The organism is Silvimonas sp. JCM 19000 (genome assembly GCF_054652575.1).
Window position 1 is genome coordinate 1 of the sequence record NZ_BAAIHC010000008.1, and the last position, 112127, is coordinate 112127.

111 protein-coding genes and 1 riboswitch (1 of these 112 running past the window's edge) are annotated in these 112127 nt (G+C 59.6%); of the genes, 60 read left to right on the plus strand and 51 right to left on the minus strand.

The genetic code is table 11. The annotated features are described in order from the left end of the window. Positions 1 to 498 precede the first annotated feature (498 nt). From ACYQ1A_RS09170 to ACYQ1A_RS09195, 6 genes are all read right to left on the minus strand, one after another. A complete protein-coding gene (locus ACYQ1A_RS09170) occupies positions 499 to 1272 on the minus strand; it encodes a MetQ/NlpA family ABC transporter substrate-binding protein (protein WP_053939827.1) in 774 nt (257 codons plus the stop codon). Between the two features lie 151 nt (positions 1273 to 1423). Continuing rightward, positions 1424 to 2089 (minus strand): methionine ABC transporter permease, encoded by a 666-nt coding sequence (locus ACYQ1A_RS09175; RefSeq protein WP_499361784.1) that lies wholly within the window; start codon positions 2087 to 2089, stop codon positions 1424 to 1426. Continuing rightward, entirely contained in the window at positions 2086 to 3093 is a 1008-nt protein-coding gene (locus tag ACYQ1A_RS09180; protein ID WP_499361785.1) for a methionine ABC transporter ATP-binding protein, read from the minus strand. Before ACYQ1A_RS09180 ends, ACYQ1A_RS09175 begins: the two co-directional genes overlap by 4 nt. 303 nt (positions 3094 to 3396) lie before the next feature. Further along, on the minus strand, positions 3397 to 4578 hold the full coding sequence (locus tag ACYQ1A_RS09185) for a DUF2252 family protein (RefSeq protein ID WP_499361786.1): 1182 nt from the start codon (positions 4576 to 4578) through the stop codon (positions 3397 to 3399). A 114-nt stretch (positions 4579 to 4692) separates the two neighbouring features. After that, on the minus strand, positions 4693 to 4941 hold the full coding sequence (locus ACYQ1A_RS09190) for a hypothetical protein (protein ID WP_062222358.1): 249 nt from the start codon (positions 4939 to 4941) through the stop codon (positions 4693 to 4695). 29 nt (positions 4942 to 4970) lie between these two features. After that, positions 4971 to 5888 (minus strand): DNA/RNA non-specific endonuclease, encoded by a 918-nt coding sequence (locus tag ACYQ1A_RS09195; protein WP_499361787.1) that lies wholly within the window; start codon positions 5886 to 5888, stop codon positions 4971 to 4973. A 407-nt stretch (positions 5889 to 6295) separates the two neighbouring features. On the opposite strand from ACYQ1A_RS09195, the gene ACYQ1A_RS09200 reads away from it, so the two are divergent. The 3 genes from ACYQ1A_RS09200 (at position 6296) to ACYQ1A_RS09210 (ending at position 8405) form a co-directional block, all read left to right on the plus strand. Continuing rightward, positions 6296 to 7123: a DUF4397 domain-containing protein gene (locus ACYQ1A_RS09200; protein ID WP_499361788.1), complete on the plus strand. Its 828-nt coding sequence runs from the start codon at positions 6296 to 6298 to the stop codon at positions 7121 to 7123. A 268-nt stretch (positions 7124 to 7391) separates the two neighbouring features. Then, on the plus strand, positions 7392 to 7871 hold the full coding sequence (locus ACYQ1A_RS09205; protein WP_062222350.1) for a response regulator: 480 nt from the start codon (positions 7392 to 7394) through the stop codon (positions 7869 to 7871). 18 nt (positions 7872 to 7889) lie between these two features. Then, the gene (locus ACYQ1A_RS09210) at positions 7890 to 8405 is read left to right on the plus strand and encodes a lipocalin family protein (protein WP_062222348.1); all 516 of its coding nucleotides are present in this window, start codon (positions 7890 to 7892) and stop codon (positions 8403 to 8405) included. Between the two features lie 21 nt (positions 8406 to 8426). Here ACYQ1A_RS09210 and ACYQ1A_RS09215 read toward each other — a convergent pair whose 3' ends face one another. Then, on the minus strand, positions 8427 to 9224 hold the full coding sequence (locus ACYQ1A_RS09215) for a DODA-type extradiol aromatic ring-opening family dioxygenase (protein WP_499361789.1): 798 nt from the start codon (positions 9222 to 9224) through the stop codon (positions 8427 to 8429). Positions 9225 to 9427: 203 nt separating this feature from the next. Here ACYQ1A_RS09215 and ACYQ1A_RS09220 point away from each other — a divergent pair, with 203 nt between their 5' ends. The 11 genes from ACYQ1A_RS09220 to ACYQ1A_RS09270 all read left to right on the plus strand — a co-directional run bounded on the left by ACYQ1A_RS09220 (position 9428) and on the right by ACYQ1A_RS09270 (position 18382). Next, positions 9428 to 9865, plus strand: coding sequence for a PilZ domain-containing protein (locus tag ACYQ1A_RS09220; protein ID WP_499361790.1), 438 nt, complete (start codon positions 9428 to 9430; stop codon positions 9863 to 9865). Positions 9866 to 9951: 86 nt separating this feature from the next. Continuing rightward, positions 9952 to 10617: a dTMP kinase gene (gene tmk / locus ACYQ1A_RS09225; RefSeq protein ID WP_499361791.1), complete on the plus strand. Its 666-nt coding sequence runs from the start codon at positions 9952 to 9954 to the stop codon at positions 10615 to 10617. Continuing rightward, positions 10617 to 11633 (plus strand): DNA polymerase III subunit delta', encoded by a 1017-nt coding sequence (gene holB, locus ACYQ1A_RS09230; RefSeq protein ID WP_499361792.1) that lies wholly within the window; start codon positions 10617 to 10619, stop codon positions 11631 to 11633. Before tmk ends, holB begins: the two co-directional genes overlap by 1 nt. A gap of 9 nt (positions 11634 to 11642) precedes the next feature. Continuing rightward, on the plus strand, positions 11643 to 12011 hold the full coding sequence (locus tag ACYQ1A_RS09235) for a PilZ domain-containing protein (protein ID WP_053939841.1): 369 nt from the start codon (positions 11643 to 11645) through the stop codon (positions 12009 to 12011). A gap of 108 nt (positions 12012 to 12119) precedes the next feature. Continuing rightward, positions 12120 to 12896, plus strand: a complete 777-nt coding sequence (locus ACYQ1A_RS09240; protein WP_499361793.1) for a TatD family hydrolase — start codon at positions 12120 to 12122, stop codon at positions 12894 to 12896. Beyond that, positions 12893 to 13672 (plus strand): MBL fold metallo-hydrolase, encoded by a 780-nt coding sequence (locus ACYQ1A_RS09245; RefSeq protein WP_499361794.1) that lies wholly within the window; start codon positions 12893 to 12895, stop codon positions 13670 to 13672. Before ACYQ1A_RS09240 ends, ACYQ1A_RS09245 begins: the two co-directional genes overlap by 4 nt. 2 nt (positions 13673 to 13674) lie before the next feature. After that, complete coding sequence (locus ACYQ1A_RS09250) at positions 13675 to 14061, plus strand: DUF2237 family protein (RefSeq protein ID WP_499361795.1); 387 nt, start codon at positions 13675 to 13677, stop codon at positions 14059 to 14061. Positions 14062 to 14144: 83 nt separating this feature from the next. Then, positions 14145 to 15212, plus strand: coding sequence for a histidinol-phosphate transaminase (hisC, locus tag ACYQ1A_RS09255; protein ID WP_062222342.1), 1068 nt, complete (start codon positions 14145 to 14147; stop codon positions 15210 to 15212). 152 nt (positions 15213 to 15364) lie between these two features. Beyond that, a complete protein-coding gene (locus tag ACYQ1A_RS09260) occupies positions 15365 to 15934 on the plus strand; it encodes a LemA family protein (protein ID WP_062222340.1) in 570 nt (189 codons plus the stop codon). A gap of 31 nt (positions 15935 to 15965) precedes the next feature. After that, positions 15966 to 16982 (plus strand): hypothetical protein, encoded by a 1017-nt coding sequence (locus ACYQ1A_RS09265; RefSeq protein ID WP_499361796.1) that lies wholly within the window; start codon positions 15966 to 15968, stop codon positions 16980 to 16982. 59 nt (positions 16983 to 17041) lie between these two features. Then, positions 17042 to 18382 carry a nitrilase-related carbon-nitrogen hydrolase gene (locus ACYQ1A_RS09270; protein ID WP_499361797.1) on the plus strand — a complete coding sequence of 447 codons (1341 nt, stop codon included), beginning with the start codon at positions 17042 to 17044 and terminating at the stop codon, positions 18380 to 18382. A gap of 13 nt (positions 18383 to 18395) precedes the next feature. Here ACYQ1A_RS09270 and ACYQ1A_RS09275 read toward each other — a convergent pair whose 3' ends face one another. Further along, complete coding sequence (locus ACYQ1A_RS09275) at positions 18396 to 19886, minus strand: MFS transporter (protein WP_499361798.1); 1491 nt, start codon at positions 19884 to 19886, stop codon at positions 18396 to 18398. A 44-nt stretch (positions 19887 to 19930) separates the two neighbouring features. After that, entirely contained in the window at positions 19931 to 20536 is a 606-nt protein-coding gene (locus ACYQ1A_RS09280) for a MarR family winged helix-turn-helix transcriptional regulator (RefSeq protein ID WP_499361799.1), read from the minus strand. A 628-nt stretch (positions 20537 to 21164) separates the two neighbouring features. Here ACYQ1A_RS09280 and ACYQ1A_RS09285 point away from each other — a divergent pair. Continuing rightward, positions 21165 to 21749 (plus strand): PEP-CTERM sorting domain-containing protein, encoded by a 585-nt coding sequence (locus ACYQ1A_RS09285; protein ID WP_499361800.1) that lies wholly within the window; start codon positions 21165 to 21167, stop codon positions 21747 to 21749. A gap of 18 nt (positions 21750 to 21767) precedes the next feature. On the opposite strand, the gene ACYQ1A_RS09290 is transcribed toward ACYQ1A_RS09285, so the two are convergent. After that, a complete protein-coding gene (locus ACYQ1A_RS09290) occupies positions 21768 to 22880 on the minus strand; it encodes a GGDEF domain-containing response regulator (protein WP_499361801.1) in 1113 nt (370 codons plus the stop codon). Positions 22881 to 23042: 162 nt separating this feature from the next. Between ACYQ1A_RS09290 and ACYQ1A_RS09295 the strand changes: the two genes are divergently transcribed. After that, positions 23043 to 23426, plus strand: a complete 384-nt coding sequence (locus ACYQ1A_RS09295; protein WP_499361802.1) for a hypothetical protein — start codon at positions 23043 to 23045, stop codon at positions 23424 to 23426. A 1341-nt stretch (positions 23427 to 24767) separates the two neighbouring features. On the opposite strand, the gene ACYQ1A_RS09300 is transcribed toward ACYQ1A_RS09295, so the two are convergent. Further along, on the minus strand, positions 24768 to 26015 hold the full coding sequence (locus ACYQ1A_RS09300) for a 6-phosphofructokinase (protein ID WP_499361803.1): 1248 nt from the start codon (positions 26013 to 26015) through the stop codon (positions 24768 to 24770). 325 nt (positions 26016 to 26340) lie between these two features. Between ACYQ1A_RS09300 and ACYQ1A_RS09305 the strand changes: the two genes are divergently transcribed. The 5 genes from ACYQ1A_RS09305 (at position 26341) to ACYQ1A_RS09325 (ending at position 31150) form a co-directional block, all read left to right on the plus strand. Next, complete coding sequence (locus tag ACYQ1A_RS09305; protein WP_499361804.1) at positions 26341 to 27768, plus strand: circularly permuted type 2 ATP-grasp protein; 1428 nt, start codon at positions 26341 to 26343, stop codon at positions 27766 to 27768. A gap of 15 nt (positions 27769 to 27783) precedes the next feature. Then, positions 27784 to 28716, plus strand: coding sequence for an alpha-E domain-containing protein (locus ACYQ1A_RS09310; RefSeq protein ID WP_499361805.1), 933 nt, complete (start codon positions 27784 to 27786; stop codon positions 28714 to 28716). 2 nt (positions 28717 to 28718) lie between these two features. Beyond that, entirely contained in the window at positions 28719 to 29537 is an 819-nt protein-coding gene (locus tag ACYQ1A_RS09315; RefSeq protein ID WP_062224261.1) for a transglutaminase family protein, read from the plus strand. A gap of 104 nt (positions 29538 to 29641) precedes the next feature. Next, entirely contained in the window at positions 29642 to 30361 is a 720-nt protein-coding gene (locus ACYQ1A_RS09320; protein WP_499361806.1) for a proteasome-type protease, read from the plus strand. A 171-nt stretch (positions 30362 to 30532) separates the two neighbouring features. Further along, complete coding sequence (locus ACYQ1A_RS09325; protein ID WP_499361807.1) at positions 30533 to 31150, plus strand: hypothetical protein; 618 nt, start codon at positions 30533 to 30535, stop codon at positions 31148 to 31150. 85 nt (positions 31151 to 31235) lie between these two features. On the opposite strand, the gene ACYQ1A_RS09330 is transcribed toward ACYQ1A_RS09325, so the two are convergent. From ACYQ1A_RS09330 to lptF, 11 genes are all read right to left on the minus strand, one after another. Beyond that, entirely contained in the window at positions 31236 to 31517 is a 282-nt protein-coding gene (locus ACYQ1A_RS09330; protein WP_499361808.1) for an acyl-CoA-binding protein, read from the minus strand. Positions 31518 to 31623: 106 nt separating this feature from the next. Continuing rightward, positions 31624 to 33090, minus strand: a complete 1467-nt coding sequence (gene wbaP / locus ACYQ1A_RS09335; RefSeq protein WP_499361809.1) for an undecaprenyl-phosphate galactose phosphotransferase WbaP — start codon at positions 33088 to 33090, stop codon at positions 31624 to 31626. Between the two features lie 2 nt (positions 33091 to 33092). Beyond that, the gene (locus ACYQ1A_RS09340) at positions 33093 to 34220 is read right to left on the minus strand and encodes a glycosyltransferase (protein ID WP_499361810.1); all 1128 of its coding nucleotides are present in this window, start codon (positions 34218 to 34220) and stop codon (positions 33093 to 33095) included. After that, a complete protein-coding gene (locus ACYQ1A_RS09345; RefSeq protein WP_499361811.1) occupies positions 34217 to 35044 on the minus strand; it encodes a glycosyltransferase in 828 nt (275 codons plus the stop codon). Before ACYQ1A_RS09345 ends, ACYQ1A_RS09340 begins: the two co-directional genes overlap by 4 nt. 7 nt (positions 35045 to 35051) lie before the next feature. Beyond that, positions 35052 to 35858: a glycosyltransferase gene (locus tag ACYQ1A_RS09350; RefSeq protein ID WP_499361812.1), complete on the minus strand. Its 807-nt coding sequence runs from the start codon at positions 35856 to 35858 to the stop codon at positions 35052 to 35054. Next, entirely contained in the window at positions 35855 to 36958 is a 1104-nt protein-coding gene (locus ACYQ1A_RS09355; RefSeq protein ID WP_499361813.1) for a glycosyltransferase, read from the minus strand. The genes ACYQ1A_RS09350 and ACYQ1A_RS09355 overlap by 4 nt, the downstream gene beginning before the upstream one ends. Then, on the minus strand, positions 36955 to 37956 hold the full coding sequence (locus ACYQ1A_RS09360; RefSeq protein WP_499361814.1) for a glycosyltransferase family 2 protein: 1002 nt from the start codon (positions 37954 to 37956) through the stop codon (positions 36955 to 36957). Before ACYQ1A_RS09360 ends, ACYQ1A_RS09355 begins: the two co-directional genes overlap by 4 nt. Beyond that, positions 37953 to 39200 carry a flippase gene (locus ACYQ1A_RS09365; RefSeq protein WP_499361815.1) on the minus strand — a complete coding sequence of 416 codons (1248 nt, stop codon included), beginning with the start codon at positions 39198 to 39200 and terminating at the stop codon, positions 37953 to 37955. Before ACYQ1A_RS09365 ends, ACYQ1A_RS09360 begins: the two co-directional genes overlap by 4 nt. 148 nt (positions 39201 to 39348) lie before the next feature. Further along, positions 39349 to 40359: a UDP-glucose 4-epimerase GalE gene (galE, locus tag ACYQ1A_RS09370; protein ID WP_499361816.1), complete on the minus strand. Its 1011-nt coding sequence runs from the start codon at positions 40357 to 40359 to the stop codon at positions 39349 to 39351. Between the two features lie 162 nt (positions 40360 to 40521). Then, complete coding sequence (gene lptG, locus ACYQ1A_RS09375) at positions 40522 to 41601, minus strand: LPS export ABC transporter permease LptG (protein ID WP_499361817.1); 1080 nt, start codon at positions 41599 to 41601, stop codon at positions 40522 to 40524. Further along, positions 41598 to 42665, minus strand: a complete 1068-nt coding sequence (gene lptF, locus ACYQ1A_RS09380; protein ID WP_499361818.1) for an LPS export ABC transporter permease LptF — start codon at positions 42663 to 42665, stop codon at positions 41598 to 41600. The genes lptG and lptF overlap by 4 nt, the downstream gene beginning before the upstream one ends. 253 nt (positions 42666 to 42918) lie before the next feature. Between lptF and ACYQ1A_RS09385 the strand changes: the two genes are divergently transcribed. From ACYQ1A_RS09385 to ACYQ1A_RS09395, 3 genes are read left to right on the plus strand one after another with little or no spacing between them, the layout of a single operon-like run. Beyond that, positions 42919 to 44439, plus strand: coding sequence for a leucyl aminopeptidase (locus ACYQ1A_RS09385; RefSeq protein WP_499361819.1), 1521 nt, complete (start codon positions 42919 to 42921; stop codon positions 44437 to 44439). A gap of 12 nt (positions 44440 to 44451) precedes the next feature. Beyond that, positions 44452 to 44913, plus strand: a complete 462-nt coding sequence (locus tag ACYQ1A_RS09390; RefSeq protein ID WP_499361820.1) for a DNA polymerase III subunit chi — start codon at positions 44452 to 44454, stop codon at positions 44911 to 44913. After that, positions 44910 to 46406 (plus strand): hypothetical protein, encoded by a 1497-nt coding sequence (locus ACYQ1A_RS09395; RefSeq protein ID WP_499361821.1) that lies wholly within the window; start codon positions 44910 to 44912, stop codon positions 46404 to 46406. Before ACYQ1A_RS09390 ends, ACYQ1A_RS09395 begins: the two co-directional genes overlap by 4 nt. Before the next feature lie 82 nt (positions 46407 to 46488). Here ACYQ1A_RS09395 and ACYQ1A_RS09400 read toward each other — a convergent pair whose 3' ends face one another. Genes ACYQ1A_RS09400 through ACYQ1A_RS09410 form a run of 3 tightly spaced genes read right to left on the minus strand, consistent with a single transcriptional unit; the run spans position 46489 to position 47477 of the window. Continuing rightward, positions 46489 to 46782, minus strand: coding sequence for a hypothetical protein (locus ACYQ1A_RS09400; RefSeq protein ID WP_499361822.1), 294 nt, complete (start codon positions 46780 to 46782; stop codon positions 46489 to 46491). Beyond that, the gene (locus tag ACYQ1A_RS09405) at positions 46779 to 47162 is read right to left on the minus strand and encodes a phage holin family protein (RefSeq protein ID WP_499361823.1); all 384 of its coding nucleotides are present in this window, start codon (positions 47160 to 47162) and stop codon (positions 46779 to 46781) included. Before ACYQ1A_RS09405 ends, ACYQ1A_RS09400 begins: the two co-directional genes overlap by 4 nt. Before the next feature lie 12 nt (positions 47163 to 47174). After that, positions 47175 to 47477, minus strand: a complete 303-nt coding sequence (locus ACYQ1A_RS09410; protein ID WP_499361824.1) for an ElaB/YgaM/YqjD family protein — start codon at positions 47475 to 47477, stop codon at positions 47175 to 47177. 235 nt (positions 47478 to 47712) lie between these two features. Between ACYQ1A_RS09410 and ACYQ1A_RS09415 the strand changes: the two genes are divergently transcribed. Next, positions 47713 to 50514, plus strand: a complete 2802-nt coding sequence (locus ACYQ1A_RS09415) for a valine--tRNA ligase (RefSeq protein WP_499361825.1) — start codon at positions 47713 to 47715, stop codon at positions 50512 to 50514. Positions 50515 to 50592: 78 nt separating this feature from the next. On the opposite strand, the gene ACYQ1A_RS09420 is transcribed toward ACYQ1A_RS09415, so the two are convergent. Beyond that, a complete protein-coding gene (locus ACYQ1A_RS09420; RefSeq protein WP_499361826.1) occupies positions 50593 to 51003 on the minus strand; it encodes a hypothetical protein in 411 nt (136 codons plus the stop codon). Positions 51004 to 51140: 137 nt separating this feature from the next. Between ACYQ1A_RS09420 and ACYQ1A_RS09425 the strand changes: the two genes are divergently transcribed. From ACYQ1A_RS09425 to ACYQ1A_RS09440, 4 genes are all read left to right on the plus strand, one after another. Then, positions 51141 to 51725 (plus strand): MEKHLA domain-containing protein, encoded by a 585-nt coding sequence (locus ACYQ1A_RS09425; RefSeq protein ID WP_499361827.1) that lies wholly within the window; start codon positions 51141 to 51143, stop codon positions 51723 to 51725. A gap of 285 nt (positions 51726 to 52010) precedes the next feature. Continuing rightward, positions 52011 to 52694, plus strand: coding sequence for a glycine zipper 2TM domain-containing protein (locus tag ACYQ1A_RS09430; protein ID WP_499361828.1), 684 nt, complete (start codon positions 52011 to 52013; stop codon positions 52692 to 52694). Positions 52695 to 52874: 180 nt separating this feature from the next. Then, positions 52875 to 53726 (plus strand): hypothetical protein, encoded by an 852-nt coding sequence (locus ACYQ1A_RS09435; RefSeq protein ID WP_499361829.1) that lies wholly within the window; start codon positions 52875 to 52877, stop codon positions 53724 to 53726. A gap of 3 nt (positions 53727 to 53729) precedes the next feature. Next, positions 53730 to 54758 (plus strand): glycosyltransferase family 9 protein, encoded by a 1029-nt coding sequence (locus tag ACYQ1A_RS09440; RefSeq protein WP_499361830.1) that lies wholly within the window; start codon positions 53730 to 53732, stop codon positions 54756 to 54758. Here ACYQ1A_RS09440 and ACYQ1A_RS09445 read toward each other — a convergent pair. From ACYQ1A_RS09445 to ACYQ1A_RS09460, 4 genes are all read right to left on the minus strand, one after another. After that, positions 54752 to 55054: a hypothetical protein gene (locus ACYQ1A_RS09445; RefSeq protein WP_499361831.1), complete on the minus strand. Its 303-nt coding sequence runs from the start codon at positions 55052 to 55054 to the stop codon at positions 54752 to 54754. The two genes, ACYQ1A_RS09440 and ACYQ1A_RS09445, sit on opposite strands and share 7 nt — an antisense overlap. A gap of 266 nt (positions 55055 to 55320) precedes the next feature. Beyond that, positions 55321 to 56943 carry a cyclic-di-GMP receptor FimW-related protein gene (locus ACYQ1A_RS09450; RefSeq protein ID WP_499361832.1) on the minus strand — a complete coding sequence of 541 codons (1623 nt, stop codon included), beginning with the start codon at positions 56941 to 56943 and terminating at the stop codon, positions 55321 to 55323. After that, the gene (locus ACYQ1A_RS09455) at positions 56940 to 57356 is read right to left on the minus strand and encodes an HIT family protein (protein WP_499361833.1); all 417 of its coding nucleotides are present in this window, start codon (positions 57354 to 57356) and stop codon (positions 56940 to 56942) included. The genes ACYQ1A_RS09450 and ACYQ1A_RS09455 overlap by 4 nt, the downstream gene beginning before the upstream one ends. Positions 57357 to 57539: 183 nt before the next feature. Further along, positions 57540 to 61406 carry a DUF3683 domain-containing protein gene (locus tag ACYQ1A_RS09460; RefSeq protein WP_499361904.1) on the minus strand — a complete coding sequence of 1289 codons (3867 nt, stop codon included), beginning with the start codon at positions 61404 to 61406 and terminating at the stop codon, positions 57540 to 57542. A 301-nt stretch (positions 61407 to 61707) separates the two neighbouring features. Between ACYQ1A_RS09460 and ACYQ1A_RS09465 the strand changes: the two genes are divergently transcribed. Continuing rightward, positions 61708 to 62208 (plus strand): hypothetical protein, encoded by a 501-nt coding sequence (locus ACYQ1A_RS09465; protein ID WP_062224207.1) that lies wholly within the window; start codon positions 61708 to 61710, stop codon positions 62206 to 62208. Positions 62209 to 62288: 80 nt separating this feature from the next. Next, on the plus strand, positions 62289 to 62540 hold the full coding sequence (locus ACYQ1A_RS09470; RefSeq protein WP_499361834.1) for a hypothetical protein: 252 nt from the start codon (positions 62289 to 62291) through the stop codon (positions 62538 to 62540). Positions 62541 to 62646: 106 nt separating this feature from the next. On the opposite strand, the gene ACYQ1A_RS09475 is transcribed toward ACYQ1A_RS09470, so the two are convergent. The 4 genes from ACYQ1A_RS09475 to ACYQ1A_RS09490 form a co-directional block, all read right to left on the minus strand. Beyond that, positions 62647 to 64233: a tetratricopeptide repeat-containing diguanylate cyclase gene (locus tag ACYQ1A_RS09475; protein WP_499361835.1), complete on the minus strand. Its 1587-nt coding sequence runs from the start codon at positions 64231 to 64233 to the stop codon at positions 62647 to 62649. Between the two features lie 147 nt (positions 64234 to 64380). Further along, positions 64381 to 65397 (minus strand): tetratricopeptide repeat protein, encoded by a 1017-nt coding sequence (locus ACYQ1A_RS09480; protein WP_499361836.1) that lies wholly within the window; start codon positions 65395 to 65397, stop codon positions 64381 to 64383. Between the two features lie 170 nt (positions 65398 to 65567). After that, a complete protein-coding gene (locus ACYQ1A_RS09485; RefSeq protein WP_499361837.1) occupies positions 65568 to 66725 on the minus strand; it encodes an iron-containing alcohol dehydrogenase in 1158 nt (385 codons plus the stop codon). Positions 66726 to 66809: 84 nt separating this feature from the next. Next, positions 66810 to 67826, minus strand: coding sequence for a tetratricopeptide repeat protein (locus ACYQ1A_RS09490; protein WP_499361838.1), 1017 nt, complete (start codon positions 67824 to 67826; stop codon positions 66810 to 66812). 407 nt (positions 67827 to 68233) lie between these two features. Between ACYQ1A_RS09490 and ACYQ1A_RS09495 the strand changes: the two genes are divergently transcribed. From ACYQ1A_RS09495 to ACYQ1A_RS09515, 5 genes are all read left to right on the plus strand, one after another. Then, positions 68234 to 68887 (plus strand): hypothetical protein, encoded by a 654-nt coding sequence (locus ACYQ1A_RS09495; protein WP_499361839.1) that lies wholly within the window; start codon positions 68234 to 68236, stop codon positions 68885 to 68887. Between the two features lie 57 nt (positions 68888 to 68944). Further along, positions 68945 to 69036, plus strand: a riboswitch (TPP riboswitch). Between the two features lie 60 nt (positions 69037 to 69096). Further along, a complete protein-coding gene (gene thiM, locus ACYQ1A_RS09500; protein WP_499361840.1) occupies positions 69097 to 69894 on the plus strand; it encodes a hydroxyethylthiazole kinase in 798 nt (265 codons plus the stop codon). Further along, on the plus strand, positions 69891 to 70529 hold the full coding sequence (thiE, locus tag ACYQ1A_RS09505; protein WP_062225874.1) for a thiamine phosphate synthase: 639 nt from the start codon (positions 69891 to 69893) through the stop codon (positions 70527 to 70529). The genes thiM and thiE overlap by 4 nt, the downstream gene beginning before the upstream one ends. Beyond that, positions 70526 to 71332, plus strand: a complete 807-nt coding sequence (gene thiD / locus ACYQ1A_RS09510; protein WP_499361841.1) for a bifunctional hydroxymethylpyrimidine kinase/phosphomethylpyrimidine kinase — start codon at positions 70526 to 70528, stop codon at positions 71330 to 71332. The genes thiE and thiD overlap by 4 nt, the downstream gene beginning before the upstream one ends. A gap of 5 nt (positions 71333 to 71337) precedes the next feature. Next, positions 71338 to 71565: a cysteine-rich CWC family protein gene (locus tag ACYQ1A_RS09515; protein ID WP_499361842.1), complete on the plus strand. Its 228-nt coding sequence runs from the start codon at positions 71338 to 71340 to the stop codon at positions 71563 to 71565. Here ACYQ1A_RS09515 and ACYQ1A_RS09520 read toward each other — a convergent pair. From ACYQ1A_RS09520 to grpE, 6 genes are all read right to left on the minus strand, one after another. Beyond that, positions 71546 to 72004: a GNAT family N-acetyltransferase gene (locus ACYQ1A_RS09520; RefSeq protein ID WP_499361843.1), complete on the minus strand. Its 459-nt coding sequence runs from the start codon at positions 72002 to 72004 to the stop codon at positions 71546 to 71548. The genes ACYQ1A_RS09515 and ACYQ1A_RS09520 overlap by 20 nt on opposite strands. Positions 72005 to 72023: 19 nt before the next feature. Next, positions 72024 to 72380: a 5-carboxymethyl-2-hydroxymuconate Delta-isomerase gene (locus tag ACYQ1A_RS09525; protein ID WP_499361844.1), complete on the minus strand. Its 357-nt coding sequence runs from the start codon at positions 72378 to 72380 to the stop codon at positions 72024 to 72026. A gap of 33 nt (positions 72381 to 72413) precedes the next feature. Then, positions 72414 to 74852 carry a sensor domain-containing diguanylate cyclase gene (locus ACYQ1A_RS09530; protein WP_499361845.1) on the minus strand — a complete coding sequence of 813 codons (2439 nt, stop codon included), beginning with the start codon at positions 74850 to 74852 and terminating at the stop codon, positions 72414 to 72416. Between the two features lie 284 nt (positions 74853 to 75136). Then, the gene (gene dnaJ / locus ACYQ1A_RS09535) at positions 75137 to 76270 is read right to left on the minus strand and encodes a molecular chaperone DnaJ (protein WP_062225117.1); all 1134 of its coding nucleotides are present in this window, start codon (positions 76268 to 76270) and stop codon (positions 75137 to 75139) included. Positions 76271 to 76347: 77 nt separating this feature from the next. Then, the gene (gene dnaK, locus ACYQ1A_RS09540) at positions 76348 to 78294 is read right to left on the minus strand and encodes a molecular chaperone DnaK (RefSeq protein WP_499361846.1); all 1947 of its coding nucleotides are present in this window, start codon (positions 78292 to 78294) and stop codon (positions 76348 to 76350) included. 178 nt (positions 78295 to 78472) lie between these two features. After that, positions 78473 to 79024, minus strand: coding sequence for a nucleotide exchange factor GrpE (grpE, locus tag ACYQ1A_RS09545; RefSeq protein ID WP_499361847.1), 552 nt, complete (start codon positions 79022 to 79024; stop codon positions 78473 to 78475). Positions 79025 to 79497: 473 nt separating this feature from the next. On the opposite strand from grpE, the gene aceA reads away from it, so the two are divergent. Continuing rightward, entirely contained in the window at positions 79498 to 80778 is a 1281-nt protein-coding gene (gene aceA, locus ACYQ1A_RS09550; protein ID WP_499361848.1) for an isocitrate lyase, read from the plus strand. Positions 80779 to 80914: 136 nt separating this feature from the next. Then, positions 80915 to 81235: a helix-turn-helix domain-containing protein gene (locus ACYQ1A_RS09555; protein WP_499361849.1), complete on the plus strand. Its 321-nt coding sequence runs from the start codon at positions 80915 to 80917 to the stop codon at positions 81233 to 81235. On the opposite strand, the gene ACYQ1A_RS09560 is transcribed toward ACYQ1A_RS09555, so the two are convergent. The 3 genes from ACYQ1A_RS09560 to ACYQ1A_RS09570 all read right to left on the minus strand — a co-directional run bounded on the left by ACYQ1A_RS09560 (position 81232) and on the right by ACYQ1A_RS09570 (position 83501). Then, on the minus strand, positions 81232 to 81873 hold the full coding sequence (locus ACYQ1A_RS09560; RefSeq protein WP_499361850.1) for a glutathione S-transferase family protein: 642 nt from the start codon (positions 81871 to 81873) through the stop codon (positions 81232 to 81234). The genes ACYQ1A_RS09555 and ACYQ1A_RS09560 overlap by 4 nt on opposite strands. Positions 81874 to 81955: 82 nt before the next feature. Continuing rightward, a complete protein-coding gene (locus tag ACYQ1A_RS09565) occupies positions 81956 to 82411 on the minus strand; it encodes a hypothetical protein (protein ID WP_499361851.1) in 456 nt (151 codons plus the stop codon). A gap of 193 nt (positions 82412 to 82604) precedes the next feature. Beyond that, positions 82605 to 83501, minus strand: a complete 897-nt coding sequence (locus ACYQ1A_RS09570) for a LysR family transcriptional regulator (RefSeq protein WP_499361852.1) — start codon at positions 83499 to 83501, stop codon at positions 82605 to 82607. A 147-nt stretch (positions 83502 to 83648) separates the two neighbouring features. Between ACYQ1A_RS09570 and aceB the strand changes: the two genes are divergently transcribed. From aceB to ACYQ1A_RS09585, 3 genes are all read left to right on the plus strand, one after another. Further along, positions 83649 to 85244: a malate synthase A gene (gene aceB, locus ACYQ1A_RS09575; RefSeq protein WP_499361853.1), complete on the plus strand. Its 1596-nt coding sequence runs from the start codon at positions 83649 to 83651 to the stop codon at positions 85242 to 85244. Between the two features lie 274 nt (positions 85245 to 85518). Then, complete coding sequence (locus tag ACYQ1A_RS09580; protein WP_062222954.1) at positions 85519 to 86022, plus strand: glycine zipper 2TM domain-containing protein; 504 nt, start codon at positions 85519 to 85521, stop codon at positions 86020 to 86022. A 115-nt stretch (positions 86023 to 86137) separates the two neighbouring features. Further along, positions 86138 to 86776, plus strand: a complete 639-nt coding sequence (locus ACYQ1A_RS09585; protein WP_499361854.1) for a histidine phosphatase family protein — start codon at positions 86138 to 86140, stop codon at positions 86774 to 86776. A 74-nt stretch (positions 86777 to 86850) separates the two neighbouring features. On the opposite strand, the gene adk is transcribed toward ACYQ1A_RS09585, so the two are convergent. The 6 genes from adk to ACYQ1A_RS09615 all read right to left on the minus strand — a co-directional run bounded on the left by adk (position 86851) and on the right by ACYQ1A_RS09615 (position 90688). Next, positions 86851 to 87507, minus strand: a complete 657-nt coding sequence (adk, locus tag ACYQ1A_RS09590) for an adenylate kinase (RefSeq protein ID WP_499361855.1) — start codon at positions 87505 to 87507, stop codon at positions 86851 to 86853. Positions 87508 to 87645: 138 nt separating this feature from the next. Further along, entirely contained in the window at positions 87646 to 88401 is a 756-nt protein-coding gene (gene kdsB / locus ACYQ1A_RS09595; RefSeq protein ID WP_499361856.1) for a 3-deoxy-manno-octulosonate cytidylyltransferase, read from the minus strand. Then, complete coding sequence (locus tag ACYQ1A_RS09600) at positions 88398 to 88583, minus strand: Trm112 family protein (protein ID WP_062222956.1); 186 nt, start codon at positions 88581 to 88583, stop codon at positions 88398 to 88400. Before ACYQ1A_RS09600 ends, kdsB begins: the two co-directional genes overlap by 4 nt. Next, positions 88564 to 89619, minus strand: coding sequence for a tetraacyldisaccharide 4'-kinase (gene lpxK, locus ACYQ1A_RS09605; RefSeq protein WP_499361857.1), 1056 nt, complete (start codon positions 89617 to 89619; stop codon positions 88564 to 88566). Before lpxK ends, ACYQ1A_RS09600 begins: the two co-directional genes overlap by 20 nt. Positions 89620 to 89626: 7 nt before the next feature. Then, on the minus strand, positions 89627 to 90052 hold the full coding sequence (locus tag ACYQ1A_RS09610; RefSeq protein ID WP_053939907.1) for an ExbD/TolR family protein: 426 nt from the start codon (positions 90050 to 90052) through the stop codon (positions 89627 to 89629). A gap of 18 nt (positions 90053 to 90070) precedes the next feature. Further along, a complete protein-coding gene (locus tag ACYQ1A_RS09615) occupies positions 90071 to 90688 on the minus strand; it encodes a MotA/TolQ/ExbB proton channel family protein (RefSeq protein WP_062222962.1) in 618 nt (205 codons plus the stop codon). Positions 90689 to 91221: 533 nt separating this feature from the next. Here ACYQ1A_RS09615 and xseA point away from each other — a divergent pair. From xseA to ACYQ1A_RS09680, 13 genes are all read left to right on the plus strand, one after another. Then, positions 91222 to 92580: an exodeoxyribonuclease VII large subunit gene (xseA, locus tag ACYQ1A_RS09620; RefSeq protein ID WP_499361858.1), complete on the plus strand. Its 1359-nt coding sequence runs from the start codon at positions 91222 to 91224 to the stop codon at positions 92578 to 92580. Between the two features lie 119 nt (positions 92581 to 92699). Then, positions 92700 to 93794, plus strand: coding sequence for a PLP-dependent cysteine synthase family protein (locus ACYQ1A_RS09625; RefSeq protein ID WP_499361859.1), 1095 nt, complete (start codon positions 92700 to 92702; stop codon positions 93792 to 93794). Positions 93795 to 93909: 115 nt separating this feature from the next. Beyond that, a complete protein-coding gene (locus ACYQ1A_RS09630; protein WP_499361860.1) occupies positions 93910 to 95913 on the plus strand; it encodes a UvrD-helicase domain-containing protein in 2004 nt (667 codons plus the stop codon). Beyond that, complete coding sequence (locus tag ACYQ1A_RS09635) at positions 95910 to 96233, plus strand: SH3 domain-containing protein (protein WP_062225224.1); 324 nt, start codon at positions 95910 to 95912, stop codon at positions 96231 to 96233. Before ACYQ1A_RS09630 ends, ACYQ1A_RS09635 begins: the two co-directional genes overlap by 4 nt. A 302-nt stretch (positions 96234 to 96535) precedes the next feature. Continuing rightward, entirely contained in the window at positions 96536 to 96679 is a 144-nt protein-coding gene (locus tag ACYQ1A_RS09640; protein ID WP_499361861.1) for a hypothetical protein, read from the plus strand. Between the two features lie 122 nt (positions 96680 to 96801). Continuing rightward, complete coding sequence (locus ACYQ1A_RS09645; RefSeq protein ID WP_499361862.1) at positions 96802 to 97989, plus strand: lactonase family protein; 1188 nt, start codon at positions 96802 to 96804, stop codon at positions 97987 to 97989. 119 nt (positions 97990 to 98108) lie between these two features. Further along, positions 98109 to 99410, plus strand: a complete 1302-nt coding sequence (gene rlmD, locus ACYQ1A_RS09650; RefSeq protein WP_499361863.1) for a 23S rRNA (uracil(1939)-C(5))-methyltransferase RlmD — start codon at positions 98109 to 98111, stop codon at positions 99408 to 99410. Positions 99411 to 99737: 327 nt separating this feature from the next. Further along, entirely contained in the window at positions 99738 to 102215 is a 2478-nt protein-coding gene (locus ACYQ1A_RS09655) for a P-loop NTPase (RefSeq protein WP_499361864.1), read from the plus strand. Positions 102216 to 103002: 787 nt separating this feature from the next. Further along, entirely contained in the window at positions 103003 to 103296 is a 294-nt protein-coding gene (gene relB, locus ACYQ1A_RS09660; protein ID WP_062220557.1) for a type II toxin-antitoxin system RelB family antitoxin, read from the plus strand. Beyond that, positions 103259 to 103558, plus strand: coding sequence for a type II toxin-antitoxin system RelE/ParE family toxin (locus tag ACYQ1A_RS09665; protein WP_062220560.1), 300 nt, complete (start codon positions 103259 to 103261; stop codon positions 103556 to 103558). Before relB ends, ACYQ1A_RS09665 begins: the two co-directional genes overlap by 38 nt. 64 nt (positions 103559 to 103622) lie before the next feature. After that, entirely contained in the window at positions 103623 to 104195 is a 573-nt protein-coding gene (gene pnuC / locus ACYQ1A_RS09670; RefSeq protein WP_499361865.1) for a nicotinamide riboside transporter PnuC, read from the plus strand. Further along, entirely contained in the window at positions 104195 to 104695 is a 501-nt protein-coding gene (locus ACYQ1A_RS09675) for an AAA family ATPase (protein WP_499361866.1), read from the plus strand. Before pnuC ends, ACYQ1A_RS09675 begins: the two co-directional genes overlap by 1 nt. 18 nt (positions 104696 to 104713) lie before the next feature. Next, the gene (locus tag ACYQ1A_RS09680) at positions 104714 to 104956 is read left to right on the plus strand and encodes a DUF2164 domain-containing protein (protein WP_499361867.1); all 243 of its coding nucleotides are present in this window, start codon (positions 104714 to 104716) and stop codon (positions 104954 to 104956) included. On the opposite strand, the gene ACYQ1A_RS09685 is transcribed toward ACYQ1A_RS09680, so the two are convergent. Continuing rightward, complete coding sequence (locus ACYQ1A_RS09685) at positions 104953 to 105369, minus strand: DUF1801 domain-containing protein (protein ID WP_062220667.1); 417 nt, start codon at positions 105367 to 105369, stop codon at positions 104953 to 104955. The two genes, ACYQ1A_RS09680 and ACYQ1A_RS09685, sit on opposite strands and share 4 nt — an antisense overlap. Before the next feature lie 48 nt (positions 105370 to 105417). Next, entirely contained in the window at positions 105418 to 106632 is a 1215-nt protein-coding gene (locus ACYQ1A_RS09690; protein ID WP_499361868.1) for an ROK family transcriptional regulator, read from the minus strand. A gap of 156 nt (positions 106633 to 106788) precedes the next feature. Between ACYQ1A_RS09690 and ACYQ1A_RS09695 the strand changes: the two genes are divergently transcribed. From ACYQ1A_RS09695 to ACYQ1A_RS09720, 6 genes are all read left to right on the plus strand, one after another. Next, entirely contained in the window at positions 106789 to 107670 is an 882-nt protein-coding gene (locus tag ACYQ1A_RS09695; RefSeq protein WP_499361869.1) for a sugar phosphate isomerase/epimerase family protein, read from the plus strand. A 43-nt stretch (positions 107671 to 107713) separates the two neighbouring features. Continuing rightward, positions 107714 to 108352, plus strand: coding sequence for a nucleoside/nucleotide kinase family protein (locus ACYQ1A_RS09700; protein ID WP_499361870.1), 639 nt, complete (start codon positions 107714 to 107716; stop codon positions 108350 to 108352). 92 nt (positions 108353 to 108444) lie between these two features. Further along, positions 108445 to 109389 carry a D-allose transporter substrate-binding protein gene (alsB, locus tag ACYQ1A_RS09705; RefSeq protein WP_499361871.1) on the plus strand — a complete coding sequence of 315 codons (945 nt, stop codon included), beginning with the start codon at positions 108445 to 108447 and terminating at the stop codon, positions 109387 to 109389. Between the two features lie 83 nt (positions 109390 to 109472). Next, positions 109473 to 110981 carry a sugar ABC transporter ATP-binding protein gene (locus ACYQ1A_RS09710; protein WP_499361872.1) on the plus strand — a complete coding sequence of 503 codons (1509 nt, stop codon included), beginning with the start codon at positions 109473 to 109475 and terminating at the stop codon, positions 110979 to 110981. 15 nt (positions 110982 to 110996) lie between these two features. Further along, on the plus strand, positions 110997 to 112007 hold the full coding sequence (gene alsC, locus ACYQ1A_RS09715) for a D-allose ABC transporter permease (protein ID WP_083459531.1): 1011 nt from the start codon (positions 110997 to 110999) through the stop codon (positions 112005 to 112007). Next, positions 112004 to 112127: the 5' end (the start) of a hypothetical protein gene (locus ACYQ1A_RS09720; protein WP_499361873.1), read on the plus strand. Its footprint extends 863 nt past the window's final position; 124 of the gene's 987 nt are visible here — the first part of the coding sequence; the start codon lies at positions 112004 to 112006; the stop codon falls past the right edge of the window. The genes alsC and ACYQ1A_RS09720 overlap by 4 nt, the downstream gene beginning before the upstream one ends.

A 112127-nucleotide genomic window follows, 5' to 3' on the forward strand; every position in this document is an offset into this window, starting at 1 on the left:
CCTGGTCTCCTTCCCCTCCCTCGACAGGTAATGGCTGCTGTTGGCCGGGCTTGCTGCCTCGTTGCTGCGCAACATCGGGTGGGCGTGGATGCGACGGGTGACGGTGAACGTCCGCACCGCCTGCTTAACGCATTAATTTCGCATGGCCACTGCCGTCCCAATTTTCAATTGCACTCGCTACTTCCCATAGGGTGGGTCAAGACCCACCATTCAAAGCCATCGGGCAGAACTTCTGCCATTTGCGGGTTTGCGGGTTTGCGGCATGGCATTTTCTTCGAGCCTTCCGCCCTCCCAAGCCCCGCCGCCCTGCTCTGCCTACCGGTTTTCGGCGCATCGATCACGGCGCACATATATAACCGGATCGAATGCCCCATGCCGTGGCGACTGGCGTAACACCCCCCAAAACGACAACAGCCCCGAAACCGCAGCATTTATTGCCGCAATTCCGGGGCTGTTTGTTTTTAGCCAGTGCAGCCGTCAAACAACGGCCATCACGACTTAGAACGCGGGTACAACCGCGCCCTGGTATTTCTGTTCAATAAACTTCTTCACTTCCGGGGTGGTCAGTGCGGCGGCCAGTTTTTTGATGGCGTCGCTGTCTTTGTTATCCGGGCGTGCCACCAGGTAGTTCACGTACGGCGATTGCGCGCCTTCGATCACCAGCGCGTCTTTGGTCGGGTTCAGTTTGGCGGCCAGCGCGTAGTTGGTGTTGATCAGGGCCAGATCCACTTCGTTCAGCACGCGCGGCAGCGTGGCGGCTTCCAGCGGTTTGAACTGCAGGTGTTTCGGGTTGCCTTCCACGTCTTTCGGCGTAGCCAGGATGTTGTTGGCGTCTTTCAGCTTGATGATGCCGGCCTTGTCCAGCAGCAGCAGCGCGCGGCCGCCGTTGGTGGCGTCGTTGGGGATGGCGACGGTGGCGCCGTCTTTCAGATCAGCCAGCTTTTTGACTTTGGTGGAGTACGCGCCAAACGGCTCAACGTGCACGCCGACCACGGGAACCAGATTGGTGCCCTTGCCTTTGTTGAACTCAGCCAGGTAAGGCTTGTGCTGGAAGAAGTTGGCGTCGATGCGCTTTTCCGCCACCTGGATATTCGGCTGCACGTAGTCGCTGAACACTTTTACTTCGAGGTCCACGCCTTGCTTGGCCAGGGCTGGCTTCACAAATTCGAGGATTTCGGCGTGCGGCACGGCGGTGGCGGCAACGGTCAGTTTTTCGGCAGCGTGGGCGTTGAGCGCCAGCGCAGCGACCAGCAGGGTCAGCACTTTTTTCATGATTTACGGTTTCCTTTTTCAGGGTTGGAGCGCACCACTCGGCGACATTGCCGGCGGTGCAGTTTTAAACAGGGTCGAGGGCGTCATGCCCGGTTCAACAGTTGAACCAGAGTCGACGGATGCAGGCGCGTGGGCTCATGGTGATCCCGTCTCAGCGCCGCGAAAAATGGCGGACCAGCTTGTCGCCGATCATCTGCAGCAACTGCACCAGCACAATCAACACCAGCACCGTCACCACCATCACATCGGTCTGAAAGCGTTGATAGCCATAGCGGATGGCCAGATCGCCCAAGCCGCCGCCGCCAATCAAGCCCGACATCGCGGTATAGGAAACCAGCGTGATGGCGGTGATGGTGGCGCCGGCCAGAATGCCGGGGCGCGCTTCGGGCAACAGGGCGCCAAATACAATCTGGCGCGTGCTGGCGCCCATGGCCTGGGTGGCTTCGATAATGCCGCGGTCCACTTCGCGCAAGGCGGTTTCCACCAGCCGGGCAAAGAACGGCGCAGCGCCAATCACCAACGGCGGAATCGCGCCCAGCACGCCCAGCGACGTGCCCACCAGCCAGGTGGTAAACGGGATCAGCACGATCAGCAAAATCACAAACGGAATCGAGCGCAGCACATTGACGATAAACGCGATGACGCGATATGCCGCCGGTTGGTCCAGCAATTGGCGCGGGCCGGTTAAAAACAGCAGCACGCCCAGCGGCAGGCCCAGGATGAGCGTAAACAGCAGCGAGCCGCCCAACATCAGCAAGGTATCTTGCGTGGCTTGCCAGATGTCGCTCCAGTCGACGTTAACAAACAGTTCGTTCATGCGCGCAATACCTCAACGGTCAGGCCCGCGGCGGCAAAGCGTTGCAATGCGGCGTCGGGCTGGCCGTCAGTCAGCGACAGGGTCAGCTGGCCGTACGGCGTGTCTTTGATGCGGTCGATGCGACCGGACAGAATGGAAAAATCAACGCCGGTTTCACGCGCCACCTGGCCCAGCACCGGTTGATAGGTGCTCTCGCCGCGGAAAGTCAGGCGGATGATGCGGCCGGGCACATGTTCAAACGCGGCGTGTTCTTCTTGCTCGTCCACGTTCTCGGCTTCGCGCACAAAGCGTTGCGTGGTCTGGTGCTGGGGGTGCAGGAATACATCTGCCACCGCGCCGGTTTCCACCACGCGGCCCGCATCCAGCACCGCCACGCGGTCGCCGATGCGGCGGATCACGTCCATCTCGTGCGTGATGACCACAATGGTCAGATTGAATTCGCGATTAATCTCGGCCAGCAGTTGCAAAACCGATTGCGTGGTTTGCGGGTCGAGCGCGCTGGTGGCCTCGTCGCACAACAAGATGCGCGGGCCGGTGGCCAGGGCGCGGGCAATGCCCACACGCTGTTTTTGCCCGCCCGACAATTGCGCCGGATATTTGCGCGCGTGTTCTTCCAGCCCGACGCGGGCAATCAGTTCGTTTACGCGCTGATGGATTTTTGCGGTGGGCGTGCCGGCCAGGCGCAGCGGAAACGCGATGTTCTCAGCCACGGTCTTGCTCGACAGCAAATTGAAATGCTGAAAAATCATGCCGATGCCGCGGCGCATTTCGCGCAAACCCGCAGCATCGCGCGCGGTAATGTCTTCGCCGCCAATCAGGATGCGGCCACGCGTGGGCTTTTCCAGCAGGTTGATATGGCGCACCAGCGTCGATTTGCCCGCGCCGGAGTGGCCGATAATGCCAAAGATCTGGCCCGCCTCGATCTTGAGGTCGATGCCGTTAAGGGCGGGAATATCGCGCCCGTCCACCTTGAACGACTTGTGGACATCAATAAATTCAATCACTCGGTAACCTTGTGGGTCTGCTACAGGGGGCCGTCGCGCACAGGCGACGGGCCTCGTCACTTTAGTGCAAAAGGCCGCCGGGCGCGGTTGGGGGTATCCATAAGGGGCGGCGCTTGCGCTGCCGCGCCGGAGACCGCCTGGCCGTCCGGTCAGCAAACCCGGCATTGTCCCCGAGCGGGCTTAGACCCGGCAAATCTTTCTTTTCATAAAATTATGAAAAATGGTTATGAAGCGCGCGCCGCAAGGCTTGCCGCCGCGCCGCCGGGCCTGGCCACGCCATGCCACAGCACAGCGACGCCCGGATCAGCCCATGGCAAAACGACGGCAATGCTCCAGATAACCTTGCTCGTGGCTACCCACCAGTTGCACCACGCTGGTCCACAGCCACGACGGCGCATCAAAGCTGCGGCTGCGATCGCGTTGCAGTTCGGCGCGCCAGCGTTTGCGGGTGTCAGCGTCCATCTGCCGCGCATGCGCCTGGCCCACCACCTGCGCCAGATAACCCGCGGCGCGAATGGCTTCGCCTTCGTTGAGCTGATCAAGTTCCAGCTTCAGATCTTGCGGCAGCAGTTCGCGCACAAACACGCCGGTCTCCAGAAACCGCGTAGCAAACATGCGATTGCCCAGTGCGGGCGACAGGTTGCGCGCGCCTTCGACCACCCGGCGCGCGTTATCACGCGGCATGTGAACGCGCGCGGCGCGTGGGGCCGCGGCGGCGACAGCCTGTTTGATATCGATCAGGCAAAAATCCTTGTCGCGATCGCCCCCGACCGCCAGCAACACGGCATAGCGCAACAAGCCGAGCGAGCTACAGCCCTTGACCCAATACGCCGCGTCGAGCACTTCGACCGTCGCCTGGTTGGGTCGCGATTTAAGCGCAGTAACCAGCTCATGCAAGGCGGGCGTTTCGCACAGGTGTTTGATTGCGGTTTTTTCTTCGCGCGCCAGCGGCCAGAAATGCCGTCCCAGCGGGATGGTCGGTTTGGCGTCTTCGATGCGTTCTTGCGCCAGATTTTTCCAGGTGCGCTGCACCGCATCGCGCAGACCGGCTTTCACCTGGCGCGGCCGTTCCGGCGTGTCTTCGGCTTCGTCGCTAAAGGCAAATTCATAGCCGCGCATCATTTCTTCCAGCATGCGCGCGGTGGTCACTCCCGGCAGATCAGAACTGCGCGCAGCCATGGCCAGTGACAGCGCCAGCCGGACCAGGTCGTGCACCGGATTGCCGATGACGGTCTGATCCAGATCGCGAATATGCATGGCGATGCGGCCATGCTTGTCGCCGGTTGGGCCCAGATTGCCGATATGGCAATCGCCGCATATCCACACCGACGGGCCCTTGGGTAAGCGGCGGCCGCGCTGGCTGTGCAGCCATTCGTAAAACTGGACGGTGTTGCCGCGTACATAAGCATGCGCAGAACGCGCCATCTTTTCATTACGGCGCTGGATCAGCAGCGCGCGGCGCTCAGCGGGCTTGGGCAGTTTCATGACGGCTTTGTGACATCCTTGATAGAGATGCCGCGAGCTTACTGCCCCACCCGCTTTCTCACCGCCCGCGCCCGCGCGCGAACTGGCGTAGGCGCTTGATTACGTGCGCAATCGTCAGGCGAAGGGGTTAGGCCCGGTTTCGATATCGGCCTGTGCCACTTGCTGCGGCAACTCCGTTTCGGCCTGCAGGGCCCGGACCACATCATTGAGCAGCGCCTGCAAGCGCAAGGCATGCTGCAAGCCGGTCTGATCCCGGGTCAGATCAAGCGATCCAAACAGGGACACCCGATCCAGCCGGTTTTCGATATTGAATTCCGCCAGTTGCAGCGCATCGGCCTCATTGGCATAGGGGATAAACGCCATGGTTCTGCTCCGGTTGCACTTGTCGGGGTTTACAGCGCGTTATTGAGTTTTTTGACCATATGCATCAGCTCGTACTGAAACCAGTCGCTCAGACTTTGATCGGTAGATTGATCCGCAGACTGCTCCGCCTTGGACTTATCGTTTTTGGCGGCCGACACGCTGACATGATGCGATTCGGTCGGTGCCGGCAAGGCCCAAGGTTTGGCCTTGATCGCCGCGCTCAGGCCAGGAAACGGGTCGATATGCGCGCGTTGCGACAATTGGGCTATGGTCACCACCTTGTAATCCGAGCCCGGCGCATTCGGCACGATCCACGCGCCGGCCAGTTGCCGCTGCGGCGAATAGATTGCCTTGAACAAGAAGGTCGGCACCAACACGTGGCCTTTCAGCTTTTGCAGCGTGCTGCCTTCAAAGATCGGACCGGTAATCACATAGGCCTCGCCGTCCTTGCTGGCAATATCGCGCGCGGCGGCTTCGATGCCGGCCCAGACGCCACGATTATTCGGCGGCGATTGCGCCACCATATTCGCCAGCGAAAAACTCTGGAACTGCGCCGTGGTATCCGGCATATCGCCGTTCGGGCTCATATGGCCACGATCGAAACCGCTACGACTGAAGTCCGCCAGCGTCGCGTGCGGCATGTCTTTTAACAGCGGCTCTTCATGAAAATGGTCGACCCGCGTCAATGCGTGCGCCTTGGCCAGATTGGCTCGGGTCAGGTGCTCAGCGCTCCATAAGGGCGCCAGCGCGATGCCGGAATACAGCACCGAATAAGTCTCGAAACACAGCGCGCGGGTCTTCTGCGCAATATTGGTTTGCAGCAGATCGGGTGCGTTGCCTTGCACAAACAAGGCGGGGCATTGCGTGCTGGCCGCCAGGCTGAACGGCGCGGCCAGGCACAACGTGGCCAGCAGTTGCAGGGCGATGCAGGAAAAGCGTGTCTTCATGGTTCCGGATTTCTTGGAGATGAGTATGGGGGCGCGGATAAATCGCGCGTTGCAAGGTTACAAAGCGGCATGGCCGCTGTCTATGAAGTCGCGGTGGATCGCAGCCCGGTGCGGCCTGGTTTTAATGCCATGGGCGTGCCGCATTAATGGGCGCGCTGCAATTTCTGCACGCATTTATTGTAAAAAACGGCGGCGATTTATTCATATGGCATATACCCGATGCAATCCGCATTTATTGTCAGTATTTGCACCGCGTTTTAAACGGCTTATTCCCACGAACGTGTAGGGACTTTCTTGCGCAGGACTCCGATACGCACCGGTAGGCTGTTATACATTTTGAAATCAATATGGCCACCACTAGCGCAACCGCGCTTTCAGATAAAAACCTTGCGTGACGGAGAACTGACATGGCAAACACATCAAATCAAAACATTTTTGCGGCCGGTCGCCGCTGGATCAAACCGCTGGTACTGGCTGCCACGCTGGGTTCTGCGCTGGCGCTAAGCGCTTGCGGCGGCGATGACGGGGTCGATGACAGGCTGGGATTGAGTAAGCCGTCTTTGCGCGTGGTGAATGCATTTCCTAATAGCGCAAAAATTGACACATTTAAAAACGGCGCCAGCTTTGCCACCAATATGGATTATCTCTACGCCGGTGCGTATATCGATATTGACGACGCCGCAACGACGGTCACTGCAGCACTGAGCGGCACCACCACGCCAATTGCCAGCAGCAGCACCTTTACTGCCGCCACCGGCCACAAATATACCTGGGCTTATATCGCTGGCACGGGCGCCACTAATGACGGCGTATTGATTGATGATCCGTACGAAAAAGGTCTGCTCTCGGATAAAGCGCGCGTGCGTTCGCTCAATGCCGCCTTCAATGCACCCAATGTCGACGTCTATGTGTTGCAGGCTGGCCAGCAACTGAGCGCGTCCACCCCCACCTTTAGCGCAGTGCAGTTCAAGGCGGCGGTGCCGGCCTCGGGCCAGGACTCGATTGATATCGATGGCGGCCAGGTCACCGTGGTGGTGACCGATGCCGGTTCCAAGACGCCGCTGTTCACCTCCACCCAGACCAGCCTCGGTCACAATGCTGACTGGCTGATTACGGTACTGCCGCAACAAGGCATTGCCGCTGTGGTGCCGGATCAGGTCAAGGTACTGGTAGTGCAGGCGGGCAACGCCAATAACGCAGGCGTTGAGCTCACTGCGGCTACATCGGCGCAGTAAACTTACCCACACGGTGTTATCCAGACCGCGCTCCGGCGCGGTTTTTATTTCCGGCGACCGAATCGAGGCGCGGCTTACAGGGGTATCAGACGGCGCCGACAGCCGGTTTGCGGCAATCGCGGCAAAGTAGAGCCCTGAATGATTCCAGATTTACATAAAGCAACGCCGGGATCGCGCCGCAATGCCAGGACTGCCGTCAGGCCCAGACATTGTGTTCGCCCGGCGTTGTTTTGTGAGTCGCTCACCGGCGTGCAGGGGCGCTGCCATCATGATCAGTACACAAGCTTTACAAACCCGGAGCGATTACCGCGCGCAAACGCAGGTCGATTTTGCTCCGCCATCCGTGTCGGTGGCCCAACCAGTCTCTATTCTGTTGGTCGAAGATTCACCGGCGTTACAACAGTCCGTGCAGGAAAGCTGCGAAGAACTGGGCGATCGCGTGCTGGTCGCCGTGGTGGCCTCGGCCGCCGAAGCCATCAATGCGCTGGAGGGCGTGCATTTCGACCTCGCCATCATTGATATCGAATTACGCGAAGGCACCGGCTTTGATGTCCTCGACTATCTGCGCACGCGCAACTCGTCGTTGGCGCCGCCGGTGCGTATCATGCTCACCAACCATGGCGAAGCCGCTTATCGCAAGAAAGCAGCGCGTCTGGGGGCCGACTATTATTTTGACAAGTCGCTGCAATTTGAACCGGCGATAGACACCATCACCGAACAGATCCGTCGCCACGCCAACCCTGCCTGACCCCGGAGTTTCTGCTTTATGCGCTCATTGATCGCCGCCCTGCTCGCCGCCATGGTGATGCCCGTCTTTGCCCAGGATGTGCACAGCGTGCCGCAAGTCGACATCAAACGGTATCTGGGGCGCTGGTACGAAATCGCGCATTACCCGATGTACTGGCAGCGCAAATGCGTGGCCGACACCACGGCCACTTATGGCCTGGGCGATGATGGCAAAGTGACGGTAGAAAACCGCTGTCGTAAAGAAGACGGCAATTTTGATGAGTCCAAAGGCACCGCCGTTACCGTTGCCAACAGTGGCAATGCGCAGCTCAAAGTGACCTTCTTCTGGCCGTTTTCCGGGGATTACTGGGTGATCGGGCTGGAGCCGGAGTATCGCTGGGCCGTGGTGGGCACACCCAGCCACGAATATCTGTGGATCTTGTCGCGCACGCCCAAGCTGAGCGCAGAAGATCTCAAGGCCGCCCAGGATGCGGCCGTGGCGCAAGGTTTTGCGCTGGATAAACTGGTCTATACCCCGCAAAACCCCACGCCTTGAGGTTGCCGCCGTCGTCCTGACTCAGGCCGCAGCCAATTCGCCGAAGGCATAAATGTCCATACCCAGACAGCCTTCGGTGATGGCGCTATACACCCGCTGCGCCGGGTCGCCTTCGCCCGCCCCCATCGCCACATACAAAGGCAGCAAATGATCTTCTGACGGATGCGCGCGCGCCGCGCCTGGTGCTTGCGCCCGATAGTCGATCAGCGCGGGCACATCGTTGGCAGCCACATGCTGATGCATCCATTCCATAAACGCGGGCACATAAGCCGGAATTTGCGGGCCGCTGCTCACGCCCGGCACGATGTCGCGCAGATTATGCGTAATGCTGCCGGAGCCGATGATCAGCACACCGGCATCGCGCAATTGCGCCAGGGCCGCGCCCAGCTGCAAGTGCCATTCGGTGCTGCGGCGCAAATCCAGCGCCATCTGGATCACCGGAATATCGCCAGCGGGATACATCGATTTAAGCGGCACCCACGCGCCATGATCAGCACCGCGCCGCGGGTCTAGCGTCACGGGCAAACCGGCGCCAGCAAAACCATCCGCAATAGCACGCGCCAACTGCGGTGCGCCCGCCACCGGATATTTGACGTCGTATAGCGGTTGCGGAAAGCCATAGAAATCGTGGATGGTTTCCAGCGCCGCTGCGCCGGTCACGCCGCTATCGGCTTCGTGCCAATGCGCCGACACCATGACAATGGCCGTCGGCCGCGGAATGCGCGCCGCCAGTTGCTGCCAGGCTGCGCCGGTGGCACCGGCATCCAGCGCCAGCATGGGCGATCCGTGCGAAACAAAAACTGTGGGCATACGAGCCATGATGAAACTCCGCGTTGGCAGCAAGATGGCGCAGTGTGCACCACTCAAGCAGCGCAATAAACGCGTGTTATGCATATGGTTTGTTGCTGATTGCGCAACAATGCCGCACCGCCCGCTCCGAGGTGGCTACAACTGAAATCCACGCGCGACAGGCAGCGTCTCTATAATCGCAAAATCTGCAAGATGCCTTACGAGCCGCCCTCATGTCTGAACCCGATGCCAATTACGATAGTTATCTGCAAGGCTCCTACCTTGATGCGGCCTGGTCGAACAAACGCAACGAAGCCCGCTATCTGGTCAACTGGCGCGTCGCCATCGTGTATCAAGACAAAGACAGCCACCTTTCTTTCCGCGGCCGCGCGTTTGATATCGGTATGGGTGGCTTCAGCCTGCATTCTGATTACAGCCTGCCGGTGTCGGATCGCGTCACCGTCTTGATCAGCGTGCCCGCTGCCGCAGCGGGCATGCGCGCGCGCATCGTCGAAGTCAAAAGCCGGGTGGTTTATACCGTGCTGTCGAGCGAATTTGATGGCTTCAGAACCGGCGTGTATTTCACCGAATTCAAAGGCGACGGCGAGGCCCTGCTCAAACACACGCTGGCGGGCCGAGTTGCCGCCCCCATCGCCAGTCGCCCGGATTAAATCCGCTAGCGCCCAAGCCGGGCGCGACGCTTTCGGCCCATCCGTCGCCGTGCGACAATCGCGGGCAAATTTTCTGGATATCAAAGATGCAGGTAGCTCAGCGCGCTCGCGGCCGCTTTATGACCGTAGAAGGCGTCGACGGCGCAGGTAAAAGCACGCAATTGCAGTGGATTGCCGGTTGGCTGCGCCAACAAGGCATCGATTTTGTGCAAACGCGCGAACCGGGTGGCACGCCGCTGGGAGAACAACTGCGCGCGCTGGTGCTGAGCCAGCCCATGGATATCGAGACCGAAGCGCTGCTGATGTTTGCCGGCCGACGCGAGCATATCGTGCAAGTGATCGAGCCGGCGTTGGCGCGCGGGCAGTGGGTGTTGTGCGATCGCTTTACCGATGCCAGCTATGCCTATCAAGGCGGCGGCCGTGGCTTGTCGGCGGCGCGCCTGGCCACGCTGGAACATTGGGTGCAGGGCCTGCCTGGCCAGATGCTGCAGCCCGATCTGACCTTGTTGTTTGATGTGCCGCTGGGCGTCAGCCAGGCGCGCATGGCCGCCAGCCGCGAACAACTGGATCGCTTTGAGCGCGAAGCCGAAGCGTTCCACGCCCGTGTACGCGATGCTTATCTGGCGCGCGCCGCCGCCGATCCGCAGCGTATCCAGATTATCGATGCCGCGCGCGATATCGCCGCGGTGCAGGCCGAGCTGGGCACGCGCCTGGGCGCCTGGCTGAGCGCTATCCAGCAAGGCCAGGCCTGATGCTCGATTACCAACTCTATCCGTGGCAGCACAAGGACTGGGCGCAGCTGATGCGTGACCCGGCGCGGCTGCCGCATGCCTTGTTACTGACCGGCGAGCCCGGCATCGGCAAACGTCGCTTTGCCGAGCGGCTGGCCGCCTGGTATCTGTGCGAAGACCCGGCCAAAACCGATGCGCCGTGCGGCGTGTGCGAAGGCTGTCGCTGGCTGGCGCAAGGCAACCACCCCGATTTCCGCGTGCTGGCCCCCGGCGACGAAGCGGAAGAAGACGCCGAAGACGCCAAGGCCAAAAAGAAATCGGCGATTATCGGCGTGGATGATGTGCGTGATCTGGCCGACTTCGTCAATTTATCGGCCCACCGCCAAGGCGCGCGCGTAACGCTGGTGTATCCGGCGGAAGCGATGAATGTCGCCTCGGCCAATGCGTTTTTGAAAACGCTGGAAGAACCGCCCGCCGGGGCACAATTCATTCTGGTGGCGCATGCTGCGCGCCGTTTATTGCCCACCATCCGCAGCCGCTGTCGCGTGCTGCCGCTGTCAACGCCGGATCTGGCCAGCGCCAGCGCGTGGCTGGCCCAGCACGGCGTGGTGCAGCCGGAGTTGCATCTGGCCCACACCGGCGGCGCACCGCTGGCGGCGCTGGATGACGCCAGCGCAGAATGGCTGCCGTTGCGTAATAGCGTGCTGGAACAAATCAGCATGCCCGGCTCGCTCAACCCGTTGGCGTTGGCCGCTGAGATTGAAAAAAGCAAGGTCGAGCCCGCCCGCGTGATCGACTGGCTGCAAAAATGGACCCATGATCTGGTGGCGCTCGGATTGACCGGGCGCGTCAGGTATTATCCTGACCGCAAAGAAATGCTGGCCAAACTGGCAAATCGCGCGCCGCGTATGCTCAAATACGTCGAGCGTCTGCAACAGGCGCAGCGTCTGGCCCAGCATCCGCTGAATGTGCGGTTGGTTTTTGAAGCATTGCTGTTTGACTACCTTGCCGCCCTGCGTGGCAAGTTGACAGGATAAATCGCGCTCATGGCAGAACAACCCGCCCGTACCGGCACCACGCGCCCCGGCGTGCTGTCGCTCAATATCAAAGAGAAAGCGGCGCTGTATGCGTCGTATATGCCCTTTGTAAAAGGCGGCGGGATCTTTATCCCCACCAACAAGCCGTACCGGCTGGGCGATGAAGTGTTCATGCTGCTATCGCTGCTGGATGATCCGGCCAAGATTGCCGTGTCGGGCCATGTGATCTGGCTGACCCCGCAAGGCGCGCACAACAATCACCAGCAAGGCATAGGCGTGCAGTTTTCCAGCAACGAAGCCGGCAGCCAGGCGCGCAGCAAGATCGAAGCGCTGTTGGGCGGCTATCTGCAATCGGCACGCACCACGCACACCATGTAAGACGGCGCAGGCGCATTGCCTGCATCGAACCGCCATCTGTTTGAATTACAATGACAAGGCCGCTGCATGCGGCCTTTGTCTTTTTACTGACCGGACCCGCCTGCCGCCATGTTTGTAGATTCCCACTGCCATCTCAATTTTCCGGAGCTGGTCGAAAACCTGCCGCAACATCTGGCCGCCATGGCCGACAACAAGGTCAGCCATGCGCTGTGTGTGGCGGTTAACCTGCCCGAGCTGCCCAGCGTGCTGGCCCTGGCGCAAAGCCAGCCGCATCTGTTTGCCTCGGTGGGCGTGCATCCGGATTACGAAGACACCGAAGAACCGACGGTGGAACAGCTGGTGCAACTGGCGGCGCAACCCAAAGTGGTGGCGATAGGCGAAACCGGCCTTGACTATTACCGCCTGACCGGCGACCTGGAATGGCAACGCCAGCGCTTTCGCAACCACATCCGCGCCGCGCGCCAGACCGGACTGCCGTTGATTGTGCATACGCGCTCAGCCGCCGAAGACACCATCCGCATCATGAAAGAAGAAGGCGCCGATGAATTTGGCGGCGTGCTGCATTGCTTTACCGAAAGCTGGGACGTTGCGCAGGCGGCGATGGAGCTCAATTTTTATATCTCATTCAGCGGCATCGTCACTTTCAAAAAAGCGGTGGAGCTGAAAGACGTGGCGCAACGCGTGCCGCTGGAGCGCATGCTGATCGAAACCGATTCGCCGTATCTGGCGCCGATGCCGTATCGCGGCAAAATGAACCAGCCCGCCTGGGTGCGCCACGTGGCCGAACATATCGCCGATTTGCGCAATGAGCCGGTGGAAAAAATCGCGGCCGCCACCACCGCCAATTTCTTCAAACTGTTTAACAAAGCCGGAGCCATGCAGTGAGTGCGGGCACCTCCATCACGCTATTGGGCGTGGGCAGCAGCGGCGGCTCGCCCGCGCTGGGTTGCCAGTGCCCGACTTGCACCTCGGACGATCCGCGCAATCGCCGCACCCGCGCCAGCGCCGTCATCAAGGTCAATGGCCTGACGCTGCTGATCGACACCGGCCCCGATCTGCGCCAGCAAGTGTTGCGTGAGCAATTGCTGCATATCGACGCCGTGCTGTACACGCATCCGCATGCCGACCACCTGCATGGCATCGACGATCTGCGCGCCTTTTGCTGGCTGAACAAACAAGCCATTCCGGTCTATGGCAATACGCTGATGGCCGAACATATCAAAAGCCGCTTTAGCTATACCTTGTTGCCACCGGGCCAGTACTGGGACAAACCGGTGCTGACGCTGCATGAGATCGATGACCAGCCGTTTTGCATCGGCGACACCGAAATCGTTCCGCTGCCGGTCATGCACGGCAAATGGCCCATCCTGGGTTTTCGCATTGGCAATGTCGCCTATGTGACCGATGTATCGCATATTCCGGACGAGACTTACGCGCGGCTGCATGGGCTGGATGTGTTGTTTCTGGACTGCTTGCGCCCGGTGCCACACCCCACCCATTTTGGCGTCGACCAGGCGCTGGACGCCGCAGCGCGCATCGGTGCGCGCCGTACCATCCTTATCCACATGACCCACGAGCTGGAATACCACGCCATGTCGTCCCGCATGCCCGCAGGCATCGAGGTTGGCTATGACGGGATGCAGATCGTGGCGGAGCGTTGACCATGCCACACCCCACCGATCTTAACGTGTTGGGCCAGCCGCTGATTGCCTGCAGCATGGCCCCCCTTACCGGCTTTATGCGCGACGGCTGCTGCAGCCAGCATGCCGAAGACCAGGGCCAGCACACCGTCTGCGCGGAGATGACCGCCGACTTTCTCAAGTTTTCCAGGCAACGCGGCAACGATTTGTCCACGCCACGACCGGAATGGGGCTTTGCCGGGCTGAAGCCGGGCGACCGTTGGTGTTTGTGCGCGCCGCGCTGGGTAGAAGCACTGGTGGCGGGCGCCGCACCCGGCATCGTGCTGGCGTCGACCAATGAGTCGATTCTGGAAGATGTGTCTCTGGAAACACTGGTCGCCTACGCCGTGGACCGGCCTGCTCTGCGCTAAATCAGCCCAGGCTGCATCGGTCGGCGCACCGCGGCATCGTGTTAGCATAACCGTCCGCCAACACTGTCAGACCGACCCCCATCATGAGCAAATTCTGGAGCCCCATCGTTAGTCAGCTCACTCCGTACGTGCCGGGTGAGCAACCCAGGATCACCAATCTGATCAAGCTCAACACCAACGAAAATCCGTTCGGCCCCTCGCCGAAAGCGTTGGCCGCCATGCAGGCGGAGATTAACGACAATCTGCGCTTGTACCCGGACCCGTCCGGCGACAAGCTCAAGCAGGCTGTAGCCACCCGCTATGGTCTGAGCCCGGCACAAGTGTTTGTTGGCAATGGTTCAGACGAAGTGTTGGCGCACGCGTTTCATGCCTTGCTCAAGCATGAGCTGCCGCTGCTGGTGGCTGATATTACCTACAGCTTCTATCCCACCTATTGCAGCCTGTACCAGGTGCCCAGAACGCTGATTCCGCTGGACGCCAATATGGCGGTCAATATCGACGATTACGACCAGCCCGGTGGCGCCATCATCATTGCCAACCCGAACGCGCCCACCGGCACGCCGCTGCCCTTGAGCCAGATCGAGACGTTGCTGCAACGCCATCCTGACCAGGTGGTGCTGGTGGATGAGGCTTATATCGACTTTGGTGGCGAATCGGCGGTGACGCTGATCGATCGCTATCCCAATTTGCTGGTGGTGCACACGCTGTCCAAGTCGCGCTCGCTGGCCGGTTTGCGCATCGGTTACGCCATGGGCCATGTCGATCTGATCGAGGGCCTGGAACGGGTCAAGAACAGTTTCAATTCTTATCCGCTAGACCGCATTGCCCTGGCGGGCGCAGTGGCCGCAATCGAAGACGAAGACTGGTTTCAGTACACCTGCCAGCAGGTCATCGCCAATCGCACCGCGCTGGTCACCGCCATGACGGGGCTGGGTTTTGAAGTGCTGCCGTCGGCGGCTAACTTCATCTTTGCGCGCCACCCGGCACACGACGCGGCCCAACTGGCGCAGGCCTTGCGCGAACGCGCCATACTGGTCCGGCATTTCAAACAGGCCCGTATTGATCAGTTTTTGCGCATCAGCATCGGCACCGCCGACGAATGCGCCGCATTGGTGGCAGCGCTGCAAGCGCTGGTGCCACAGCCTGCCTGATTGCTGCACATTTGCCCCGCCCCCCAGCAACGCCCCGCGGTCAGACCGAGCGGGGCGTTGTCCATTCTTGCCACACTTTTTGCTGCTTTCTTGCAGTGCGCCGCACACGGGGCTAATGTCTGCCTCCGGAATTGTCCTAAGGGAAATCATTTATGCCATTAATCATTTTCCTGGCGCTGATCGCGCTGGCCGTGATCTGGTTTGTGATGATGTACAACGGCCTGGTGACGCTAAAACATAATGTGGCGCGCGCGTGGTCCAACATCGACATTCTGCTGAAACAACGTCACGACGAATTGCCTAAGCTGGTCGAGACCTGCAAACAACATATGCAGTTCGAGAGCGATACGCTGGAGCGCGTGATGCTGGCCCGGAGCGGGGTGGCGCAAGCGCGAGAAGCGCGCAATCTGCCGGCATTGGGGCGGGCCGAACAAGAACTGCGCAAACAGATGACGCAGTTGGTGGCTACGGTCGAAGCCTATCCGGAGCTGCGTTCGAGCATGCAGTTTCAGCATCTGCTGGGCCGCATTACGCAACTGGAAAACGACATCTCGGATCGGCGCGAGTATTACAACGATTCGGTCAATCTGAACAATGTGCGGGTGGAGCAATTCCCCACCGTAATCCTGGCCAATATGTTTCATTTCGGGCAGGCGCCTTTGCTGGAATTTGATGCGCAGCAGAAGCAGGACATCAGCATTGCCGGCCTGTTTGCCCACTGACCCCACGTATTCATAACTACAACACGCATCCATGAACTGGCTTGAAGAACTGCAATCGCTCGATCTGTCCACGCCGGACCAGTGGCGCAAGTTATTTGAAGGCCTGCATCTGCTGGTGCTGCAACTGGGCTTGCTGCTGTTTGCGGCGGCCGGGCACGATCTGAAGCGCTGGCAAGGCGTGCTGAGCGTGATGGCGGCGCTGGCCGTCGTGGCGTGGATCAGCAACCGGCGGCGCTATCAGGCCATGGGCACCACGCCAGTCGGCCGTATCAGTTCGGCGGCACAAGGCCAGATGGCCTTGACCGGCACCGCCCGCGCCGTCGAAAACGGCACCTTGATCTGCCCCGGCCTGGAGGCACGCTGCCTGTGGTACCGAGTGGTGGTGGAAGAACGCAATCGCAACCCCGGCGAGCCGCAATACAACCAGACCACGGTGCTGCAAAGCGACGGCGGCTTTCTGCTCGACGATGGCAGCGGCGAGTGTTTTATCGACCCCGACCACGCTGATATCCACGTCGGAGACAAAGAAGTGGCGGAAGACCACTACCGCCGCTACAGCGCCTGGCTGATATACGAAGGCGATCCACTGTATGTGGTGGGCGAATTTGTCTCGGTGCGTGACGCGCCTATCGATTACAAAGCTGCGCTTTCGCAAAAGCTCAACGAGATGAAGCGCGATCAGCGCACCTTGTTGCAGCGCTTTGATCGCAACCACGATGGCCAGATCGACGCCGCCGAATGGGAACTGGCCCGCGCCAGCGCCGAAAAAGAACTGCAGGCCGAACTGAGCCAGCCAACCGATAGCGTGCCCGCACACGTGATGCGCAAACCGCGCGATGGCCGGCCGTTCATGATCGCCATCGGTGCGCCGGAAGAAAACACGCAACGCTATCGCTGGCAGGCGTGGCTGCATCTGGCCGTGGCGGCGTTGTGCCTGCATGGTCTGCTCTGGATTACCGCTCATCCCGAACGCCTGCATTTGCGCCCCGCTCAACCGGCGCAATACGGCCAGAACAACGCCAGCGCCACTTCAACGCAAAGCAGCTAAACCTGGCGCCGCACGCGTACAATGTCGGCCTCTGTTCAGCCACATTGCCGGTGAATCTTATGCGCATTGCCCTTGCTCAATTACAACCCGTGGTGGGTGATGTCAGCGGCAATCTGCAGCAGATTCTGGACGCCGCCGCCCAAGCGCGCCAGGCCGGTGCCGACGTGCTGCTGACGCCGGAACTGGCGCTCAGCGGTCAGGCGCAAGATTTGCTGCTGCGACCCGACTTTCTTGCCGCGTGTGGCAAAGCCATCGGCCGTCTGATCGATGAGGTGGACGACATCACGCTGGTGGTGGGCCATCCGCGCAAGGTGGGCGATGAAGTCTTCAATTGCGCCAGCGTCATCCGCAACGGTAACGTGCTGGGCCGTTATGAAAAGCTGGTGTTGGCCAGTGCCGGCCCGGTGGATGAATTGCGTTACTTCAGCCCCGGCATGCAGCCGCTGGTGTTTGCGCAGAATGGGGTAAAGCTGGGCCTGGCCATCAGCCATGATCTGGACGAAGTCGACCCCGTCGCCGCCGCCTGTGATGAAGGCGCCGAGCTGCTGCTGGTGCTCAGCGCCACGCCTTTCCATCGTGGCGCGCTGGCGCAACGGCAACAGCGACTACACCAGCGTCTGCAAGAAAACGCCCTTTCTGCGGTCTACGTCAACGCCGTCGGCTGCGCCGATGCCCTGCTGTTTGAAGGCCAATCCGGCGCACTGAGCCAACACGGCGAAACCCTGCTGCAACTACCGGCGTTCAAACCGGCACTGGCGTATATCGATTGGCAAGACGGCCATCTGCAACCCGTACATAGCGCACCCCCGCTGGAAACCGCCGCCCTGCTGTGGCAAGCCCTGATGCTGGCCCTGCGCGAAGCCGCCGGGCCGCGCGGCGTGGTGGTGCCATCGTGCAACGGGCTGAATGATGTGCTGCTATTGGCGCTGGGCGCCGATGCCCTGGGTGAGCACCGCGTCTATGTGGCCGACAGCGTGGCGGCGCAGGATCAGTTGTGGCTGTGCGATCTGGATAAAAGCGCACTGGCGCGCCCGCTCTCGCCTGATCGGCGCGGTGGCGACTTTGCCCCGTGGCGCGATGTCAGCGCCAGCCATTTGCAGCAACTGGCGCAATGGCGCGCCATGCAAGGTGGAGACCTGGGCGCGATGCTGGTCGATGTGCTTGCCACCACGCCCGTCAATGCCGAAGAAGACCAGATTCTGGAGCACTTTTTGCGCGACCGCCGCAGTCATGCCGAATTGCTGGCGGCGGGCCACGCGGCCAGTGATATCGATCGGGTGCTGGGCAACTATCAGCGCAGTGCGCGCCAGCGCCGCGTGAGCGCGCCCGGCCCGCGCCTGACCGATAGCGCCGAAGGCATAGACGTGCGCTGGCCCTTGTCGCAACGCTTTATCGCCTGAGCCGCCAACCCGCTCAACGCAACCGCCGCTGCAACGCCACCACCACCGCGCTACACAAAGCCAGCACGGTCAGCGTGCGATACAAGTCATCGCAGGCCACCAGCAACACTTGCCGATCCAGCATGCCTGCCACTTGCGCCAGCGCGGCATGGCTGGCCGCATCGGCGGCCATTCCGCCCTGCTGCAGCGCGCCTTGCAAGGCGTGCACCGTGGCGTTAAAGCGCTCATTAAACGGATTGAGCTGGCCGACGTAACTGTCGTACACGCTGGCCTGGCGGTTCTGCATCATGATGGCCGCTACCGCCTGCGCCAGCGACCCGGCCCACTGCCGCAGCAGATTCTTGTTGCGATAGCCGTGCGCAAAGTGCTCCGCTTTTAATTCGCGGAAGGTCAGCCCCGCCACCGGAATCACCAACAACACCCCAAACACGCCCTTGGCCACCAGCGGCAATATATAAGCCGGCAAAGGGATATCGGCGGGCATCAGCGAGAACGCCGTACAACTGATCGCCAAAGCCAGCACGCCCAGCAACATAAACCATTTTTTCTGCGTGACGTACTTGCCCCAGGCCAGATAGGCACCGATCACCGCCAGGCTGATCAGCGCAGCAAACGAACTGAGCATGCCCGTGGTCGCCAGCGGCACGCCGTGCGCGCGCTCGGCATAAATCGGGAACAGGTAGTTGCTGAAGTTGGAAAGAAAGTAATGCAGAAAATAAAGGCATAGCCCGGTCAGGTAGACCGGATTAGCCAGGCCGCGCAGCACCAGGACCGGCGAAGGATGGCGATATTGATGCCAGACAAAATACGCCAGCAAACCCACGCCCACGGCCAGCCACGTCACGATATGGGCACGATAGGCAAAGAAATCGAAGCGTGCTTCGGACAAGGCCAGTTGCAGGCAAATCACCCCGATGCCAAACAGCACCAGCGGAATGGGCGTAAGCGCGCCCCCATGTTGTTGGCGCTGCACCACCGCTGGCAACCACAACCAGCAACCCAGCGCGGCCAGCGCAGCTGGCGGCACCACGCACCAGAACACCCATTCCCAGCCCAGGCTTTCGATCATATGGCCAGCCAGCGCTGGCGCGATGGCGGAGGCGCCAAAAATCCCGACCATAAAATAACGGATGGCCTGAGCCCGATCTTTAACCCCGAACAGCAGATTGATCAGAATGCGGCTGCTGGTAAACAAAGCGCCGCCGCCCAGGCCCTGGATAGCGCGGCACACTATCAATTGCTGCGGGGTTTCGCAAAAGCCGCAGGCCAGCGCGCCGACGGCAAACAGGGCCAGCGCCAGCCCCAGAAAATTACGATAGCCCAGTCGGTGCGCCAGCCATGCCTGTTTCATGATGACCAGCATGCTGGCGCACGCATAGGCGGCCACGGCCAGCACAAATTCTTGCGGGCCTGCGTCCACGCCGCCCTGGATGTGGCTGCTGCTGAACACAAACATGCTGTTTTCAAAGAATTCGACTGCGGTGGTCAGCGCCAGCAGAGCCATCAGCCAGCGCCGATCCTTGACAGCGTAATGCGGAGCAAGCCGTTTCACTCAGCGCGAACCCCGATGCCAATTGCTTTACCGGGTTGCAGCCCTTCATAAAATTGCCCCAGATGGCTGGCGATCTGATGCTGATCATCGCCTTCAAACGGACGCCACGCCTGGCGATACATCTCGTGCACCAGCGGCGCCGCGCGTCTGATTTGTGCGCGGCCCGACTCGGTCAGCGTGAGCATCATCCGGCGACGATCGTCGTGATCCATCTCTCGCGTAATCCACCCCTGTTGTTCCAGCCCGTCCATCAGCCGGGTGACCTGGGTGCGGGTCATGTCGAGCAACAAACTCACTTCAGAGGGATTGCTGGGGGCGCCATCGTCAACCAGCAACATGGTCATGGCCAGGTATTGCGCCAGATTCATGTCGCAGGGGGCGAGGGCCTCATTAATACGTTGTTGCAATAAAGATGCAGCGCGAAACAGCGTGCGTGAAAGCAGGATTTCTGTCTGCGGTGCATGGGGATTGAGCGCGCAGAAGCGCTTTATGCGTTCCTGGTAATCGATAACCATGAAATGAGCTCCAGTAATTACAGTGGCAACTGTTACGAATGTAATCTGATTCGCCGATCGATGTAAACGCCGGTCTGTTTGATTCAAAGTGTATTGCCTTACAGCGACGTGAGCGCCCAGCCTGCCGTCCCGCAAAATGGGCCACGTTGTCTTACACCCCATTGCCGCGCTATGCGAGTTGCCGTTGGGAGGCGGCGTATTTGTGAGATTTCTGCGCACTATGCTGCCTTTGTTGGCGCAACCGGATACAACCATTGCAGTTCCAAGCTATCGCGGGAACAACAATTCGGGGCAAATTGTTTGATACGCGGCTGATACGCGGCAGTTTTTTTGCGGGAAGACTGCTGAATTGTGGTGACTTTTGCATCCGAAAGCGCTTTGCAATCGTTTGCACCGGACTATTCGGGCGCCCGATTTGCCCACACTTTTCCTACAAATCTTTACATACAAGTAAGCATAGTTTTTATGGTTTACCGCTCAGGGCTATTTTCTCAACGCTAGTCTGCGCGCGGCTTTACCGCCTGTCCGCCGCCCCAGGAGTGCTCCTGGTTGAACTGACCAAACAGCCAGACAGTGTTGGAAAAATGTCAAAACACTGACCAATCATTACACAACCTACATACGCGCTTGCCAGGCAAAAGTAAGATCAGCGCCATGTGGTCACGGTCATGCGGACGATTCCGTCGCAACCTGCTCGACCTGGAGTGTTTTCGAAATGAATACCCTGATGCGTACTTTCGCCCTCGGCGCGGCCCTGATGTGTGCCAGCGCGTTCAGCCAAGCCAATCTGGTCTACAACGGCAACTTTGACCATTACATCCCCGAGAGCAATAGCTGGGGCGAAGGTTGGGATTTGATCCCGAGCCACGATGGTTCGGTATTCAGCTTCGAGCGTCTGCACGCCACTTTCGGCGCGCTGCATAACGTTGATGACACCATCCAGCAATGGATCAGCACGACGCCGGGCTCGTTCTATTCGATCAGCTTTGGCCTGGAAACCACCAATGGCTTTGGCTCGGGCACGCAGAACCACTTTATTGCGCTGTTCGGCGACGCGCCCTTGTACGCCGAAACCAATGTCGTGCACGGCCTGACCATGCTCAACTTTATCGCCCAGGCCACCAGCGACCGCACGTTGCTCACTTTTTCGGGCGGCAACGCACCCGGCTATGACCAACTGTCGCAAGTCGAAGTCAACCCGGTGCCGGAACCGGAAACCTGGGCGCTGCTGGGCATGGGCGTGATCGGGCTGATCGCGCGCGGCAGACACAAAAACAGACAGCCGCGGCTGTCTGTTTGAGGGGAGCGTGCTCAGTGACTATGCCGAGGGCGGGATCTTGTTCAGGTCCCAGCCCAGGCCCAGTTGCTGGTTGGCGTGTTCCAGCAAGGGATAGAGGCTGGACATCAGCGCGGGCAAATGCGGGCGCAAATCGTCGAGCATGCCCCGATGCAGCATCACCAGCGCCTCGGCCACCAACGGGGTGGGCACGCGGGTAACACTGGCTTCCGGCACCAGCAAACGATTTTCGCCAGGTTCGGCGTACAAGCGCCGGGTCGCCACGCCAAACAGGGCGTCGGCATCTGCGGCTTCATCGTGCCAGGAATTAGCCACCGCAATGCTGGCGGTAACGGCAATCTGTTCACCACGGAAATTAACGCGCGCATTGGCGATGGCCTGGCGCAGGCGTTCACCCAGGATGCGGGCTTCGGTCAGCGACGTTGCGGCGGACACCACGGCAAACTGTGGGCCGGTCACATGGGCCAGCGTGTCTTCGCGCCGCAACTTGGCCGACAACTGTTTGCCGAGCAACTGCAGCATCTGCTCGGCCAGGCGCGGGCCGAGTTTGTCTTGCAGATTCTGGAAATGATCGATTTCCAGCAACAGCAAAGTCACTTCGCTGCGATGCCGTTGCGCAAAGGCCAGTGATTGTTCGGCTTGCAGCTTGAGCAGATGCGAGGTGCCCACGCCTTCGGTGACATGGGTGGCGGTGCGCGCCTGCTCTTGCCGCGCGCTGGCCAGCTCTTGCTGCGTGCGGCCCAACTCGATATTGGCAGCAACCCGTGCCAGCATTTCGGCGCGATCGGTCGATTTGGTCACAAAGTCGGTGGCGCCGCTTTCGACACAACGCTGGCGGGTGGCTTCGTCTTCTTCGCCCGAGATAATAATGACCGGAATATGCCGCACATGCGCGTCATCGGCACTGCGCACCCGTTTGAGCAAACCCATGCCATCCAGCTCAGGCATGGTCAGATCGGAGATCAGCAGATCGATGTCAGCATCGGCAATCAAACGCCGCCAACCGGCCTCACCATCGGCTTCTTCGATGACGTCGTACTCGCCGGACAAATGCTTCTTGACGGTGGCGCGCACTATGCGCGAGTCATCGACGACCAGAACACGGGGTAACGGAGAAAGTTCGTTCGCTTGCATATCCAGACAGTCTGCGGGTTTTAGCGTGGAGCTAATCTAGCACAATTGGTCAGCCTTGCCTGCGCCAGCCCGCGCTAGCGCGCAATCGGCGCGCCCCGCGTGGGGCTTGGGCCGACAAGCGCGTGACGACGGCCCGAAAGTGTTTGGTGTAGGCTAGCCAGCATGACGCCGATCCAACTCCATATCAGCCTGGCCCCCGTGGCCGAAACCGAACTGGTGCGCTGCCAGCACGCGGTACTGGCCACCGCGCGCCTGGTGCAGGTGGAACGCCGCGCGCTGGCGGCGGGCGGATTGTATTTGCTGGCGCTGGATCTGGAAGTGGACAGCGAAGGCGCGCAGGCGCAATGGCATATCGAGCGTCTGGCCGCGGATCTATGGCGCGCGCTGGGGCGATACACGCGGTTGTCGGTGTTGGTGCTGGGAAATGTCGCAGAGGATGACGCGGCGGCCGACGGGCAGCCGGAGTGGTTGTTGCTGGATGAAGTGCGCTATCGCGAGGTGATGCAGGCGTTCCGGTTTGCGTGGCCGGCTTCGCCACGGGGGTGAGCGTTGCTTGAGCCTGCGGCGCGTTTTTGATGTTTGGCTGGTGCTGGCCTGACCCTTAACCGATTAGCCTGCGGCGCATGTTTGATGTTCGGCTTTGCCTTACCTGAAACCCTTAACCGCTTAGCCTGCGGCGCATTTTTGATACCCGGGGGTGCCGGAGCACGTCACTTTTCTTTGCTTCGCCAAAGAAGAAGTAACCAAAAGAAAGGCGACCCCACTCGCGAATCCTTCGCTCGCCAGGGGGCCCGCAGGTCAAAAACCGAAACGGACCGTCTGTTACTTCGATGGCTCAGCTGCCGCTCCGCGGAACTTCGGTCGGACGGAGCCCATAAAGCCGGTCTCCTTCCCCTCCCTCGACAGGTAATGTCTGCTGTTTGCCAGGCTTGCTGCCTCGTTGCTGCGCAACATCGGGTGGGCGTGGTGGCGACGGGTAACAATGAATATCTGTGCCGCCTGCTTAACGCTTCCATCCCGCACGGCCACCGCCGTCTGATTTGTCACCGTTCCCGCCACGAACCACCAACCTCTCATAGGGTGGGTCAAGACCCACCACCCAAAGCCACCAGCAAGAACGATCACTCCAATCAGTCGCCAATTCACTACCGCTCAAACCCGAAGGGGTCTTGTCCTCGCTGGCGCACATTTCCCGATTACGCCATGCCCGTCATCCTTGCCGCCTTCCGGATCGCACTTGATCACCTCGGTGGCATAACTAAAATGTGCGTTGTCCCCGCAAGCGAGGACAAGACCCTTCGGGTAACGCACCCTACGTGTACAGGCCGTGGTGGACGCGTTGCGTGTTTTGCTAGCGGCTTTGGGTGGTGGGTCTTGACCCACCCTATGAGAGGTTGGCGGTTCGTGAAGGCTACGGTGACAAATTAGACGGCGGTGGCCGTGCGGGATGGGAGCGAAGCAAGCGGTGCCGATGTTCACTGTCACCCGTCGCCCCCACGCCCACCCGATGTTGCGCAGCAACGAGGCAGCACGCCTAGCACACAGCAGCCATTACCTGTCGAGGGAGGGGAAGGAGACCGGCTTTATGGGCTCCGTCCGACCGAAGTTCCGCGGAGCGGCAGCTGAGAAATGGAAGTCCCAGACGGTCCGTTTCGGTTTTTGACTTAGGGGCCCCTGGCGAGTGGCGGAGCCGCGAGTGGGGTCGCCTTTCTTTTGGTTACTTCTTCTTTGGCGAAGCAAAGAAAAGTGACGTGCTCCCGGGCACCCCCGGGTATCTAAAATGCGCCGCAGGCTCAGCGGTTAAGGGTTTGTTCAGCGCAAGCTGAACATCAAAACACCCGCCGCTGGCCAAACACCTACCATCCAGCCCCAAAAAAAATCCCCCCCCTATAGCACCTCATACCCCGCCAACCGCTTCTCCACCGTCGAAAAATGCCACCGCGGATAATCCGGCAAACCATGTTCAAACGGCGGCGGCATTTCGCCCAGGATCAGCGGCGCAAAATAAGCGCGCCCCGTGGTCGATAGATGCATGCCGTCATCGCTCAAATACGTCGACGGCACCGCGCGTTCCTTGTTGGCCACGCGCTTGAGCGGTACCGCATCCACATGCCAGCGATAGGGCTGATCCGCCTCGCGCACAATCGCGGGCATCACGCTGCGTTGCCCGGCAATGGCAAAATCCACCGCTGCCTCCCCCACCGCAATCGCCTGCTCCAGATCGTTGCCTGACACCAGATGCCGGGCCGAGCGCTGCATATAGTCGGCCACCGCCCAATGACATTTATGCCCCAACTCGGATTTGACCAGGTTGGCCAGCAGCGGCGCCACGCCGCCCAGTTGCACATGTCCAAAAGGATCGGCGCCGCCGGTTTCGGCCAGCAAGACGCCCGAGGTATCGCGGATGCCCTCGGCCGCCACCACCACGCACGAGCCATATTGCGCAATCGATTCCCGCACCGCGCGCAAAAAACCGCCCGGTTCAAACGGGACTTCCGGCAACAGGATCACATGCGGCGCTTCGCCGGGCACACGTGCGGCCAGGCCAGTGGATGCGGCAAGCCAGCCGGTGTGGCGGCCCATTACTTCAAGCACAAATACCTTGGTGGAGGAGGATGACATCGAAGCCAGATCCAGCCCGCACTCGCGTACCGTGGTGGCCAGATATTTGGCGGCCGAGCCAAAACCGGGGGCGCAGTCGGTCTGCGGCAGGTCGTTGTCTATGGTTTTGGGGATGTGTACTGCGGCCAGGTCGATGCCGGTGTATTGCGCATATTCGGCCACCTTCAGACAGGTATCCGCCGAGTCACCGCCGCCGTTATAAAAAAAGTAGCCGATGTCCCATGCCGCAAACAACTCGAACAAGCGCTTGAGTTCGCTGCCGTGCTTGAGCTTGTGGCGACAAGAACCAAAGGCGCCACCGGGGGTATGCCGCAGCGCCACCAACTGGCTGTCGGGCACGCTGGCCAGGTCAATCAGTTCTTCCCGCAAGGCCCCCAGAATGCCGTCCTTGGCCACGTATAACTTGCCGATCTGTTGCGGGTGACGTCGGGCGGCCGAGATCAGCCCCCATGCGGAAGCGTTGATCACCGGCGTTACCCCACCGGATTGGGCATACAACGCGTTTCTGGGCACGATCGGACTCCTGCGGCACTGACTGGACGATCAGCCATTCTTGCGCGCCGCAGCATGCGGCTGCATCGGGAGTTTCCGCACGGCGGATGTCCCTGATGGCAGCGTTTGCGCCTTGTGCCCTGGCGCGCGCCAATACGGCGCGGACGCACCATGGCGTCATCCAGTGTGGTGCACATCCAGCCCGGCGGCCGTGCCGTAAAGCCGCTATAACTCAAGCGTTCGCACTTGCCGCAGGCTGGCATGAGGATTGCAGGACCATCCGGGTCACTCAAGCGGCCGCAGTCAGGGCCCATGATCAATCGCTGCATGACCGAGGTTGCTGCCCATGCATCAGATCGACCTTCCGCTATCCGCTGGCTACGACGAAATGCTCGATGCCGCCCAGTCGGTGCGCCCGCATTATCGTGAGTTTTTTGATTGGCTCAACGCCCAGACGCCCGCCATGCTGGCGCAGCGGCGCCGCGAGGCGGAATTGCTGTTTCATCGCGTCGGCATCACGTTTTCGGTGCATGGCGATGAAAGCGGCAACGAGCGGCTGATTCCGTTCGACACCATCCCGCGCATTATTCCGGCCAACGAATGGGCGCATCTTGAGGCGGGGCTGCGCCAACGGGTGCAGGCGCTCAATCTGTTTCTGCACGATATCTATCACGACCAGAACATCCTCAAAGCCAAAAAAATTCCGGCCGATCAGGTGCTGGTGAATGCGCAGTTTCATGCTGCGATGTGCGGTATTGATTTGCCGCATCAGATTTACGCGCATATCGCCGGCATCGACGTCATCCGGCATTCCGACGGCGAGTATTACGTGCTGGAAGACAATCTGCGTGTGCCCTCCGGCGTGTCTTATATGCTGGAAAACCGCAAGATGATGATGCGATTGTTCCCTGAGCTGTTTGGCCGGCATGCGGTGGCGCCGGTCGAACATTATCCGTCGGTGCTGCTGTCAACGCTGCGGCAATCGTCGCTGGAAGACAATCCCACCGTGGTGGTCATGACCCCGGGCCATTTCAACAGTGCTTACTTTGAGCACGCGTTCCTGGCGCAGCAAATGGGCGTCGAGCTGGTGGAAGGCCGCGATTTGTTCGTCAAGGATCTGCGCGTGTATATGCGCACCACCGCTGGCCCCAAGCAGGTGGATGTGATCTACCGGCGGCTGGACGATGTGTTTCTTGATCCGCTGGTTTTCCGTGCCGATTCAATGCTGGGCGTGCCGGGTTTGCTGGCGGCCTATCGCGCGGGCGGCGTGGTACTGGCCAATGCCATCGGCACCGGGGTGGCGGATGACAAATCGATTTATCCCTATGTGCCGGACATGATCCGCTTCTATCTGGACGAAGAACCCTTGCTGCGCAACGTGCCCACCTGGCAATGCCGGCATCAGGACGAACTAGGCCATGTACTGACGCACCTGGATGAACTGGTGGTGAAGGAAGTGCACGGCGCGGGCGGCTACGGTATGTTGATCGGCCCCAAAGCCAGCCGCGCCGAGATCGAGGATTTCCGCGAGCGGCTCAAGGCCAATCCGAGCAATTACATCGCGCAACCCACGCTATCGCTATCTACCTGCCCTACCTTTGTGGACGAAGGCATCGCGCCACGCCATCTGGATTTGCGCCCGTTTGTGCTCACCGGCAATACCGTGCGCATCGTGCCCGGCGGACTGGCGCGGGTGGCTTTGCAAAAGGGGTCGCTGGTGGTGAATTCGTCGCAAGGCGGCGGCACCAAAGACGCCTGGATCCTGGAAGCCTGAACGGAGATCACTGCCATGATGTTAAGCCGCACTGCCGATCATCTGTTCTGGATGTCGCGCTACCTGGAGCGTGCCGAAAACCTGGCGCGTTTGCTCGACGTGAGTCTGTCATTGGCGCTCTTGCCGCAAGCCAAAGGCGCGCGCGCCGAAATGCGCGCGCCGCTGGTCATTACCGAAACGCTGGAGCGCTTTAATCAACGCTATTCCGCCATCACGCCCGAAGCGCTGTTGCAGTTTATGGCGCTCGATCGCGAAAACCCGGCCAGCATTCTGTGCTGCCTGCGCCATGCACGGGAGAACGCCCATGCCGTGCGCGGCAAGATCACCGCGGAAATGTGGGAGAACATCAATGCCACCTGGCTGGAAGCCCGCCAGCTCGAAGCGAACGGTATCGGCAACGTGGCGGATTTTTTTGATTGGGTAAAGGCGCGCTCACATGTGTTTCGTGGCATTGCCTATGGCACGATTTTGCGCGGCGACGCGTACAGCTTTATCCGGTTGGGCACTTTTATCGAGCGCGCCGACAACACCGCGCGTTTGCTCGACGTCAAAGCCAGCTTGCTGACCGACGCGGCCACCGAAGACAAAGCACAGGATTACTACGCCTGGGCCGCTTTGCTGCGCGCCTTGTCGGCCTATGAAGCTTATCTGGAGGTCTATCGCGAAGGTCCGGCCATGGAATCAGTGGCCGAATTGTTGATTTTGTCGCCGCGCCTGCCGCGTTCTTTGTGCGCTTGCCTCGATGCCATCTGCAAGATTCTCGATCAGATCGAGGGCGACAACGGCCGCCTGGCGCAACGCGATGCGCACAAATTGCTGAACACCCTTAAATACACGCGCGCGGAAGAAATCATGGCCAGTGGGCTGCACGAATATCTGAGCCAATGTCTGGCGCAGATCAATGCGTTGGGCGGCACCATCGACCACGCCTATCTACGGGTGGCCTGAGCATGCATCTGGAAATCAAACACGAAACGGTTTACCGCTACGACACCCCGCCCGCCTACAGCGTGCAATTGTTGCGCCTGACGCCGCGTGCGGATCCCGGCCAGGCCGTGGTCAACTGGCATCTGGATGTACCGGGGCCCACCCAGTCCACCATCGACACCTTTGGCAACCGCGAGCACGTGCTGACGCTGGAAGAGGCCACCACCGAAATCCGTATCGTGGCGCATGGCATTATCGAAACGCGCCCGGCCAATCCGCCGCATAACGCACTGCCGCCCATGGTGTTTCGCAAAGTCACCCCGCTGACCGAACCGGACGAAGCGATCAAGGCCTTCGCGGGCAAATATCGCAAACTGGTGGCGCGGCATGGCCGGCACGGGCTGATGGATATGATGGCCGACTTGCTCGACCATATGCCGTATACGCCGGGCGAAACCGACGTCACGACTTCGGCGCGCGATGCTTTCCGGCTAAGCCGCGGCGTGTGCCAGGACCATAGTCATGTGTTTCTGGCGTTATGCCGTTTTCTCGAAATTCCGGCGCGCTATGTGAGCGGCTATCTCTACACCGAAAACGATCACCACGTGGCCAGCCACGCGTGGGTGGATGCCTTTACCGACGAGCTATGGCATGGCTTTGATACCAGCAACGGCTGCACGCCTGACGAACGCTATGTGCGGCTGGCGATCGGCCTCGATTATCTGGACGCCTGCCCGATCCGCGGTCTGCGCCGCGGCGGCGGCGACGAGATCATGGAAAGCCACACCCGCGTGCGCCACGCCATCGAACGCGAATCGGCGCAACAACAAAATCAGCAATGACACACTGATTGCGGCACGGCAGGCAGCCACGCAATTCGTTGGTTACAATTCAGGACATCCAGACCAGTTTGCGGGTGTACCGATCAATGACGTATTGCGTGGCCATGGCCCTGAAAGACGGGCTGATTTTTGCCTCAGACTCGCGCACCAACGCGGGCGTGGACCATATCGCCACGTTTCGCAAAATGCATATTTTCGAGATGCCCGGCGAACGCCTGATTGTGCTGCTGACCGCAGGCAATCTGGCCACCACGCAAAGCGTGATCAGCTTGCTGGAACAACGCTCGCGTACCGAACTGCACAATTTGCTGAACGTGCACACCATGTACGACGCGGCCCTGCTGGTCAGCGAAACCATTCGCGAAGTCATCACGCGCGACGGCCGCGATGAGGCCATCACCCATGGTATCGATCTGACCGGTTCTTTCATCATGGGCGGGCAGATTCGCGGCGAAAAACCGCGCCTGTTCAATATCTATCCGCAGGCCAACTTTATTGAATCGACGCTGGATACACCGTATTTCCAGATCGGCGAATCCAAATACGGCAAGCCCATCATCGACCGCGTGGTGCAGTGGCAAACTCCGCTGGCCGAGGCACTTAAATGCACGCTGATTTCGTTTGATTCGACCATCCGCAGCAATTTGTCGGTGGGCTTGCCAATCGATCTGTTGCGCTACCAGGCCGACAGCTTTGCCCCCACCCAGCCCTACCGCATTGAAGAAACCAACGTCTATTTCAACCGCATTCGCGAATCCTGGGGCCAGGGTTTGCGCAATGTGTTCAGCCAGATTGCCAATGCCGACTGGTTCGACAAATTGTGAGTTTCTGAGAAAACAAAAATTCAGATTTATCCTGGATGCGGCGCCTGCCCGGCGGGGCAGAATCGCGGTCATTGCACAGCCAATCACGACGCGCAGCAGCCCGCTGTGATCGGTGCAAAGCACTTCTGGCCACCCCGGTGTGGCTGAAATCTGCCGCACAAGGATTGCACCATGCCGTACCACGCCCACGAACTACCCGGACGCAACCCCACCAGGCCCAGGTACATCAAACCGCGTACCCCGCGCAGTCCGCGTATGGATGCGGCCGAACTACGGCTGAACCATCTGGATCGCAATGTGGATGAACTCAAAACCGACGTGACGGTTTTGCGTGCCGACGTTGCCACGTTAAAGACTGATGTTTCAACGCTGAAAACCGATGTTTCCACACTAAAAACCGACGTATCGGGGCTGAAGCTTGATGTTTCAACGCTGAAAGCGGATGTCTCCACATTGAAAACCGATGTCTCCGCGTTGAAAACCGATGTTTCCGCGTTGCAGATAGACGTGTCCACGCTAAAAGCGGATGTCTCCAGGCTGAAATTTGACGTTTCCACCCTGCAAATCGATGTCACCGCACTGAAATCTGATGTCTCGGCCCTCAAAACCGACGTTGCCGGCCTCAAGGTGGACATATCCGGCATGCGTGCCGAGATAGCAGGCATCAAAGAGAACTACGCCACCAAGGCCGATCTACTCTCGCTGAAATCCAGCCTGGTGATATGGGTAGTCAGCACCATGCTGGTGGGCCAGGTGATACAGCCGGTGATCAAGCAGTTGGGCGGATAAGCGGGCAGCGGCTGGCGCATAAAAAAGGGAAGGCCCTGCGGCCTTCCCCTGGTGTTAGCGCATTGGGGGCCTTGCCCCGCATCGCTTATTCGTCGTTCTTCTTCAATTCTTCGACCAGTGCCACATATTGCGTCATGGCGTCGTCGTTGCTGGTGCCTTTGAGCTTGGCCCATGCGTCGTATTTGGCCTGAGCCACAAAGTTGATGGCCGACGGGCGATCACCGCTCACATCACCATCGGTGGATTGCTTGTACAGCGCGTACAGCTTGAGCTTGGTTTGCACATCCGGTGCGTCATTCAGTTGCACCACTTCTTCTTGCGCAGTTTTGAACTGCTCGGCCAGCGTCGACATCGAGAGAGTCTCCATCAAACAGTCGTTTTAATTTGCCCGGCTGAGTATAGCGCCGCCCCTGCAGGCAAACCACTTTCAAACTGACAGGCGTGGGAAAACCCCTAGTCGGGCCCAATCCGCCTTAATACGCGCCGTGTCCGCCCGTTACGCTGCGGATGGTCTTGCAGATAATGGCGATGTCGTACCACAGGTTCCAGTTCTTGACATACCAGGCATCCAGCGCCACGCGTTCATCGTAGGTGGTGTCGTTGCGGCCAGAGACTTGCCACAAGCCGGTCAGGCCCGGCCGCGATTCCAGATAAAAATCCACCCGATCGCCATAGCGTTCCAGCTCGGCTTCGATAATCGGGCGCGGGCCGACCAGGCTCATTTCGCCTTTGAGCACGTTCCACAATTGCGGAATTTCATCGAGGCTGGTGCGGCGCAGAAACTGGCCGATGGGCGTAATACGCGGATCATTCTTGAGTTTGAAATCACGATCCCACTCGGCGCGCGCAGCCGCATCGCTGGCCAATAAATGCGCCAGGACGTCCTGGCTGTTATGCACCATGGTGCGGAACTTCCAGCATTTGAATGGCTTGCCATTCATGCCGATACGGACATGCCCAAAGAACACGGCGCCCGGCCCGCCCTGGCGTTTGATTTGCCACATCGCATAGACAAACAGCGGCGACAACAGCAGCAGTCCGACCGCCGCACCACACAGATCAAACATGCGCTTCATCAGCATCAGCGAGCGCACGGTCAGATTATTGGTCACGCGCAGCAACAGCACTTCGTGGCTGAAAAAGTGATACGGCACCACGCCAAACAAGGGCAGTCCAGCAATAGGCGGAATCACATGGATGTCTTTGTAGCGCAAGGACAATTGCTCGACCTGACGCGACAAGGCTTTGAGCTCTTCTTCATCCACCGCCACCACCACATGCGGCCGCTGGTTGGCATCCAGCCACGGCACCAGCCCGTCCGGCTGCAGCGCTATCACCGGCAGGATGTTGTCGTTGACCACAATTTGCGCCGGGGCGGACTGGCTGACGGCAAGGAAGGCTTCGATCTGAAAGCCCAGCAAGCGCTCGCTTTTCATGGCCCGATACGCCGCGATGGCGTTTTCGCCCGTGCCCACGATGACAGTGGGCATTTGCCAGACGCCAATCTGCAGCAACCACGATTTGGTATACGAGCGCACCCACGGCAGCAGCACCAAAGCCACACCCCAGGACACTGGAAACAGAAAGCGCGACACGGTGAATTTGCCCAGTAGCACCAACATGCCGTTAAGCAAACCGGCCAGCAACAAGGCACGCAGGATATCGAGCAACTCATCCCAGAACGGCAGGCGCAGGCTGTAATGACCGCGCCACCAGAAATTGCTTACCGTAATCAGCGCCAGCAGCAAAAACGCCATGCCTTGCTGCTTGCCTTCCCATGCCCACCACAGATCGAAGCTGGCGCTGATGCGCTGATAGCGGAACGCCCATAGCAGCAACAAGGCAATGCCAAACGACACGGCCAACGCGGCAAAATCGGCCAGCGCCAGCAAGGGCTTGGCGCGTTCCGGGCCACGATACTTGAGGATCTGTTCACGCACGCTTAATGCGCTCCCGCGTGAGGAAGGGATTGGGGGTCATGCACTTTGGGTTCCACCACAACGCCATAGGCGCCATAAAGCGATGCCATCATGACATCGAGAGAATAATGCGTCGCCACAAACTGGCGGGCATGCGCGCCCAGGGTTTTGCGGGCATGCACATCGGCAGCCAGCAGCGCCAGGCGGGCGGTGAAGTCTGCCGCGGTCTGTGCCAGATAGCCATTGAGGCCATCCCGCACCAGATCGCGATTGCCGATTACATCGGTGGCCACCACCGGCAAACCCGCGGCCATCGCCTCCAGCACCGCCACCGGCATGCCTTCCCAGCGTGAGGTCTGGATATAGATGTCCAACTGCGCCATGCGCGCCAGGGCATCGGCGCGTGGCACCCAGCCGCACACCTTGACGCCCGCTGCGCGCAGCGCCACTTCGCCTTCGGCGTCACCCCCGCCGATCCAGACAAACTCGATCTGGCCCGGTTTGCCCAGCGCCGCTGCGATCTGGGCAAACAGTTCCGGATTACGCGCCAGCGTTACCCGGCCGACGGTGCCGATACGCACCACGCCATCGCTGCTGCCGCTGGCCTGCGGGATGGCATCAAAATCGACGGCGTTATGCACTTCCACCACATGCGGGCCGAGATTGGCGCGGATCTGTTCGGCCTCGCCCGGCGAGCAGGCCACAAACGTCACCGGCGTGCGCGCAAGAATTTTTTCCAGCAACAGAAACACATTGTTCTTCCAACGCCCCTCTGCCCGTTGCAGAAACGACAGGCCATGCGGCGAAAAAAACCAGCGCGGGCCGCGATAGACCAGACTGACTATCCGTCCCAAAGCGCCCGCTTTGCTGGAATGCAGATGCACCACATCAGGCGCGATCTGCTTCAGCGTTGCCACCAGCAAACGCCCGGCCTTGAAATCGCCGAGCGGCGAGATCGCCCGCGTCATCGGCAATTGCGTCATTTGCACGCGCGCATCAAACAACTCGCGCCAGTTGGCGGGCGTTTCTTCGCGCACGCTGTGTATTACGTGCACGGCAAAGCCATCCGCTACTTGTCGGTTGGCCACGGCCAACACCATAGACAGCGTGCCAGCACCAAACGATTCAACCACATGGACGATGCGCGTCATGACGAAGCCTTGTTGCGCAAGCGCGATTTGAGTTTAAAGATCAGCCGGTACGGCAATAACAGAATCGCCAGCGTGCGCAGCATGCCCACATAAGCCGCCAGCCCCCCGCCGGCCCGATGACGCCATTGCAGTTGCAAACGGCTGCGCAGCTGGATATCGCGCTTGGAATGCGAAATGCTGCCCGGATCGAGTTCGTAATCGATAACCACATCAGCCAGGTTGGCGGTCTGGAAATGCCGCACAAATTGCCAGAACAGCGCGTAGTCTTCGGCGGCCGGCGCATCCAGCGGGTACAAGCCGGTGGTGGCCAGTGCCGTGGTATTAAACATCACGGCCGGGTGGATAAAGGCCGAATTGCGCCGCATGGTGCGCACGATGGCGGCGTGTTCCGCCGGATGGCGCAACACAAATTGTTCAGCGCGGGTCTGCGGATCAATCATGCTGGCCGCCCCGCCCACCAGCGCGACCTCGGGATGAGTGTCCAGAAACGCCATCTGCCGGGCGAAGCGATCGGGCCGGTTGGTATCACCGCAATCCAGCCGCGCCACGCGGGCATAGCCGCGCGCCAATATCCAGTTGAGCCCACTATTGAGCGCATGCTCAATGCCACGGTTTTGTGGCAGATACAAAAAACGCAGCACGCCTTGCGCGCGGAAAGCGGCGCGGGCGGCGGCCTCAGCAACCGGCGCGCGCGCGCTGCCGTCATCCACCACCAGCACGTCACATTGTTCGGACGGGCCGATACTGGCCAGCGAGCGCACCAGCGCCTCGGGATTGTTGTAATGCGGGATCAAACAAATCAGACGATTTTGCGATTCACTCATGATGTCTTCAGGCCCAACTGGTTTTGCCCAGCCACTGCTTGACGCGGCGCGCCAGCGAGAATGGCACAACCATCCATACCAGCGGCTTGAGCAAGGTCAGCCATGAGCGCGGCGAGGCGTCGATATATCGCGCCAGCAGGCGAAAGCGCGACCATTGCTGGCGCCGCCGTTTCGACAATGAAATCCCCGCCGTGGTGTACTCGGTACGCACCAGCACTTCGGGCAGATTGGCGGTCTGGTAACGCGCCACAAACTTCCAGAAGTAAGCAAAGTCTTCCGCCGCTGGATAGTTGGTCGGATACAAGCCGAGCGCGCGTATGCCCGCCACCCGGAACATCACGGCCGGATGGGTAAACGCGTTATCGATATGCATCTGCCGCACAATTTGCGCGTGCGTTTGCGGTTGTTGCAGCGTAAAGCGGTCGCCACTGGCATCAAAAAACACCACGGCGCTGCCTAACAGATAGACCTCAGGATGCGCATCCAGAAACGCCGCCTGCCGCGCGCAGCGGTCCGGCAGGTTCAGATCGGCCACATCCAGCCGCGCTACATATTGGTAGTCCGCAGCAAGAATGCCTTGCAAGCCGGTATTGAGTGCGTGCTCGATGCCCTGGTTGTGCGGCAGATAAACAAAATTCAGCGTGCCCTGCGCGCGCCAGGCGGCGTGGCAGGCGGCCTCATCAATGCGTGCGCGTGTGCTGCCGTCATCGACCACCCAGGCGTCGACCGGCTCGGTCACGCCGACCGAAGCGAGCGACTCGACCAGTCCTTGCGGGTTGTTGTAATGCGGAATCAATAATGCGATGCGGTTCATCGGGCTTGGACATCCAGAACGGGGCGCGTATTCAACAACGTGGCCCAACGGTTCAGCAAGACCGGCGCATCAAAGGCATGCGAGCGCAATTTAAGCCGCGCCGACAAGGCCGGGTGCTTGGGTTCTTGCGCCAGGATCACTGCGGCCAGCGCAGCACCGCTGGCCTCTGCGGCGACAAAATCTTCGGGCGCGTCGCCGAACAATTCCACCACGCCGCCCGCATTGGTCGACACCACCGGCAAGCCGGCTTTCATTGCTTCCAGCACCACCAGGGGGCAGCCCTCAAACCACGAGGTCAGCAGCAAAAAATCGGCACGTTGCATAAAAGCGCCGACGTCATCGCGTGCGCCGGTAAATTCAATCAGTTGCTGCAGACCACGGCGTTGCGCTTCGCTTTCCACCCAGCCGCGCAAAGGCCCGTCGCCCACCACAGTGAGCCGGGCCAGACGGTCGCGTTCGACCAATGCCGCCAGCGTATCCAGCCACAACGCCGGTTGCTTCTCCACATCGATGCGCCCCACAAACAGCAAACGCAGCGGGTTAGCCGGATACTGCGGCGGGCGCAGCGCAGCGTCTTCGACAAAATTGGGGATAACCTGCCAGTGCGCCCCTTCGGGCTGGCCTAACCATTGCGCCATCGAAGCACGCGCGTGTTTAGACACAAACACCAGCTCCTGCAGCTTGCGGTACAAAGTCTGGCAGGCAAACCGGTGCACCGGATTCATATGCGCGTTGCGATCCAGATCGCCCAGCGGCCCATGCACCCAGCCTATCAGCCGCGTCGGCAGGCCGCGCGTGGCCGCCCAGGCCATATACAGCGGCATCAGAAAGGTCGCGGCGATAACCACATCGCTTTGTCGCGCCAATGCGCGCGCCGCGCGCCAGCCCGCCAGCCAGGTCCATGGTTTTTTGGGATGCCACACCGTGGACAGATCCACCACCTTGAGATGAGCCGTGCGTTCCGTCCAGCGATTGGTCGCGTCGCCCAGGGTCACCAGCGTGACATTAAAGCCGCGTTCGCGCAGGCCCTCGCCCACCACGGCGGCGCAACGTTCAACACCGCCCAGACCCAGGCCGCGTAAAAAGATCGTGATATTCATGTCGGTCCACCGGGGCGGCGCAGATAGCCGTCCAAGGCATGTTTAAGCCATTGCTTCATAAAAAAACTGCGGCGGCTGGCGGCAAATGGCAGCGTGCGGCGCAAGCGTTTAACCACCTTCAGCGTAACGCGCGCCGGGCGCGTACGTTGCCAGGCTTCGATCCAGGCTTCGGCCAGCACACCCGCGCCTGCCGGGTACATCGCGGCCAGGCCCAGCAACATCCATGCATAGGTGGTGAATTCGTCGGCCGACAAGGGCGTGCCTGGCTCGGCATAACGGGCGAATTCACTCACTTCGATATTCGGCGGCAACAAGCCAGCGGCATAGGCGCTACGGATGCGCTGCGCGGTGTGGCGTAATTCGTCGCGTTTGGTCTGGGTAATCTGCCCGGCGTGGCAGCGATAACGCAGCAAGGGGCGCGGCACATTAATAAAACGCGCACCGCGCATGGCCAGTGCGCACCACAGGGCGTAGTCCTCGGCATGCACGGCCGTGGCGTCATACGGGGTTTCGCGCAGCAGGCTGGCGCGCACCATCACACTGGGATGCGCCAAGGGCACATTGAACAACAATTGTAGTTTGATCGAGGCGTCATCGACCGGCGTTTGCCACAGGCCGGAGCGCTCGCCAAAAAAGCTGACCCAGGTGCCGCAGACATCGGCTTCTTGCTGCGACAAGGCCAGCAGTTGCGCCGCCAGGCGTTCAGGCTCGGCCAGATCGTCGGCATCCATGCGCGCAATCCAGGGCGCCCGGGCCAAGGCGATCGCTTCGTTCAAGGTGGCAATCAGGCCGCGATTGGGCCGCGAGATCACGGTAAACCGCGGATCATGGTTGGCGTGCGCCCACAAGATGGCCGCAGTGGCATCGCTGGAGCCGTCATCGATGGCGATGCATTGCCACTCGCGCAGCGTTTGCGCGCTCAGACTGTCCAGCGTCTCTTGCAAAAAAGCCGCGCTGTTATAGCACGGCAGAATGATGGCGACCGCGGGCGAGGTCATTGCAGACGGGCCTCAGCCAGCACCACCCGGGCTCGCCACCAGAAGGCCACCACGATAAAGGTCTCTACCGCCAGCACCACTTGTGCCGCACGGATAGCGCCGGCGCCGGGCAGCAACAGCATCAGCGCCACCACGTTGGCGACGCCAGCCAGCATCAGCACACGGCTGAAATAACGATCATGGCCAAAAGGCAGGAGCGATTGCATGCCGAATAAATAGCTGAGTGCGCCCAGCAACACAATCGGGGACATCCATTGCATCACCGGCGCCGCGGCCGCCAGGTCGTGGCCGGTGAGCAAAGGCATCAGCCACGGTGAGCCGATCAGCAAAACCAACGTCAACACCAGCCCGGCGCCGCCCTGGATAAACATGGCTTTGCGTATCAGCGCAACGGCTGCCGGTTTGTTCTGCTGTGCCAGTTGCGAGATGCGCGGATAGGTCGCCTGCACCAGCAAGCTGATCAGGCCCTGAATGTTGTAGAGCAATTTATTGGCAGCGGCAAAATAGCCGACTTCGTGCACGCCGCAATACATGCCCACCAATGTGGTGGTGGCGGCGGTGTACAGCACATTGGACAAGGCCGACAAAAAGAACGGCCAGCTCATGCGCAGCGACGCCATTATTTCGTTTTGTGTCGGCTTGATCCACGCCGGACGCGCCAGCTTCCACTGCGTGGCCCACCAGAATGCACCCGCAAGAATCAGCGGCAGAGCCTGCAGGATGACGGCGATGCCGACATCGTCGGGGCCGCGTACCAGCCAGAACAGAAAGCCCAGCATCGAGGCGCGCCCCACCACCCCAAAAATCGAGGCCAGCCGCAGTTCTTCCATGCCCTGAAAATAGAACAGCGGAAACACCACCGACGCCACGATATTGAGCATGGAGAAAGCAAACACCGGCGCCAGCGCGCGCCACTGGGGCACCACCGCGATAGCCAGTACCAGCAACACCATCGAAACCAGCGCCAGCATGGATTTGGCGATCATGGTGCGCCAGAAAATCCGCGACACTTCGGCGTCGTTACCACGCGCAACGGCCACCTCGCGGGTGGCCGATAAATCAAAACCAAAATCGGTGAGCAACAAGCCGTACTGGATAACTGAGGCCGCGTAATTCATCGCGCCAAAGCCATGCGCTTGCAGCGTGTGCGTCAGAAAGGGATAAGTCGCAAAAGACATCAGGTACTGCATGCCTTTTACGGCATACAGGGCCAGGATGTTGCTGGCCATACGGCGATCGATCATAAGGTGCGCGGCGTCATCTGCTAAAAAACAACCCGTGCGACAGGCACGGGTTGGCTGTAAACAGGTTGGATTGTATGGAATGATTTTTTCCGTCGTGTAACGGAAGGCACATCGCTATACGCGCCGCCAGCAATCGGACGGTTCCGGCTTAAGCAAAACCGTTGGGATTGCTGCTTTGCCAGCGCCACGAATCCACGCACATATCATCCAGCGTCTTTTCGGCGCTCCAGCCCAGTTGTTCGCGCGCCAGCGCCGGATCGGCGTAGCAGGCGGCGATATCGCCGGGGCGGCGATCCACCAGTTGATACGGCACCGGCTTGCCACTGGCGCGTTCAAACGCCTTGACCATATCCAGCACCGAATAACCAACACCAGTGCCCAGGTTAACCGTGACGGTGCCGGGGCCCTGCGCCAGTTTCTGCAGCGCCTTGACGTGCCCGCGCGCCAGATCCACCACGTGGATGTAGTCGCGCACGCCGGTGCCATCCGCTGTCGGATAATCGCTGCCAAAAATCGACAGCTTTTCGCGCTTGCCCACCGCCACTTGCGCCACGTATGGCATCAGGTTGTTGGGGATGCCTTTGGGGTCTTCACCGATCAGACCGGATTCGTGTGCACCCACCGGGTTGAAGTAACGCAGCAGCGCAATGCTCCAGGCCGGATCGGCACGGAACAGGTCGCGCAGCATGTCTTCGATCATCAGCTTGGAACGGCCGTAGGGGTTGGTGGCGGACAGCGGAAAGTGTTCCATGATCGGCACGGCGTGCGGGTCGCCGTACACCGTGGCCGACGACGAGAACACAATCTGTTTGACGTTGGCGGCGGTCATGGACTCCAGCAAGCGCACGGTGCCGACAAAGTTGTTGTCGTAATAGTCGAGCGGTTTTTCTACCGACTCGCCCACCGCCTTCAGGCCAGCGAAATGGATCACCGCGCCAAAAGGCCATTTGGCGAAGGTTTCGTCCAGCGCCTGGCGATCACGGATGTCGGCCTTGACCCATGGCACCGGCTGACCGGTGATGGTTTCAAGACGTTGCAGCACCGCCTGATTGGCGTTGCTGAAGTTGTCCAGAATGATCGGGGTAAAACCCGCTTTGAGCAGTTCGATATACGTGTGGGAGCCGATGTAACCGGCGCCGCCAGTGAGCAGTACATGCATGGTGCGGTTTCCAGACGAGAGACGGATCAGGCATTCTAACCGTCGATGTTTACGAATGGCGATAGGCTGGTGTCATAAAAACCGAACCAGCCTCCGTCATCTGAGGCATAAACCAGATAAAACCGGCACAAGCCAGGCGCCCACGCTGCGCCCCGCTTGCACTTAGCGCCGCTCTTGTCGCCACAGCAAAATGCAGGCGATCAGCATAAAGAACAGCGTGGGAATCGATACCACCAAAGGCGGCGGCCACGCATGCAGGTCGCCCAGATAAACCACGATACGGTTCAAGAAGTTAAACGCCAGGCCAGCCACGATACCGGCGAACAAACGCGCACCGACGCCGCCACTGCGACGCTGTGTTTGCGCAAACGGCAGTGCAATCACAATCATCGACAAACAGGCTAGCGGGTAGAACAGCTTGCCCCACAGCGCCAGTTCGTAGCGCGAGGTTTTTTGATTATTGCGGCGCAGGTGGTCGATATAGCTGTGCAAAGCACGGCCCGACATTTGCGATGGCTCAACCAGCAATACCGCCAGCATTTCTGGCGTGATCGAGGTATCCCATTGCCCGGTCGGTTGGTGGATCAGTTTGACGCCCGCGTCGTTGGGTTCGAACTCGGTACGCGTGGCTTTATCCAGTCGCCATACGCCATTACCCAGATACTTGCCCTGCTCGCCTTCCTGAATATGCGCCAGCTGCATCTTGTCGCTGAATTCATAAATGCGGATACCGAGGATGGTCAGGTCGGGCAGCATTTCGGCGATGTTGACGATCTGGTGACCATCTTTTACCCACACGCCCGAGCGGAACTCACCCACCAGCATGGCTTTGGTGGCGGACAAACGCTGCTGGTTGGCCGCTTGCTTGGCCACCGGCGCAACGTATTCGCCCAGCAACACCGTCACCACGCCGTACAGCACGCCGATCATGACCAGCCAGCCGAGCAAGCGTTTGACCGATACCCCGGCGGCACGCATCACCGTCAGCTCGGCATTACCGGCCAGGTTGGACAGCGCAAAAATCCCGCCGATCAATACCGCAATCGGCATCAGCGTGTAGGCGTTAGACGGCGTTTGCAGAAACACGTAGATCAGCGCATCGGACAGCCGATAGCCGCCCTTGCCCAGATCGGATAACTCGCCGATCAAATCAAAAAAGTTATACAGGCCGAGCAAGCCCACCAACGTATAGACGATATAAACCGTGAGCTCACGGAACAGATAGCGCGCCAGAATGTTCATGACATGCTCCGGCTGCGGCTACGCCAGACGTAAAGATAGATGACGATGCCCGCAACCAGAATATGCAGCGGCCACATATTGATCCAGATGCTGACGCGGCCATCGGCAATCCAGGCCTGCGAAATATTGACCATGCTGTAGTACAGAAAGTACAGGAATACGGCCACGATCAGATTGAGCGCTCGCCCGCCGCGCGGGTTAAAGAAGGCCAGCGGCACCGCACCCAGCGTCAAAATCATGGCCGAAATCGGCAGCGCCAGACGCCACGCCATTTCGGCGGCTTTTTCCGGCACTTTGCTGCCGAGCAACTGCAGCGTCGGCGTGGCCTGGGTGGACGGGCTGGAGGTGGGGCGGTCGCTGGCTTCCACGCGCAACTGGGCGTGGTTAAACGCCACCGCGTCATAGCTGGCTTTGCCCGGCTCGCCTTGATAGGAATGGCCTTTACCCAGCCATAACCAGCGCTCACCCATCGGATCGATAAACATGCCGCCCTTGTCGGCGACAATCACGGTCAGGCGTTTGTCTTTACGCATCTGCACAAACACGTTGTTGCCCTGGCCAGTGTCACCCGTAAAGTTCTCAATAAAGTACACGCGGTCGGCCTGCGGGGACTCGCGGAACACACCGGGCGCCACCTGGGTCACTTCCTGGCGCGACAAGGTTTTTTCGCGGAATTCATTGCCCTTTTGCAGCGCCCACGGCGACACCACCAGTGCAAGGATGGCAATCAGGATGACCACGGGGATGGAGAACTCCAGCACCGGGCGGATAAAGGATTTGATGCTCTGCCCGCTGGCAAACCAGATCACCATTTCGTTGTCGCGCCACAGGCGCGTCATGGTGGCCAGCACCGAGATAAACAGCATCAGCGACATCAGGATGGGCAGGTAGCGCACAGCGGCAAAGCCCATCAGTGCCCAGACTGCGGACGAGGCCAACGCGCCGACGGCTGCCTGGCCGAGCAGGCGGACCACCTGGGTGGTCATGACCAGCAGCAGCAACACGGCAAAGACCGCCAGGGCAACCCACGTCATTTCCTGAATCAGGGTCTTGCGGAAAAGCATGCGTTTTGACTTATATGGGGGGAAAAGAAATAATCAACCGTTTATCGCACTTATGCGAAACCGCCGCCGCGCCGAACCCCGGCCAAATGCGACGAAGAGCCGGTCTTGATTGCAAAAACCACTCACAGCTTGTAGCTGGACTGTCTGCTGCTTGAGTGCCGTTATAGCAACAGTTCATTGCAGGTCTTGCCCCACAAGGGCTAAAAACCACACATTCAGGTTGCGCATACAGCAGCAACGGAGGTCTTGCGCCATGGAATTTAACATAAATCTCACCCTGCCCGAAAATGACGCCGCTGACAGCCTGGTGCTGCCGGTGGCCGGTAAAAAGCTGTCCGGGTCCCTCTCAAAAATAGATGCAGCCACTGGCGGCAGCCTGACGGCGTTGCTGGCAAGTGGTGAACTGGCTGACAAAACCGGCTCTACGCTGGTGAGCCACGTGACGGTTAACGGCAAGCTGCGCCGCGCCATTCTGGTACAGCTGGGCGAGACCACCGACCTTGTGGCATTGCGTACTGCCGCCGCCGCAGCAGCGCGCGCAGCCATCGCCGGTAAAGGCGTCAGCGTCGGTGTACATCTGTTGGGCGCGCTCAGCAAAGAATTCGATCTGCAACAAGCCGCGGCCGCGATCGCGCACGCGTTTTTGTACGAAGGCTATCGCTTTGACCAGTTCAAATCGAAGGCCGACGCGCCGGCGACGTTAAACAACGTGACGCTGGCCATCAGCAAAAAAGACCAGTCCGCCGCCGCTGAAGCAGGCGTGGCCTATGGCGTGGCCCTGGGCCACGGGGTGAACTTCACCCGCGATCTGGGCAATACCCCACCCAATGTCTGCACCCCGACCTATCTGGCGGAGCAAGCCATTGCACTGGGCCAGAGCGGCAAAAATCTTGAAGTGGAAATCCTGGACGAGCCGCAGATTGCCGCGCTGGGCATGAACTCCTTCCTGGCGGTTGCCAAAGGCTCGGTCGAGCCGCCCAAGCTGATCACCATGAACTACAAGGGTGGCCAGGGCAAGCCGGTGGTGCTGGTGGGGAAAGGTATTACCTTCGATACCGGCGGCATTTCGCTCAAGCCGGGCGAAGGCATGGACGAAATGAAATACGACATGCTGGGCGCCGGTGCGGTGCTGGGCGTGATGAAGGCCGTGGTTGAGCTGCAACTGCCCATCAACGTGGTGGGCGTCATCGCCACCTGCGAAAACATGCCGGCTGGCAATGCGCTCAAGCCCGGCGACATTGTGACCAGCATGTCGGGCCAGACCATCGAAGTGTTGAATACCGATGCTGAAGGCCGTCTGATTCTGTGCGACGCGCTGACCTTTGCCGGCAAGTTTGATCCCGAAACCGTGATCGATCTGGCCACATTGACCGGTGCGTGCGTGATTGCGCTGGGCCATATCGCCAGTGGTCTGTACGCCAACGATGAAGCACTGGCCGCGCAATTGCTGGCCGCTGCCGATGCCAGCGGCGACAAGACCTGGCGCATGCCACTGTGGGACGACTACCAGGACCTGCTGAAATCCAATTTTGCCGATATGGCCAATATTGGCGGCCGTCCGGGTGGCTCGATCACCGCCGCGTGTTTCCTCGCGCGTTACACCAAGGCGTACCGTTGGGCGCACTTCGACATCGCCGGTACCGCGTGGAAATCGGGCGCGGCCAAGGGTGCAACGGGCCGTCCGGTGTCTTTGCTGCTGGATTTCCTCAGCCAGCGCGCAGCCCAGGCGCCGGTGGTGAGCAAGGCGCCAGCCAAGTCGTCCAAAAAGAAGTAAATCGAAACCGCCATGGCTGAAGTCACGTTCTATTTTAATGTGCGCCACCGCGAGCAGGCTCTGGCCCAGCTCGCGGGCAAGGCCATGGCGCAACGATTACGCATCAATGTGCTGGCGGCAGACGCTGCCAGCGCATTGCGGCTCGATCGGGTGCTGTGGGATACCCCGCAGATCGGCTTTTTGCCGCATTGCCGCGCCGACGAAGACATCGCCGACGCCACCCCGATCGTGGTCGACTTCCGGGCCGAGCAGTTAGCAAGCCGCGACGTCCTGTTCAATTTTTCGGGCAATGTGCCGCCCGCCTCTGCGCAACAGCACAGCCGCATTATCGAAATCGTGTCGCAAGACGAAGGCGAACGCCTGGCCGCCCGTGAGCTATGGCGTGCCTGGCAAGCCAGCGGCATCACGCCGGTGGCGGTGGATATGCTCAAACTGGCGCCGTCCCCGGAACGTATGCAGAGCGAAGCCCCATGAGCGATCACGACGAAAGCGTCAGCCCCCTGTTTAACAAGATGGATGCGCTGATGGCGCGCCATCGCGGTGGCGGCTCCCGGGCCGACGATGACGCCGTGCCCGTACTGACCGAAGTGGCCGAAGACCAGACGCTGGATCTGGACGTGCTGGATATCCCGGTTTTGACGGTAGAAGCCGCGCCTGAGCCGTCGACGCTGATGTTTGATCCGCGTGAGTTTTTGACGCAGCAAGCGCCCGCGCCCGTGCCGGAAGCGCTGACCGCAACCGAACCGACACCGCCGCAACCCGAATTTCTTGATTTACCGCTGCTGGATCTGGATTCTCTACTCCAGGTCCCGACGCCGTTTGGCGTAGCCGCGCACGAGGCGGCGCGCGCCCAGGCACCGGTCGCCGACCTTACCGACGCTGGCGATGCACCCGCCTGGGCTCCGGCCGCGCCGCAATCAAAAACACCGATTGAGCCCCCCGCCGTCCTGGTCGATGAAGCCGCCTTCAACCGTGCCACCGATGCCCCGGCAGCCGACCCAGGCGCTTTGCAATGGGAAGACCCGGCCAGCCTGGCCCTGAGCCAGTCGCTCGAATATCAATCCGAAGCCGCCGCAATCGAAACGCTGCAAGCCGTCCGCATTGAGCCTGAGCTCAGCGATGACGATTTACCGGTGCTGACCGCCGAAGTCGCAACGGACGATGGCGCTGACTGGGCGACGCTATCGCCATGGTGGGACGACGCTGCCGCCAGCGAAACGATCACGCTGGAAACGTGGGCTGATTCGGCCAGTCAGGGCTTTGTCGCGGATGAAGTGACTGCCCCAGCGCCGCTGGCCGAGCCTGCGCTTGCCGCAAATGAGCTCGCTTCGGTCGCCGAAACGCCGGCGGAACCGGTATTTACCGTGGAATTTACCCATGTCGGCGAGAGTCGGCTGGAAGTCGATCTGGACCAGGTCAGCCAGGCCAATCGCGATGCCGACGCCGCCCTTGCCGAGACCGTTGCAGATACGCCTGACGCGCAATTCGATATGGCCGTGCCCGACGTAACCGCGACCGACGCCAGCGCCGACAGCGGAGCCGTACCGGCGGACCAGGTCTCCGTTGCAGCGGAGGCGCTGCCGGTGGAACCGGTGTGGCAAGTTGACGTGGTCCATGTGGCCAACCCGCCCATCGCCCCGGGCGAAGTTGCAGCGCTTGTTACCGCCACTGAAGCGCCGGAACAGCTTGCGGCGCTTGCCACAGAGGTCACCGCCGCGCCGCAACTCGACGCCAACGCCATCGCCGAAATGACCGCAGGCGTGGCCGCGCATCTGGCCGTCGATATCTCCACCGAAGTCGAACGCCTTACGCGCCAGCACTTCGCGCAGATGATGCAATCGCTTTATGGCGAAGCCCTGGTCGCGCTGGTGGAAAAGGTCAGCGTCGAACTGGAAGCCCGCCTCGCGCCGCGCATCGATGAACTGGTGCGCACCGAGCTACGTCAACGTGGCCTGCTCAAGGACTGAGCGGCGCCCCCTGCCCGCATCGTAAAAACGGCGCGTTCCTTGCGGATACGCGCCGTGTCTTGTTCTGCAGCGGGTTCTTGAGCTATTTGCGCATCCACTGGCGTGCCAGCTTGGCAATGCGCCAACCTGTTAATGCCAGCGGCAGGGCCTTGGCTATCCAGGTAAAACGACCGCGTGCCAGCAACACCGTGGCCACATCGACAAACCCGGCCGGCCCGGAAAAGGCCTTGAGGATGCCACGCGCGGCTTTGCCTTTCTGGAAGGGCGCACTCAGCGTATTCCAGTCTTGCGCCAGTTGCAGTCGATAGGCTTCAGATTGCAACAACAGGGTTTTTTTGCGCATCTCGCGCAGTTCGCGCTGGGTGAGTTTGCTCATGGCAGAAATTGCTCCCTATCCTTGCGCAGTTCATCCAGCGTGTGTGCAAACGGATGCGCGGCCTGCACCACCGTCTGCCATGCGGTATAGAGGCTGAGCGCCCCCCCGGCCAGGTAAACGATGGCGACGCCAAGCAACGCGGCCCAGCGCCATTCTTCGGCCACCCACCACACGAGCGCGACCGATAACACGGCCAGCCCCAGCCACACGACAAACGCGCCGACCAGTACCAGGATCAGTACTTTGACCAGACGTTCTTTTTCGTCCTGCAGCTCAAGGCCAAACAGTGACAGATGGTTATGCGCCAGGCCTGCCAGATTGGAAGCCAGGCGCTGCGCAATACCGCGGTGGTGTTCGCGGGCGGATTGTTGTTCGCTCATGATCGCGCTGAATTAACGACGCGAGACGAGCAGGCCCAACAAAAAGCCAACGGCAGCGCCCACGCCCACCGATTGCCACGGATGGTCGTGTACGTATTCGTCAGTCACTTTGGCGGCGTACTTGGTCTTTTCAGCCACCAGCTTTTCGGTTTCCAGCAGTTTTTCTTTGGCGGTTTGCAGATTGGCGATCACTTTTTCGCGCAGTGCCTGGGCTTTTTCGCCGGTCTGATCGGCCGCGTCTTTCAGATAGCCCTCAGTTTCGGTGAGCACGCCTTGCAGATCATTGATCAGGGTTTCTTCGGTGTTATTTGCCATTTTTTGATACTCCGTGAGGGTGCATGGGGGACGCATCGCGGATGCGTTGCAACATGAAACCATTTTGGGCCATACAGCGGCACAGCCAAGTTAAGTATCACTGAACCGGTTGTAGTCCAGTTTACGACAAGCTTGCGGATTGACAAGGCTCAGCGTTCAGCATCGTCATGCCCCGCTGCTGCGGCACTGCACGTATAATTGCCGGTTTTGCATCGTTTTCCGGGCCTCTGCACCTATGAGCACTGCACTCGAACAACTCGCCAAGAGTTATGAACCGGCTGCGATCGAAGCCAGCTGGTATCCGCGCTGGGAATCGGCGCATTATTTCAGCCCCAGCATGGACATGAACGCCACGCCGTTCTGCATCCAGTTGCCGCCGCCCAACGTGACCGGCACGCTGCATATGGGCCACGCCTTTAACCAGACCATCATGGATGGTCTGACCCGTTATCACCGCATGAAAGGCGATAACACGCTGTGGCTGCCGGGCACCGATCACGCTGGTATCGCCACGCAGATTGTGGTGGAGCGTCAGCTTGATGCCCAGGGCATTTCGCGCCACGACCTCGGCCGCGGCCCGTTTATTGAAAAAGTCTGGGAATGGAAACAACAGTCCGGCGACACCATCACCGGCCAGATGCGCCGCATGGGCGCGTCAGTGGACTGGAGCCGCGAATACTTCACCATGGACGATCGCATGTCCGGCGTGGTGTCCGAAGTGTTTGTGCGCCTGTTTGAGCAAGGCCTGATCTACCGCGGCAAACGTCTGGTCAACTGGGACCCGGTGCTGGGCACCGCCGTCTCCAACCTCGAAGTGATCAGCGAAGAAGAAGATGGCCATCTGTGGCACATCCGCTATCCGCTGGTGGAAGCCGACGCGCAAGGCGGCCTGACGCACCTGACCGTCGCCACCACGCGCCCGGAAACCATGCTGGGCGATTCGGCCGTGATGGTGCACCCGGAAGACGAACGCTACGCGCATCTGATCGGCAAAAAAGTGCGCCTGCCGCTGTGCGACCGCGAGCTGCCGATTATTGCCGACGACTACGTCGACAAGGAATTCGGTACCGGTGTGGTCAAGGTGACCCCGGCGCACGACTTCAACGATTACGCCGTCGGCCAACGCCACAATCTGCCGCAGATTTCCATTCTGACGCTGGACGCGAAGATCAATGACAACGCACCTGCGGCTTATCAAGGCATGGAACGTTTTGCCGCGCGCAAACAGCTGGTGGCCGATCTGGATGCGCAAGGCTTCCTGGTCGAAGTAAAGAAACACAAGCTGATGGTGCCGCGTGGCGATCGCACCGGCACCGTCATCGAGCCGATGCTGACCGACCAGTGGTTTGTGGCGATGAGCAAGCCGGACGAGACCGGCAAGAGCATCACGCAAAAAGCGCTGGATGTGGTCGATAGCGGCGAAGTGCAGTTTGTGCCGGGCGACTGGGTGAACACCTACCAAGCGTGGCTGAAGAATATCGAAGACTGGTGTATCAGCCGCCAGCTGTGGTGGGGGCATCAGATTCCGGCGTGGTACGACGAAGACGGCAAGGTCTACGTGGCGCGCACCGAGGCCGAGGCGCAAGCTCAGGCCGGCGGCAAAACGCTGACGCGCGATAACGATGTGCTGGATACCTGGTTCAGTTCGGGTCTGGTGCCGTTCTCGTCGCTGGGCTGGCCTAACCAGACCAACGAACTGCAGGCGTTTTTGCCGTCGTCGGTGCTGGTGACCGGCTATGACATCATCTTCTTCTGGGTGGCGCGCATGATCATGTTCAGCACCCACCTGACCGGCAAGGTGCCGTTCAAGCAGGTGTATGTACATGGTCTGGTGCGCGACGGCGAAGGCAAGAAGATGTCGAAGTCCGAAGGCAATGTGCTTGATCCGGTGGATTTGATCGACGGCATTGCGCTGGAACCGCTGCTGGAAAAACGCACCACCGGCCTGCGTCGCCCCGAAAAAGCCCCGCAAGTGGCCGCCAAAACGCAGAAAGAATTTCCGGAAGGCATTCCCGCTTATGGCGTGGATGCGCTGCGCTTTACCTTTGCCAGCCTGGCCAGCCTGGGCCGCTCGATCAACTTTGATCAAAAGCGCTGCGAAGGCTATCGCAACTTCTGCAACAAGCTGTGGAACGCCACGCGCTTTGTGCTGATGAATGTGGAAGGCAAGGATTGCGGCTTTGATCTGGTCGATGGCAAAGAAGCCGAACTGGATTACGGCTTTGCCGATCGCTGGATTATCGGCCGTCTGCAAGAGGCCGAAAAAGCCGTGACGCTGGCGCTGGATACGCTGCGTTTTGATCTGGCCGCGCAAGCGATCTATGAGTTTGTCTGGAACGAATACTGCGACTGGTATATCGAGCTGGCCAAAGTCTCCACGCAAACCGGCACCCCGGCCCAGCAACGCGCCACGCGCCGCACGCTGATCCGCGTGCTGGAAGTGATCTTGCGTCTGACGCATCCGATCATGCCGTTCATTACCGAAGAACTGTGGCAGACCGTGGCACCGCTGGCGCATGCCAAAAACACCGACTCGATCATGATTGCCCAGTGGCCGGTGGCGGACGAAAGCAAGATTGATGCGGCGGCCAACGCCGATGTCGAAATCCTGCAAGCATTGGCGTTTGCCGCGCGCAATCTGCGTGGCGAGATGGGCTTGAGTCCGGCGCAGAAAGTGCCGCTGTTCCTTGAAGGCGATGCCAGCCTGGTGCGCTTTGCCGATTACCTGAAGCCGCTGGCCAAGCTGTCGGAAGTGCACGTCGTGGCCACCCTGCCCGCGGATGACGCACCAGTGGCGGTGGCACCGAATGCGCGGCTGATGCTGAAGGTAGAAGTGGACAAGGCCGCCGAAACTGCGCGCCTGACCAAGGAAATTGCCAAGACGCAAGAGGGTCTCGACAAGGTGCAAGCCAAACTCGACAAACCCGGCTACACCGACAAGGCCCCCGCGCATCTGGTCGAAAAAGACCGGGCGCAGATTGCCGAACTGCAAGACAAGCTGGGCAAGCTGAACGAGCAACTGGGCAAGCTGAAATAAGCCGCAGCCGCCAGACCATGCAAAAAGCCACGCATTGCTGCGTGGCTTTTTTTTGTGCTGCGGATCAGATCGGCCGGATCAGTTAAGCGGAATGCGCGCCGAAATATCCAGCCAGGCGCCCGGCTGCGCCACCGGCACCACGGCCACATTGGCAGCGACCGGCACGCGCGCTTCATAGGCATGCCCCTGGTACCAGACCCACTGGCCCGGCTGGTACACATAGCCCGGACGCCAATCGACAAAATGATGCACCCGCGTTTCGCGCCAGCCTACCCAGCGATCACGTTCGTGCCAGCGCGGATCATCGCGATGATGCGGCGGCGGGCCGCCGTGCCAGCCTTCGTGGCGGCCACGGTCATCGTGATGATCGTAATGATCATGCCGATCGCCATCGCGATCATGATCATGGTCGTGGGCCAGTGCGCTGCCCGCTGCGCCAACCAGGGCCAGCGCGGCCAGTGCCTGCAAAAGACGATGCATGGTCGTCATGATGTTTCTCCTGTTGTGTTCTGCTTGCCCGCACTCAGCGGCGGGGGATGGGCCGATACTGCCGGGGAAGCGCGCCGCAGACTGTTAGCTTGTTAACAATTCGTACAGCTGGTTACGCGACAGGACAGGATGGAAACATGCCGTTTGCAGCTATTGCGCATCATCGCGCTGCGCAAGCCGCCTCCGGTTTGACGCTGCGTGGCTTTGTAGTTAGTTTTGACAACGCTTACAAACCTGTCCGACAGCTCGCCCACGCCATGTCACACCCGCTGCGCCTAGAGTTCGCCCGCTTGTTACTGAACAGCCATGCTTTGCTGCTGGGTGAACCGCTGGCCGATCCTGCCTTGTCTTTGCCCGATGCCACGCGCTGGCTGTATGAAGACGCGCCGTTCTGCCTGCTGGCGCATAACGCCGAACTCGATCCGCGCTTTATTTATGCCAACCATGCGGCGCAACGCTGCTTTGGCTACGACTGGCCCACTTTCTTTGGCATGCCATCGCGCTTGTCAGCCCAGGCCCCGCAGCAGTCAGAACGCCAGTCCATGCTGGCTCAAGTTGCGCGCGATGGCTTTATCACCGACTACCGCGGTTTACGCATCGACGCCCATGGCCAGCGCTTCTGGATTGAAGACGGCCGGTTGTGGAATCTGCTGGACGATGCGGGTACGGTGGTCGGACAAGCCGTGGCCTTCAGCAACTGGCAAGCCGTAGCCGGCGCCTGAAACGGACGCAGCGGCTTGGCGGGTGCGCCACCTCACACCCTGAATGCGACTTTGTGCCGGGCCAACCGGCAATTTGGCGGATTACGCTGACACCGCTTTAAACCTAACGGCCGATACTCAGTGACCGACGGTTATGAGACGCTGTTCACGCTATGACTCATGCACGCGGCGTAACCCGCAGGCTTAGTGGATACGTTCACAGCATGGCCGGATTGCGCGGAGATAGAATTTTCTCCAGCAAAAAGAACGAGGCCAGTCAGGCCCGAACGCTAAAGGAGAAACACCATGTCTGACCAGAAACTTCATCCCGTTATCTGGGTTACCGCCGGTGCGGTAATCCTCGCTTGTGCCGCCGCCGTTGCCCATTTTGCGGGCTGGATGGGTGGCCCCAAAACCGAAGATACCAATGCCGCACTGGTGGCCAGCCAGCCCGCTGTTGCCCTGGTTACGCCGTTGCCGCAAGTCGCGGAGGCTTCGGCCCCCGTCACTCCGACGGCTCAACCCGTGGCTGCTGCTACCCCGGCACCCGCCCCAGTCAAAACCGCCAGCACCAAACATCACAGCCAGCGCGCTACCGGGCGTAACGAAGGCACCGAGTACGCCAACAACAATGCGCCCACCCAGAACGCACCGGTCTGCGCCAATTGTGGCCGGGTAACCAGCGTGGAAGCCGTGCAGCACGAAGGCAGCGGCTCGGGCGTTGGCGCGGTCGGTGGCGGCGTGGTGGGTGGCCTGGTCGGCAATCAGATCGGTAACGGTCGCGGCCGCACCCTGGCCACGGTGGCCGGTGCTTTAGGTGGTGCACTGGCCGGTAATACGGTCGAGAAACACGTGCGGACCACCACCGATTACGTGGTGCATGTGGCGTTTGACGATGGCTCCAGCCGCAGCTTTAGCTACAAGGAAAAGCCCGGCTTTACTTCGGGCGAACGCGTACGCGCCAACGGCGATACGCTGAGCGCCGATTAAGTCAGCCCGAACAACCACGTTTTGCCAGCAAGGCGCACTCCGGTGCGCCTTTTTTGTGGTCTGCGCGTCGCGTCGGGCCCGTCCAACCGCGCCAGACGGCCAGTTGCGCATCCGCCGTTTTCGCCGTGTGCCGCATGTTGTAAGCTCGCGTCCATCTGCAAAACCACAGGACAGCTCACCATGCCCGTACGCCTGAAAGCGGCCTTGATCCATCTGCTATCAAGCGTTTTGATCTTCGGCCTTGTTATCGGCGCCATGACTACGCTCTGGTACCCCTGGCCGTATTACCAGGTTAACGGTCTGTTCCAGGGCCTGCGCATTACCGCGGGTGTCGATCTGGTCATGGGCCCGGCCATGATGCTATTGCTGTTCAATCTGAAAAAAACCCGGCTGGCACTGGCCGTTGATATGACGCTGATTGCAGTGCTGCAACTGAGCGCACTCAGCTTTGGCGTCTACACCATTTACCAGCAGCGGCCCTATGTGGCGGTGGTTCTGGATGGGCGCATCACCTCGTTGCATGACTATGACCTGGCCAACGGCGCGCCGCGTGCCGAGATCGCCAGGCTGATTAGCGGCTCCAAGCTGCGCCCGCCTTTGTTGGCAGTACGGCCGGGCAAGGACGGCGAAGAAGCAGCGCACATGCTGGTGGCCGAGTTTATGCAGAGCGGTTTTCCCAAAGAATTTACCGAGCGGCTGGAGCCGGTGCAGGCGCACTGGAATATCACGCGTACCAACGGGCTGGTGATCCCCAAGCGGCTGGAAGAAGCCAGCAAGAACAAGCTGGATGCGTTCTATCGCAAGCACAACGTACAAGCCGACGCCGTCACCATGCTGGAAGTGTCGGGCCCGTTTGGTGGCTGCATAGCGGCATTCCACAGCGCCGATGGCAGCTTTATTGATTACATCGACATCAACGCTGCCCACTTCGGGCGGGGTATTCCGCCGGTGAAAAAGGCCGCCGCGCCCGCTGCGGCATCAACAGCGGCGGGGGTCGCCGCGTCTGCTGCATCTGCTGCCGGTGGGCACTAAACCATGCAGAGCGCGGGCGAGGCGCTGGTCGATGCTGCGGGGTATATCCATTTGCCCTATGACCGCCCCTGGCTGGCGCCTGGTCTGGCCCTGCAACCGCTTAGCCAACTGCGCCAGTTGGCCAATGCGCAGCGCCAGACTTTCCACGCCGATTACGCCCGATTGCGCGAACTGCATGTGATCAACGGCGTCGGCGTCGCCCTGGGCGATGCCATCGTCGGTCTGGGCGTGCTGCACTGGATCAAGCAAAGCTGGCCCCATCTGCGCATTGCGCTCTATCTCAGCCCGCATTTGCCCGCGCATGTGCTGCCCGTGTATCAAATGGCCCGATTTGTTGATGCCTGCTACCCGCTGCCGCAGGCGCTGGCTGATTTGCCCGAGCAGAGCGATGCGCTGGTGATCGATCTGGCTGACTTTATGTACCGGCCGCAGTTCAACAGCATGCCGATGCTGGATTTTTTTGCGCTCAGCCTTGGTCTGGCCCCCGATGCACTCCCCGCGGCGGCCCGCAGCAACCGCTGGCTACGCATGATCGATTTGCCCGCCCTGCCTGCCCTGCTGCAAGGCCAGCCGTACCAATTGATCTGCCACCAGGCCAGTAGCGCATTACGCAGCATGCCGCCCGAGGTGTTGCTGGCCTTGGTGCGCCGCCTGCAAGCAGAAAGCCGTACTCGCCTGGCCGGATTTGGCGCCCTGGCCGTGCCGGGCTGGATTGATTTGCACAGCTGGTCACACAGCTTGCCGCAGTTTATCGCCAGCATTGCAGGCGCTCAGCGCGTGATCAGTGTGGATAGCGCCGCCTTGCATATCGCCGCCGCCTTCGACATTCCCTGCCATGCCTTGTTTATGGGCATGCCGCCGCAGTGGCGAGTGCGTGACTATGCCCACTGCAGCGCGCAGCAACTGGACGTAATGGCGCAGCTGGCGGGGAAACATCATGCGGAAAGCGCAGACGACCTGGCCCACGCCCAGGCGGCGTGGCAGGTATGGCTGCGGGCGGGTACGCCTGATCTGGCCAGTCAGACTCAGTGATGGTCCTGCCGCACCAGATCGCGCGCGCGCCGGATCAAGACATCCATCAACAAAGTAATGCTCTGACGGGTTTCGGGATCATCGACGCGTGCGTAGATGTCGCCGAGCGCTTCATGCACCTCACATGCCAGGTGAAATAACAGTACCTTTTCGCGCTCATTGGCGCGCAGCAGATAACCGTTGATCTCGTCGACGACCTGATCGGCCAGCTCGCCGGGATAAAGCGCGGGCGAAGTAAGAATACGCTCATAAATGCGAATGCCTACCACGCCCAGCGACAGCAATTGAGTTGCCATGCCAGGCTCCGGAATTTGGTGTTCTCTCAATGTAGACTGTGACCTGAGAGCCGCTCGCGCCGCCTGTCTGATCAATCGCAAAATCGGCCTCAAACCCGCGCCAGCACAGGTTTTAAGCGAATACTGATCGACACCGGCCATCGGTATCGGCAACGTTTCCGGCAATGATTGCGCCCAAAAAAAAACGCCCCGGAGGGCGTTTTCTGTTGCGGCAAAACAAGTGGCGCTGCGCGATAACCAACGGCTGCAATACGCCAGCCTTACACTCAACGTCCTTGTGCCGACACCGCATATTGCACGCGTTCAAAGTCCACACCGCGTTCGATGACCGATTCCAGACGGATCTTGCGGGTGCCCTGGCCATCCCACCATTCCACCAGCCGACCGGGGCGGAACCAGCCCACCGGCAAAAGCAGACTCGGGTTGGCTTTGAGGCTGGGCGCAGCGGGCAACCACAGGCATTCGGTCCAGCTGCGGCGGCCTGCGTTAACCATATCGACCGGGCGCACCGTGGCCGCTTGCGGCGAGCCAGGCAGCAATTTAACCCCGATGACGACCTGGCTTTCTTCTTGCTGCAACCAGCGAATCACGCCCACAAAATAGCGGCCACCCAGATTAACCGCCAGCAATTGCTGTAGCGAAATCCGGGCGCCTTCGGTCAAGACGCGGCTCAATTGCATACCGTTGGCCGATTCATTGCGCACTTGCCAGTTTTCGCCCAGCGCAGCCGGGGCTTCCGCCGTGGCCGTCGCGGCCGAGGCACTCTGACCAAACAAATGCAGCCGCATCAAATCTTGCGAATCCAGCGAGCTTTGTTCTTCCGGCAATTCAAAGCCACCGGCAGCGCCTGTAGCCTGGTGCTGGCGGCTGAGACCAAACACCACTTCGATCTGGCGCGATGACACATGCCGGGGCAGCGAGCGATCGGTCGGCTGCTCGCACCAGGTGCGGTACAGATCGACCAGCAAACCTTCGACCACGGTGCCGGCAAACTGCTCGCCCAGGCCCAGCTTGTCCGGGCTTTCACCGTTGCGCAGCAGTTTGATGCGGCGCGACAGCGCTTGCGCCAACTGATACGTGTCAATTTCGTAGATGGTCTCGCCCACCATGCGCGGTTCGGTACGGCGCGGCGGGGCCGGATCTTTGAAGTCGATTTGCAAAGCGCCACGGCCGGGCAGCGAGCGCGCTTCTTTTTCTAGCGGCGCACGTGGCGCCAGCGCAGGCAAACGTTCATCCAGCCACTGAATCTGGCGGGCAGTAAAGTGGAAGGGGCTGGCACCGGCCAGCAACAGGGCATGAATAAACACGCCTTGCGGCGTGGCGACGCCGGCGGCCTTCAGCAAACTGTCTTTGGCCGGTTTCTCGGCCACGCCGCGCGATTCGGCGATCTGGTAATAGCTGAACAGGGTCTGCCACAACTCTCGTGACACCGGCCGATAAGCCAGCAAGTGCTCGCGCACCAGCAAACACTGGTAGCGCATGCTGCGCTCGGTCAGCAACACCAGGTGTTCTTCTACCTCGGCCACCCCTTCGAGCGCGGCACGCCAGCAGCGCGCATAGCCTTCGGCCATGATGCTCCACAGGCTGAGGGCGGCGGTCCAGGCGGCCATTTCATCCTTGCCAAACGGCAGGGCGCGGCCCAGGTAGCGGTCGGCCAGCGTGTGGTGCACCAGGTGTACCGCTTCGCGGAACAGCTCGAGAATCTTGAGCGATTCATACGGTGCCACGGCACTGCGGCTCAGCTGGCCTATGGCTTCGACCAGTTCGGCTTGTGCCACCGGGGCGTTGATGAGGGGCAGCAGTTGCAACCATGCCTTGGCCGACCGGGCATCGCTGAACGGCGGTTGTTCCGTGCCCGAAAAGGGAGGTAACTGGTCAGTCTGGATCATGGGGCAAGTTGGCTCAGGCGTTGTTTCAGGCTTTCCAGCATGTCCGGGCTAACGTGGTCCATCGATTCGGCATGACGGGGAGCAGCCCAGATTGGATTTGGAAAATGTCTATCTGTCAGCCAGCGCGGTATCACGTGCCAATGTACGTGCGGCACCATATTGCCCAGGCTGGCCAGGTTTATTTTGTCGGGATTCAGGGTGTCCCGCAGGACGCCCTCTACAGCAAAGACCACGTGCATGATGCGGTCGCGCTCTGCGGCAGACAGATCGGTCATTTCGGCCACATGGCGGTTCAGGATGACCCGGCAAAAGCCCGGGTAGCCCGGTTCGTCCACCATGATTACGCGACACAGATCTTCACGCCATACGACCAGGTCGCCCTGATCATTGCACAAAGCACACCCTACATCCATCACGGTTCCCTTATGTTTGCGGCAGATTATAAACAAGGACGCGACATAAACAATCGGGGCATGATAACTGTCATGCCCCGAAAGGGATTGTAACTGACCGGAGGTCGAAAAGGTAGCAGGAACGGTAGCCAGAAAGGCTGATCTGCCTAGCCTTTCACGGCTTCTGCGTTGGATGACGAATGCTTACAAAAGCACGCGCTCTATGCCGCCATGGCGCGCCTTTTCGACGTACTCTGGCATCCAGTTTTCACCCAGAATGTGCTTGGCCATCTCCACAACGATATAGTCTGCGTCGGTGCCAGCGTCATCATCGTAGCGGTGCAAACCCTGCAGGCACGACGGGCACGAGGTCAGCACTTTAACGGGCACTTCCGAACCTGACTCTTCCCGTAATTTTGCAGCACCCTTTTCCATCTCTTCCTGTTTCCGGAAACGTACCTGGGTAGAGATTTGCGGCTTCGAAATCCCGAACGAACCCGATTCACCGCAGCAGCGATCGTTCAGATCCACTTTGCTGCCCATCAGCTGATTAGCCACTTCGATGCCCTTGTATTGCTTCATCGGGGTGTGGCACGGCTCGTGATACATGTAACGGGTACCGGTGACCCCTTCCAGTTTCAAGCCTTTTTCCAGCAGATATTCGTGGATATCGAGCAAACGGCAGCCCGGGAAAATCTGCTCAAACTGATATTTGAGCAACTGATCCATACATGTGCCGCACGACACGATCACCGTTTTGATATCAAGGTAATTCAGCGTATTGGCCACGCGGTGGAACAACACGCGGTTCTCAGTAGTGATCTTGTTGCCCTTGTCCTCATCGCCGACCGAGCTTTGCGGATAGCCGCAGCACAGATAACCGGGCGGCAACACCGTGGTGGTGCCCACATGCCAGAGCATGGCCTGGGTTGCCAGACCAACCTGGCTGAACAAGCGCTCCGAACCGCAACCGGGAAAGTAAAACACCGCTTCTTTTTCTTCCGCCGCCGGCAATTGCGGATTACGGATGACCGGCACAATGCTGGCGTCCTCGACATCCAGCAGTGCGCGCGCGGTTTTCTTGGGCAGCTTGCCCGGCATAGGCTTGTTAAAGAAGTGGATGGTCTGCGTGACCACATTCTTGGGGCCGGTGGTGGCGGGCGGCGCTTTCAGGCCCGGCTGGATCAGCCCGAGCGACTTCATCACCTTGTGGCCGAAGCGCTGGCCTTTCATGCCCCATTCTATGGTGGCCTTACGCATCAGCTTGATGGTTGCCGGGTCCTTGACGGTCAGGAAACCCATCGTCATGGCTGTCATCGGGTTGAATTTCTTCTGCCCTTCTTTCCGCAGAAAATTACGCATCGCCACCGACACATCGCCAAAGTCGATCTTGACCGGGCACGGATTCACGCAGCGATGGCATACCGTGCAATGGTCGGCCACGTCACCCAGCTCATCAAAGTGCTTGAGCGAAACGCCGCGCCGCGTCTGCTCTTCGTACAAGAAGGCTTCGGTTAACAAACCGGTGGCCAGAATCTTGTTACGCGGGCTGTACAACAAATTGGCGCGCGGCACGTGCGTGGTGCAGACCGGCTTGCACTTACCGCAACGCAGGCAGTCCTTGACCATATTGGAGATATCACCGATGCCCGATTGCTCGAGAATCAGCGATTCCGCCCCCAGCAGACTGAATGACGGCGTATAGGCATTGGTCAGATCGGCGCCCGGCAGCAACTTGCCTTTGTTGAAGTGGCCCTTCGGATCGACCTTGAGCTTGTAATCTTCAAACGGCTGCAGCTCGTCTTTGGTCAGGAATTCATATTTGGTAATGCCGATGCCGTGCTCGCCCGAGATCACCCCGTTCAGATCGCGCGCCACCTGCATGATGCGGGCCACGGCGCCGTGCGCGCGTTGCAGCATCTCGTAATTGTCGGAGTTGACCGGCAAGTTGGTGTGTACGTTGCCGTCGCCGGCGTGCATATGCAGCGCCACCCAGGTGCGGCCCTTCAGCACCGTGGCGTGCATGCGCTGCACCGCTTCCAGGATGGGGCGGTCAGTGGTGCCGCTGAACAAAGCCGCCAGCGGCGCTTCCACTTCGCGCTTGTAAGAGACGCGCAGCACATAGTCGCGCAGGCCGTGGTACACGCTTTGCGGCGCGTCTTCGGGCTTGATGACTTTTTCCAGCGGCGCACCGGGCCAGCTATCGATATAGCTTTCAAACGGCGCATCCAACCCGGTCAGCAGCCACTGCCAACGCGCTTGCACCGCCTCGATCTGCGCGATGGCAGTAGCGCGACGGTCGCCGATCAGTTCTTCGTGGCTGATATTGGCATCACCCACATCCACAGGCAGGCGGCCATGCTTGAAGAACGCACGCAGCGTTTCCAGCAGTTCCAGCTTGTTGTGGATGGAGAGTTCGATATTGATGCGCTCGATCGCGTCCGAGTATTCACCCAGGCGCGGCAGCGGGATGACCACGTCTTCATTGATTTTGAAAGCGTTGGTGTGTTTGGCGATGGCGGCAGTGCGCGCGCGGTCCAGCCAGAACTTTTTGCGCTGCTCGCTGGTGACGGCGATAAAGCCTTCGCCATCACGCCGGTTGGCCAGCACCACCACATGCGAGGCGGCCTCGCCGACCGCGTTTTCGTCGTCCGATACGATATCGGCAATCAAGACCATCTTGGGTCGACCGCGGCTCTTGGCCTTGGTGGCGTAACCAACGGCACGCACATAGCGCCAGTCCAGATGCTCCAGACCGGCCAGTTGCACCCCCGGCAGCGCGTCGATGTAATCCTTGATCTCCACGATGGCGGGCACAGCATTGCTGACTTCGCCAAAGAACTCCAGGCAAACGGTGCGCGTGTGCGCCGGCAAACGGTGCAGCACAAAGCGCGCCGAGGTGATGATGCCGTCGCACCCTTCTTTCTGGATGCCGGGCAAACCGGCCAGGAATTTGTCGGTAACGTCCTTGCCCAGGCCCACCTTGCGGAAACCGGCGCCAGGAATGCGCAGGGTTTCTTCGTTGATCAGCGTTTTGCCATCGGGCTTGAAGCGCGACACGCGGAAATTGGCTTCCGGGGCGTCATGAATCTTGCTCAGATTGTGGTCCAGCCGCTCGATAAACAACCAGTTGCCATCCGGATCCACCATCTTCCAGCTGACCAGGTTATCCAGCGCCGTACCCCACAACACCGCTTTCTTGCCGCCCGCGTTCATGGCGACATTGCCGCCGATACAGGATGCATCGGCCGAGGTCGGGTCCACCGCAAATACCAGGCCTTTGGCCTCAGCGGCTTCCATCACCCGGCGCGTCACCACACCGGCGCCGCAATGGATGGTGGCGACTTCGTGCTCCACCCCCGGAATCCGCATCATCTCGACGCCACGATGCAAATCCAGCTTCTCGGTATTGATTACGGCCGACATCGGCGTCAGCGGCACGGCGCCGCCGGTATAACCAGTACCACCGCCGCGCGGAATGATGGTCAGGCCCAGCTCGATACACGCGGCCACCAGCGGCGCCATTTCGTCTTCGGTATCGGGGTTGAGCACAACAAAGGGATATTCCACGCGCCAGTCGGTCGCATCCGTGACATGCGAAACGCGAGCCAGACCGTCAAACTGGATATTGTCGCGCCGGGTCAGGCCGTGCAGGCGCTTGAGCACGCGTTTGCGCAAAGCGGCGGTATCGCGAAAGCCTTGCTTGAAGGCGTCGACCGCGGTGCGGGCGCGCACCACCAGAATGCCGACGCGCTCATTGCCTGCGCGCCGCTTTTCCACCTCGTTGACGCGATGCTCCATGGCCTCGACCAGCATGGCCAGGCGCTTGGGATTATCCAGCAGGTCGTCTTCCAGATACGGGTTGCGCTTGACCGCCCAGATATCGCCCATCACTTCAAACAACATGCGCGCAGAGCGCCCGGTCACACGCTCACGGCGTAATTCTTCCAGCGTTTGCCACGCGTCTTCGCCTAACAGGCGAATCACGATTTCGCGATCAGAAAACGAGGTGTAGTTGTAGGGAATTTCGCGGAGACGTTCTTCAGGGTGGTGCGGCGTGACGGTGGCCATATCAGGCATATCGGGCATCTCGCTTGAGTACGCTGTGTCTGCTAAAGCAAAGATTTTATAGGAACAACGGTGCGCGCCAAAGTCCCATTTTTATTAGGGTTTTTAAAATGCTGCACTGCCGCGGGGCAAGCATGCACCACGCCCCTGCCCCAACCCGTTCCATCCACCCAGACTTACCGCCAGCTGTCTCTGCACTGCAACACATTACGACATGGGAAAGAGGTTTTTATGTCGGCGCAGTAACGGCGCTTTACGCTATGCGACGCCAGCGTCAAGGCTGGTCTACATACGGTAAAAACCAATGAAAACAAACTTGCTAATGGGCATGGCGGCGCTGATCGCCGCCTTGGGGAGCACGCCTGCGCAGGCCGCGGATGATGACACGGTCCTGCTGATCCAGCTCAGGGGGTCGCTGCTGGATGAACGTGATCATCCGCAAAACGAAGCGATAGGCTACGGCGACTTTGAACTACAGAATATCCAGACCAAAGATTGGTACTCGTCCAGAACGCAGACCAGCAACGGCAGTCTGTTCATGTTCCACGTCAAGCCCGGCATCTACTGCCTGCGCAGCGTGCGCCTGGCCCTCAACGTCAACGTCAGCTACTGCGGCGAGCCGTACTTTCGCGTGACCAGCGGCATCATCAACGACGCCGGTCGCTGGACCTTCGGTTTTTCCTGGCTCAGCGGACATTTCAGCATTCTCGACTCCATGCAGAACCTGGAAGAAGTCATGGACCGCGCCCAAACCGTCTGGCCCAAAGAACTGCCCCGCCACCCGGACGAAGAAACCGCAACGTAACCCACCCCGCTGCCCGTCTCAAAGCCACCGCCACCGCAACGCCAATCTCCCCTGACCGCAGTAAGTAGCGTGGCTTTGCTTTGGCTTTGCTTTGGCTTTGCTTTGGCTTTGGCTTTGGCTTTGGCTTTGCTTTGGCCTTGGCTTTGGCTTTGCTTTGGCTTTGCTTTGGCCTTGGCTTTGGCTTTGGCTTTGGCTTTGGCTTTGGCTTTGGCTTTGGCTTTGGCTTTGGCTTTGGCTTTGGCTTTGGCTTTGGCTTTGGCTTTGGCTTTGGCAACAGCGAAGCGCATTGCACGCATCACAACACCATGTCGAGGGCGCTCGAGTGCGGTTAGTTTGCGTACCGCCGGAGCGCAGCAACCGGAATGGCCAGGCGGGCCATGAGGATTGCGAGCACCGCCGGGACGCAAAATAACCGTGCTCCAGCGCCCTCCTCACACCTCACCCGGCGACGCGGTTGCGGCCTTCCGTCTTGGCTCTGTACAACATCCGGTCAGCCCGCTCCAGCAAGGCCTGAAAATCCATATGCGGCTCCACCGCCGCTACGCCCACGCTCACGGTAATGGCCATCCCGTCCTGCACCCGCGCCCAGCGATAACCCTCCACCAGCCGGCGCAGACGCTCGCCCACTTCCGATGCGCCCGCCGCGTCACGCCCCGGCAGCACAATGGTGAATTCCTCACCGCCGTAACGCGCCACGATATCGTCCTGGCGGCAGCCGGATTTAAGCAACGCAGCAATCTGGCGCAGCACTTTGTCGCCCACCGGATGGCCGTAATCGTCGTTGACGCGCTTGAAGTGATCCACGTCTATCATCAGCGCCGACAAAGGCTGGCTTTGTTCGCGCGCGCGTTTGAATAGATGCATGCCGGTCACTTCCAGCCCGCGCCGGTTGTGCACGGCGGTCAGATTGTCCTGGCTGGCCATGCGTTCGGCCCGGCGCAGTGCCTGGCGCTGCGTGGCCTGCGCTTTGCGCAGGTCGGCATTTTCGATGCGGGCTTTTTCGATCTGCAAACGCATCTCGATGGCTTGTAATTTGTGCGGCGATGCCTGCTTGAGGATTTCGACGCGCATCAGAGCAAATTTCTTGTAATGCTCCAGCGCTTCGCGATAGCCGCCCAGTGATTCGTACGCCATCGACAGCGCTTCTTCAATCTGGAAGGACAACTGTGGCGCGCTGATGGTCTGCGCTTGCAGCAAGGCGTCCTTGAGATGCGCCACCGCCACGCCGGACTCGTTGTGTTTGATCTTGAGTTTGCCCAGCGCCAGCAAATTGGACGATTCGCCCCACAGATTACCCAGCTTGCGGTTCAGTTCGATGGCCGCCAGCAAAGCGCTTTCGGCTTCTTCCAGCCGTTCGATTTCCAGCAACACTACGCCCAGCGCGCCAGCGGCTTCGGCTTCGTATTCGCGGTTGCCCATGCTGCGCGCGTGGCTGAGGCCAGCCTGCAGTTCGCTCAGCGCGTCGTCGTAGCGGCCCAGCTGGCACAAATCCAGGCCGGTATTGATCAGGATGGCCGCTTTCAGGTTCTCGTCATTCACCCGCTCCAGATGCTCCCGCGCTTTCTGGTGATGCATATAGGCGGCGTTGAATTCATCGTGCACGTAATGCACCTGGCCTATGCCGATCTGGGCGCGCACATAGGACTCATAGTCGTCAGTCACCACGGCTACATCAAGGCAACTGGCCCAGTACATCAGCGCCGTGTCGTAATCGGCCAAGGTGTAATAAGCGCGTGCGATTTCTTGCTGGCAATCAGCAATATGCAGCCGGAAACCATATTCCTCGCCCAGAAACAGGCTGTGGCGCATCAGCGCGATGGCTTCCTGGTAACCGCCCAGCAAGGTCAGTGCGCGGGCGTGGTTGAGCAAGCCTTCGACAAAACCATAGCGATAATCGATGGCAACGGCTTTGCGGCAGGCTTCTTCGGCCAGCGGCAAGGCATCAGCGCTCATGGCCCGGTACATGGCGCGCGCGCTCTGGTTGAGCGTATCGACTTCGGTGGGGGTGGGGGTGGTCTGGTCCATGCCGGCTGAAACTCGCTTTATGCTTTCAATATGCATCAGCTCTAATATGGATGCACCAGCGCGAATTACAACATCATCGTAAGCAACATGACAATAAGGCGTATGTTGTTACGGTACGGACGGCAGACAAACCAGGCTTGAACGGTGTTATTGCTGATTCAGGCGTAATTCCATGGTGGCGAGTTGCGGCGAAGCATAGGCCTGTTGCAGCAATTGGTTACGTAGGGTCTGGTAGGCCGTCTCATGCTGCACGGCGGCATCGTGGTCTTCGCAGCGGGCGTACAGCTCGGCCAGCGCGCGGTGCGCCTGCGCCAGCAAATGCTGCGATCCCATGGCCTCGGCCAGCGCCAGCGAGCGGCGCAACTCATCTTGCGCGCTCTCGTAATAGCCGCTGCCCATGCTGCTGCGGCCCAGCCAGAGCAAGCTGCTGGCTTCGCCCCAGGTATTGATATGCAGGCGGTTGATCTTGAGCGCCACCATCAGGCTCATGCGTGCGCGGTCCAGCTCGCCGCGTGCCAGATGAATCTGCCCGACCACGCTGTAAATCTCGGCTTCGTATTCCAGATTCTGGCCGGCACGCACCAGGGGCAGCGCCTGCTTGAGTGTGGCGTGCGATTCTTCAAATCGATTCAACCGCATCAGATCGACCGCGATATTGATCAGGCAGATGCTGACCAGATGCGGATCGTCCTGTGCCTCGGCCAGGTCCGCCGCGCGGCGGTGATGCGCCAGCGCGGTTTCGTATTGTTCGTGCGCAAACAGCAACTGCCCCAGGCCCACATGCGCGCGCGTGCGGAATTCCGGTGCGACGGCACTGTCCGGCAACTCCAGGCAAGCCAGCCAGCAATCGCTGGCGCGCTCGTACTGGCCTTGCGTGTAATACACGCGCGCCACCATTTGCAGGGCCGCGCCACGGGTGCAGCCGATATCATTTTTCTCGCCGATTTCCAGCGCGCCGATCAGATCATCCAGCGCTTCGCTACCCCGGCCAAACATATATAAAGCAGACGCGTGCACCACCAGCGCGGCCGCCTCGCCCTGCCGATAGCCGAGGGCGCGCGAGGCCTCGCGGGCCTGGTCAGCCAGCGCCAGCGCTTGCGCACTTTGCGAAGACGTAATTCGACGTGCCTGCGCCAGCAGGTCGTCGATTTCGGATTGATTCAAGGTGTGCCTTTCGGAATAGCGGGGAATGCGTCGTCTCAGAATAGAAGACGCTTACGATCAGAATTATCGTAATGCTGCCTTGAGCGGCCGTGGCGTGCAAGCCACGCCCAGCGGCCGCCCGCCCCGGCCTGAGTCCCCACAACGCCGGGCGCGGGTCTGTGCCTTGTGCGCTAGCTGGCGGCCACGATCTGCGCGCACTCGGCGGGCCCCAGTTTGCCCAGCTCTCCCAGCTTGTCGCGGCCGTGCCGCGTAAGTTGCTCAGCCACTTTTTGCGCGGCGTCGGCGGGGTCAACGCCGTAATCATCCAGCCGCGTCTTGACGCCCATGCGCTCGAAAAAGTCGGCAGTGGCGTTAATCGCCTGTTCCGCCACGCTGACGTCATCACCCTGCAGATTCCAGACGCGGCGCCCGTATTGCGCCAGCTTGGCCTGCTTGTCGGACAGGGTTGCGCGCAGCAAGGCGGGCAAGGTCACCGCCAGCGTCTGTGCATGGTCCATGCCGTACAGCGCGGTCAATTCATGGCCGATGGCATGCGTGGCCCAGTCTTGTGGCTGGCCCACGCCGACCAGGCCAAACAGCGCCTGGTTGGCGGCCCACATCACGTTGGCGCGCGCGGTTTCGTCGTCAGGCTGGGCCAGGGCTGTGGGGCCGACTTCGATCAGCGTTTGCAATATGCCCTCGGCCAGGCGGTCCTGCACTAGCGCACCCGCGGGATAGGTCAGATATTGCTCGGTGGTGTGGATAAACGCATCGACCACGCCATTGCCGATCTGCCGCGCGGGCAAGGTGGCGCTAAAGCCCGGATCCAGCACCGCAAAACGCGGAAACACCAGCGGATTCTTGAATGACATCTTGTCTTGCGTGGCGCGGCGGGTCACCACCGAAGCCAGGTTGCTTTCCGACCCCGTCGCCGGCAGTGTCAACACCGCGCCTAGCGGCAAGGCGGCCTCCAGCTTGATCCGGTTACCGACGATCAGCCAGGGGTCCAGCGCCGGATCAAGCGCGATTGCCGCGGCAATAAACTTGCCGCCATCGATGACCGAACCGCCGCCCGCCGCCACGATCCATGCCACGCCCTGTTCGCGCCCGAGTGTCACGGCCTTCATCAAGGTTTCAAATTCGGGATTGGGCTCGATACCGGCGAATTCGAGCACGGTGCAATCGCTGAGCGCGGCGCTGATCTGCTCATACGCGCCATTCTTTTTGATACTGCCACCGCCATACACCAGCAGGACCTTGCTGCCCGCCGGAATCTCATCGCGTAAGCGCGCGATCTGACCAGTGCCAAAGTGAATACGAGTGGGATTGTGGAAAGTAAACGGTTTCATGCGCGGCTCCTGAACGGAATCCCGCAATTGTACGCTGCTGCCCGCACGGCCAGCGTCAGCGTGTGCCATGCATGCGTTGTTGGATTACGCGACCAGGCGTTGTTCCAGCGCCTGCAGCCGGGCAAAGGTACCGGGGCGCACGATGCTGTTAAAGATTTCCTGATAGCGCCGGTGATGCAGTTCGGCCTGCGCCAGATCGCCCATGCGCGTCCAGGTTTGCGCCAGCAGGTGATGCGCCTGGAAAGTCTTGTGCGACACGCCCAGATCCGAGGCCAGATCGAGCGCTTGTTGCAGCACGCGCAAGGCCGCCGGTAGATCGCCAGACATCAGGTACCAGCGACCGCGTGCCAACATGCGCAGGTTCTGGCCCCAACGCCAGACGATATCAATATTGTCAGCCACATCCAGCCAATGCCCGGCGGTCACCAGGTCTTCGCATTCCAGCGCGGTGGTGGCCAGGTAGACCGCAATCTCGACCAGGTATTCGGAATGGCCGATCTCGCGCGCCAGCGGCAGGGCTTTTTCCAGTGCTTCAACCGCATCGACCAGGCGGATCATGCGCAGGCAATCGATGGCCACGTTGATCAAAACCCGGCAGCGCAGTTCGGCCGGAGCATGGGCCTGATCGGCCAGAATTTCGGCGCGGCGATGGTGGGCCAGTGCGGTATCGAAAGCGTCGTGGGCAAAATAGATCTGGCCCACGCCGATATGCGCATGAATGCGGGTGTTGGCGCTGAAGCCGACATTGCGCGGGTCAAGGCAATCGGCCCAGTTGTCGATGGCGTCGTCGTATTCACCAATCGTGTAATAGATGCTGGCCATCGCATGCATGATTTCGCCGCGTTCGGTTTCCAGATCGGAGGTTTCGGCGACGGTGAGCGCGCGCAACAGCACCATTTGCGCGTCGTGCAACTGGCCAAACGCCAGCTGCATATGCGAAAGCCGCAGCAAGGCGCGGACGGCGACCGTGGGTTCGGTCTCGGCATCGATCAACCCTGTCGCTTGCGTTGCCAGCCGGAGGGCCAGCACCGCGTCGTCATAGGTATGTCGTTCGCTTTCATCGATTAAGGCGTCGATGTGCGCGACCCCGGTCAGTTGCATGGTGTGTACTGCGCGCGTTTGCAATCAAAGGCGCCAGCCTGGCATGAAAGTGTCCGTCCTACAAGATTGGATGACGCGTAGCTGACCGCTAGATGGGCGACTTGACAAGCCGATTGCGGGCCAGGGCGCATAAATACTGTCATGTCTGTAGCGGGCTGGCGCGGTGTTGATGGCAGAAAAGCCACAGCGCGGATGCCACCCCGCCGTTGGTCACCTGGCTGGCTCCGCTGGCGATTTTGCCGTTCGTCGCGGGTGGTCGGTTGTCCTACAAAAGCGCACGGGCGGGTCTTACAACAGCCGCCGTGGCATCGACCATGATGTAAGTCAGCGCAGGCAATATTAATTGCGTTTGAAACGCCCTGCCCGTGCTCACGCTGACTGATAACAATCTTTCGAGGAGTAGCGTAATGAAGCTGGCAATTTATGCGGCCGTGGCGACGGCAGCCTGGGGTGCAGCAGGCATGGCGCCTGCGGCGGATAACGCGGTGTATGGCGGCTTTGGCACCACCGGCTTTGTGCTGGGCTACAACCGTGCGTTTTCGGAGCAATGGGGCGGCCGCATCGAGGCCGACGCCTTCCACTACAACCGCAGCTTTGACACCAGCAGCGCCAATTACGATGGCAAACTCGATTTCAGATCTGCCGCCGTGTTTGCCGATTTTTACCCGTGGCATAACGCCTGGCGTATCAGCGCGGGTTTCTTTGCAGGCAACAACGATGCCGAGGGCCAGGGCACGCCCAAGAACACCACGTATACGTCCAACGGCGTGACCTATAACCTGGATGGACAGCATCTTGATTTCAAAGCCGATCTGCCTTCGGTGCGACCCTATCTGGGCGTGGGCTACGGTAGCGCACGCCGCCCCAACGGCGGTCTGGGCTTCTTTGCTGATGTCGGCGTGGCTTATGGTCGGCCCGATGTCAGCCTGACCTCGTCGATCCCCTTGCCCAATGCCGATGCCCAGGCGCGGCTGGATGAAGAGCGTGACGAAATCCAGAACAAGGCCGACCAGCTGACATGGTTTCCGGTGGTCCGCGTCGGGCTCAGTTACGGCTTTTAAAACCGCGCTCTCCAGCAAGGCAAGGCTTGCCCCCGGCAGTGGGGCAGGCGCAAAATCGCGGCTGACTCGGGGTGCCCGCTATGGGCTGAGACATACCCGCATCACCTGATCCGGATCATGCCGGCGTAGGGAAGTCCACTGGCCTTCTTTTGCTGCGCGCCCGATCCGCTCCGGTCAGCACGCTAATTGCCCTCAAAAGGAGCCTTGCCTTGCCTACCCCGCTTAGCCTCGACCACGTCGCCCAACACCTCGCCCGCCTGCGCGCGCAATCCCCGCTGGTTCATCTGCTGACCAATGAAGTGGTGCAGGAAATCTCGGCCAATGTGCTGCTGGCCGTCGGCGCCGCGCCTGCCATGATCGTGGCCGAAGAAGAAGCTGCAGGCTTTGCGGCGATTGCCGGAGCCTTGCTGGTGAATGTGGGCACGCTGCATCCGCGCCAGTTGCGCGTCATCCATCTGGCGGTCGCCGCCGCCAACGCAGCGGGCGTACCGTGGACGCTGGATCCGGTGGCGGCAGGCGTATTGCCATATCGCACCGACGCGTGTCGCGAACTGATCCGGCTGCAACCGGCGGCCATCCGCGGGAATGCCTCCGAGATCATGGCGCTGGCGGGCTTTGGGGGCCAGGGTCGCGGCGTCGATAGCACGGCGGGCTCGGCCGATGCCGTCAGCGCAGCCGAACAACTGGCGCGCGATACGGGCGCCATTGTGGCCGTGACAGGCGAGACCGATTACATCACCGATGGCGAACGTACCTTGAGCGCGCCGTGGGGCCACCCGCTGATGACGCGCGTGGTCGGCACCGGTTGCGCCTTGTCTGGCCTGGTCGCCGCGTTTACCGCTGGCACAGCGGATCGCCTGCACGCCGTTGCCGCCGCCTGCGCCGTGGCGGGCTTGTGCGGCGCCAGCGCCACCGCCGCCAGCACCGGGCCCGGCTCGTTCAAACCGGCATTTCTGGATGCCTTGTACAACCTCGACCCCGCGCGCTTGCAGGAGCTGACCGCATGAAGCCACTGGATTTATCGCTGTACCTGGTGCTCGATCCCGATCTGTGTGGCGGGCATAACGGCATGCTGGATACCGCCCGCCTTGCCGCGCGCCACGGCGTCAGCGTCGTGCAATTGCGCGCCCCCGGCTGGAAAAAACGGCAGTGGCTGCAGACTGCGAGCGCGCTCAAAGCTTTGCTCGATCACGAAGGCGTGCCGCTGATCATCAATGATCATGTCGATATCGCGCTCGCCGTGGATGCCGCCGGCGTACATCTGGGCCAGGCCGATCTGCCTGCTGAAACCGCGCGCCGTTTGCTCGGGCCGGGCAAGATCATCGGGCTGTCCACCTCCAACGTGGCACATCTGGGCGGCGCACCACTAGATCTGATTGATTACATCGGCGTGGGCCCGGTTTACACCACCACCACCAAGCTGGATGCCGCGCCGGTGATCGGGCTGGACCAGTTTGCCGTGCTGATGGGGGCCAAACGCCTGCCCGCCGTCGCCATCGGCGGTATCAAAGCAGGCACCATCGCGCCCTTGATCAAAGCGGGCGCGGATGGCGTGGCGGTGGTCTCGGCGATTTGTGGCCAGACCGATATTCCGTTGGTCACGCGCGCGCTGGCTGATGAAATCGCCGGAGCGCGCGCATGAACGTCAACGCATTAACCATTGCGGGCTCCGATTCCGGCGGGGGCGCGGGCATCCAGGCCGATCTCAAGACGTTTTCCGCGCTGGGCGCTTATGGCATGAGCGCCATCACCGCGCTCACGGCGCAGAACACGCGGCGTGTCCAAAGCGTGCATGCGGTGCCGGCAGCGTTTGTGGCCGCGCAGATCGATGCCGTGTTCAGCGATATCCGCGTCGACAGCGTCAAACTGGGCATGCTGGCCAACAGCGAAATCATCGAAGCCGTGGCCGAGCGACTGGATTACGCCCGGCAAGAGCACGCGTTTTATCTGGTGCTCGACACCGTGATGATTGCCAAAGGCGGCCATGCTTTGCTGCACGCTGCTGCGGTAAGCGCCTTGCGCGAGCGCTTGTTGCCGCACGCCAGCCTGATCACGCCCAATTTGCCTGAGGCCGCCGCGCTACTCGGTTGCGATATCGCGCTGACTGAAACCGATATGCGCGAACAAGGCGAGGCGCTATTGGCGGCCGGGGCGCAGGCGGTGTTGATGAAGGGCGGCCATTTGCCGGCGGAACACAGCCCGGACTGGCTGATTACGCCGCAAGGCCAACAGCGTATCGCCCTTCCCCGCATCGCTACCCGCAACACGCATGGCACGGGTTGTACCTTGTCGGCGGCACTGGCCGCGCTGCGGCCCCGTCATGCAGACTGGGCCAGCACGCTGGTAGCCGCGCGCGCGTGGTTGCAGGCGGCGCTGGCCGCGGCAGACCGGCTGGAAGTGGGCCACGGCATCGGCCCGGTGCATCATTTTCATGCCTGGTGGTGACGGTCATGGCGGCGGCAGCGGGTCTGGGTGTGGACGCGGCGCATTGCCCCTTATGCGGCGCGCTCAATCAATGCGCCATCGCCGCGCAAACGGCCGCCAGTGATTGCTGGTGCATGCAAGCCGAGATCAACCCGGCGGCACTGGCCGCCCTCCCCCAAGCCGCGCTTGAGCGGGCCTGTCTCTGCCCGCGTTGCGCTGCCGGTGTGCAGGCGGCTACAGCGCCTTCAGCATAAACAGGCTAAGCGGATCCGCCTTGTAGCCGGTAAACGGGGTACAGGCTTCGTAACCGGCGCGCTGATACAGTCCGATCGCTTCCGGCTGATGCACGCCGGTTTCCAGATAAACGCAACGCACGCCGTGCCCGCGCGCCTGGCGTTCCAGAAAGCGCAACATGGCGCTCCCCACGCCGTGCCCGCGCCAGGCCGGTTGCACAAACATGCGCTTGAGTTCGCCATGCCCCGGCGTCAGCAAAATGCCGCCACAGCCAATTGCCTCACCGCTGGGCGTGCGCGCCACGGCAAAGGCCACATCGGCATAGGTCAGACGGCTGATGTCGGTGGCGTGTGTGCTGTCGGCGGGGTATAGCGGCGTCTGATAGGCATCCAGCGCGCTGATCAGGCGCACCACATCAGGCTGTGCGGGCGTCTCCAGCTGGATTTCAAAGTGCAGCACGGCCCAGGCCTCCACCACGTCACGCCGCAAAATACAGGGCTGGATCAATCGGGATCACTTCGACCCGGATCTGCCCATCCACCGCATTCAGCCCTGGGCGCAGACGCTCTACCAACAAGGCGGTGAGGGTTTCACCCACGCGCTGTTTGTTCTCCGGCGCGTGGCTGGCCATCATTGCCACCACCAGATGCACAAAGCCATATTGCGATTGCCCGTCGCCCACCCGGTATTCCGTGGCCAGTTGCGCACGGGTTTTAATGTCATGGGTCTTGAAGATGCCAAGGCCGATCAGCGCATCGTGGATGTCTTTGAGCAGCAGCGGCACCTGCAGATGTGTGCCGATATTTTCGGTGTAATGCAGCGTGACATTGGGCATTGCAAACGGACTCCGTGTTTGGGTAAGGCACGCTCAAGGCGTGGTGGCGATCACGACGCGGTCGCGACCGCCGCTTTTGGCGGCGTACAGCGCATGATCGGCGGCAGCAATCAACAATTGCGCGGTGTGGCCGTGTTGCGGAAAGAAAGACAAGCCTATCGAGACGCTGACTTTGCCCAGGGGTTGTTGCTGGAACACCGGGCGCAACAAGCCCATTTCGCTACGGATGGCTTCGGCGCGCTGCTCGGCCACCGGCTGATCGATTTCGGGCATCAGGATCATGAATTCCTCACCGCCCCAGCGCGACACCACATCGCCTTCGCGCACGGTGGCCAACAGCGTGCGCGCCACGTTCTGCAGCAGATAATCGCCAGCGTCGTGGCCAAAGTTGTCGTTAAAGCGTTTGAAGTGATCCAGATCCATCATCAGCACGGCAAAACGGCCGCCGCCGCGCCGCGCGCGTGCCAGTTCCAGCTCGAATTGTTCGTCCAGATAACGCCGGTTGAACAAACCGGTGAGCGGATCGCGCAGCGACAGATTTTGCAGCCGCTGGCGCAAATTGATGTTGGCCAGCGCCAGCGCCACCTGTTCTGAGAACGAGAGCATGATTTGCTGCGCCCGTGCCAGATTGCCATCGCCATCAATAAACGGCTCGGAGCGGCGCAAGTTAAGCAGGCCCACGTTCTGGCCTTGCGCGTACAGCGGAATACACAAGCTGTAGCGTTGTTCTTCCAGATGCAGATGTTTGCAGATCAGATTGGCTTGCAAATCGGCCAGCGGATGCAGGCGCCCCTGGCGCATGGCCCAGCAATCTTCGTGGCGCAACGCCACTTCGCTTTCCTCATCGCGCCCGCCCCACGAGCCTATGCGTTGCAGCAAGCCCCCGTTGCGCTCAGCCAGATACAGGCATCCGGCATCAGCCCCGATAAAGCGGCCAGAGAAGGTGGCCAGCACGCCCATGGCCTCGGTCAGCTCCATGCAGCTTTGCAGCAACTCGCTCATTTCGTTCAGCAGACCAATCTCTTCGGTCTGGCGTTTGAGCGAGCCCACCAGGGTTTGCAATTGCGTATTCACCACCTGCAACTGGCCTTCCGCCGATTGCCGCTCGGTCACTTGCAGTTCCAGGTTGCTGTTGACCTTGATCAGTTCGCGATTCAGCAAGCGGATGCTTTCTTCGTTTTCCTGGCGCTCGGTGATGTCGCGCAACATGCCGACAAACTGGCGGTCGCCCGACAGACGTAGCTCGCTGATGGCAATTTCGACCGGGATTTGCGCGCCATCATGGCGTACGCCGTTTACCACCTTGCCGTGATCAATCGGAAACACCGCGCCGGGGCGATGGTCGTCGACGTCTTCTTTAAACAGATCGGGCATCAGCGCATGGATACTGCGGCCGAGCATCTCCACGCCAGGGTAGCCAAAGATGTGCGTCGCGGCCGGATTGGCGCTGAGAATTTCGCCCTGGCTATTCAGCGTGATGATGCCGTCGACCGTGCTATCCAGAATCGCACGCAGCCAGGTTTCTTGTTCTTGCAGCGCCATGGCCGTTTGCTGTTGCTCGGCAATGCTGTTTTCCAGTTCACGATTGGCATGCGCCAGTTCGGCGGTGCGTTCCTGCACCCGGTATTCCAGGCCAGCGGTCAGCTCAGCCAGCTCATTGGCAATGCGCTCGCGGTCAGTAATATCCGTGATCACGCCCAGCATGCCGATCACTTCGCCATGCTCATCGTGGATGGGGCCGCTGGAAACAATCGCGTAGAGCGGCGTGCCATCGGTACGGCGAAAGCGGAAGTCATGCCGCTCCACCACACCCGACAAACGCCGTGCCATATTGCGCTGGGCCAGGGTTTGCTCGCTGGCATCCATAAAATCAAATAGATGCCGACCGCGCATGGCTTCTTCGGTGGTGCCGAGCATCTCGGCCATGGTGCGATTGACGAAGGTGGTGTAGCCCTCGTTATCCAGCGTCCAGATGCCCTCGACGGCGGTTTCGACCAGCTGGCGATAACGGCGCTCGCTCACTTCCAGGGTTTCGGCCGTGGCTTTGGTGAGCGCAATCTGGCGTTGCAGTTCGGCGTTGGTTTCGGCCAGCTCATCGCGGCTGGGCAGCGCCAGCAAGCGTGGAATCATCGGCCACAGCATGATGGCGGTGGCGCCCGAAATAATCGCCGTCACCAGCTTGGCGTAGCCTTCCAGCCAGTAAGAGAAATTCCAGATGTCCCAGATGGCCAGCGCGTGGGTAATGCCGCAGGCGCAGATAAATGCGCCAAACATGGCGGCCAGCGGCTTGTAACCAAAATCGCGGCGGCGGCGGATGTAATACCAAAGCCCGAAGGCAATCGCAAAATATGAAACGGCAATGACGCCGTCGGCCGCCACCATCATCCACAGCAGGGTGGGCGTCCACAAAAAGCAATGTCCATGCGGCATAAAGCCGGGTGTGTTCAGCCACTCCCTCAGCATGTCCAGCATGGGAGGCTCCTCGCCGTGTGCAGGTTCTCGTACGTTGAATCAGCCGCTGCTGATCTGTTCTTGGGTAATCGTTGCCATTCTCAAGATAAAAACAATCGTTTGCAACAGGCTGATTGATTTAGTAAGAGTTGGTTTAGCGCGCAAATCCATGCCGAATGCGGGCTGGAACCGATGTTTTTACACGCGTACAAGATAAACGGCGTAAAAAAGCCGCCGGAAAACGCCGGCGGCTGTGGGTTTGCGGTCGATTCAGCTTGTAGCTGACGCGGCCTGCGGCGCGATGCTCAGCCGCCGAAGAAATCCTTCACCTTGTCCATAAAGGACTTGGCACGCGGATTATGTTTATCCGGTGCGCCCTGGCTGATTTCTTCAAATTCGCGCAGCAGTTCTTTCTGGCGGCCGGTGAGGTTCACCGGCGTTTCCAGCGCCACATGGCACATCAGATCGCCATGCACCGAGCTGCGCACGCCCTTGATGCCTTTGCCGCGCAGACGGAACACCTGGCCGGACTGCGTCCCCGCCGGAATGGTGATGCGCGCCTTGCCGTCCAGCGTGGGGATTTCGATTTCGCCACCGAGTGCCGCCGCGGTAATGCTGATCGGCATTTCGCAATGCAGATCGTTGCCTTCGCGCTCAAACACATTGTGCTGGCGGATGTGGATCACCACGTACAGGTCGCCGTGCGGGCCGCCATTGACGCCAGCCTCACCCTCGCCCGACAAGCGTATGCGATCGCCCTCGTCCACCCCGGCCGGAATCTTCACCGCCAATGTCTTGTTGGTCTGCACGCGGCCGCTGCCGTGGCAGGTACGGCACGGGTCCGGAATGTACTTGCCGCTGCCGTGGCAGGTGGGGCAGGTTTGCTGGATCGAGAAGAAGCCTTGCGATACGCGCACCTGACCTTGACCCGCACACGTGTGGCAAGTCTTGGCTTCAGTGCCGGGCTTGGCACCGGTGCCATGACATGTGCCGCATTCGTCATGTGACGGAATCTTGATCTGACGCTCAACGCCACGCGCCGCTTCTTCAAGCGTGATTTCCATGTTGTAGCGCAGATCGGCGCCACGATAGACATTGTTGCGACCGCCACGGCCGCCGCCTTGCTGGCCGCCGAAGATATCGCCAAAGATGTCGGAGAAAGCATCGGCAAAGCCGCCAAAGCCCGCGCCGCCCGCGCCCATACCGGCTTGCGGATCAACGCCGGCGTGGCCGTACTGGTCATAAGCCTGACGCTTTTGCGGGTCAGACAGAATCTCGTAGGCTTCTTTGACTTCTTTGAACTTCTCTTCGGATTCTTTGTTATCGGGGTTGCGATCGGGGTGGTACTTCATCGCCAGCTTGCGGAAAGCCTTCTTGATGTCGTCATCCGAAGCGTCCCGATTTACGCCCAGCGCTTCGTAGAAATCTTTCTTTGCCATTCTTGGGTCTCGCTTAAACGAAAGGCACGGCCACCATTAAATGGCGCCGTGCCTTGCTACAGGGCCGGAACGCCCGCTTACTTGTTGTCTTTGACTTCCGTGAATTCGGCGTCGACTACATTGCCGTCTTCCTTGGCGCCACCGGCTTGCGCACCGGCCGCACCCGCGCCTGCTGCGCCTGCCGCCGCACCGGCGTCACCGCCTTGTGCTGCGTACATTTGCTCGGCCAGTTTGTGGCTGGCTTGCATCAGCGCGTTGGACTTGGCTTCGATCGCATCCTTGTCGTCGCTGCCCAGTACTTCTTCCAGTTCTTTCAGGGCTGCTTCGATGCTGGTTTTTTCTTCAGCCGAAACCTTGTCGCCGTAGTCGGTCAGCGATTTCTTGACCTGATGCACCAGACCTTCGGCGCTGTTACGTGCGTCGATCAGTTCGCGTGCTTTCTTGTCTTCTTCGGCGTGCGCTTCAGCGTCCTTCACCATGCGCTGGATTTCGTCTTCCGACAGACCCGAGTTCGCCTTGATGGTGATCTTGTTCTCTTTGCCGGTGGCCTTGTCCTTGGCGCTCACGTGCAGAATGCCGTTGGCATCGATGTCAAACACCACCTCGATCTGCGGCGTGCCACGCGGCGCAGCCGGAATGCCTTCCAGGTTGAACTGACCCAGGCTCTTGTTGGCGCTGGCCAGCTCACGCTCACCTTGCAGCACGTGGATGGTGACGGCGCTCTGGTTGTCGTCCGCGGTCGAGAACACTTGCGATGCCTTGGTCGGAATCGTGGTGTTTTTCTGGATCAGCTTGGTCATCACGCTACCCAGGGTTTCGATACCCAGGCTCAGCGGCGACACATCCAGCAGCAACACGTCTTTACGATCGCCCGACAGCACGGCGCCCTGAATGGCAGCACCTACGGCCACGGCTTCATCCGGGTTCACGTCACGACGCGGGTCTTTGCCAAAGAACTCTTTGACGCGTTCCAGCACCTTCGGCATACGGGTCTGGCCGCCGACCATGATCACGTCATCGATGTCGGTGACTTTCAGGCCAGCGTCTTTCAGTGCTACGCGGCACGGCTCGATCGAACGCTCGATCAGTTCGTCGACCAGGCTTTCGAACTTGGCGCGGGTGATTTTCAGCGTCAAGTGTTTCGGGCCGGTGGCATCCATCGTCACGTACGGCAGGTTTACTTCGGTCTGCGCGCTGCTAGACAGTTCGATCTTGGCCTTTTCCGCAGCTTCTTTCAGACGCTGCAGCGCCATCACGTCTTGCTTCAGATTGATGCCGGTGTCTTTCTGGAATTCGGCAATGATGTAATCGATGATGCGTTGGTCAAAGTCTTCACCGCCCAGGAAGGTATCGCCGTTGGTGGCCAGCACTTCAAACTGCTTGTCGCCATCCACATCGGCAATTTCGATAATCGAAATATCGAACGTACCGCCGCCCAGGTCATACACGGCAATCTTGCGATCGCCCTTTTCGTTCTTGTCCAGACCAAACGCCAGTGCGGCGGCAGTCGGCTCGTTAATGATGCGCTTGACGTCCAGACCGGCAATACGGCCCGCGTCTTTGGTGGCCTGGCGTTGGCTGTCGTTAAAGTAAGCCGGTACGGTAATCACGGCTTCGGTCACTTCTTCGCCCAGATAATCTTCGGCGGTCTGCTTCATCTTGCGCAGCACGTCGGCCGAGATTTGCGGCGGGGCCATCTTGCGGCCGTGCACTTCTACCCATGCATCGCCGTTGTCGGCTTTGACGATGGAGTAAGGCATCAGGTCGATGTCTTTCTGAACTTCTTTTTCTTCAAACTTGCGGCCGATCAGGCGCTTTACCGCGTACAGCGTATTGCGCGGGTTGGTCACCGCCTGGCGCTTGGCCGGGGCACCCACCAGGGTGTCGTCGTTATCCAGATAAGCAATGATCGACGGGGTGGTGCGAGCGCCTTCCGAGTTTTCAATCACCTTGGGTTGGCCGTTCTCGATCACAGCCACGCACGAGTTGGTCGTGCCCAAGTCAATACCAATCATTTTTGCCATAGTAATCAATCCTCTAACTATTGTTGCGCGGCAGAGCGAACACGCTCTACACGCTACTTGTTCAATAACCCTGGTGAGCAAGTGGGGATGTCATAGGGCTTTTCAAGAGAAACGATAGCGACGGACTATTTCCTGCTGTTTCTCGCCTGCTGCCACCACAAACTGGCCAGTCAAATACTTATTTAGGTGCGGCGACCACAACCATCGCCGGGCGGATCACACGGCCGGACAACTCATAGCCTTTCTGCATCACTTGCACCACGGTGTTGGCGTCTTGTTCGGACGGCACCACCGAAATGGCTTGATGCTTGTTGGGGTCGAGTTTTTCGCCCACCGGGTTGATCTCAGCCAGATCAAACTTTTCAAATGCGGCAATCAACTGCTTTTGCGTCAGATCGACGCCCACCTTCAGATTTTCAATATTGCCCGATTGGTCCAGCAGGGCCATTTCGAGCGAATCCTTGACGGCCAGCAGTTCACGCGCAAAACGTTCGATCGCAAATTTGCGGGTCTTTTCATTGTCTTCGGCAGCACGGCGGCGAATGTTTTCAGCCTCGGCGCGGACATAAAGCACATCCGCACGGGCTTTATCCAGTTCGGCCAGCAGGGCTTCGAGGTTGACTTCAAGTTCTTGCCCGTCTTCGGCAATGACTTGCGGTTCTTGCACTTCGACGCCTTGCTCGTGCTGCAGGTCTTGCTGGGGTTGCTGGTTTTGGTTCTCGGCCGACATTACATACCTCCATTGCGATGCAAGCGAAATGGGGATCCCCCCACTCTTTTCAAGGGTATTGCGGGAGAACCACGCTGGCATGGACATCTCGCAGCCCGCCGGTCTGCAAGCTGCCCACACCATCGTGGTTTCTGCACATTGCGAAAAAACCACTGCTTGCTCCAGGTCTGCGGCATTACGCAGACCTTTATTGGAAAAAAATCGTCGCGCATTTTAGCGAGAAGCAACGCTGCGTTGCACCTGTGCGACATGCGGTAGTTTCCCGAAACGCGGGCTAAACCGTGTTAGCCGCCATGTAAGCGCACCACGCATTTATTTGAAACCGCGCTGTAAGTGATTTCCCCGATATGTAGCATTTTTATTCCGACTACATTGTTTGCTGCAGCGCAATATCAACGCGCTCAACTTGCCCTGGAGAGATCCAGATCGGGCTTAAACGCCCATCTAGCCCATATTTAACGCGGGAGTACGCCATGACCACACGTGAACAACGCATTGCACAACTGGAACAGGAATGGCGGGAAAACCCGCGCTGGAAAGGCATTCAGCGCCCCTACACGGCCGCAGATGTTGAAAGACTGCGTGGCTCACTACAAGTGCAGCACACGTTCGCCCACACCGGCGCGACCAAGCTATGGAAACTGCTCCATGAAACGCCGTACATCAATGCGCTGGGCGCGTTGACCGGCAACCAGGCCATGCAACAAGTCAAAGCGGGCCTGAAAGCGATTTATCTGTCGGGGTGGCAAGTCGCCGCAGACGCCAACCTCGGCAGCGAAATGTATCCGGACCAGTCGCTGTACCCAGCGAACTCGGTGCCGCAAGTAGTGCGTCGCATCAACAACACCCTGCAGCGCGCTGACCAGATTTCGCATTCCGAAGGCGACGATAGCCTGGACTGGTTTGCCCCGATTGTGGCCGATGCCGAAGCCGGTTTTGGCGGCGTGCTGAATGCCTTTGAACTGATGAAGGGCATGATCGAAGCCGGCGCGTCCGGCGTGCACTTTGAAGACCAGTTGGCCAGCGTTAAAAAATGCGGCCATATGGGCGGCAAAGTGCTGGTGCCGACGCGCGAAGCGGTGGAAAAACTGGTGGCCGCACGTCTGGCCGCTGATGTGATGGGCGTCCCCACCGTGCTGATCGCACGTACCGACGCTGAAGCCGCTGACTTGCTGACCAGCGATGTCGACGCCAACGACCAACCGTTCTGCACCGGCGAACGCACGCCGGAAGGCTTCTTCAAGACCAAAGCCGGCCTCGAACAAGCCATCAGCCGCGGCCTGGCCTACGCGCCCTATTGCGATCTGATCTGGTGCGAAACCGGCAAGCCGGATCTGGAATATGCGCGCAAATTTGCCGAAGCCATCCACGCCAAATTCCCGGGCAAACTGCTCGCGTATAACTGCTCGCCGTCGTTTAACTGGAAGAAAAACCTGGACGACGCCACCATCGCCACCTTCCAGGCCGAGCTGGGCAAACTGGGTTACGCCTTCCAGTTCATTACCCTGGCGGGCTTCCATTCGCTGAACTACGGCATGTTCAACCTGGCGCACGGCTACGCCCGCAGCGGCATGAGCGCCTTTGTTGAATTGCAGCAGGCCGAATTCGCGGCGGCTGATCGTGGCTTTACCGCGGTCAAGCATCAGCGCGAAGTGGGTACTGGCTACTTTGATGCGGTGACCCAGACCATACAGCAAGGTCAGTCTTCAACCACCGCGCTGAAGGGTTCGACGGAAGAAGAACAGTTCCATTAAGCACAAGGCACGACCTGCGCAGTAGAGCCGGCCCCGCAACTGATACGCGGGGCCGGTTTTTTTGCGCTGCATCAAATCGTTGCGACAGAGGGAGGTATCTGATCTCGGCAGATTATCGTTATTGCGGAGAGCAGATATGAGCGACGTCAGTTCTGGCTATATGAACATTTACGCAGCACTTGGCATGCGCGAAACCCGCGCCATGCTGATCAAAGCGCGGCTGGTGGTGGTGTTATCGGATGTAATCCAGCGCCAGGGCCTGTCGCGGCGCAGGGCAGCGGAATTGCTGGGCTTTAGCGAAGCCCGGCTTAACAACATCCTCAAGGGCCAGTTTCGCAGCCTGAGCGAAATGCGCTTGCTGGATTGCCTGACGCAACTGGGCTACGACGCACAGATCGTGATCGAGCCGGCCCGCAATGAAGACGGCACCGGCAAGATTGATCTGGTGGTGGCCTAGCCGCGCAATTCCTCAAACGTCACCGCCACATGCTGCGCATAGCCCGGGCGTTGCAACAGACGTTGGTACCAGGCCCGCAGATGGGGCAGGTCCGGTTTGGCAATATCAAGGTGCAAGTAGCGATGTAGCGTCACGCCGGCGCCAAACTCGGCCAGCGTTAGATGCTCGCCTGCCAGATAAGGGCGATCGGCCAGTTGTGCGTCGATAAACTGGCACAGCGGGTTAAGGCGGGAGATGGCCTGGTCGATGGCGGCCGGGTTTTGCCTGGCCAGCGGCGTCCGGTAAAACACGCTGAACAGATCACCGAAGGCGGGTTGCAAGGTGCTGAGTGACCAATCCAGCCAGCTATCCGCCGCAGCCCGTTGTGCGGGTGCGGCGGGCCAGAATCGGGGATGACCGAAGGTGGATGCCAGATAACGCAAAATGCTGTGGGATTCCCACACGGCGACGTCGCCGTGCTGCAAGGCCGGAATACGGCCGTATGGGTTCAGCGCGCGATAGGCCGGGGTATCCAGCCCGCCAAACGCGCCACCGATGTCGACGCGTTCGTAAGCCACGTCCAGCTCGGCGAGCAACCAGAGTACTCGCTGCACATTGGACGAGTTTTTGCGGCCCCACAGTTTGACTAGATCCGACATCCAGTTCCTCCGGTTACGTGTTTGTAGTAATGGGCGCTAACTTGTGCGGCGGGGCATGGCCCGCTTTATATATATCTGCAGATCACACCACCGCGGCATAGCCGTGGGGGCGCAGATGCAGCAACGTCCAGCCCAGGACGCTGGAGACCAGGGCGCACAGGGCAAAAGCCGTGCCGATAGCCAGCCCCGTTTGCATATGCCAGACCTGATCGGTAACCAGCCGCGTAACGATGGCCAGTCCAAAATAAAAATTAAAAATCATGCCGACACACACCGGGCGAAACATCACGCCCCACGTCAGTAATGAATGTCGCCACACCTCGCGCCAGAAAAACAGGCTGCAGAGTAGCGACAAGGTACTGAATGTCGCCACATCGGCCAGGGCCATGCTGCTTTCCCGGCTGATACCCAAGCGCATCAACTGCACTTTTACTAACACCGACACCACGCTGAACAGCAGCACCGCTGGCACGATCACCGCTGCCAACAGCCCTATGTAATGCGTGTACGCCGATAACCGCGGAACAACTTCACTCATTTGGCTTGCCTCAATCAAGACGGCTCCCTGACTGACCCTCTGTGACCGGGGGTTAGTGGCGTGCAGCTTAATCCGCAGACTTGACGCCGATGTTGCCGTCCGGCTGCCTGACGCGCTCTGACGGGGGGCCAGGCGACGTGCGGCGCAATGACAGCGGTTTCACGCCCTGAACTGGCGCAAACAAACGTTTGCATCAGCCCCAGTACGCGGGCTCTGCGTAAGCGGCTTTCAGAAATTCAATAAAATGGCGCACGCGTTGAGGCATGAACTTGCGCTGTGGCATCACGGCATACACCGGATATTCCGGCGATGACCACGCGTCCAGCACCGTGACCAGCCGGCCTTCGATCAAATCATCTTTGACCTCCCACAAGGAGCGCCACGCCAGGCCGTAACCTTGCAATGCCCACTCGTGCAATACGGCGCCATCGTTGCAGGCCAGTGTGCCGTTGACCTTCCAGTTGACCAGCTCGCCGTTTACCTTGAAGGTCCAGCCGCGCGCCTGGCTGGCCCCTAGCGATAAACACTGAAACCGCGCCAGATCTTCCGGCGATTTGGGGATGCCGTGTACGGCCAGGTAGGCGGGCGCGGCCACCACTACCCGGCGGTTATTGGCCAGGCGCACTGCCACCAGCGAGGAATCGGCCAGATCGCTGATGCGGATCGCGCAATCGACGCGCTCACTGCTCAGGTCCACCAGACGGTCCGACAGATCAAGCGTGACGGTCAATTCTGGATGCTGTTGCTGAAAGCGCGCCAGGTGGGGTGCCACATGTTTGCGCCCGAAGCCCGCCGGAGCGCTGATGCGCAAATGGCCGCGTACCCGACTCGCGCCCGAGGCCACCGCCGATTCGGCGTCTTCCAGCTCGGCCAGTATGCGTTGCGCATCTTCAAAAAACGCGCTGCCTTCTTGCGTGAGCGTCAGGCTGCGGGTGGTGCGTAACAGCAAGCGTGTGCCCAGACGTTCTTCCAGCGCATCCAGCCGTCGCCCGATCACGGCCGGTACCAGATCTTGCTGGCGTGCTGCGGCCGACAGCGATCCGGCCTGCACCACCGCGACAAAGGTCTCCAGTTGCTTCAGCACATCCACGTTGGCATTACCTACTGTTTAGTAAAAGATGTTGTGGCTTTATGGCGATATTTAGCCACTGCGCACGATATTAAACTGGCTCTCATTCGCCGTCGCGCCCGTTTGATCGCGCGTCAACATTCCGACCACACCGCCAGGAACGCCCGCATGACTACCCTGCCCCAAGGCCTTGTATTGCACGCCCCGCTCTCCGCCGAATTTGCCGAAATCCTGACGCCCGAAGCGCTAGCGCTGGTGGCCACGCTGCATCGGGCTTTTGAAAGCCGGCGCCAGGAATTGCTGGCGCGCCGGGTACAACGCCAGCAAGAACTTGATGCGGGTAAGCGGCCCGATTTTCTGCCCGATACGCGTGCCATCCGCGAAGGCGATTGGAGCATCGCGCCACTGCCGGCTGATCTGGCGTGCCGCCGTGTGGAAATCACCGGCCCGGTCGAGCGCAAGATGATTATCAACGCGCTGAATTCGGGCGCGGACAGTTATATGACCGATTTCGAAGATTCAAATACGCCGAATTGGGATAACCAGATTCAAGGCCAGATCAATCTAAAGGCCGCAGTCCGTCGCGAACTGGCCTTCCGCAATGAAGCCGGCAAGGAATATCGGCTGAATGAAAAAATTGCGACGCTGATTGTGCGTCCGCGCGGTTGGCATCTGGATGAAAAACACCTGACGGTGGATGGCCAGCGGGTATCGGGCGGGATATTCGACTTTGCCTTGTTCTTGTTTCATAACGCCAAAGCCCAGTTGGCACGGGGCACGGGGCCGTATTTTTATCTGCCGAAAATGGAATCGCATCTCGAAGCCCGCTTGTGGAACGACATCTTTGTGCTGGCCCAGCAAGAAGTCGGCATTCCGCAAGGCAGCATCAAAGCCACCGTGCTGGTCGAAACCATCCTCGCCGCCTTTGAAATGGATGAAATCCTCTACGAATTGCGCGAGCATTCGGCCGGCCTGAATGCGGGCCGCTGGGATTACATCTTCAGCTGCATCAAGAAGTTCAAGACTGACAAATCGTTTTGTCTGGCCAATCGCGCGCAGATCACCATGAATGTGCCGTTTATGCGGGCCTATGCGCTTAACCTGGTCAAAACCTGCCACAAGCGTAATGCGCCTGCGATCGGCGGCATGAGCGCACTCATCCCGATCAAGAATGATCCGCAAGCCAATGAGAAAGCGCTCGCTGCGGTGCGGGCCGATAAAACGCGCGACGCTGGTGATGGCTTTGACGGCGGGTGGGTGGCCCACCCGGGGCTGGTCGCGTTGGCGATGGAAGAATGGGTGAAAGTGCTGGGCGATCGTCCCAACCAGATCGACAAACAGCGCCCCGACGTCAACACCCAGGCAGCCGATCTGCTCAATTTCCAGCCGGAACAGCCCATTACCGAAGCGGGCTTGCGCATGAATATTGATGTGGGCATCCAGTATCTGGGTTCGTGGCTGGCGGGCAATGGCTGCGTGCCTATCCATAATCTGATGGAAGACGCGGCGACTGCCGAGATCAGCCGCAGCCAGGTGTGGCAATGGATACGCTCGGACAAGGGCGTGCTGGACGATGGCCGCAAAGTCACCGCCGAGATGGTGCGCGCCATGATCCCGCCGGTGCTGGAAGCAATTCGCGCCGAGCATGGCGACGCCGTATTCCAGCGCACACCGTATGCGCGCGCTGCGCAAATCTTTGAGGCGATGAGCACCAGCGACGAATTTGCTGAATTCCTGACTTTGCCCTTGTACGAAGAAATCTGATTGGCGCCAGGCAAATTACGCCTGCAAATACAAGGGATGCTGCGGCATCCCTTTTTTAATCCGGCGTGACGGGCAGGAATTAAACCGATGGGTCAAATGGCAGACGTCTGACTCTACTATGCGAATGGCATTGTTTACGGCGCCATTGTGCGCCGGTTAACGTGCCCATATATGACATGGCGTAACAGAGTGTCAAAACGTGAATATTATGTCAGCGGCGTAAACCATGATGCGTTTTAATGCCCTGTGCATTCCACTACAAGGGGATAAAACCATGAAAGCCCAATTCGCTGTTATTGCCACACTGATTGCTGCTTCCGCAAGCGGTGTATTTGCCGAATCGTACCCGGACACCGCACGCGTGGTGAGCTCCACCGCCATCGTGCAACGCGTTAACGTGCCGCGCCAGGAATGCTGGACCGAAACCCAGCAGGTGCAAACCCAATCCAGCAACGGTAATGGCATTGCCGGCTCCATCATCGGCGGCGTTGCCGGTGGTCTGCTGGGCCACCAGGTGGGTGGCGGTCGCGGCAATACCGCCGCCACCGTAGCCGGTGCCATTGGTGGCGCCATGCTGGGCGATAAAGTCGCTACCAGCGGCCAGCAAGGCGAAGTACAGCAACAAGATGTACGCAAATGTCGCAACGTTGAACAATGGCAAGACCAGGTCACCGGATATCAAGTGACCTACGAATACAAAGGCCACACCTTTGTAACGCAATTGCCGCAACAACCGGGCGACAAGCTGCCGGTTTCGGTCAACGTGGTGCCGCGTTAATCCTGCAGGATGACGTAGCCCGGCAAGATGCGAGGATGACGTAACGGCTTGCACTTGCTACGCTGCATGAGGGTCGCCCCACGGCGGCCCTTTTCGTTTGCCGCAGGAGCCATCGATGACCGCAACAACCCTCTGGCTGATCCGCCACGGCGAAACCGCCTGGAACGCCATCGGCCGCATGCAGGGCCATACCGATATTCCCTTGAATGAAACCGGGCTGGAACAAGCCGAGCTGCTGGGGCGCCAGCTCAAAAAAGACAATGAGCAAGCGCATTTTGCCGCGCTCTACGTCAGCGATCTGGCCCGGGCGCGCCAGACTGCGCAGCCAGGTAGCCATGCGATCGGGCTGGCCATGGAACTCGATCCGCAATTGCGCGAACGCAATTACGGCATATACGAAGGTCTGACGCGTGAGCAGATTGCCGAGCAAGATCCGGACGGTTATGCGCATATCAAAGCCCGCACCCCGGATTTTCAGATTCCCGATGGCGAAAGCCTGGTGCAGTTTTCCGCACGCACGCTGGATGTATTAAGCCGCCTGGCCAGCAAGCATCCGGACCAGCAAATTCTGGTGGTGGCGCACGGTGGCATTCTGGATTGCGCATATCGCGCCGCCACCGGCATCGGCCTGGAAGTGCCGCGCGGACATGCCTTGCTGAACGCCAGCATCAACCGCTTGAGCTTTGAAGACGGTCATTTCCGTTTGCTGAGCTGGGGCGATGTGGCACATCTGGACCCGGGCATTCTGGAATAAGCCACGGACCCTGCCGCCCATAAAAAAAACCCCGCCGTAGCGGGGTTTTTTGCGTCCGATGGCAGCCCGAACGCTCAGGCGCCCAGTTGCGCAAAAATGCTGTCGCGCACGACGTTAACGTCGCCCACGCCGTTCACCTTGATGTATTTCGGAGCCTTGGCGTCGCCACTGGCGGCCAGCTTGCCGTAGTAGCCCACCAGCACTTCTGTTTGCTCGTGATAGACATCCAGGCGCTTTTTGACGGTTTCTTCTTTGTCGTCTTCACGCTGGATCAGCGCTTCGCCGGTCTCATCGTCCTGACCATCCACCTTGGGCGGATTGAACTTGACGTGATAAGTGCGGCCCGAAGCCACGTGTACCCGGCGGCCGGCCATGCGTTCCACGATGCTGGAATCCGGCACATCGATTTCGACCACAAAGTCGATATCTACGCCCGCTTCTTTCATGGCTTCGGCTTGCGGAATGGTGCGCGGAAAACCGTCAAACAAAAAACCGTTGGCACAGTCGGCCTGGGTAATCCGTTCTTTGACCAGACCGATAATGATGTCGTCGCGTACCAGGCCGCCTGCATCCATGATGGATTTGGCTTCGAGGCCCAGCGGGGTGCCCGCCTTGACCGCAGCGCGCAGCATGTCGCCGGTGGAAATTTGCGGGATATTGAATTTTTCTTTGATAAAGGTGGCTTGGGTGCCCTTACCAGCGCCCGGAGCGCCAAGCAGAATCAATCGCATCGTGTATTCCCTGTTTGTAAGTGGATTATCTGGTTCAGATCAGACCTCTCGCCTTGCCCTGTCGTGATGGCGTGCGGGCGGGATCGTGCCAGTGGCCGATCCGCATACGGAAGTCTGAAGCGGCAAAGTCGTCGGGGCCTACGCGTATAGCGCGCGGACCCGTTCCAGGTCTTCGAGGGTATCGACACCGGGGGCCGGTGCGTGCGGTGCAACATGCACGCCGATGGCGTAACCATGCCATAGCACGCGCAATTGTTCCAGCGCCTCCCAATGCTCCAGCGGCGATGGTGCCAACTGGTTGTAAATACGCAAGAAACCGGCGCGATAACCGTACAAACCGATATGGCGTAACGGCAAAAAATCGTCGGGCAACACATTGCGGCCCTGCGCAAAAGCATCGCGTGCCCACGCCACCGGCGCCCGGCTGAAGTACAAGGCGCGCTGGTTTTTATCCAGCACTACCTTCACCACGTTCGGATTGAAAAAGTCTTGCGGGTCGGTCAGCGGATGGCAGGCCGTGGCCATCGGCAAAGCCGTGTCGGCGCGCAACATGGCGGCCACATCATCCAGCAAGACGGGATCGATCAGCGGTTCATCGCCCTGCACATTAATGACGATGGTGTCGTCGGCCAACTGCAGAATATCGGCGGCTTCGGCCAGGCGATCCGTGCCGGACGGATGGTCGGCGCGCGTCATGATGGCTTCGTGGCCAGCGGCTTTAACCGCTTCCAGGATGCGGATATCGTCGGTCGCCACCACGGCACGGCTGGCACCGGCCTGGGCCACCCGCTCGGCCACCCGCACGATCATGGGCTTGCCGGCGATATCGGCCAGCGGTTTGTCCGGCAGCCGTGTCGAGCGCATACGCGCCGGAATCAGGGCCACATAACTCACGCGCGGACTTCCTCATCGGCGGGCAATTCGCGCGCTTCGCTTTCCAGCATGGTGGGGATGCCGTCGCGGATCGGGTATGCCAGGCGGTCGCCTTTGCAGATCAGCTCCAGCCGGGTTTTGTCATAGACCAGCGGGCCTTTGCACAGCGGGCAAACCAGAATTTCAAGCAGTTTGGCGTCCATTATTGACCTCGTCGATTCGTGCCGTGAGCCAGTCGATCAGACCGGCATCGACCTGTGCATGCACAGGCAAAACCCGGATTCTAGCATCGACCGCCGCAATTCCGGGCAGTGCCGCGAGTTTGACCGCGTCTTTGGCGGTGACCAGGATCAGCCCGTCAGCGGGCAGATCGGACAACTGATAGCTGTGATGGTCCGGCATTGCATGCGGTGTAAAGCGTAGCCCCAGGCCCAGCAGCGTGGCAAAAAACCGGGCCGGATTGCCAATGCCGCACACCGCATGCAGCGGGCCGGAGGCGGCCAGTTCTTCTGCGCTAAAACGACGCCCCGGCTGGCTTAAGGCCTGAAACGCGCCCGGCTGCAACTGCATGCCAAAGCTGCGTTGATGCCAGTCTGCGGCGGTGCCGCCATTGACCACCACCGCGCCCACGTCCGCCAGCCGCGCCCGGCTTTCCCGCAACGGCCCGGACGGCAATAGCCAGCCATTGCCCAGACCGCGTGCAGCATCGATCACACACAACTCGATATCGCGTTGCAAAGCGTAATGCTGCAGACCGTCGTCGCATAACAACACATTGACCTCTGGATGCGCCTGCAACAGCGCCTTGCCGGCGTCTGCACGCTTGCGCGCAACAAACACCGGCACGCCGCTGCCTTGCGCCATCAGCACCGGCTCATCGCCGACGTCGGTCGGATTGCTATAGGGATGCACTGCGGTGGGAATGGTGGCGATACCGCCGTAGCCGCGGCTGATAATGCCGGGCCGGTAGCCGTGGCGCAGCAATTGCTGCGCCAGGAACAAGGTCAGCGGCGTTTTGCCGCTGCCGCCCACGCTCAGATTGCCGACCACTACCGTAGTCACTGGCAGCCGCGCGCTGCTGAACACGCGCCAGCGATACAGGCGCCGACGCAGCGCGCTGATGCCGGCGTACAGCAAAGTGAGCGGCACAAAAAGCAAAACCCAGCCTGACAGGCCGGGTTTGTACCATGCACGCTGTAACCGGTCTGCAAACCCGGTCGGGCGCTGTTCGTCTATCATGCCGCGCTTATTTGCCGGTCTGGCTCTGGGTGGCAAAAGTCAGCTTGCCATAGCCGGCCAGCCGCGCTGCTTCCATCACATTGACCACGCTTTGATGCGTCGACTGCGCGTCCGCGTCTATCACCACCATCGGATCCGCATTACCACCCGCGGCCTTGCGCAGCTGCAGCGCAAAGTCATCCACCGTGGTAAATCCAGTCAGTTGGTTGTTGATGCTGTACTGGCCATTGGCCGCCACCGCCACGTTAATGCTTTGCGGCTGGCTGTCCGCCGGTTTTTCGGCATTGGCGGTGGGCAGATTGATTTTGAGTTCGGCAAATTTCGAATACGTCGTCGTTGCCATTACAAAAATCAAAATCACCAGCATGACGTCGATCAATGGAACAAAGTTGATTTCGGGTTCTTCACGCCGTTGTCTTTTGCGGAAATTCATACCTGGGCTCCTGGCCGCTTATTTGCCCATATCGCGTGCACCGTGCACGACTTCAACCAGCTTGATGGCTTGTTGCTCCATCTCGACCAGGTAACCGTCCACGCGGGTGCGGAAATAGCGATAGAACATCAGGCTGGGCACGGCCACCATAATGCCGCAGGCGGTGTTGTACAGTGCCACCGAAATCCCATGCGCCAGCGCAGCCGGGTTGGAACCGCTGGCCGGCGATTGCGCGCCAAAGATTTCGATCATGCCGATGACGGTGCCAAACAGGCCCAGCAGCGGCGTGATGGCGGCGATGGTGCCCAGCGCCGACAGATAACGTTCGAGTTCATGCGTAACCACGCTGCCGACTTCTTCAATCGACTCTTTCATGATCTCGCGCGAGCTTTTCACGTTCTTGAGGCCAGCGGCCAGTACTTTGCCCAGCGGGCTGGTGGCGCTGACGCGTGAAATCATTTCGGCGTTCACGCCGCTGGTGCGGTATTCCTGCACCGTCCTGGCCAACAGGCCTTCGGGCAATACCAGCGATTTACGCAGGCTCAGCAGGCGTTCGATGATGATGGTCAGTGCCACGATCGAAGCAACAATGATCAAGTAGATCGGCCAACCAGCAGCCTGAATGATCTCGAGCATAAATATCCCTGTTTGTGCGGCCTGGACCGGCACGTTTTCCTGTTTGAGCGGAAGAACCAGCACTGCCCTGCAGCCCGCTACAATGCAGGGCTGGGCGGCGCCAGATGAAGTCGCGTAACTTTAGCCGGAATGACTGTGGGCGTGAAGCGTTGAATTGCTGCACGGACGTAAGACAAATACGGACGGACTGACGGCAAAGATACAGGACAGGTAACGGGGCGGATGCTGAGTGGGTTGACTGCCAGTTAGTTCCACTTACTGACAACACGTGTAGGACAAACGGTAACTCCCCGCCGTGTCGGGCTTTTTTGGCATTACCCACATATCCTGTGGATAACTTTGTGAACAAGCTGTCGCCGGCACCCCCGATTGCCCGCGAATACTGGCTTCGGGTCGAATTGCCTGCAAATTAGGCATTCGCAAGAGTTGTTTAAAATCAACAACTTGCAATCATTATGTGAACTACAACCCGCAATCTGGCCGCCAGGCCTTGATCGGCTTGGGTTTTGTGGATTATTCGGAGTTTCCAAGGCGTGTTACGCAATTTGTCAAGTCTCTCAAATGTTGTAGTGACCGTTACCGAATTGAACAGAACGGTACGCGAGTTGCTGGAAGGTTCCTTACCCGTGTTGTGGGTGAGTGGCGAAATCTCCGGCTTCAAGCGCTATGGGTCGGGTCATTGCTATTTCAGCCTCAAGGACGCCAATGCCCAGGTGCGTTGCGTGATGTTCCGCAACCGCGCCGCGCTGATCGACTTTGAGCCGCGTGAAGGCATGCACGTCGAGCTGCGGGCGGTGGTGTCTTTATACGAAGCGCGCGGCGACTTTCAGTTGACCGTCGAAGCCATGCGCCCGGCCGGTCTGGGCGCTTTGTTTGAAGCGTTTGAAAAGCTCAAAGCCCGACTGCAGCTAGAGGGCTTGTTTGCCGCCGAACGTAAACGCGCCATTCCTGCGTTTCCGCGCGCCATCGGCATAGTCACCTCGCCGCGCGCGGCGGCCTTGCGCGATGTGCTGACCACGCTGGGCCGCCGTATGCCGGGCCTGCCGGTTATTTTGTATCCGTGCGCGGTACAAGGCGCGGCCGCGGCCGGCGAGATTGTCGCCGCCATCCAGCGTGCCAGTGCGCGCGCAGAAGTGGACACCTTGATCGTGTGTCGCGGTGGCGGATCGATCGAGGATTTGTGGTCATTTAACGAAGAAGCCGTGGCGCGTGCGATCGCCGCGTGCAGCATGCCGGTGATTAGCGGCGTGGGCCACGAAACCGACTTCACCATCGCCGATTTCGTCGCTGATCTACGCGCACCCACCCCCACTGCCGCCGCCGAACTGGCCAGCCCGGATTGCAACCAGTGGCTCAATCAATTGCAGCAGCAGCGGCGACATCTGGAACGCAGCTTTGAGCGGCTGTTACAACTGCGCATGCAAAAGCTGGACAACCTGGCGCGCCGCTTGCGCCATCCGGGCGAGGCCCTGGAACGGCAACGCGAGCGCTTGTTTGGGCTGGCGCAACGCTTGAGCGCGGCCCCCACTCGGCTGATTGAACGGCGTCAAGGGCAGTTAGCCCAGGCCCGACTCCGGCTGGCGCACGCGCGGATTGATCATGGCTTCTGGCAGAACCAGCTCAGCCACCGACAACAGCGTTTGCAACGCGCGCTGGAGCGCACGCTGGAGCAACGCCAGGCCCGCTTGAATAACCTGGCCGTGCGCCTGGCGGCGCTGAACCCGACGGCGGTGCTGGCGCGCGGTTATGCCCTGGTCGAAACGGCCGACGGCGCCGTGGTACAGCAGGCGGCGCAATTGCATGCGGGCGACCGCATCCGCGTACGGTTTGCCGACGATGCCGTCGAAGCCGCCGTCACCAGCAAACCGGCACACCAGGCAGATTTATTTTAAGCGCCTATGTTTAAAACGGCTGCGGCGGCTGTGTTGCTGCCGCGCGGTAGGGACTGCGCCTTGTTGCCCGGCGATAAGCGCAGGCATAGTCGCCGCCATTCAGCCTGGACCAAGTGCGTATGACCGCAGACCGTCACTGGATCGCTCAGGCCATCCAGACCATCGAAGCCGATTTCACCCGCTCCGCCGATACCCATCTGATCCCGCTACGCCTGGCTGGCTTTGCGGATATCGATGTTTATCTCAAGGACGAATCCAGCCATCCCACCGGCAGCCTTAAACACCGGCTGGCGCGTTCGCTGTTTTTATATGCGCTGGCCAATGGCTGGCTGCATGCGGGACGGCCGGTGGTGGAAGCCTCCAGCGGCTCGACCGCGGTGTCGGAAGCCTATTTCGCGCGACTACTGGGCCTGCCGTTTATTGCGGTGATGCCGGCCACCACCAGCCCGGAAAAAATCGCCGCCATCCAGTTTCATGGTGGGCAATGCCATCTGGTGGCCGATCCGACGCAATTGATTGCCGAATCGCAACGGCTGGCGGTGCAGAGCGGCGGTCATTTTATGGACCAGTTCACCTATGCCGAACGCGCCACCGACTGGCGTGCCAACAACAATATCGCCGAGTCGATTTTTGGCCAGCTCAAGCTGGAGCGTTATCCCGAACCCAGCTGGATTGTCGCCAGTTGCGGCACCGGCGGCACCTCGGCCACGCTGGGCCGCTATGTCAGATATCGCCGCCACGCCACCCGCATCGCCTGTGCTGATCCGGACAACTCGGTGTTCTTTGACGCCTTTGCCAGCGGCCGCCGTGATCTGACCTTAAACGCTGGATCGCGCATCGAAGGCATCGGCCGCCCGCGTGTCGAAGCCTCGTTCATGCCCAGCGTGATCGATGCGATGTTTCAGGTGCCGGACGAGATGTCCATCGCCGCCACGCGCTGGCTGGCGCAAGCCCTGGGGCGCAAACCGGGTGGCTCCACCGGTTGCCAGTTTGTCGCGGTACTGCAGTTGGCCAGCGAAATGCAGGCGCGCGGCGAACGCGGTTCTATCGTCACCTTGCTATGCGATGGCGGTGAACGTTACGCGCATTCTTATTACAACGACGCGTGGCTCAGCGCGCATCGCTACGACATTGCGCCCGCGCTGGCCGCCATCGATGCCAGTTGCCGCCACGGTGTCGCCCTGCCCACGCACGTGGCGCGGCATGATCGCTAAGCGCTGGCCGGGCGCGTAATCTGCCATCGGTCACTCCAGCGGAATTCGGGCTGTCGGCGGGGGCCGTCCCCGGTAAAATGGCGGCCGTCGTCACCGCCCTCTTTCCCGGACCCGCATGCAACTGGATCATCTCAACCCGCCCCAACGCGCCGCCGTCAAATACCTGGACGGCCCCTGCCTGGTGCTGGCGGGCGCGGGCTCGGGCAAGACGCGGGTGATTACGCAAAAGATTGCTTATCTGATCCAGGCCGCGCAGATGGACGCGCGCAATATCGCCGCCATCACCTTCACCAACAAGGCCGCGCGTGAAATGCAGGAACGCGTGGGCAGCCTGCTGCCGCCAGATCGTTTGCGGGGGCTGACGGTCAGCACCTTCCACTCGCTGGGCATGCGCATCTTGCGTGAAGAAGCCAGACACCTGGGCTACAAGCCGCAGTTTTCGATTCTGGACAGCGGAGATCAGTGGAAGATCGTCGGCGATATTCTGGGCACCACCGACAAACAATTGGTGCGCTCCACCATCTCGCGCATTTCGATGCTTAAAAGCGATCGGGTGTCGCCGGACCAGGCCTTGTTGGGCGCGGATTCCGAAGGCGAAATGCATCTGGCCAAGCTGTACCGCGCTTATCAAGACACGCTGCAGGCATATCAGGCGGTCGATTTTGACGATCTGATCCGTTTGCCAGTCGATTTATTCGAGCAAAACCCGGAGGTCACGCAAAAGTGGCAACAGCGTTTGCGCTATTTATTGGTCGATGAATATCAGGACACCAATACCACGCAATATTCGCTGCTCAAGTTTTTGACCGGCACCTCGGGCAAGTTCACCGCGGTGGGCGATGACGATCAATCGATCTATGCCTGGCGTGGTGCCAATGTGGAAAATCTGGCGCTGTTAAAAACTGATTTTCCGGCGCTGGAAGTCATCAAGCTGGAACAGAATTACCGGTCGGTTGCGCGGATTTTGCGTTGCGCCAATGCGGTCATTTCCAACAATCCCAAGTTGTTTGAAAAGACCTTGTGGTCTGACCTGGGTATCGGCGATCCCATCCAGGTGATTGAGTGCAAAGGCGAAGAGCACGAGGCCGAAATGGTCGCGATGAATCTGCTTAATCACAAGTTCATCAACAACACCCGCTTTGCCGATTACGCCGTGCTGTATCGCGGCAATCACCAGGCACGCATTATCGAAACACAGCTGCGCGAACACCGGATTCCGTATCAGATGGCGGGCGGCCAATCGTTTTTTGATCGGGCTGAAATCAAGGACCTCCTGGCGTACCTGCGTTTGCTGGCCAATGAAGACGATGATCCGGCATTTATCCGCGCCATCACCACGCCCAAACGCGGGGTTGGCAATGTAACGCTGGAGAAACTGGGCAATTACGCCACTACGCGGCAGATTTCGCTGTTTCAGGCCGCGTTTGAAGAAGGCTTTATTCATCAGGTGCAACCGGCGCAATACGAGCCTTTGCAAACCTTTTGCGACTTTATCAACCGGCTGCAACCGCGCGCCACGCGGGAAAGCGCTGGCGCGCTATTGCGCGAATTGCTGGCTGCCATTGATTACGAAACCTGGCTTTATGACAGCGATGATCCCAAGCCCGCCGAAGCCAAATGGAAAAACGTGCAGGACTTCTGCGGCTGGGTTGAGAAAAAAGGTGAAGAACAGGGCAAAAGCCTGATCGAAATCTCGCAAACCATCGCTTTGATTACTATGTTGGAAGGCCGCGACGAAGATGAAGTCGACGCGGTGCGGATGTCCACATTGCATGCCTCCAAAGGCCTGGAATATCCGCATGTGTTCTTGATTGGCTGTGAAGAAGACATCCTGCCGCACGCCAATTCAATTGAAGGCGGCATGGTGGAAGAAGAACGCCGCTTGATGTACGTCGGCATTACCCGCGCACAACGCAGCCTGACCATTTCTTATTGCGGCAAACGTAAACGCGCGGGCGAATGGCAAATTGTTGAACCCTCGCGTTTTTTGCGCGAATTGCCTGCCGCCGACATCCGCGTAACCGGCCGCATGGCCGCCGACAAAGGTAATCAGGTGACCCGTTCCGAAGGCCGCGCCATGCTGGCCGGAATGATGGCCAAATTAGGGGAAATGAAATGAAAGCCATTGCTGTCGATACCCACGTGGGCGAAGGTCCGTTTCCGGAATTCGCTCGCGGTACGCCCGTCACCTTGATTGCACCCAACGAGAAATATCCGCACTGGTGGTCTTGCACCATCGAAGGGCATAACACCTATGTGCCCGACTATTACGTGGTGCAGGACAAGCTGGACCGTGGCTATAACCCGACCGAATTACAGGCCGAACCCACCGACGAACTCGAAGTGTTTGCCATCAGCTACAGCTGGTTGGTTGCCCGCAACAACCGTACCGGCAAAGTAGGCTGGATACCTGCCGACAAAGTCGCCTCGCCTTTGTAAACCTTTGTATATCAGTACACTGCTGCGTCAGTAAGTGCGTATCAGTTGTCCCGGACCCTACGCCGAACGTTGGCCATTTCTGACGCTTGGCAGCAAGCGCCGAAAGCCCCTTTAAAGCCTATAAACCGTTTATCGGAAACCTCTGATGTCGATGCAGCAGAGTGCTGTTTTCTGGTGCATCGCAAGGTGACAAACCGCGCAAAAAACGGTGTGATGAGTTTCACCAAGTTTGCCGATCTAGAGCGGACTGGATTCATCACAGCACGCGGAGCTGTTCATCGGTTTTGCTTACGGGGCTTGTTATGTCGTTCTCATCCGTCCGTTTCTATGTCGTCCGTGAATGGCGCTGGTTTTGCTGGGCGCTGTCGTACAACTTTTTGCGTCCGTCCGAGCCACAACGTCGTCTGGCCTTCGACGAAATGAACCACCCGCCGCGCGCGCACTGACGTCGCCGCAAACACGGGTTTACCGCGCAACCGAATGTGCCGGCGCTGCTGAGCAGTGCCGCCACGGTTGCCGCGCGCGGGCGCAATCGCAGATACTCGGCGGTCTCATCTCAGGAGCCGCCATGACCTTCGCCCCCACCTTAGGCCGCTGGACTCAGCGCCTGTTGCCCATGGCCGCCGCGCTCGGCCTGGCCAGCATCGTGCCCGCCAGCCTGGCCGCGACCGAAGCGCCGGTGTTTGCTTATGTCGGCACCTATGCGCCCAACGGCCAAGGCATTTATCTGTTCCGCCAGGATCCACATACCGGCGCGCTGCAAGCCGTGGGCGTCTACCCCAGCGTGCCCAACCCGGCGCAATTTGCGATTACGCGCGACACGCTCTACGTCGGCAGCGAATCGCCCAAACATGGCGAGGTGGCTGCCTATGCCATCGACCGCAGCAGCGGCGCGCTCACCCTGCGCAATCAGATCGACGCGCAAGGCAAACAAACCGTCTTTTTGGGCCTGACCCCCGACCAGCGCCAGCTGCTGGTGGCCAATTACGGTTCCGGTAGTGTTGCGCTGGTGCCGCTGACGCAAGACGGCAGCCTGGGCGCCGCCACCGACGTATATCAAAGTGCCGGCCAGCCCGGTGCCGCGCATCCGGCCGCCGCAGTCGAGGGCAGCTTTGCAGCCAGCGATCACAACGGCCCGCACGCGCATATGATTGCGGCCGACCCCAGCGGCAAATTTGCCTTCTCCACCGACCTGGGTCTCGATCGCATTTATCAATGGCGCATCGATAGCGAACACGGCAAATTGCTGCCGAATGATCCGCCGTGGCTGAATGCCAGCTCGGCCGGCGCTGGCCCGCGCCATTTTGTCTTTGGTGCCGACGGCAAACACCTGTATCTGGTCAACGAAGAAGCCTCGACACTGACGCATTACCGTTTTGATAGTGCCAAAGGCACGCTGACGGAAGCCGCCTCGCTAAGCACGTTGCCGCCCGGGTTCAAGGGCACCAGCTTCGCTTCGGATATTGTGCTTTCGCCGGATGGCCGCTTTGTCTATGTACTGAACCGCCTGCACGACAGCGTGGCGCGCTTTGCCGTGGCGGCGGATGGATCGCTCAGTTGGCAAGACGACACCTGGACGCGCGGCAGTTATCCGCGCACGCTGACGGTCGATCCGGCTGGCCGTTTTATCTATATCGCCAACCAGCGCAGCGACCATATCACCGCCTTTAAACTCGATACCGCCAGCGGCAAGCTCGAGTTCACCGGCCAATACACGCCAGTCGGCGCGCCGTCGCAGCTGATCTTTTTGCGCTAAGCCGACACCCTAGGTCTGATCGCCGCAGCACCGGCCGCCCTTCGCCTGGTAATCCATGCCGCAGGGTGGGCGGCGGCTGCTATAATTGCGCGTTTTTTCAGACCGTTAGCCCAATCCCCATGCCGCAAGCCCGGATCGAATCGCTGGACCACGAAGGTCACGGCGTTGCCCACGTAGAGGGCAAAACCATTTTTATCGACGGCGCGCTGCCGTTTGAAACCGTTAGCTACACCAGCTACCGCCGCAAGCCGAATTTCGAGAACGCGCAGGCAACCGAAATCCATAGCGACAGCTTTATGCGCGTCAAACCCAAATGCCCGCACTTTGGCGTTTGCGGCGGCTGTTCGTTGCAGCATATGGAGTTCACCGCGCAAGTGGCGGCCAAGCAACGCGTGCTGGAAGACAATCTGCAACGCATCGGCAGCGTTAAAGCACAAGCCATGATGCCGGCGCTATACGGCTCGGAATGGGGCTATCGCCATCGCGCGCGTTTGTCGGTGCGCCACGTCGCCAAAAAAGGCGGCATGCTGGTCGGCTTTCACGAAAAGCGCTCGTCGTTTATCGCCGATATGACCGAATGCCACGTGCTGCCCAAGTCGATGTCGGATCAGTTGCCCGCATTACGCGAGCTGACGCGCAAGCTGAGCATTTTTGATCGCATGCCGCAGATCGAATTGGCCATCGGCGAGAACATCACCGTGCTGGTGTTCCGCAATATGGAAGCGATCACGCCCGAAGACGAAGCGCACTTTGCCGCCTACGCCGACCAATGGGGCGTGCAAATCTGGCTGCAACCCAAAGGCCCGGATACCGCCTACCCGCTTTATCCCAAAGATGCGCCGGCGCTGACGTACGAGATGCCCGAATTCGGCATCACCATGCCGTTTAAACCCACTGAATTTACTCAGGTCAACCACGGCGTAAACCGCGTGATGGTGGAACGCGCCATCAACCTGCTGGACCCGCAACCGGGCGAAGTGATCGCCGATATGTTCTGCGGCCTGGGCAACTTTACCCTGCCCATCGCGCGCCGCGGCGCCAAGGTGTTGGGCATGGAAGGCCTGCAACAACTGGTCGACCGCGCCTTTGAAGGCGCCCGCTTTAACGGCCTGCAAGACCGCACCGATTTCAAAGTGGCCAACCTGTTCGAGATGACCGAAGAATGGCTGGACAAGCTGGGCCACTTCGACAAAATGCTGATCGACCCGCCGCGCGACGGCGCCATGGAACTGGTTAAATCGATTAGCGCAGAAACCGGGCCGAAGCGAATTGTTTATGTGTCCTGTAACCCGTCAACCCTGGCGCGTGACGCCAATGTGCTGGTGAATGTGAAGGGCTATACGCTGAAATCGGCTGGGGTGGTGAATATGTTCCCGCATACGGGGCATGTGGAATCGATGGCGTGGTTTGAGAAGGAATGACAAGCCACTGATTTTATTAGCCTTATTCAAAATCAATTAGCTTACTGTTTTCGCTGAGAGTGCCCCGTATTCGTCCGATGCGGGGCGTTTTTTTTCAGGGGTTGCTGCTTGTTTGCAGTCTGTAAATTGCGAGATCATTTGAGTGACAGTGAACCTCGCAGGTAGCTGTTGGCCCGCCTCGGCTGCTGTTATCAGGTAGCAGAGGGAGAGTCGATGATCGATGGAAGAAGACCGTCGAAAGCGTCAGCCCATTCTTCCTCCCGGCTTGGCAATAATTACAATCGCCGATATGCTTACAGAAACCCAACAGTAGTTACGGACGTGCGCATGAAATCAGAACATATCGAAATCATCAAGAATGAAATCGCCCCTTTAATGGAGCGAGGTGAAATCGCACTCCTGTTGGGGGCGGGCTTCAGTTACAAAAACCCTTCGATTGCAGCCACGATTCCGGGAAGTGAGGAATTGAAAGGCATTTTATTGGGAAGCTGCGGAAAGACCGGCGGACCAAGCACTCGGCTGAAAGACGTGTACGATCTAGCATCACGGTCGCTTCCGGAATATAAAAAAATCCTAAAGGATATTTTTACCGTCAATTCCATCTATAGTTGGCAAGAAAAAATATTCTCGTACGTTTGGTCCAGGATCTACACGACAAACATCGACAACGTTCTAAATTGTGCATACTCGCGCGCTCTTTCCAAGAAGCAGGTTTCTGCCGAATTCTCTTTTTTCAACTACAGCGACCCTAAGCCCGTTGCCTCGACAATCGGGACTATTCCTGTAATTACAATCCACGGGACAATCGCGGAAATTGAAAAAGGATTTATTTTCTCCGGAATTGAATATGCTCGTGTTGCGACAAAAATGCTCGACTGGCATAACGACCTCGCGGGCAGTATATTGGTCGGAGGAGTTGTGGTAATCGGTAATCAACTTGACGAATCCGATATTGACACCTATATCGCCGCCCGCATTAACAATTATGGCGAGCCAACAAAGCCGGCGCGAAACTGGATAATCCTTCCCAACGCTGATGAGATCCGCCGTGAGAACTATCAGGCGTCGGGGTTCCATGTTATTGATAGCACTGCGGAAGAATTCTTTAAAGTCCTCTACGATACCGTGCAGCCGACCAACATAACCCAGACTTTAAATTTGCCGACCGTGGTAAAGGGCAGTGCCGCATTAAATAATGCAAGGGTTTGGTTTAAGGAAGCATTTCGGCCTATCGTATTGGATATCGAGTCGGCACGGTACGAACTCGGGCTGCTCCGCCGCTATATCACCGGTAGCCATCCAGAATGGGTTTACCTAACAAACGGTGCACACGCAGTCACGTCGAAAATCGATTCTCTGCTTACTGTTGCAGCCGGCCTTCTCCAAACAAATAGCGCTGGGGTCGGAATTCTGCACGTAACCGGCCCGAGCGGCTCGGGAAAAACCACGGCGATTCGCCATGTAACGTGGCAATTAACTAGCACATATAAGCTGATCTATGAATATGACTCCATCAATGGAGTTGATGTGAACATGCTGGCTAATGTCATTTCAACAATGCAGGAAAAGTCCGTATTTATATTTTACGATGCTTACGAATTTTATTTTGCAATAAATGCCCTTGCGGACAGGATGAAGGACAAAGGCAGGCCCTATGTCCTATTCATTCTGGAAGCCAGAAACAATAGCTTTAGAACGAATAAGCGCCAGATACAAAACAAGGACGATTTGACCACCCATTTCACGTTTGAGGGTCTATCTGTCGAGGATGCGGCGCTCATAGCGAAGAAACTTGGCGACCATGGGATAGCTATCGACGGTTTTAGCAACTTGGCCATCGAACGACAAGCGAATATCTTAGTAAACAAGGAAAAGGGATATGACGGCGATTTGCTGGCCGCCCTGTTTTCATTAACAAACCACGAAAATTTTGAGACGAAAGTTTACGAGGAGTTTCATTCCGTCAAAAAGGATGAGGCTCGCCGTGCCCTAGAATGCGTTGCTATATTGCATTCGCTAGGATTTAGTGTTCCTGTCGATTATCTTGCGGGTTTTCTCGAGGTCCGAGTTGATACTGCCATTAATTATTTGAACGAGGAACTGTCTGGCATAGTAATTTACTCACACGGGAGCGTTCGCTGCCGCCATCGTTTGATAGCCACTTATTATTTCGACAATTGCATCCGCGGCCATGGAAATACTGATACCGTTTTGAGTATGCTACGATTTCTGTCGAGAAAATTTAATGTCGACGACATTAAATATCACCCTATTCCGTTCAGGATGTATAAGGAGTTGGTGTCATTTGACTTTCTCTACGAGCAATATTATGCGATAGACACTCGGGAAACGGACACGGAAATTACGTATCACGAGGCACAAAAGTATTATGGCAAGGATGGGATATTCTGGCTTCACTATGGGCGATTCTATAGAAAGCGCGGATTTATCGATCGAGCGATAGAGTGCTTTAGAACTGGACTGAACCATTTCGACTCGTTCCAGACCCGGCACTCACTGGGAATGGCGCTCTGCGAAAAATTTATCGCGGACGATAATGCCGAATATGCGCTTTTTGAAGAGGGCTATCAGATTCTAAAAGATGAGCAATCACGCAGAGGTACAACCGATCCATATCCTACGACGACTTTATGTGAAATTCTGATGCGTCTAATTAAGAGCGACAAGGGAAGCACAAATGTGCGCACGCTCCTGAAAGAGCACATGAACTACGGCCTAAAGAATTTTAAGGAAGACGATTATTTTAATGGATTACTGACCCGGTACATGAAAGAAGATTATTAATCGCCTTAGACCGACCACCAGAAGCAAAGTGGATGGCAATTATATTGTCCTCATTTCCATGGGTACTGGTGCTCACTTGGAAAGCACGCCCAGTGGCACCTGGCTGTCATTTGTTTGCTGGGACCAGCACAGCGGATTTAAGGCATGATCCACAATCATATGCCGCCAGCTTCCAAGAGGCTTCCGCCGAGCATTATTATTCTCATTGAAGCGAATGTGACACGGCGACCCGGGGGATATTGATTGTGGTTCAGCATCCTCAGACTATGCTGCATGGGTTGAGTGTCCCGCCCGCTGCTGATATCAAGTGGATCTCGACGCCGTCGAAGCCCTGTTTGTTATTTATCGTCTTGTATTTGGGGCAATGGTTAAACTTGCGCTGATTGGTGTAAGAGTTGGCAATAAAAATATGCGCACGGGGAGTTCCATACAAACTCCTCAATGCTTTTTACAGATGGCGGTAAAGTCATAGCATGTGCCCCGACGGAGGGATGAGTCGCTGTCGGGGCAGAATAATTATGAGGTGAAGACTGCCCGTAATTCATTGATCTCGCGCGCGTGACGCCAATGTGCTGGTGAATGTGAAGGGCTATACGCTGAAATCGGCTGGGGTGGTGAACATGTTTCCGCATACGGGGCATGTGGAATCGATGGCGTGGTTTGAGAAAGAGTGATCAACGTTCTACCCGCCACAAGCCTCGACGTTGCTCGAGGCTTTTTTACGCCCGCGCGCTTGCCTAAGCTCTCAATTGAGAGACAAAATGCGGTCTCGATCAAGAGGCCCGAAATGTCGACCCATACCTCAATGTTGCATGTCCGCGTAGACGATCAGATCAAGAATCAAGCCGCCGAAACCTTGGCAAAATTTGGCCTGACCTTATCAGACGCCGTGCGTATTCTCCTGACTCGCGTCACAGAAGAAGGCGGTTTGCCGATCGGCTTGACCACCTCTGCCGACGCGTACGATGCCTGGTTTCGCGCCAAGGTGCATGAGGCGCTCGCTGATCCTGGCCCCACGGTGGCACACGACAAGGTAATGGCAGATGCTTACGCGCTCATCAGGAGGATCGAAGAAAGTTGAGTGGGTCAGCCAGGCGCGCAAGGATCTGCAAGCAATCCTGCAATACATCGCTGCAGCCAATCCCCGTGCAGCGCGGGCCTTGGCCGACGACATTTTCCAGAAGGTTTCCGACCTTCGATCACAGTCGAAAATTTATCGCGTGGGCCGTGTCGCCGGAACGCGTGAGTTGGTGGTCCGGTCCAGCTATTGCCTGATCTACCGCGACGAAGAGCAATGCATATACATCCTTCGCGTGTTGCACACCGCGATGGCATGGCCATAACGCGCACCGACGTAATCAAACCTGCCCGTATAATCCCGCCTCATTCCCCTCTTCCGAGCCCCGCATGAGCGTCCTCGAAATCATCGGTTTTATCACCACGCTATTAGCCATCTGGCTGGCCACGCGCGAGCATGTTTTAACCTGGCCGTTGCAACTGATTGCCAGCCTGCTTTACGTCTATCTTTTCGTCGATGCGCATTTGTTTGGCGAGAGCGTATTGCAATTTATCTACGCCGCATTGGCCATCTATGGCTGGTGGTGCTGGCGCAAGCCCAAAACGGGCGAGGTGGTGGTACCGGTATTGCCGGTTAGCCGACTCACCCGCAAACAATGGCTGCTTTATAACGGCCTGGGCATTGCTGGCACATTGATTGTGTCGCAGCTGCAGGTTAATTTTTTGCCGACCGATGTGCCCTATCTGGATTCAACCCTGTTTGTATTCGGCCTGATTGCGCAATGGATGCAGGCACGCAAGCAGATTGAAAACTGGCCGTACTGGATTGTGCTGGATGTGATTGGCGCGGGCGTTTATATCCACAAAGCGCTTTACTTAACCGCCGTGTTGTATCTGGTATTAGCGGCGTTGGCGGCTTGGGGCTGGCGGCAATGGCGGCGCGATTTGCAGGCGCAGGCCTGATGCGCAAAATCGCCATAGTCGGGCCGGAATCGAGCGGCAAGACCACGCTGGCGCAAGATCTGGCGCAGCGTCTGGCTTGCCCATGGGTGGCCGAGTATGTGCGCGAGTATTTTGCGACGCGCGCTGATGCGAGCTACGACTTACCAGACATTATCGAAATCGCCCGCGGCCAGTTAGCGGCAGAACACGCCGCGCCCGCTTCAACCGATCTGGTCTGCGATACCAACGGCCTGGTTTGCAAAATCTGGGCCGAAGTACGCTTTGGCGTCTGCCCACCCGAACTCACCGCGCTGTGGCCCGCTGCCGATTACGCGTTGCACGTGCTGGTGCGTCCCGATATCCCTTGGGAAGCCGACCCCTTGCGCGAAAACCCGACCGACCGTGACTGGTTGTTTGGCTTGTACGCGACGGCGCTGGAGGCAGCTGGCGTGCCGTGGATCAGCGTTGGCGGCACCCGCTCCGCGCGCGTCGATGCGGTGCTAGCCGCCTTGCCAAACTAAAAATCAAGGACCTCGAAGATGGCTGACATCACCTTCTCCGCCGAGCAAAGCCGTGTGCTTAAACACAAACTGCGGCGTTATCTGGAAACCGAACTCGATATCGAACTGGGTGATTTCGATGCTGAGTTCTTGCTCGAATTCATCAGCAAAACCTTCGGCGCGCATTACTACAACCAGGGCGTAGTCGATGCGATGGCCGTGCTGGAAGACAAGATGGATGTATTGCGCGACGGCTTGCTGATGCTGGAAAAACCGGTTTAAGCCTTAGCCTGCTTCGGCTTGGCCTTGCCAGCCAGGTTATGTTCTATCGCCGCGCGGATCAGCGCCTTGAATGCCTCGGCATCCACCGCTTCGCCTTCGCGGATATCGATGGCGCGACGGGCGTTGCCGTCCAGGCTGGCATTAAACAGTCGGTGCGGATCAGGCAGTGCCGCCCCCTTGGCGAACGTCAGCTTGATCCACTGTTTATAAGATTCGCCGGTGCAGATGATTCCAGCGTGCTCAAACACTGGCGTGCCCATCCATTTCCAGGTTTCCACCACCTCCGGATCGGCTTCGCGGATCAGCGCACGCATGCGCGCCAGTGTGGCGCCACGCCAGTCGCCCAGCTCGGCGATGCGCTGGTCGATCAGCTCGCTGGCGGGCGCGGTCGAACTGCTTTCGGCTTTACTCATGCTGCGCAACTCCCCAAGGGCTATTGCGAAACATTGTAGACAGCGAGACTACCCCCGCGCAGCCAGATGTCGTTCCACCGCCGCATCCACCACAGCCGGGGCAAAAATCGCGTCGCTGACCAGGTGCGCCGCGCCCAGCAAACCGGCGTCTTGCCCCAGCACGCTGTTCACGATCTGCAGATTACGCGTAGCCAGTGGCAACGAGCGCCGGTACACCGTCTCGCGCACCGCCGCCAGCAAATACCCCTGCCGTTGCGCCAGTTCGCCGCCTAATACCACCAGCGACGGGTTGAGCAAGCTGACCGACATGGCGATGGTCTCGCCAATCAGACGGCCGGAATTTTGCAGTGCCGCCACCGCATCGGGTTCGCCGTCGTTGGCCAGTTTGGCCAGATCGCGCACATTGCCGCAGGCGTGGCCGCCGTCGTTCATTTGCCGCGTTAGCGCCCAGCCCGCTGCATACGCTTCCAGGCAGCCGCGATTGCCGCAACGGCACAGTGGCGGTTCGCCGCCGACCAGGTTGCCGATATAAAAGTGGCCCAGGTCGCCCGCCGCGCCTTGCGCGCCGCGTTGCAGGTGGTTGTCCAGGATGATGCCCGCGCCGATGCCGGTGCTGATCTTGATGAACAACAGGTGGCCGGTGGCCGACGCCACCTCTCGATGTTCGCCCAGCGCCATCACGTTAACGTCTTTATCGACGATGACCGGGCAGGCGTAGCTGCCGGCAAAAAAGTCGGGCACGCGATAGCCATCCCAGCCCGTCATGATCGGCGGGCGCACCACGCGGCCTTGCGCAAATTCAACCGGGCCGGGCACGCCGATGCCAATACCGCGCACATCGCTGGCGCGGTGTTTTGATTCTTTCAGCACGTCCTTGAACTGGCGCGCCACTTCGCCCAGCACGATGTCGGGGCCGTCGGCGATGGTGATGCCCATTTGCCGCCGCGCCAGTATGCCGCGCTGCATATCGGTGACGGCAACTTGCATTGCGCCCGCGCCGATGGCCGCCAGCAGCATCACGCCGCCTTCGCGATTGAGCTGGAAAGACCCGGTGGGGCGGCCGCCGGTGCTGTTTTCATTGGCGGCAGGCGCGATATAGCCGGCGCCGACCAGGCCGTCGATACGTTGCGCCACGGTGGAGCGCGAAAGGCCGGTGGTGTCCATGATCTGCGCCCGCGTGGTGGCCACGCCGTTGCGGATCAGCGCCAGTATCTGGCCGGGTCCATCGATCAAACCCGCGGTTTCATTGGGCTGAAGGCTCATTGTGTAGATGTGTGCTAAGGCTGATGCGACGAATTGTAGCGCAAGAAAACGGCATTTGCGTTTTTCTTTGTTGACTTATGCGTAACCGTTACGCATTATGTGCTCACGATTTGTGCATTACCCCTTTTTGTTGGTGCATTTACAGGAGCACGAGTGATGAATCCATTAGGCATACACGCATTGGTCTGGGCCGGCGACCTGACCCCCGAAGGCGCACGCAAGGTAATCACCCAGAGCAAAGCGGCAGGTTTTGATCTGGTGGAGTTGTCACTGCATGACCCGAAAGTGATGGACGTTGCGTTAACCCGCAGCCTGCTGGAAGAACACGGCCTCAAGGTGGGCTGCTCGCGCGGTCTGGCATTCAACGCAGATGTATCGAGTGACGATCCTGCCGTCGTGGCCAAGGGCGTGGCACTGCTGGAAGAAGCGGTCAATCTGACCCACGCCCTGGGCGGTTCTTATTACGGTGGCGTGCCATACAGCGCGCTGGGCAAATATGGCCAGCCGGTGACGGCATTGGGCCGCAAACACGTGGTGGAAAGCCTGCGTCGCTTGTCTGATCTGGCTGCAGCCAAAGGCGTCACCATCGGTATCGAAGTGGTGAACCGCTATGAAAGCAACGTCATCAACACCGCACGTCAGGCGCTGGCCTTGATTGATGAAGTGGGCGCGTCCAACCTGGTGGTCCACCTCGATACCTATCATATGAATATCGAAGAAGTGGACTTTGTGCAGCCGGTGCTGGAATGCGGCGACCGTCTGGGTTACGTGCATATCGGCGAAAGCCATCGCGGCTATCTGGGCTCGGGCACCATCGATTTCACCAGCTTCTTCCACGCGCTGGCCGCCATCAATTATCAAGGCCCGATCACGTTTGAAAGCTTCTCCTCCACCGTGGTGGCGCAGGGCCTGTCCAACGATCTGGCCGTGTGGCGCAACCTGTGGGATGACGGCATGGATCTGGCCACGCATGCGCGCAGCTTTATTCTGGCGCAGGCCAAAGGTGCGGGCCTTGGCGTGACGGGGCGCGCATACTGAGCGTCCTTTTTTTGCGTCCGTAACCCAATCCAGGATCAATACGATGTCCAACCCTAGCGTTTCTGTGCAGATCGCCGCGCATTACATCGAGCGGATCGAGGCCCTGTTGGCCGACGGCCAACGCCACATCCTCGGCCTGGTCGGTGCGCCGGGCTCTGGCAAATCGACGTTGTCGGCGGCCTTGCTGGCGCATTTTGGCGAGCGTGCCGTGGTGGTGCCGATGGATGGCTATCACCTGGCCAATGTCGAGCTGGCGCGGCTGGGCCGGGCCCAGCGCAAAGGCGCGGAAGACACGTTCGACAGCGCGGGCTATGTCAGCTTGCTGCGCCGACTGCGCGAACCGGTGGCGGGCGAGATCGTCTATGCACCGGAATTCCGCCGCGAGATCGAAGAACCCATCGCTGGCGCGATTCCGGTGTTCCCCGAGACACAACTGGTGATCACCGAAGGCAACTATCTGCTGCTGGACCATGGTCACTGGGCGCACGTCTACGGACTGCTGGATGAAGTCTGGTATGTCGATGTGGACGACGCCCTGCGCCAGCAACGGCTGGTGCAACGCCATATGCAATTTGGTCGCGACGAAGCGGCCGCCAAAGCGTGGGTGATCAACACCGACGAACCCAATGCCGTACGCATCGCCGCAACCCGCGCGCGGGCCGATGTGGTGTTTAGCGTTTAGCGGACAACGACTGCGCCCGCCTGGCCTGCGCCAGCGGGCCGGTTTCCAATAAACCGGGCCTTAATGCAGCCCGGAACCAGGAGCGACGTACGATGAAGCAATTCAAAAAAATGACGCTGGCACTGACCGGCGCAATGCTGATTTCCGGTATGGCCCAAGCGGCTGATGTGGCCATGGTGCTGAAGACCTTGTCGGGCCCGTACTGGGTGTCCATGCGCGACGGTATTCAGGCCGAAGCCAAAAAACGCAATGTGCAAGTCGATATCCTGGCCCCGGCCAGCGAGGACGATCTGCAAGGCCAGCAGCGTCTGGTTGAGGACGTGGTTAACAAAAGCTACAAGGGCATCGGCGTTGCGCCGATTTCGCCGGTAAACCTGGTGCAGGCAATTGCTCGCGCCAACAAAAAGGGCACATACGTGGTCAACATCGACGAGAAAGTCGACGTTAACCAGTTGCGCGCCCTGGGCGGCAGCGTCGTGGGTTTTGCCAGTACCGATAACGTGGCGCTGGGCGAAAAGGCCGGCAAGTACATCGCCTCGTTGCTGGGCAAAGGTCCGCATAAAGTGGCCGTCATCGAAGGCAAGGCCGGCAATGTGTCGGGCGATGCGCGCCGCACTGGTGTCGACAAGGCGTTCAAGGATGCGGGTATTACCGTGGTGTCCAGCCAACCCGCTGACTGGGACCGCGCCAAGGCGCTGGATGTGGTCACCAACATCCTGCAACGCAACCCGGACCTGAACGCGATCTACGCCGCCAACGACACGATGGCGCTGGGCGCTGTGCAGGCGGTTAAAAACGCCGGCAAGTTGGGCAAAGTGATTGTGGTAGGTACCGATGGCGTGCCGGAAGCGCTGGATAGCGTCAAACGCGGCGAGCTGACCGCCACCGTGGCGCAAAACCCGGCTGCGATTGGCGCCAAGTGCCTGGACATGCTGCTGGACGCCGTCGCCAAAAAGCCGCCGATGGACCCGAAAGCCGAGCCGAACTTTGCCCCGGTCGATTCGTATGTGGTTAACAAGAGCGGCCGCGTCAACTAAGTTGGCCTGACCGTAAAAAGCTGCGGCTACGCACGCCCCCGCGTGCGTAGCCCGGCTTCATCCGAAGTACGGGAGTACGCGCCATGGTTGCATTGGTGGCAGTCAAAGGCATTACCAAGCGGTTTCCGGGCACGGTTGCGCTGCAGGATGTCAGCTTTGATATCCGCGCTGGCGAAGTGCACGTGCTGCTGGGCGAAAACGGCGCGGGCAAATCCACGCTGATGAAGATCCTCAGCGGCATTTACCAGCCCACCTCGGGCCAGATTACGCTGGGCGACACCACGTATGAGCAGCTGACGCCCAATCTGTCGAAGGCCTACGGCATCCGGCTGATCTATCAAGAATTGTCGGTGGTCGATTATCTGAGCATCGAAGAAAACCTGTTTATCGGCAATCTGCCCACCTGCAAAAAGTGGGGCCTGACCGTGGTCGACCGCGTCACCATTCGCAACAAGGCGCAAGAAGCGATGCGCCGCGTTGGCCTGAAGCGGCATCCGGCCATGCTGGTGGGTGATCTGTCGATTTCGGAAAAACAGCAGGTTGAAATTGCCAAGGCGCTGGCCAGCGACGCCCGCGTCATCATCATGGACGAACCCACCTCCTCGCTCACCGATGAAGAAGTGGCGCATTTGTTCAAGGTGATTCAGGAGCTGAAGGCCCAAGGCATCGGCCTGGTCTACATCTCGCACAAGCTCAAAGAAATTCCGATTGTGGGTGACCGTGTTTCGGTGCTGAAAGATGGCCGTTATGTGGGCACCTATGACGCCCGCACCACCTCCACCGACAAACTGGTGGCCGCCATGGTGGGCCGCGAAATTACCCACAGCCGGCCCGATCCCACGCGAGAGGCCGGGGCCAGCACCGTGTTCGCGGTGGACAAGCTCAGCTCTAAAGATGGCCGCGTGCGCGATGTCAGTTTTCAACTGCGCCAGGGCGAAATCCTCGGCTTTGCCGGGCTGATTGGCTCGGGCCGCAGCGAGCTGATGGAAACCATTTTTGGCGCACGTGAACGCAACGGCGGCGACATCACGCTCAACGGCAAGGTGATCAACCCGGACAGCCCGTATGCCGCCATCAAGGCGGGCCTGGCGCTGGTGACGGAAGACCGCCGTCACACCGGCTTTTTCCACAATTTTTCGATTGCGGAAAACATCTCGATTTTGCCGATGCTGAAAACCGCACACCGGCAACTGTCGCTGCAACGCATCGACTTTGCCGAAGAAAAACAGTTTGGCGACGACTACAAGGCGCGTTTGCGCATCCGCTGTTCGTCGCCCGCGCAAAACATTACCGAGCTGTCTGGCGGTAATCAGCAAAAGGCCATCATCGCCAAATGGCTGGCCGCCAAAAGTGACCTGTTTATCTTTGACGAGCCCACGCGCGGTATCGATGTGGGCGCCAAAAGCGAGATCTACCAGATTTTGCGAGAGCTGGCCGATGCCGGCAAAGGCATCATCGTGGTCTCGTCCGAACTGCCCGAACTGCTGAGTGTGTGCGATCGCATCGCGGTCTATCGCAACGGCAGCATCGCCGAGGTGTTTAACAACGCCGACGCCACCGAAGAAAACATCATGCATGTGGCCACGGCTTGACGCCTGGCCTCGGAGATGAAGATCATGATCCAGACCGAAACCGCAGTGGAAACCGCCGCTGTGACACCCTCCCCCGCAAAACGCGACTTCGCCCAGCTGTGGCAGAACTACGGCACTTTTGGTGTGCTGGTGATTCTGCTGGTGTTATCCAGCGCGCTTAGCCCGCAATACTTTCTGACCACCGACAACCTGCTGCAGGTGTTGCTGCAAAGCTCGGTGATGGTGCTGCTGGCATGTGGCGTCTTCTTTACCATCCTGATTGCGGGCATCGATTTGTCGGTGGGCTCGATGCTGGCGCTAACCGGCATGGTTACCGCGCAACTGATGATGGCGGGCTGCCCGTTCTGGCTGGCCATTTTGCTGGGCGGCGTCTTGTTGGGCGGCCTGTTGGGCGCGGTGAATGGCCTGCTGGTTAATTTAACCGGGCTGCACCCCTTCATTATCACGCTGGGCACGGTGGCGATTTATCGTGGCGTGACGCTGATTATCTCTAACGCGGCTTCGGTGTTCGGCTTTGATCCGCGCTTTGGCGACATCATCGCGGGTCGTGTGGTTGGCGTGCCGGTGCCGGTGCTGATTGCGCTGGTGGTGGCCGGGGTGCTGTGGTTTGTCACCAAGTACACGCGCCTGGGTCGCAATATCTATGCGCTGGGCGGCAACGCGCAGGCGGCTTACTTCTCCGGCATTAACGTCAAGCTGCACACGCTGGTGGTGTTTGTGATCTCGGGCATCTGCGCGGGGATTGCCGGTGTGATCACCGTGGCGCGCACTTCGGCCGCAGAACCGAACGCCGGCGTGGGCTTTGAAACCTTTGCCATCGCCTCGGCCATTATTGGCGGCACCAGCTTCTTTGGCGGCCGCGGCAAGATTCCGGGCGTGGTGGTCGGTGGTCTGATCATTGGGGTGATCAACAACATTCTTAACCTGCTGAATGTGCAGTCGTACTACCAGCAGATCGTGATGGGCGCGCTGATTATCGCTGCCGTCACCGTTGATAAATTCTTTGGCAAAAAGAACGCGCGATGAGCACGTCAGCCGCACTCACCCACTGGGATCTGGTATGGCCGCATGGTTCGTTCAGCGTGCAAGCGCTGGGCGGCATGCTGGCCCCGGTGACCTTTTATTTGCACGATGCCGCTGGCGCGC

What these genes read in the sequence shown, in the direction of transcription:
- ACYQ1A_RS09170 (WP_053939827.1), bottom strand. Translation starts at nt 1,272, where the DNA reads ATGAAAAAAGTGCTGACCCTGCTGGTCGCTGCGCTGGCGCTCAACGCC.
- ACYQ1A_RS09175 (WP_499361784.1), bottom strand. Translation starts at nt 2,089, where the DNA reads ATGAACGAACTGTTTGTTAACGTCGACTGGAGCGACATCTGGCAAGCC.
- ACYQ1A_RS09185 (WP_499361786.1), bottom strand. Translation starts at nt 4,578, where the DNA reads ATGAAACTGCCCAAGCCCGCTGAGCGCCGCGCGCTGCTGATCCAGCGC.
- ACYQ1A_RS09190 (WP_062222358.1), bottom strand. Translation starts at nt 4,941, where the DNA reads ATGGCGTTTATCCCCTATGCCAATGAGGCCGATGCGCTGCAACTGGCG.
- ACYQ1A_RS09195 (WP_499361787.1), bottom strand. Translation starts at nt 5,888, where the DNA reads ATGAAGACACGCTTTTCCTGCATCGCCCTGCAACTGCTGGCCACGTTG.
- ACYQ1A_RS09200 (WP_499361788.1), top strand. Translation starts at nt 6,296, where the DNA reads ATGGCAAACACATCAAATCAAAACATTTTTGCGGCCGGTCGCCGCTGG.
- ACYQ1A_RS09205 (WP_062222350.1), top strand. Translation starts at nt 7,392, where the DNA reads ATGATCAGTACACAAGCTTTACAAACCCGGAGCGATTACCGCGCGCAA.
- ACYQ1A_RS09210 (WP_062222348.1), top strand. Translation starts at nt 7,890, where the DNA reads ATGCGCTCATTGATCGCCGCCCTGCTCGCCGCCATGGTGATGCCCGTC.
- ACYQ1A_RS09215 (WP_499361789.1), bottom strand. Translation starts at nt 9,224, where the DNA reads ATGGCTCGTATGCCCACAGTTTTTGTTTCGCACGGATCGCCCATGCTG.
- ACYQ1A_RS09220 (WP_499361790.1), top strand. Translation starts at nt 9,428, where the DNA reads ATGTCTGAACCCGATGCCAATTACGATAGTTATCTGCAAGGCTCCTAC.
- tmk (WP_499361791.1), top strand. Translation starts at nt 9,952, where the DNA reads ATGCAGGTAGCTCAGCGCGCTCGCGGCCGCTTTATGACCGTAGAAGGC.
- holB (WP_499361792.1), top strand. Translation starts at nt 10,617, where the DNA reads ATGCTCGATTACCAACTCTATCCGTGGCAGCACAAGGACTGGGCGCAG.
- ACYQ1A_RS09235 (WP_053939841.1), top strand. Translation starts at nt 11,643, where the DNA reads ATGGCAGAACAACCCGCCCGTACCGGCACCACGCGCCCCGGCGTGCTG.
- ACYQ1A_RS09240 (WP_499361793.1), top strand. Translation starts at nt 12,120, where the DNA reads ATGTTTGTAGATTCCCACTGCCATCTCAATTTTCCGGAGCTGGTCGAA.
- ACYQ1A_RS09250 (WP_499361795.1), top strand. Translation starts at nt 13,675, where the DNA reads ATGCCACACCCCACCGATCTTAACGTGTTGGGCCAGCCGCTGATTGCC.
- hisC (WP_062222342.1), top strand. Translation starts at nt 14,145, where the DNA reads ATGAGCAAATTCTGGAGCCCCATCGTTAGTCAGCTCACTCCGTACGTG.
- ACYQ1A_RS09260 (WP_062222340.1), top strand. Translation starts at nt 15,365, where the DNA reads ATGCCATTAATCATTTTCCTGGCGCTGATCGCGCTGGCCGTGATCTGG.
- ACYQ1A_RS09265 (WP_499361796.1), top strand. Translation starts at nt 15,966, where the DNA reads ATGAACTGGCTTGAAGAACTGCAATCGCTCGATCTGTCCACGCCGGAC.
- ACYQ1A_RS09270 (WP_499361797.1), top strand. Translation starts at nt 17,042, where the DNA reads ATGCGCATTGCCCTTGCTCAATTACAACCCGTGGTGGGTGATGTCAGC.
- ACYQ1A_RS09275 (WP_499361798.1), bottom strand. Translation starts at nt 19,886, where the DNA reads ATGGCTCTGCTGGCGCTGACCACCGCAGTCGAATTCTTTGAAAACAGC.
- ACYQ1A_RS09285 (WP_499361800.1), top strand. Translation starts at nt 21,165, where the DNA reads ATGAATACCCTGATGCGTACTTTCGCCCTCGGCGCGGCCCTGATGTGT.
- ACYQ1A_RS09290 (WP_499361801.1), bottom strand. Translation starts at nt 22,880, where the DNA reads ATGCAAGCGAACGAACTTTCTCCGTTACCCCGTGTTCTGGTCGTCGAT.
- ACYQ1A_RS09295 (WP_499361802.1), top strand. Translation starts at nt 23,043, where the DNA reads ATGACGCCGATCCAACTCCATATCAGCCTGGCCCCCGTGGCCGAAACC.
- ACYQ1A_RS09305 (WP_499361804.1), top strand. Translation starts at nt 26,341, where the DNA reads ATGCATCAGATCGACCTTCCGCTATCCGCTGGCTACGACGAAATGCTC.
- ACYQ1A_RS09310 (WP_499361805.1), top strand. Translation starts at nt 27,784, where the DNA reads ATGATGTTAAGCCGCACTGCCGATCATCTGTTCTGGATGTCGCGCTAC.
- ACYQ1A_RS09315 (WP_062224261.1), top strand. Translation starts at nt 28,719, where the DNA reads ATGCATCTGGAAATCAAACACGAAACGGTTTACCGCTACGACACCCCG.
- ACYQ1A_RS09320 (WP_499361806.1), top strand. Translation starts at nt 29,642, where the DNA reads ATGGCCCTGAAAGACGGGCTGATTTTTGCCTCAGACTCGCGCACCAAC.
- ACYQ1A_RS09325 (WP_499361807.1), top strand. Translation starts at nt 30,533, where the DNA reads ATGCCGTACCACGCCCACGAACTACCCGGACGCAACCCCACCAGGCCC.
- ACYQ1A_RS09330 (WP_499361808.1), bottom strand. Translation starts at nt 31,517, where the DNA reads ATGGAGACTCTCTCGATGTCGACGCTGGCCGAGCAGTTCAAAACTGCG.
- ACYQ1A_RS09340 (WP_499361810.1), bottom strand. Translation starts at nt 34,220, where the DNA reads ATGACGCGCATCGTCCATGTGGTTGAATCGTTTGGTGCTGGCACGCTG.
- ACYQ1A_RS09345 (WP_499361811.1), bottom strand. Translation starts at nt 35,044, where the DNA reads ATGAGTGAATCGCAAAATCGTCTGATTTGTTTGATCCCGCATTACAAC.
- ACYQ1A_RS09350 (WP_499361812.1), bottom strand. Translation starts at nt 35,858, where the DNA reads ATGAACCGCATCGCATTATTGATTCCGCATTACAACAACCCGCAAGGA.
- ACYQ1A_RS09355 (WP_499361813.1), bottom strand. Translation starts at nt 36,958, where the DNA reads ATGAATATCACGATCTTTTTACGCGGCCTGGGTCTGGGCGGTGTTGAA.
- ACYQ1A_RS09360 (WP_499361814.1), bottom strand. Translation starts at nt 37,956, where the DNA reads ATGACCTCGCCCGCGGTCGCCATCATTCTGCCGTGCTATAACAGCGCG.
- ACYQ1A_RS09365 (WP_499361815.1), bottom strand. Translation starts at nt 39,200, where the DNA reads ATGATCGATCGCCGTATGGCCAGCAACATCCTGGCCCTGTATGCCGTA.
- galE (WP_499361816.1), bottom strand. Translation starts at nt 40,359, where the DNA reads ATGCATGTACTGCTCACTGGCGGCGCCGGTTACATCGGCTCCCACACG.
- lptG (WP_499361817.1), bottom strand. Translation starts at nt 41,601, where the DNA reads ATGAACATTCTGGCGCGCTATCTGTTCCGTGAGCTCACGGTTTATATC.
- lptF (WP_499361818.1), bottom strand. Translation starts at nt 42,665, where the DNA reads ATGCTTTTCCGCAAGACCCTGATTCAGGAAATGACGTGGGTTGCCCTG.
- ACYQ1A_RS09385 (WP_499361819.1), top strand. Translation starts at nt 42,919, where the DNA reads ATGGAATTTAACATAAATCTCACCCTGCCCGAAAATGACGCCGCTGAC.
- ACYQ1A_RS09390 (WP_499361820.1), top strand. Translation starts at nt 44,452, where the DNA reads ATGGCTGAAGTCACGTTCTATTTTAATGTGCGCCACCGCGAGCAGGCT.
- ACYQ1A_RS09395 (WP_499361821.1), top strand. Translation starts at nt 44,910, where the DNA reads ATGAGCGATCACGACGAAAGCGTCAGCCCCCTGTTTAACAAGATGGAT.
- ACYQ1A_RS09400 (WP_499361822.1), bottom strand. Translation starts at nt 46,782, where the DNA reads ATGAGCAAACTCACCCAGCGCGAACTGCGCGAGATGCGCAAAAAAACC.
- ACYQ1A_RS09405 (WP_499361823.1), bottom strand. Translation starts at nt 47,162, where the DNA reads ATGAGCGAACAACAATCCGCCCGCGAACACCACCGCGGTATTGCGCAG.
- ACYQ1A_RS09410 (WP_499361824.1), bottom strand. Translation starts at nt 47,477, where the DNA reads ATGGCAAATAACACCGAAGAAACCCTGATCAATGATCTGCAAGGCGTG.
- ACYQ1A_RS09415 (WP_499361825.1), top strand. Translation starts at nt 47,713, where the DNA reads ATGAGCACTGCACTCGAACAACTCGCCAAGAGTTATGAACCGGCTGCG.
- ACYQ1A_RS09420 (WP_499361826.1), bottom strand. Translation starts at nt 51,003, where the DNA reads ATGACGACCATGCATCGTCTTTTGCAGGCACTGGCCGCGCTGGCCCTG.
- ACYQ1A_RS09425 (WP_499361827.1), top strand. Translation starts at nt 51,141, where the DNA reads ATGCCGTTTGCAGCTATTGCGCATCATCGCGCTGCGCAAGCCGCCTCC.
- ACYQ1A_RS09430 (WP_499361828.1), top strand. Translation starts at nt 52,011, where the DNA reads ATGTCTGACCAGAAACTTCATCCCGTTATCTGGGTTACCGCCGGTGCG.
- ACYQ1A_RS09435 (WP_499361829.1), top strand. Translation starts at nt 52,875, where the DNA reads ATGCCCGTACGCCTGAAAGCGGCCTTGATCCATCTGCTATCAAGCGTT.
- ACYQ1A_RS09440 (WP_499361830.1), top strand. Translation starts at nt 53,730, where the DNA reads ATGCAGAGCGCGGGCGAGGCGCTGGTCGATGCTGCGGGGTATATCCAT.
- ACYQ1A_RS09445 (WP_499361831.1), bottom strand. Translation starts at nt 55,054, where the DNA reads ATGGCAACTCAATTGCTGTCGCTGGGCGTGGTAGGCATTCGCATTTAT.
- ACYQ1A_RS09450 (WP_499361832.1), bottom strand. Translation starts at nt 56,943, where the DNA reads ATGATCCAGACTGACCAGTTACCTCCCTTTTCGGGCACGGAACAACCG.
- ACYQ1A_RS09455 (WP_499361833.1), bottom strand. Translation starts at nt 57,356, where the DNA reads ATGGATGTAGGGTGTGCTTTGTGCAATGATCAGGGCGACCTGGTCGTA.
- ACYQ1A_RS09460 (WP_499361904.1), bottom strand. Translation starts at nt 61,406, where the DNA reads ATGGCCACCGTCACGCCGCACCACCCTGAAGAACGTCTCCGCGAAATT.
- ACYQ1A_RS09465 (WP_062224207.1), top strand. Translation starts at nt 61,708, where the DNA reads ATGAAAACAAACTTGCTAATGGGCATGGCGGCGCTGATCGCCGCCTTG.
- ACYQ1A_RS09475 (WP_499361835.1), bottom strand. Translation starts at nt 64,233, where the DNA reads ATGGACCAGACCACCCCCACCCCCACCGAAGTCGATACGCTCAACCAG.
- ACYQ1A_RS09485 (WP_499361837.1), bottom strand. Translation starts at nt 66,725, where the DNA reads ATGAAACCGTTTACTTTCCACAATCCCACTCGTATTCACTTTGGCACT.
- ACYQ1A_RS09490 (WP_499361838.1), bottom strand. Translation starts at nt 67,826, where the DNA reads ATGCAACTGACCGGGGTCGCGCACATCGACGCCTTAATCGATGAAAGC.
- ACYQ1A_RS09495 (WP_499361839.1), top strand. Translation starts at nt 68,234, where the DNA reads ATGAAGCTGGCAATTTATGCGGCCGTGGCGACGGCAGCCTGGGGTGCA.
- thiE (WP_062225874.1), top strand. Translation starts at nt 69,891, where the DNA reads ATGAAGCCACTGGATTTATCGCTGTACCTGGTGCTCGATCCCGATCTG.
- thiD (WP_499361841.1), top strand. Translation starts at nt 70,526, where the DNA reads ATGAACGTCAACGCATTAACCATTGCGGGCTCCGATTCCGGCGGGGGC.
- ACYQ1A_RS09515 (WP_499361842.1), top strand. Translation starts at nt 71,338, where the DNA reads ATGGCGGCGGCAGCGGGTCTGGGTGTGGACGCGGCGCATTGCCCCTTA.
- ACYQ1A_RS09525 (WP_499361844.1), bottom strand. Translation starts at nt 72,380, where the DNA reads ATGCCCAATGTCACGCTGCATTACACCGAAAATATCGGCACACATCTG.
- ACYQ1A_RS09530 (WP_499361845.1), bottom strand. Translation starts at nt 74,852, where the DNA reads ATGCTGGACATGCTGAGGGAGTGGCTGAACACACCCGGCTTTATGCCG.
- dnaJ (WP_062225117.1), bottom strand. Translation starts at nt 76,270, where the DNA reads ATGGCAAAGAAAGATTTCTACGAAGCGCTGGGCGTAAATCGGGACGCT.
- dnaK (WP_499361846.1), bottom strand. Translation starts at nt 78,294, where the DNA reads ATGGCAAAAATGATTGGTATTGACTTGGGCACGACCAACTCGTGCGTG.
- grpE (WP_499361847.1), bottom strand. Translation starts at nt 79,024, where the DNA reads ATGTCGGCCGAGAACCAAAACCAGCAACCCCAGCAAGACCTGCAGCAC.
- aceA (WP_499361848.1), top strand. Translation starts at nt 79,498, where the DNA reads ATGACCACACGTGAACAACGCATTGCACAACTGGAACAGGAATGGCGG.
- ACYQ1A_RS09555 (WP_499361849.1), top strand. Translation starts at nt 80,915, where the DNA reads ATGAGCGACGTCAGTTCTGGCTATATGAACATTTACGCAGCACTTGGC.
- ACYQ1A_RS09560 (WP_499361850.1), bottom strand. Translation starts at nt 81,873, where the DNA reads ATGTCGGATCTAGTCAAACTGTGGGGCCGCAAAAACTCGTCCAATGTG.
- ACYQ1A_RS09565 (WP_499361851.1), bottom strand. Translation starts at nt 82,411, where the DNA reads ATGAGTGAAGTTGTTCCGCGGTTATCGGCGTACACGCATTACATAGGG.
- aceB (WP_499361853.1), top strand. Translation starts at nt 83,649, where the DNA reads ATGACTACCCTGCCCCAAGGCCTTGTATTGCACGCCCCGCTCTCCGCC.
- ACYQ1A_RS09580 (WP_062222954.1), top strand. Translation starts at nt 85,519, where the DNA reads ATGAAAGCCCAATTCGCTGTTATTGCCACACTGATTGCTGCTTCCGCA.
- ACYQ1A_RS09585 (WP_499361854.1), top strand. Translation starts at nt 86,138, where the DNA reads ATGACCGCAACAACCCTCTGGCTGATCCGCCACGGCGAAACCGCCTGG.
- adk (WP_499361855.1), bottom strand. Translation starts at nt 87,507, where the DNA reads ATGCGATTGATTCTGCTTGGCGCTCCGGGCGCTGGTAAGGGCACCCAA.
- ACYQ1A_RS09600 (WP_062222956.1), bottom strand. Translation starts at nt 88,583, where the DNA reads ATGGACGCCAAACTGCTTGAAATTCTGGTTTGCCCGCTGTGCAAAGGC.
- lpxK (WP_499361857.1), bottom strand. Translation starts at nt 89,619, where the DNA reads ATGATAGACGAACAGCGCCCGACCGGGTTTGCAGACCGGTTACAGCGT.
- ACYQ1A_RS09610 (WP_053939907.1), bottom strand. Translation starts at nt 90,052, where the DNA reads ATGAATTTCCGCAAAAGACAACGGCGTGAAGAACCCGAAATCAACTTT.
- ACYQ1A_RS09615 (WP_062222962.1), bottom strand. Translation starts at nt 90,688, where the DNA reads ATGCTCGAGATCATTCAGGCTGCTGGTTGGCCGATCTACTTGATCATT.
- ACYQ1A_RS09625 (WP_499361859.1), top strand. Translation starts at nt 92,700, where the DNA reads ATGACCGCAGACCGTCACTGGATCGCTCAGGCCATCCAGACCATCGAA.
- ACYQ1A_RS09630 (WP_499361860.1), top strand. Translation starts at nt 93,910, where the DNA reads ATGCAACTGGATCATCTCAACCCGCCCCAACGCGCCGCCGTCAAATAC.
- ACYQ1A_RS09635 (WP_062225224.1), top strand. Translation starts at nt 95,910, where the DNA reads ATGAAAGCCATTGCTGTCGATACCCACGTGGGCGAAGGTCCGTTTCCG.
- ACYQ1A_RS09640 (WP_499361861.1), top strand. Translation starts at nt 96,536, where the DNA reads ATGTCGTTCTCATCCGTCCGTTTCTATGTCGTCCGTGAATGGCGCTGG.
- ACYQ1A_RS09645 (WP_499361862.1), top strand. Translation starts at nt 96,802, where the DNA reads ATGACCTTCGCCCCCACCTTAGGCCGCTGGACTCAGCGCCTGTTGCCC.
- rlmD (WP_499361863.1), top strand. Translation starts at nt 98,109, where the DNA reads ATGCCGCAAGCCCGGATCGAATCGCTGGACCACGAAGGTCACGGCGTT.
- ACYQ1A_RS09655 (WP_499361864.1), top strand. Translation starts at nt 99,738, where the DNA reads ATGAAATCAGAACATATCGAAATCATCAAGAATGAAATCGCCCCTTTA.
- relB (WP_062220557.1), top strand. Translation starts at nt 103,003, where the DNA reads ATGTCGACCCATACCTCAATGTTGCATGTCCGCGTAGACGATCAGATC.
- ACYQ1A_RS09665 (WP_062220560.1), top strand. Translation starts at nt 103,259, where the DNA reads ATGCTTACGCGCTCATCAGGAGGATCGAAGAAAGTTGAGTGGGTCAGC.
- pnuC (WP_499361865.1), top strand. Translation starts at nt 103,623, where the DNA reads ATGAGCGTCCTCGAAATCATCGGTTTTATCACCACGCTATTAGCCATC.
- ACYQ1A_RS09675 (WP_499361866.1), top strand. Translation starts at nt 104,195, where the DNA reads ATGCGCAAAATCGCCATAGTCGGGCCGGAATCGAGCGGCAAGACCACG.
- ACYQ1A_RS09680 (WP_499361867.1), top strand. Translation starts at nt 104,714, where the DNA reads ATGGCTGACATCACCTTCTCCGCCGAGCAAAGCCGTGTGCTTAAACAC.
- ACYQ1A_RS09685 (WP_062220667.1), bottom strand. Translation starts at nt 105,369, where the DNA reads ATGAGTAAAGCCGAAAGCAGTTCGACCGCGCCCGCCAGCGAGCTGATC.
- ACYQ1A_RS09690 (WP_499361868.1), bottom strand. Translation starts at nt 106,632, where the DNA reads ATGAGCCTTCAGCCCAATGAAACCGCGGGTTTGATCGATGGACCCGGC.
- ACYQ1A_RS09695 (WP_499361869.1), top strand. Translation starts at nt 106,789, where the DNA reads ATGAATCCATTAGGCATACACGCATTGGTCTGGGCCGGCGACCTGACC.
- ACYQ1A_RS09700 (WP_499361870.1), top strand. Translation starts at nt 107,714, where the DNA reads ATGTCCAACCCTAGCGTTTCTGTGCAGATCGCCGCGCATTACATCGAG.
- alsB (WP_499361871.1), top strand. Translation starts at nt 108,445, where the DNA reads ATGAAGCAATTCAAAAAAATGACGCTGGCACTGACCGGCGCAATGCTG.
- ACYQ1A_RS09710 (WP_499361872.1), top strand. Translation starts at nt 109,473, where the DNA reads ATGGTTGCATTGGTGGCAGTCAAAGGCATTACCAAGCGGTTTCCGGGC.
- alsC (WP_083459531.1), top strand. Translation starts at nt 110,997, where the DNA reads ATGAAGATCATGATCCAGACCGAAACCGCAGTGGAAACCGCCGCTGTG.